This is a genomic window from Niallia sp. Marseille-Q9988 (assembly GCF_976954375.1).
The window spans coordinates 519,041-610,967 of the sequence record NZ_CDRJSZ010000003.1 but is presented as its reverse complement, the minus strand read 5'-3'; the positions used below and the strand labels follow the sequence as shown (position 1 = coordinate 610,967).

Here is a 91,927-nt window from a genome sequence, read left to right as displayed (position 1 = left end):
TTTTTGTTTTCCGAGGCTTACCGCTCGCTTTCCACGGGGCGAGCGCCGAGCCGCTTCGTCGCTACGCTCCTGCAGGGTCTCGGACTTTCTCGCATCTCCCGTAGGAGTCGAGCGGACGCCTCTCCAACCCAACTTATTATTTGCTTTCAAATAAATAAAACCTCATTTAATTTGGAGAACTAGACTTTTTCAGTGCCCTCCATCAGTAGGATGGAGTCCCCTACTGATGGAAGTTTGCCTTTATTGTTAAACATGTCTTTTTTCAATGAGTTGTATGCCGATTCCCAACATAATCGTTCCCATTAAACAAAGAACTCCTGCTGGTATGGCGATTTCAATCCAAGATGTCTTTTCAAGAATGCCTTTTTTTAATAGCTCCATCCCATAAGTAATCGGAATAAATTTTGATAAAAGAATCATTACTTTGGATGTGACAATTTCGATTGGCCAATAAGCTCCTCCAAGCATAGCAAAACTAACCGACACCAATGGAATAACAGCATTGAACTGACTTGCTGTTTTCACTAAGCCTGTAAGAAGAATCGTTAATGCCACAATAGAAAATAAATAGGGAATGATTAATACATATACCAAATAAAAATGTCCATTAAAATCAATATTTAATCCATATCTAAAGAGAAGAAAGATCATTATTATTTGTACATATCCTACTAAAAAGCTGAATAATAAATGTCCAAAATATATTTGAGCTTTCGATGTAGAGGATAGGATAAAGCGATCCCATATGCCGTTTTGCTTATCTCTCAATATTTCTACAACCGTAAAAGAGACAGTATAGATGCAGAAAAATAAAGTAAACCCAAATAACGACTGCAAGGACTGACTGTAATTATTCTCCTTTTCTGTTAGCGCTTGTTCCTTTGATACAGGAATGATTGGATTTTCCTTATTATTAGCCATAACTATCTCTGCTTCTTGTTTATTCGCTGCTCCATTTATCAGCGCTTGTTCCTTTAGCATATTAGTATAATAGGTATGAAGATAATTTTGGACCATTAATGCATTAGAAGTTTCGGCGATGCGCAAAATCGTATAAGTGTCTTGGCTTAATGAAACTCCTATATCTGTTTTTCCTTTATCCAACTGTTCCTCCACTTCTTCTTTTGAATAGGGAACAAACGAAAAACTCTCACTTTTATTTAATGCTTTTACAATGTCCAGTACTTTTTCCGACTGATCTGTAAAAATTGGCACCTGTACCTTTGTAAAGGAAGAGATACCGACTAAATAGGCAAATAGGATACATATCAGAGTGGTTACTATAAAGGCGCCTGGACTTCTCAAAAATTGCTTACATTTCCCCCATAATACAGCCTTCATCGAATCCCCCCTTTTTTCCTCAAGATAATGGCACTAATCAAGAACAATGTAACAGAAAATAGAAGGATAGCCTTAATCTGTCCCCATAAATCTGGCAGTGAATAGCCTTGATACACCTTTAAATAAGCAGTAATGGCAGCTCCTCCTGGAGAATATTCTCCTAACGTCTCCATAAACCCACCAATTGCACTTACATCAAAAAAGCTCCCTCCAATAAAGGCGATGATAGGCACTATTAAGGAAGATAAAATCCTTTCCACATTTGGCGAATTGGTAGCAAAGGAAATAGCGGTTGCAAATGTTGCAAATGTTGCTGCCATTACATTTATTGTCAAAGTAACCACTAAATGATTTAGCATACTAGGAAAAACAATACCGTAAATAGTAGCTGTTAAACTAAATAGAATAGTCAGCTGTAAAAAGGACAAAATAAATGCTGCGAAAAATATTCCTAAAAAAAATATAAATTTCGGAACATTTGCGAGAAGTATTCGCTCATACATCAGCTCTTCCTTTTGCTGATATGCGAAACCTGCTACTGTTGTAGAAATATAGAATACAAACATGACACACATTCCCACTCCATAGTAAGCAAATGCACTAATATCTTTTTTCTTTTCAAAATTTTTAATTTGTTCATCTGTTTTGATTTTTATTAACGCTGCATATTCGAGTTGAAGCTCTTCGGCAGTTTTTATATATACCCACTCTTTTTGATAACTATCGATAATATCCTGGATAATGGTTACCTGAAGGGATTGCTTCTCCTTTGTCATTAGTGTCCAAGCAGGAATATCTGTTTCTTCCTTTAACAAATTCGCATAAAATTCAGCAGTAAATCCTTCTGGAATAACTAGCACACCATCAAAATCCTTTTCCTTTACCTTTGTCCGGTCACTAAATTCGGTAATGGATAAAATATTCTTTAACTCTGGATTTCCACCGACTTCTTTAATAAATATTTCAATTGGTTGGAGTGATTGAATAAGTGCTATCTTCTCTCTCTTCTCCTGTTCACTTCTATTTGATTGGTTCACTATATCTATTGCTTTTTGCTGCCCTTTGTTTGCTTCATCCTCCACTACAACAGCAAGCTTTGCATGCACTTCCACTTCGCCGTTATTATCCAATGCCCCTAACGCACTTCCAAGTATGGTAATAAGCACAAAAGGCATGAGTAATAAAACAATAAGCTCCCTCGGTCTTCTCCAAATCATCAATAACTCTTTCTTTATCATTTGCAAGAGCATATTATACCTCCTAATCTCTTAACTGACGGCCAGTTAGATGCAAGAAAACATCTTCTAATGTCGGCGTCTCAATATTTACAGAGAGTACAGTTGTCTTCTGCTCTTCGGCAATTCGCAAAATATCTTTTAACAAATTTACTTGTCTTGGTACGATTACTGTAATGAAAGATTGCTGAATAGAGATGTTTTTAATATTTTCATGTTGACGCAGTGCTTCTGTAAATTCGTGTTTTATCATTTCTACCTTAATATTTATCGCAGTTTCTGCAGAAAGAATGTTTTTAATCTCCTCGTTTGTTCCGGAAGCAATAATCTCCCCATGATCCATAATGTATATCCGATTACATAGAAATTCTACTTCTTCCATATAGTGACTCGTATAAAGCACCGTTATTTGTCTCTCTTGATTTAGTCTTTTAACGGTTTCTAATATATAATTTCTTGATTGTGGGTCAATACCGACAGTTGGTTCATCCATAATGATGATTTCTGGTTCATGTATGAGAGCTACGCCAATGTTTAATCTCCTTTTCATTCCTCCTGAAAAAGTTTTAACTAAGTCCTTTTCTCGTTCTTTTAAACCGATGATATCGAGAACTTCATCCACTCTCTTTTGTAAAATTTTTTTTGGGATCCGGTGCATTTTTCCGAAGAACAGAAGATTTTCCCGTGCAGACAGATCCATATAAACAGCAATTTCCTGTGGAACGACTCCAAGTATTTTTCGTAACTTCTGGGGTGTTTTTAGGATGCTTTCATTATTAAGTCGCACATCTCCATCATCAGGGGAAATTAAAGAGGATATCATGGAAATAGTCGTAGATTTTCCCGCACCATTCGGTCCAAGTAAACCAACTATTTCTCCTTTCTCTAAATATAAATTAACGGAATTCACCACTTGCTTCTGTTTATAAGCTTTAGATAGATTCATTATCTCTAACAACACACATCATCCTTTCTATATACAGAATAATGAAAAAAAACAGCGATTCCTATACCTAATGGTCATTTCTTTGCAAAAATAAAATGACTCTAGTCATCAAAGCATATTTTCCATAAAAAAGGGTAAAACAAATAGGAAAGAAGCCGTTGGAAAGGAGCTGAAGAATTTGGGCATTTTAGTCCTAGTCATCTTAATTGCTTTAAACGCTTTCTTTGCCGCAGCAGAAATTGCGCTCATTTCCTTGAATGACAATAAAATTAAACATATGGCGGATACAGGTCATAAGAAAGCTAAAATAGTTTATAATCTCCTATCAGAGCCTAGTAAATTTTTAGCTACCATCCAAATCGGGATTACGCTAGCTGGCTTTCTCGCCAGTGCCTTTGCAGCTGACAGTTTCTCTGGCCACTTAACAGATTTACTTTTAACAATGGGAATCCCCCTCTCTCAGGGACTGCTTGATTCTATTTCAGTCATTATTATTACTCTACTGCTATCCTATTTCACCCTTGTCTTTGGTGAATTAGTTCCAAAACGAGTTGCTTTGCGAAAAGCAGAAGGAATTGCTATGTTCGCTGCAAGCCCATTAACGATACTTTCGAAAATAACAGCTCCTTTTGTCGCTTTTTTAACCTTCTCTACCAACATGGTTGCTCGTTTATTTGGAGTTAGACCAGATGATGAGGACGAAGAAGTAACAGAAGAAGATATAAAAATGATGATTGATGTTGGAAATGAAAAAGGTAATATTGACGAAGATGAACGAATGATGATTCATAATATTTTTGAATTTGATAATAAAAATGTCACTGATATTATGACCCATCGTTCCAATATGGTAGCAATCCCTTCCGATTACACATTAAAGGAGATAATAGCTCTTGTAAATCATGAAATGTATACTCGCTATCCTGTGTATGAAGAAAATATCGACAATATTATCGGCATTCTTCATTCTAAAGATCTTTTAGCCTATATGGGGAAAGAAAATGACGCTTTTAAATTGCATGATATTATTCGCAAGCCCCATTTCGTATTGGAATCGAAGCGAACAGATGAATTATTTATACAGATGCAAAAAAACAACATCCTTTTTGCCATTGTCGTCGATGAATATGGAGGAACGGATGGAATTGTTACAATGGAGGATCTAATTGAGGAAATCGTTGGAAATATTTTTGATGAATACGATGAACCGAAGCCTCCTGAGATAAAAATTATCGGCGAACATACCTATCTGCTCCAAGGAACGATTAGTTTAGATGATGTTCAGGAGTTGTTAAAAATCACCTTGCCGGTAGAAATTTATGATACATTAAGTGGGTTTCTAATAAGCAAGATTGGTTATATTCCAAATGAGCAGGAAAAACTCACTGTTACGTTCAAAAACTTTGAATTTCAGGTAGAAGAGATTGTAGATCGCCGAATTAGTAAAGTGAAAGTAACAAAAATACTAGAAACGGAATCTCCGTTAAAACAATCGTAAAAAAAAGCGTGTCTGTAATCACCATAGCATTTGGTTGAATACTGGACACGCCTTTTGTTTGTTTGGCTTTGCATCCACTATTAAATATAATCATTTCTCACTGCATAGATTGCTAATTGGGTTCGATCTCTTAATTCTAACTTAGCTAAAATTTGGGTAATATGATTTTTTATAGTTCCAACAGATAATAATAATTCGCTGGAAATTTCTTTATTGGTTTTTCCTTGTCCAATCTTTTTCACAATATCTATTTCTCGCTTCGTCAAAGGAATGTTGTGGTTGTGGCTAAAAGCCTTCTCCTGAATAGCTTCTTTCTTTAAAAGCTTAGGCATTAATTTAGCGGCAACTTGGTCATGTATCGAGATGCCACCTGATAAACAGCTCTTTATGCTATTTACTAAACTAACGCTATCTGTCGTCTTAAGGAGGAACCCATTTGCTCCTTCTTGAAATGCCTGTATGGCATATTCCTCATCGTTAAAGGTAGTCAGAATAAGTATTTTAATATGTGGATATTGCTGGCGAATTCGTTTCGTTGCTTCCATTCCATCCATAATTGGCATGCGGATATCCATAAGGATAATATCTACTATTGTTTTTTCTAATAAAGACAATACTTCTTTCCCATTTTCTGCTTCCGCAACAACGTGGATTTCTTCGTCTTGCTCAATGATCATCTTTAATCCATTTCTGACTATTGCTTGATCCTCCGCAATTAACACATGAATCATTTTTCTCCCCTCCCAACAGGAATATTTCCTTGCAGGATAAATTCTCCATCTAATTGAAGAACCTCTAATTTCCCTTGTCCCTCCTCTATTCTTTTTGTCATGTTGTCTAAGCCAAACCCATAATGAAATGGATGCTTATGAATATATGGATTTCTAATCTCAAAAGTTAGATTTCCAATCGGAGATACACCTAGCGTAATATGTACGGCCTTTGAACTTCCATATTTCATGGCATTTGTTATTCCTTCCTGTATGGAACGATAAAGAACAGCATTTTGCTTATTGCTTAGATTGACTAGTAGTACTCCTTGCTTTGTTGTAAAATGGACGTGAATATTGTTTTCACTTTCCAATTTTTTTATAAGTGCAATAATAGAAGCAATTCCACCAGATTCCCCCACTTGTAATAGTCGAACCGCCTTCCTTGTTTCTTCTAAGCATTCTTCTGTCATATCCTTCAGAATCCTATATTGTTCTTTATTCTCTTTAATCGAATATTGTTCGATTTGCATCATTAATGCTGTTAGCTTATGACCAACGGAATCATGCATTTCTCTAGCAATGAGATTCCGTTCTTCCACTCTTGCCGCATGTTCATTATGATAGGATTGTCTTTTTTGTATACGATAATCGTTTAATAAAGATTCATATGTATCTCTGATTTGTAGATAATCTTTATCTAGCTCGTTTAAACGAATGAGTAAATAGGAGATTAACAGAAAAAGAGTGATCCAAATAAAAGGGAAATAGGATGATATAATAATTCCTATTGCACTATTTATCAAAAACAATGAGCAAATTATTATACGAAAAAAATTTGTTGATACGTATCTACCCACTTCCATCGTAAAATAAAGCATTAATAGGAAGAGATAGCCATGTAGCTCAACTTCTGTTACAAGCAGCGTTATATCAAGAAGAATCAAAATGAATAAAAAAGGAATGCTTTTTCTTTTAAAAACAGGTACAAGAAAATAAAATCCAAGAATAATAGCGAAAAGAAATAATAGCATAGCGAAATTCCATGCATCTGTTCTAAAGGCTTGATATAAAGCTCCTATACAAAGGAGTAAAAGTATTCCAATGTTCATGGTAAGTACCTTCATGTATTGCCTCCATTTCTCCCAATACTTTTTAACGCTGAGCAGAATTAATTCTTTTGAAAAAAGGCTTGTAGAAATAATTCTTCTACAAGCCTTCAGACTCTAAAGATTAAATACTATATCCTATTACCAACACGAGAATAAAGGAAATAACCAATAAAATCCACAGTGTTTTCGTATTTTCTCCTTTTTTTGTGCGAATAAGAACCATTTCAAGCATCCCAATCACCCAAATGCCGACTAGCATTTTTATTGTGTGCATGAAATCCATGCCTGTTTTTGCAAGCAAGCCAATTCCCGAACCAATAATCAGAATGTATACGACACGCAATACCATATGGAGGATTTTACTTCCCTTTTCTTTTCCAGCTTTATGTAAACCGAATGATATGGCAAATAGAACTAGTCCAATAATCCATGTCAGTACATGAGCATCTGTAGAACTCATATATCTCCCTCCTTTTCTCCATCATTTTAACACATATCGTAACCTTCCTTCTATTCGCGAAACATCATACGTCCTTTATTACTTTATTAAAAAGGGTGCCGATTCCTTCAACAGCAATTTCAATCGAATCCCCACCCTTTAAAAAACGTGGCGGATTAAAGCCTTTCCCCACTCCAGCAGGTGTTCCAGTTGCAATAATATCACCTGGCTCTAAAGTCATTCCTTTAGACAATACATGAATTACCTCTTCGATTGGAAAGATAAAATGCTTGGTATTCGACTTCTGTCTAATTTCACCATTGACCATTGTCGTAATATTTAATTCATTCGGATTCGGAATGCTGTCCTTTGTCACAATCCATGGACCCATCGGTGCACTTGTATCAAGGCTTTTTCCGATGAAAAATTGTTTATGTTTCTTCTGCAAATCTCTTGCAGTGATATCATTCAATATCGTATAGCCAAATATATAGTCCAATGCCTCCTCCTTCTTAATTCCTTTCCCTCTTTTTCCAATCACAACAGCAAGTTCACCCTCGTAATCAAGTTGTTCCGTTACTTCCCTATGCTCCAGAATGTTATCCGTATGTCCAATAATAGTTGTAGGAGCTTTCGTAAAGACCATTACATGCTCTGGAATATCCTCTTTACTTCCCATTTCAATTGCATGTTCCACATAATTTTTTCCTACGCAAAAGATATTTTTCCTTGGTCTAGGAATAGGTGCTAGAAACTTCACTTTTTCCAGTGGGATATAATAACTAGCATGGTCATTTTGTTCTTCTACCCAATGAATTAACTCCTTCACATTGACCAAAAAGCCTTCTTGTTCTATGCATGTAACAAGGTCTTCCACATATGATCGTTTTCCCGTACGCTTCTCTTCTACATCATTTAAGGGCAATATCCCCGCTTCTTCTACTAATCCTATAAATACTTTGTCATCAAATCCAACCGTTGCAATCTTCATTTCTTTCCTCCCTTTTTTTCAAACATGTAAGAAAATTATAAACTTTCTTTATTAATTTTCCAAATAAAAAAAGATTTGTTCAAATAGAAGCAAAGTGAGCTTATCAACAGATAAAAAGAAATGAAAGGCTCTTTATAGAACTTCCCTTCCTTCTTGCTGTATTTCTTGTCATAGTACAACCATTCATAAGAATAAAGTAGTTAGGAGAAGAATTTATCTGTATAGGTGAATCACCTATTTTGCGGAGTTCCATAGTATGTATAAGAATATTGTATAAAGGATGTTGAATATGCCAGCAATTGTTGGAGTAGCTCAAGTTATTTCAGTGGGAGGTAGTTCTATTTTTAATATTGGGGATGTATACAAAATGATGCCTATCTCTAATGCGAAAACATTTTCTGGATCTGGCTCTTTTAATACAGGTGATGGATTAAGGGTTACTAACTATCGCAGTTCTACTAATACGTATGATAACGATGGACTGGATCAGCCAATCGCAGCAAATGCGTAAGTAGACTAAAGGGTGATGTGTAATGAATTATTTTATCCAACAATCGATAGTCATAAACACCATTAAAATTGGAGGTATTTCCAACTCCTCTGTATTACAAATAGGAAGTGCAGGTATTATTAAACCTGCTTCGTATTTATATAATACAGGCGGATTCACAGAATCAGCTCCTGAACTAAAACCAGATGAACCTGGTCCTAACGTAGCAGATGAGGAAACACTTTTCTCGCCTGCAGTTCCCTTGCAGTCTCCTCGAAAATAGGTATTAAGGAAAAAAGGGGGGATAGAAATGTCTTATGATTTTTACCAATATAGTGAAAAAATGAGCCATTATTTACAGCTGCTTGAAAAAAGAATAAAGGATTTAGAAAAACAAGTAGCCACCCTGACCAATGAGATTACAACAATAAAAGAAAAACCAAGTGTTCATATTGAACGAATTGACTACAGTTTTGATCAATTAAAAGTGGAGACACTAGAAGGTACACTAAATATTGGACTCAATCCAGAAGATTTAAGCAATATTGAAGAGCTAGCTATTAATCCGAATTCACCCATTAATCAACCACATGCTCCTTTCTATCCACCCATTGATCCAAAGCAAATGATGAATCGGTCCATGGATATTGAAGAAGAAATGAATCAATATATTCAATTAGAACTGCCAGACATCATTCGAAAGAAGCAAATAGAACTAAATATGCCGGAAGAGGAATCATATATCTCTTTTATACAAGAGGATATTATCAAGCAAATGCCAACCAGAATCCAATATTATTTACAGCAAGGTTCTAATCGTAAACAAAAGGAAGGCAAATTAACCAATGAAGATATTATCCAAGCCTTAAAGGAAGAAATGGAAAATGGAGTCCATTTATTTTTAAGCCATATACCAGATAACATGAAAGGAAGTGGAAAAGAATGAATTTTCAAGTATATAACCGAGAGCTTCAAGTTGGAAATATAAATATCATCGGTGTTGCAAGCTCCTCTATTTGCTTGGTTGGCGACGCCCAAACCATTCAATTAGCTTCTACATTCGATACACCAGCAGAATCATTAATAATCGGTCCATTTGTTCCACTGCATCCAAAAATTTAGCCATGTTACAGCGTACATCTGTTGTCGATAAAATGAATGTCAATACTGTATCCTTTTCTTCTATTGTAGAGGTCGGTGACGCTATTTACCATCAAGCCGTTTCACGAGCTATAGCTGTTCAAAGGCAGAAGGAGCTCTTTTATGGAAAGGAAGGGGCTTATGAAGACTATGCTGTCTTTAAAGAACCAATTCCATTAACCCCTATAATAGAAAACGTAGAATGCCATTTTGAAAATATGAAACCCATTATTAAAGTTCATCATATAGATATTACAGGAATATCTTCCTGCTCTTTATTGCAAATTGGCAATTGTCGACATATGTATGCAGAAGCACGGATTAAGCATATTCGTCAAATCGAGCAAACTATTGCGTCAGAGGTTGGAAATAATTTAATCCAATTAAATGAACCTAGCCAATTAGGTGTTCCAACCTCCCAAAGTCCTGTTACTGTTACTGGTACAGATAATACTGGGTCGCCATTTTCAGATGTGGAGCAAGAACAATAAAGGGATGGCTCAATAAGAAGGGCTTCCTCCCTTAATAAGAATAAGCTATGTAACAAGGAGGTAAAAAAATGCCTGCAATCGTAGGTCCAGTACAAATTGTTAACGTAGGGGAAGGAATTGTCCAATTTGGGGATTCATTGTTTATTTCTCCTAAAGGAAATTCTAAAGCAACCTTAGGCTCAGGTACCTCCAATACTGGAGCTTTTATCATTACAAACAATGGCTTGAATGCAAGTAACTATGTGGACACTAGTTTACTAGATCAACCTGTTGTTGCCAATAACTAACATAATATTCATTCCGTTCTATAGATAGTTATTTTTATCTTGCAAGGAGGATAGAATCATGCCTGCTATAATAGGTCCAATTCAAATTGTCAATACAGAAGCAGGAATTGTTCAGTTTGGAGATTCTCTATTTATCTCTCCTAAAGACAATTCAAAATCAACAATAGGTTCAGGCACTGGGAATAGCGGTGCATTTGTTATTACCAATAATGCAGTCAATTCCAGCAACTATACAGATAGTAGTGGCGTTGATCAGCCAATAGCCGATAATAACTGAACGAAAAGAGGCATCACGCAGAAGTTTTTTGCGGGATGCCTTTTGTTCTCCACTATTTATATTAAAATGTTTTTTATACCTTTAACACATGTCCACCATCAAAGAAAAACAAATATTTCTCTTCTATTTTTCGCTTTAAGATTTTTTCTAATGCTTCTGTATATAGCTCCATTTGTATTTTATACCGTGATTCTAGGATTGGCTTAGCCTCTTCATATCCACCTTTATACCGGGCTGTTATCGTGTCTGTTTTATAATCAAGCAACACCGTGCCTAACTCATCTTCAAAGAATACATCAATAATCCCCTGTACAAGAACTGGCTCTTCTTCTCCCGACCAGTCTGCATATACTCGACTTGCTGGATAGGCAATATTAAACGGAATTTCACGTACAAGCTTTGGTGCTTGCTTCATTCTTTTTCCTAGAGAGGACTGGAAAAAAGATAGGATAGAGGAAATATCAATTACTTCCACTTGCTCACTTGTTAATAATTCTTTTCTAACCATCTCTTCTAATAATTGCTTCAGACTAGCTTCTGTAACCTCCGCTTTTACATCTACATGCTGCATAACCATATGCATTGCGGTTCCAATTTCTGCTGGACTTAATTTTTTTTCCTGCATAAACCTTGGTCGATTCCACACGGTTTGCTTCCACGCCTTTACTAGCTCTGTTCCACTTTGAGCATCTCGCAGTTCCCCTTGGCGTTTTAATTCAGAAACAGACTGCTTGGAGCGATGTGACGTACTTTCTTCTGAAGAATACGACCATGCAAATGTTTCTTTTATTGCTTCCTTGTAAACAGAAGAACTTTCTATTTTTTTCCCCTCTACTATTTTATTTAACCATTCCTCATCCTTTACCTCTTCCTCAACGGATCGGGTTAAAAGCTCTTCTTTTTGCAATACTTTCACTTCCCAATTGGATGGATGGGAAGAAATTTCGTCTTTTTCACTCCAGCTTTCTAAATGAATCCATGTATTGTCCCGATGTCTGACTAACGCCGGTCCAATCCAATCTAAATAAGACTTAGCTTGTGCACGATCAAATTCATTTAAAAGCCAATTCGAATGTCCTGCAATCTGTGACCATTTTTGTTTTGCCTTTTCTATATCTTTTACAGCACCTATTAAAATCAGCTTTTCCTTTGCTCGAGTTAAAGCAACATATAATACGCGCATTTCTTCTGCAAGGAGCTCCATTTTTTTCTTTTTGGAAAACGCTATTTGAGGAAGAGATGGGTAGGATATACGCTTTTTCGCATCAATATATTTCGTAGCAAAGCCTAAATCCTTATCAAGTAAAAAGTTTTTTCTTAAATCCATCGTATTGAAATTGCGCCCCATACCTGCCATAAACACAAAAGGGAATTCCAAGCCTTTACTGCTATGAATGGTCATAATTCGAATAACATCTTCTTGTTCCGTTAAGGCTCTTGCAGCACCTAAATCATTTCCTCGATCTCTCATTCTCTCCACGAAGCGAAGGAAGCGGAACAACCCACGAAACGACGTCTCTTCATATTGACGAGCTCTATCATAAAGTGCACGCAAATTAGCCTGACGCTGATTTCCTGCTGGTAAGCCCCCAACAAAATCATAAAAATACGTTTCACGATACAGCTTCCAAATCAGCTCCGATAAAGCTCCTCTTCTTGCCTCCGAACGCCACTCAGCCAATTTATCAAAAAACGGTCTGATTTTTTCATATAGTTCTTCTTCTTTCATCCTGTTCATATGGATATACACCTGAATAGCTTCATAAAAAGCTCCTTGCTTTTTCGCAATTCGCAATTTACTTAACTCCTCTTCTGATAACCCAACAATCGGGGAGCGAAGAACCGATGCAAGAGGAATATCTTGGTATGGATTATCAATAACCTTTAGTAAAGACATCATGATATCCACTTCTGTTGATTCAAAATAACCGGTTGTTAAATTAGCATATGTCGGTATATTATACTGCTTTAATTCTTCCATAATTTGCGGAGCCCATGTCATGGACCGTAATAAAATGACCATATCCTTATAACGAATTGGTCGGTATGCTTTTTGTTTTGCATCATATACCTCTTGGTTTGTTTCCAACAATTCTTTAACCTTTTCAGCAATAACTCTTGCCTCCAATTGTGATTGCTCTAGTTCTGCTGCATCTATACCTGTTGTCTCTCCATCTATTTCACTATCTTCACTAGAATCAGCACTTTGATTTACTAATGCAATTTCAATCGGATAAGAATTTTCTTCTGGATAACTCGCACCTAGCTTTAATTCAGCACTTTCATCGTATTCAATTTCGCCTACCTTTACTCCCATAATTTGCTTAAAGAGAAAGTTCGTTCCTTCTAATACTTCTTTTCTACTTCGAAAGTTTTTTGCTAAATCAATTTTAAAGCCAGCATCCTCCCGCTCTTGAAAGCGAAGATATTTGGCTAAAAATAAGTTTGGTTCCGCTAATCGAAACCGATAGATACTTTGTTTTACGTCCCCGACCATAAAAAGATTTCCTTCCGATTCTCTATCCTTTGTCACTAGTTTTAGAATAGATTCCTGAACTAAATTCACGTCCTGGTATTCATCTATAAGGACTTCTTTAAATTGAGCTCGATAAAATAATGCAGCTTCTGATGGAATTAGTTCATTTTCTTCTGGACGACTTAAAATGGATAGACAATAATGCTCTAAATCAGCAAAGTCGACTAATCCTTTATCCATTTTTATTTGCTGAAATCTTTCTCCAAAGGCTTCCACTAGATAAACAAGTGTCTCCACGTGTGGCTTCATCTCCGCCATATCCTTTAAAAAGCTTTGCGGCTTTCTTGTAAAAAGATCACCTTGCATTTCTTGCAATATTTTTTTGGCACGCTCTCTAATTCTTTGCCCCTCTTCTACTAGTGAAGGATCATAGTCGTCTCCTTTACAAGGCTTTGCTCGTGAAAATTTCAATTTCTGCATTGCCTCATATAAAGTTTCCCAAGATTGAGCCTTTGCTTTTTCAAGAATGGAAACCAATTCCAAATCCTCTAGAAAATTGCTTGCACGTGGTGCTGGCCCTCCCGGAAGCTTCGTCAATTCATAGCCATATTCAAGTAGCTTCCTTACTCCTTCTAATTGCAGTTCCACATCATCGATTAAATGCTTCACAAATGGTAATTCCATGATATCTGCATCTTCTCCGATAGCATACATCTTGATTAAAGACTGTAAATAAGCAGAAGGAAATGGATTAGAACGAGAAAAATCATATATTTCTTGAATCATTCGCTGCAAAGCATCATCACTGCGATCATTTGTAAAGGCATCAACTAAATCAAAAAATGCTACATTATTTTCCTTCCCATATTCCTCTTCAAATAGATCTTCTAAACATTCATCTCTTAATAATTGTCCTTCTGTTTCATCTGCAATTCTAAATCCTGGATCTAAATCAATAACATAATAATATTTTCGAATGACTTCTAAACAGAAAGAATGAATTGTCGAGATATGAGCTTTATTTAAAAGCGCCAATTGTCTTTTTAAATGCTGAGATGTTGGATTCGCATTAATTTCCTTTTCTAATACTTCTCCAATCCGGTGCTTCATTTCAGCTGCAGACGCATTCGTAAACGTAACAACAAGCAATTCATCGACATTTATCGGCTGATCGGATACAATTTTCCGAATCATCCTTTCTACTAAAACAGCTGTTTTTCCAGATCCTGCTGCAGCAGCAACTAAAATGTCCTGCCCACTAGACATAATCGCCTTCCATTGATCATCTGTCCAGGTTACATCTGCTGGCTTGTCCGGTATGCTAATCTCTTTCATTCCTGTTAGCCTCCTCTCGGATTAATTGCAGCACTTCATCCTTTGAATAGGCTGGCAATTGTCTATATTGGTTTGTTTCTAATGCTTCATCAAATTGGCAAACAGATTTAAACGAACAGAAAGTACAAGGCTTTTTCTCATTTAAGCGATACGGTTCAATGCCTACTTCCCCACTAATAATTTTGTTTCCTGAATCCCTATATTTATGGCGAACAAACTTTTGCATTTCACTAAAGTCTTCTTTTGTTGCGACTTTAGAAGCTTTTGTTAGAGTTCCATCTGTCTTAAAACCTGCTGGCACAATTGGAGAACTCCCTTTTTCTAACGTTTCATCCATTAGCTGAATAACTCGCTCTTCTCCAAGCATTAGCCCATTCATTTTAAATTTCTTCAATAATTCTTCTTCGATTTCATCTAATGTTAATATTTTCTTACTAGAAATCATCGGATTGTGTACATGAAAATATAATACTCCTGCTGGGCTCGCTTCCTTATCTACTAATATTGTACTGTTTGTAATAATTAAATCTAAATAAGTAAGCATCTGTAAAGATAGTCCATAATATACTTCATTCATATTTAATTCTTGGCTACTTGATTTATAGTCGATGACTCTTAAATATACTTCTTCTCCAACAACCGCTTTATCGACACGATCGATTCTTCCAATCAAATCCATATTTGAACCGTTTTTTAACGGAAAAGAAATGGATGGAAGCTTTCCTTTTGGACCAAATTCTAGTTCTAAATCAATTGGTGAGAAGCCACTATGCTTAGCATGTTCGCTTAAAATAAGGGAAGCCCTACTGATGATTTGCTCTAACTTTCTTTTTATATAATGATGTCTATTTGTGCTAAGCAATATTTCATTTTGCAATTTAGGTGCGAGCATATCTACGGCATCCTTTGCAAGCCGCTCACATTGCTCTCTCGTTAAACTAGACCACATTAACTCCTTATTCATCACTGTTTCGGCTATATATTTCAAGGCAGCATGAAATAAATCACCGATTGCCGGTGCCTCTAAGCGATATACTTGTCGTTCTCGGAGCTTTAATCCATGTGTCGCAAAATGTGAAAATGGACAAGCATGAAATAATTCCATCCTAGAGACACTTGCCGAAATAGTATCTCCATATAATTCACTGCTTGTTTGTTCTGATAATTTTTCTGTTTGATTTTGATACGTTAAACTAGAGAACACCTTTTTGGCAGGTTCTCTCCAATTTGTATTCTCTATATATTCATTGTAAACATCCCACCAGAAATCATAGATAGGATATTCTCTTTTCTTTAAATAAAGCTGTCCTGTTAAATAAGATAAGGTCGTTTGAAAATGGACCACATAATCCAGCTGCCCTTCTTCTGACAGCTCTTTTGGATCTGACATAAAGAAGAGAGTAGTGGCATTAGGAAATAAATCTCTCATTCTTTTGATATAAGTAGATGCCAAAATAGATTTCCCTTCATCATTTGCTAACGGATAGGTTAAGTAAAGACAATCAGATGGCGTAGTAAATGCTTTGTATGCAAGAAATTCTTCATCTAACAGTCTCGTTTTACTTGTAGGAGCTAGCTTCATTCCTTTTTGTTGCAAAGCTTCTCTATCCGTGTCTGCAAGTATTCCTTCATCCTGAAATCTCGATGGAAAAACACCTTCGTTTAGACCGATAACAAACGCTACTTTTATATCATTTAACCGAGACTGCTCTATATCGGCGATTAAAACCTGATCCAGGGCTGGAGGAACGAGGGAGAATTTCAATGTATCTAAACCGGCATTCACAACTGTTGCAAATTGCTTCGTTGAAAATTCCTCTTCTCCTAGTATTTCTACAAATTGATCAAGCATTTCCACTATGCTATTCCATGCTTGATCATGTTCTCCAGCTTTTACTAGCTCTCCTTTTTCCTCTAACTCATTCTTCCAGTATTCCATTTTCAGCGGTACTTCAAGTTCTTCTAAAAATAGATATAAAGCTTCACATTTAGCGCGTCCTGTTTTCCCTCTTTTCAAACGGTTTTGAAGGCGAATTAACGGCGCAGTTAAAGACAAACGCAGTTCATTTAATTCTTGCTCGAATTCTTTTTCTGCATCTGTCTGAACTCCTTGCTCCCATTCTAATCCTTGGATTCTTCTATATTTCCAACGCTCTTTGGAAGTCCACTTATTTCCTTTTATTCCATAAGCAAGACAATAATTTTCAAGTCTATCTACCTTTTCTCGAATATTATTTTTGCGTTCATGGAGTGGGAAAAGTAACTCCGTTTTTATAGAACGAAATACAGGCTCATAACGCCAATTTGTTTCAAAAATTTCTAAAGAAGAACGAATCAGTTCTACTAAAGGATGATCATGCATTCTGCTTTTCTGATCAATAAATATTGGAATATGATAGTCTCTAAAAACCGTTTCAATAATATTTTGATACGTAGCCAAATTACGAGAAAGTAAACTTATCTCCCGATAACGGTAGTGCTTATCTCTAACAAGCTTGACAATTTCCCGCGCAATCCCTTCTATTTCTGCGCGTGGATTAATGCTTTCCGCAAATTTGATTGTTGTTTCTTCTGTATAAGCTTGAACTGGTCTGCTGTCAAAATGAGTTTCTATATGCATTAACGACGGATGGCTATCTTTTTTATATTCCGTAAACTCTACAATATCAACTTCAACTCCTACTTGCTTGGCCATGGAGTGAATGGTTTGAAAGGATTCTGTCGACATTCGAAATAAGCTTAAGTCATCATGTTGTGAAAATGAAGGATCTAATGTATTGGTAATTGTTACCCTTTCACAAAGGTGCATTAACTGTTGAATAATCAAATATTCTTGAGGAGTAAAGCTATAAAAACCATCGATATAAATTTCCGCACTTTTCAAATAGGAGGATTCACTCATCTTTTCCGCAAGTAAACGAAAATAATCCTCTCCATCGATGTATTTACCGATCAATCTTTGTTCAAATTGCTCATATATTAGTTCAAGATCACTGATTTTATCCATTAATGCCTTTGCTGATTCCTGGTTGTCCTCTATTTGTTCTTTTGTTGTTAGCAGTTCTTCAGGAGTAACCGTGTATCTCCTAAATTCGGTGACTAGTTGTTCAACCTGCTCTATAAATCCATTTTTATCGGCTACCTTTTTAAAAAGAGTTAGCTTATTTTTATTTTCTTCAATAATCTTGCGTATGAGCATATTAACACCAATACTATTTATATGGTAGCGACTAATTCCACCAGTCTCTTGCAATATTCTCCAAGCAAGACGAGTAAAACTATACACTTGTGCCCGAAACATTCCTTGAACCTCAGATCCGGATAGTAATCGCTGATCGGATAAAAAGGTCATCTGATCTGGGACAATATAAATAACAGGATTGCCTTCCGGATTTGCGGCAAGCTTTGCTTGGATCTCTTCTATACAAAACGTTGTTTTTCCAGTACCAGATCGACCTGCTAATAAGCGAACAGTCATCCAATCCCTCCCCTTTTTTTCTCTATCACCATAATACTTTATATGTATATAACATCATATCATAGAAACACATGTTTCCATAGAAAAGCGACACTGGATATTTTTCTCATCCTCAACTTAAACGATACTACTCGAATAGTCGTGAAGAAATGAGAAATAGGGAAAAGCTTTATTACTCCTCGTGTGCTGATATCTCCTGACTTTATACCAATCAAAACAACATAAAGAAAAAGAACTCAAACTTGAGTTCTCCTTTATCCATCCTTCTAAAAGGTAAATTGAATTTCATTAAATGGCCAATAACGCAAGCTAACTTTTCCAACTACTTGATCAATGGAAATGAATCCGAAATGGCGACTATCCCAACTTCCTAATCGATTATCCCCTAATACAAATAATTTCCCTTTTGGAACAGTAGCCTCCCCGGTTATTTCTTTTAACGTAAAATTCCCCGTTAGCCTTCCGGATGAAACTTGTTTACGATAATCATTTAGAAATGGCTCCTCATACTTTTTCCCATTTATAAATAGATGGTCATCTCTATATTCTACTCTATCTCCAGGGATGCCAATTACTCGTTTCACATAATCATCATTTTCATTTGCATGAAAAACAATAATATCAAAGTGATCAAAATCAGTCATTTTATAACCAACTTTATTAACAACTAATTTGTTTCCGTCCTGTAATGTAGGCATCATCGATTCACCTTCCACTACATAATTGGAGAAGAAAAAAGCACGAATTATAACAAAGATGATAATCCCGATTGCAAATGCCTTTAACCATTCTATGCTTTCTTTCTTTATAGCTTCTTTCAACCTCTATCTCCTCCAAACAAATTTTGCAGACCATCTTTTCTAATGGCTTCTCTCTTTCTCTTCCATTCCCGCATTATTCATTTTTATCTCGATTCGTTTCCCAATAGCCCAAAGAATAAAGATAGCTATCCCAACAGGTATTGTACGTAATGGCTGCGCAATCATTGATTTCAAGTCATATCCAATAAAGCTAATCGTACTAATCATGACTAGTTTACCTGCTATAACGGCAAGCACATATTGGCTCGTACTAATTCTCGATAAACCAGCCACTATATTTACAAGTGCAGAAGGTGTAAACGGAAAACATAGCATTAAGAACAACGGACCAAATCCATGTCGCTCAATCCAGATTATTGGTTTCTGCACCTTTTTATGTTTTCTTAAAAAGCTCAGCAGTCTTTTTTTCCCATACTTTCGGATTATCGAGAATACTAGCAATGCACCTAAGATTGTTCCAGCCCATGAGTATAAAAATCCCAGCCAAAATCCAAAAGCATTTACATTAGCCATAATAAAAACAAAAAGCGGCAAAAAAGGGATAAACGCCTCAATCATTGGCAATAAAACCCCTGGCAACGGTCCGAACGAGCGATAACTGTCAATTAAGTCCATTATATTTTCAAGCGTAAACCATTCTTTAATTAAGTTCATATCCATGAGCAAAACCCCTTGTATAACAACTTACGCATCTTTTCGTATTTGTATTCTTTTAACTATGGCGTTTTTGATGAATCCACTTAAAACACAAGTGGACTTCATACCATTTCCCTTCTATTAGAACCTTTTGTTGCTATAGCATTTATTAGCAAACAATCTACTTAACTATTCTAGTTTAATTCTTTATTCTTTCTAAAATATAAAGAATATGTTAAAGAAATTTCAATTTATTGTGCCAAAAATTCTTTTATTGCTGTTTTATTCGCTTCTAAATCGACAGATAAGACAGCAGCTCCATTTACTCGCATATCTTGGAAACTTCCATCTACTGGAACTCTTAGCGACTCTACCTCATGATTTTTTGAAGTCAATAATTCCTTCCCAATAAACAGCATATCCCCTGTTTCCATACTCGTATTAATGTAAGGCATTATTACCCCTGCTAGTTTTGGCAGCTTAGCAAACGTCTGTACAGCAGAAACTTGATCAGCAAGTGCTTGCAATGTTTTTTGTTGTCTTGCCACCCTTCCGAAATCAGATTCTGCATCATGTCGGAAACGCACATAGCCTAGTAACTGCTTGCCATTTAAATGTTGCAATCCTGGCTCCAACGTTACGCCTATATTTTCAGACATTTGTTTCTCTACATTGATTTCCACACCATCTGGAAATACTTCATCAACTACAGCTTCAAATCCTTCAAAATTAATAATCGCATAATATTGCAAATCTATATCAAAATTTTGTTTGATTGTTTGCCTTAAAAGCTCAGGACCTCCGAGAGTATAGGCAGTATTAATCCTCCCTTGACTATATCCAGGTATATCCACATACATATCTCTCATGAGTGATATTAGTTTATATGTACCATTATCAGGATGATATTGGGCTACCATTATGGTATCTGTTCTAGACTGATTTTCCCCTTTACGCTGGTCACTTCCAAGCAAAAGGATATTCGTTCCACCATTACTATCCTTTTCCCCATTAAATTCGTATTTAACCTCGTCTACTCCAATCTTCCCTAACGACTGTTTTTCTCCTTGCTTAAATTGAATAATACTGTATATACCGACAAATAATATAAATAGAATCAGGAATAGAAAGAAAACCCTCCCTTTACGTAATTTCCTTCTTTTCTTTCCTTTTCTATATTCCGCTCTCCCCATTTCAGTAATCCTTTCCATATTAAAGTTCTTTTTTATTTTTTATGACTCATTATTACTATCAAGTGTAACCTTTGTACAAAAATATAGACCTTCTTCTCCATGTAAATCCTGTTTGCTATTGAACTCTTTCATTTCTTAATGGTTAGCTTTCTTTTTACTATCATAACAAAAAAAGTTCTTTTCTACATTTTTTTCTTGCTTAAAATTACATTACAGGATAGAATTATACTTTTTCTATTTATATACACTTACTTATACTTCGGTATTTTATAAGTTAATCTTAAAAATGGAAGACCCATTTTGCTTCAGATTATATAGGCAAAAATAATAATTTTGCGCATAAAAAAAGGCGCCAGATGGCACCCTTTTTTTAATCGTTATACATATTCCAAAAACCAATTGTTAATATAGTTTAGTCTTTCTATTCTAAGTGTAGGTTTTCCACTTCTTGAAAGTTCATGATTTGATTCTGGGAAACGGACAAATTTCGTTTCTTTTTTTTGCACCTTTAAGGCAATAAATAATTGCTCTGCCTGTTCAATTGGACAACGAAAATCTTTTTCGCCATGCAATATAAGCAATGGTGTTTGCATATTATTTACATAAGCTAATGGAGAATGCTTCCACAGTGTTTCAATATCATTTAAGTCTGCTTTTATTTGCCAATCAGTAAAGTAGTATCCTATATCACTAACTCCATAAAAACTTATCCAATTGGAAATAGAGCGCTGTGTGACTGCTGCCTTGAAACGATCCGTATGCCCTATAATCCAGTTTGTCATGAAGCCACCATAGCTCCCTCCTGTAACCCCTAAACGAGAAGCATCGATAAAATCAAATGTCTCTAGACAATAATCCACCGCATCCATAATGTCTTCATAATCCTTCCCGCCATAATCACCACGTACAGCATCTACAAATTGCTGCCCATAGCCATGACTTCCTCTCGGATTAATAAACAATACCGCAAACCCATTAGAAGTTAGTGTTTGGAATTCATGGAAATAGGAATTAGCATACATTGCATGTGGTCCCCCATGAATTTCTACTACCATTGGATATTTTTCGCCCGCTTTAAAGTCTTGTGGCTTCATTAACCACCCATGCAGCTCCCAGCCATCTCGAGAATGAAATTGTAATGGCTCAGCTTCAGAAAATGTATGTGTTTCCGCAAACTCTTTATTTACATCTGTAATTTGCTGAACCTCGCCTGTCTCTAAATTTAGGGTGTATAAATCTCCTGGATGTGTAGGTGTACTAATAGCTACAATCGCTCTTTTTAAACTTCCGCCAGTTGATAACCCATACACATGATGATTATCGATAAGAGACGGATAGATTGCACCTGAAATATTTCCAAAATAGACAATGGTATTTCCATGGTCAGTTCCTAAAAAAGTAAAGCTTTCATTATCCTCTCCCCATAGTATGCCAGGTGTTACAGATCCCTGTTGAAAATCTCCGATTGCATAATCGCCAACATTTACATCCCATTCCGGTGTTAAGCATTGTAGATAATCAGATTCTAAATCATATACCCATATTTTTGACAGAGTCGCATTCTCGTATTCTCTGCCACTTCCTATCAATCCTAGTCTTTTGCTATCAGGTGTCCAAGTTGCTTTTCCATAAGAGCCATTACTTTCTGTAACCTTCTTCCAGTTCCGTTCTTTTCTATTATATAGATAAATATCTGCAATAAAGCTAAAATCCTTTTCATCGCTTTCATCTGCACTAATTGCTATGTACTGTCCATCAGGGGACCAGCTTTGCACATAATAATTATTTTCTCCTGATGTAATCTGCTCTAGATCGCCACTTTCTATATTTATGATAGCAATATGATCATAGCTTCCATCCCAAAAGCCCTTGCCGTCCGATTTGTACTTCATATTAGTTACTTCTAGTGAAGTAACCTTTTCCTCTTTCTTCTCCGTTATATTTTCTTTGTCTTCAACTGTTTCTCCCATTTTTAAATTACATTGAAAAGCTATTTCCTTGCTATCCGGGGACCAAACTGGATTACTTACTCCATTGGCTAAAAAGGTTAGTTGCTTTGCTTCTCCACCTTGCTTATTTAATAAAAACAATTGATTTTTCCCAGATCGATTCGAAATAAAGACAACTTGTTCTCCATTCGGTGACCATCTTGGTGAATAGTTTCGATCTTTCCCAAATGTCCATTGAGTTGTATCTAATGTATCTAGACGCTTATAAAAAATATTGGAATAATACTTATCGGTCTCTTTACAAATGGAAGTGAGTACATATAAACATTCCTGTCCTTTTTCATTAACCTGAGGATCAACGACAGATTTTAATTCATACAAAGCTTCTGCATTTATTCTATTGCTTTCTTTCAATTTCATCTTCCTTCCCTTATTTAAAGTAACTATATATTTCGACAACTGAAATAATTTCCCCTCCTTCTCTCTCTCTTTTCTTCTAAAAAATTTTTTCAGGAATTACAGCATTAATATCCACCTTCCTAAATTTACATGTAACATGCTTTTTAGAGACTGTGAAAAATATCATTATCAACTTGAAAATTACAGCCAAACAAGGTATTATCGAATAAGAACAAATGTTCTATAACATATAAGAAGGGGTCAATGATTATGACACGAATTCCTGAAATAGAAAGGGACATTATGGAAAAAGCTATTTATCTTCCTATGCTTTTAACTATACTTAATCGGGATCTGCAGGTCATCAAAAAAAGTAATTTTAAGCTAAAACAACCTTATATAGACCTTATAGAAAATACAATGAATGCAGTACAAACGGAGTTAAAAAAAACGAAGAATTATATGTATAAGCATGCTTTGAAGATTCAAGAAGTAAATCGTGATGAAGCATTTACCATGTTTTTGTTTATTTACAACGGTTATGAAGAATATCATAATTACTTTAACCCACGTCTTCGGAATAAAGTTCAAGAACTATTAGAGTATTATTTATACAAAAGGTTTACTATTAGTTAACAAAAGTAAATAAAAAAAGCTCCTTTTCAATTGCTATCCGATTTACTCCACTTCTTTTTATATTTCATTTGGTTTTCTGCCAGCTCTATCTGTTTATCCATTCCACTTTTATACGTGAGTTTGGGATTCATACTAGCTTCATAATTATAATGTTGCAAAGTTTTATATGAATTCGTCCTCATTATTTGATTTCTCAGAGAATAGATGGAAATCCCTATTTCAATCTTTTGTGAGTTTTGGAAGGTGATTCTTACTTTGGATGCTTCTATTTTTTTAATGTCAAGAATATGATGAAGTGAAATCCATGCACAGTTTTGATTTCTAGGAGAATGAGTAGGAAAAAAATAAACAGAATTATATGGATCAATTACGATTGGAACCTTATGGTAATAGGTCATTAACCGACGAGTTCCCTCTCTCCTTCCTTCATAGGAGCTCCCCAGATAACTACAGGTATTTTTAACAATCATTAGCGGGCTATGTTTGCATAAAAAAACGTTATTTTGTTCGTATATCTTTGAATAGATAACACCATTAGCCAACTTATAAGGGAGCACTGCTCGCGTATGATAATTAATAGCATAATTATCAACTATTACATATTTTTCTTCCATCAATAAATCACTCCTTTTATTTAGTAAACTAACCTAATAATAGCACTTTTTACCTAATTAACCTAAATACTTCCTAAATTTTCAGAACATAGACATACTTTATAATCAAATTTCTAAATTATTAAAAAATAGATTGATAATTATCAAATTTTCCCATATAATATTAAAAAGGCATCAGGAGGGAAAGACAATGAATGATAAGTCCTACACTGAGTTTACAAAGTTAAGTGGCAAGAAAAAGAACACAGAAACTTATGTAAAAGACCTCTACATTGAAATGCTGCTTTCTGAAATTCAATTAAATAATGAAAAAGCAAGTTTGATGTCCTTGATTGATAAAGCCATTGATGAACGAAATAAAGAAAAATTTAACGAACTAAGTATTAAATTCAACTTATTATGTAAGCGCTTCGGTACTTGATAATAAAGAGTTCTAAATAATTTAAGGATGCCCCAAAGAGCTAATCCAGCTAGCTGAATTAAGCCCTTTGAGACATCCTTTATCTTTTGCTCATGATAGTTATCTATGTTTTTAAATTTAGTCAAGTATAAAAACTAAGTCGTTTTTACATCTATGTTTAAAATAATAAACACGAGCATTTATGCAAAATGATTACATAATACTTCGTGTTTATCGTTATTTGAAATAAAGGTAGCTTTATTCAAGAGCTAAATTAGAGATTATTCGTCTTTAAAGATTAGTAGTATCCCACATGGAAACGATCATTCTTGCTGTTGATTTTGCAAACGGATGCTTTCCTCTTCTAGCTTACTGATTCTTTCTAGCATTGTCGGATGACTATAACGGAATATTTTTACTAATAAAGGTGGGTTTACTTCACTCAATCCCGTTTTTGCTAACTTTTGAAAAGTAACAATACCTGCTTCTGGATCTTCTGTTAATTGGACTGCATAGTCATCAGCCCTTTTTTCTTCATATCTTGAAATTAAATTAGTTACTGGATTTACAGCAAACAGCAACATGGAAATTAATAAAAGTACTAGAGGAAAAGAATGGATATCCTCTACTCTCGATATTTTAAGTGCATCTCCCCATCTATTCACAATCCAGTGCATTAATTTATAAACAAAATATAAACCAAACAAGGAAAAGAATAAAGAAATGCCTATCCCAATATAAATATGTTTTTCTACATAATGAGCCATTTCATGTGCCATAACAAATAAAATTTCGTCATTCTCTAATTCCTTTAAACTCGTATCCCATAGGACAATTCTTGCATTGCTTCCTATTCCAGTAACATATGCATTTAATGCACTAGTTTTATCAGACATATTCACTTCGAAAACATGGTTAGCTGGTATATTCGAAGCACTCGCTAACTTCAATATTTCAGCCTCTAATGCCTTATCCTTTAAAGGGGTGAAATCATTATAGAGCGGATCAATAACAACCGGTTGGATAAACGTGAGAAATAATGTAAACGGAATAGATAAAAACCATGCATAAAGCCACCATCTCTTTTGACTTTTTTTCATAAGCCAATATAAAACGATGACAAGGAGATACAAAATAACATAATTCACCCAAAAATCAATCATTTCGTCCTTCATCCAGGATGGAAAGCTTTGTGTAGAGATATGATAAGTCTTTGATAAGGAATAACTGATATACCCAAGAGGAAAGGTCAAAACAAATGCTGTTATATTCAGCCAAAATAAATAAATAGCTGTTTGTAGCGGCTTATATTTAGCAGAAGACTCTCCCCATTTTTTAAATGCTTTCGAAAAACCAAATAATAAAATGAATAAGTATAGAAGCCATTCAAATGGTGTTGATATAAAAAACAAGAAATTTCTTACCCGTGAATATTCCTCACTTAATACTAATTCTCTGCTATTTAGAAAAGTACTTGGATCAGCTCTAGACCCCTGAAATTCAAATGGCAAAGTTGGACTAGTGTATTGAAATAAATACCAATAAAAAAACAAGCCGTATAACACATAGGCAACCACTGCATAAAAACCAATTTTTCTAGTCATAATCTCCCTCCTGCCTAGTACAACCTATTATTAATAAGTAGTCCAAAAAAGAATTTTTAGAACTAAAAGGAGTATTTTTTGCTATTTATTTTGTTTATCTTATTAGTCATTGGAATCGACATCTGTTTAACACTGTTTTATCAGTTAAACATAAAAAATTGTCCGCGCCATTCCACTAAAGAAATATTATTCACTGAAAGAACGTAAAAAAGCATCCTAAACAATAGGATAACCACTATCATTTTAGATGCTAAAATATGCTCTGAAGTTATTAATAAATCAATTGCAGAAAATCTTCTTTTGTTACATTCCCAAAATAATGCTTAATAGAAATGTCTTCTAATGCCTTTTCTAACTCTGCGCGGTCATAGCGGATACCAATAAGGCGTTTCTCGATATCCTCTACATCGCCAACACCAAAGAAGTCACCATAAATTTTACAGTTTTTCACAATTCCTTTAACCACATCGAATCTTACATCAATTTGCCCAACTGGGAAACGATGAGAATGCTGCAGATTGAATTTAGGTGATTTTCCATAATTCCAATCCCAATTTTGGTATCTTTCTTTTGATAATTGATGAATTTTCTCCCAATCTTCTTCTGTTAATACATACTCTTGGATATTCTCTTCCCCGTCAAAAAGATAAACTAATAAAAGACGACGAAACTCTTCCACCGATATTTTTTCTGGTAGAAATTCAGTAATGTTCGCTACTCTACTTCTTACAGATTTAATCCCTTTTGACTCAATTTTGTCTTTTTTCACTTTTAATGCTGACACAACATGATCCATTTCAGAATCAAATAACAAGGTACCATGGGTAAACATTCTTCCTCTTGTAGAGAATTGGGCATTACCAGAAATTTTTCTACCTTCTGCAAGAAGATCATTGCGACCACTTAATTCAGCATTTACTCCCATGCTTTTAAGCGCTTGGACAACAGGCTCTGTGAATTTTCTAAAATTATGAAAGCTATCCCCGTCATCCTTTGTAATAAAGCTATAATTTAAATTGCCTAAATCATGATAAACAGCACCGCCACCAGACAATCTTCTGACAACATGTATGCCTTTTGATTCTACATAATCGGTATTAATTTCTTCTATCGTATTTTGGTTTTTCCCAATAATGATGGAAGGTTCATTTATATAAAATAAAAGAAAAGTTTCATTTATGTCTAGATTTTTCAAAGCATATTCTTCTATTGCAAGATTAATACGCGGATCTGTAATCCCTTTATTATCTATAAATAGCATAAAAAGACACCCCTTAAAATTTTGTAGAATTATATCCTATTTTCCCGAATTTAATTACCCTTTTATACTATAACGAAAAAACCTGAAATAATCACTTCATTTGTACTTTTTTCATAGAATTGGCAAAGTTTTTTATAACACAGATTTGGCTGCACAATCAAAAAGCTGCTATTTGGCAGCTTCAAGAATTTCTATCATAAATATCCAATAGAGTTTCTATGAAGATACAAAGCAGCAGCTTTCTTATTATTCCGCAGTAACTTCCATGTCATTGTTTATATAATGACGTCTATATTTAAAGATAAAGTAAATAGCTGTACCTGCAAAGAACAATATTGGATAAATCCCCAAAATCTCTGCATTATGCCACATATACTCAAAATCACCAGTTGAGATTACCGCTTTTAAGCCAGCTACTGAATAAGACATTGGCAATAGATTGTGGATATGTTGTAATACATTTGGTATTAACTCTAACGGAAATGTTCCCGCACTTGTAGTTAATTGGAAAATCATGATTATTACGATAATAAACCGTCCAGGATTTCCAAATAACGTAACAAAAAATTGGATAATCGAGAAAAATACTAAACTAGTTAGAACAGTAAATAGGATAAACAACGGTACGCTTTGAACTTCCATACCCAAAATAACGAGCAATACAAAGGACGCAACTAGTGCCTGCAAGACACCCACTCCAACTAGAATGATCGTTTTGCTTAAAAACCAACGCATACCACTTTTTGGCTGTCTCTCTGGTTCGGCAAAAGAGAAAACGATAGATAACATTAAAGCACCAACAAACAATCCAAGTGAGATAAAATATGGAGCTAAGCCCGTTCCATAATTCGGAACATCCGATACCTTTTCTTGGTCCACTAAAATCGGTTCTGCAATCATATCATAGGTTTTTTCATCCGAATGTATGGAACTTGCTTCCTCCGCTCCATCGGATAATTTAGAAGATAGCTCTTTACTACCATCCAATAAGGTAGAAGTTCCATTAACCAGTTCCTTTGAACCGTTTTTCAGCAAGTTGGTTCCATCTGATAAAGCAGTGGAACCAGTTGCAAGTGTATTCATTCCTGTTAGCAATGTATTCGCACCTTCAGCTAAATTAAAAGACCCATCGACAGCTTTTGAGAATTCAGAGGCATACTGATTCATTCCAGACACAAATTGTTCTTGACCAGCTACCTGTTGCTTTACCCCACTTTCTAACTTCGAGCTACCATCACTTAACTGATTAACACCTGTTTGAAGCTGTTTTTGACCTTCATTTAATTCAGTTAGACCGCTTGAAAGGCTCACTCCACCTTCTGCCAGCTGGTCTGCTGCTTGGCTCAAAGCCACTGTATTTGTAGCAATAGAAGAGCTTCCGTCCACCAACCCTTGAATGGCTGCCATTAACTGCTGTTGATTTTCTTCTGGTAATCCTTGTAGCATCGGCATAATCGAATTTATTGTTTCCTGTAAGGTTTTAGCACCTTCATTTAATTGATTTGCTCCAGCAGCTAATTGTTCTGATTTATCACTCCATTCTGTTAAACTTTGCGATAAATTATCTGAACCAGTTTGAAGCTGATTTGTCCCTTCGATTAGCGAAGGTATACTCGCTTTAACTGTATTGATTCCATCTTTTGTTTGAGACACGCCATCCAGAATGGATTGATCCCCTGCTTGTAATTGCTCAGCGGCAGTACTTAATTCCCCTTGTGCGGATTGTAACTCCGATAACCCTTTATTCAAATCCCCCGCACCATCTGCTAGCTCTTTCACTCCATCATTCGCACTATTTACACCATCAGAAAATTGAATTGACTTTTCAGCAAGTGTTTTTAAGTTAGAATAAACCTCTTCTGTCCCAGATTTAATTTTATCTGTTCCTTCTTCTAAATCTTTTGCACCAGAGCTTGCTGTTTTTAAGCCATCTGACATTTCTGTAATGTTTTCAAAAATAGATTCCGCATAAGTTTCCGTTACTTCTTTACTTACACCTTGCTTAATTTTTTCAATTGCAGAGTTCCCTATTTGAGAAGAAATAAAGTTATAGCCAGGATTAGAGATATATTTCAAATCTAATTTCTGTGGATTATCTTCAAGTAAGGTCGTCGCATTTTCCGAAAAATCTTTTGGTATCTCTATCAACATATAATACTTTTGCTTTTCTAAATTTTCATATGCTGTTTTTTTATCAACAAAAATAAAGTGGAAATCTTCGCTGTCCTTTAAGTTTTCAACTAAATCGTTACCAATCTCTAATGATTTCCCGTTCATTTCTGTCCCGGTATCTTCATTAACGACTGCAACGGGTAATTTGTCTAAGTTTCCATAAGGATCCCAAAAGGCCCATAAGTAGATGCCTGCATATAATATTGGAATAAATACAATAGCAATAACAGAAATGAGCATCATTTTATTTTTAAAAATAGAGGACAGCTCTGCCTTTAATAAACTTTGTTTCATGTAATTCCCCTCCATTTTTCCATAACTCTATTATTCTTTTCCATTACTTTCAATTATTAATTACAAATCCCCTTTACTTAGAAACTAGAGAATCACCTGATAATCCATAAAATAAATGCATTTCTAAACTAGAAGCTATTTCCTCTGAGCTTAGAGGCGGGTGGTTTTTCTCCCACTCAAATATTAATGCTAAATATACTTTAAAGATAATAAACGAGGTTAATTCTGTATCCTTTATTTGAATTTCCCCTTTATCTACTGCCTCTTGCACACGTATCTTCATATAATTTAATATGGCATTTTCTAAATGACTAATAACTTCCTTTACTTCTAAAGTGCCGATTTCTCGTTGCTCTTGAAAAAGTTTAACCGTCAACTGATGTTCTTTGCGGTACTCAAGCATATTCATCAATGCACGATGGACATTTTCCATAAACGTAGAGGATGGATCAAATGACTCATCTGCTCTTTCCTTCATTTCTGCTATCAAATCATTTATGATTTCGTAAAAAAGCTCTTCCTTATTCTTAAAAAAAGTATAAATGGTTCCTTTTCCTACGTTTGCGATTTTAGCGACATGATCCATAGTTGTTGCTTTATAGCCGAACATGGAAAATGATTTTGCCGCTGCTTCTAAAATAAGATTCCTACGATCAACAGTCATATATCCCACCTCTTTCTTATAGCGCAATTTTCCATATGTAAGCAGAAAACAAAGCACCAGTCTTTTCCTTCCTATTATTAAGCGAGTAAATATTCTCCATTAACTGGTTCACTCAAAAACATGTCTCCAATGTACTCTAATCTTAAAAATATAAAGGAAAAACATCCTTATGAAAGACCGCTTCTATTACGAAACTGACTAAAATAACATTTCGGTCAGTTAGTACAAAGAAGAATATATCACAGTGTTAAGCTGCTTGCAACAAAAGAAACCAAGCGATTTTCGTAATAATCACTTGGTTCCGTTTACAATATAATAATGTCAAGAAAAATTATTTTTCAGCTTATCCTTTAGTAGGTACGGCAATTTCTTTTAATACGACTGTTGCTAATACATCAATAAATTCTGGCTGTGCGTTCGGCATTTTTGGTCGATAATAACTTGCACCAACTTCTTTTGTAACTACCAAGCATTCGTAGTCATTGTCATATAAAACCTCTAAATGTTCTGCAACAAATCCTACTGGAACATAAACAAATGCTTTATATCCATATTTATCGTATAGATCTCTTGTTAAATCCTGAACATCTGGTCCTAGCCAAGGATCTGGTGTATTGCCAGCACTTTGCCAACCTAGATAATAAGTAGAAATTCCTGCCCCTTTTGCAATTAAATCTGCTGTTTCCTTTAATTGCTCTGGATAAGGGTCTCCATATTGAAGAATTTTTTCTGGCAAACTATGTGCTGATACGATTAAAGCTGCATTATCTCTTTCTTCTTGAGACATTTTGCTATATGTCTCTTTTAGTTGATTTACCCAATAGTTGATAAACTTAGGCTCTTTATACCAACTTTCAATACTATGAATAATTAAATCGCCTAGCTTATCCGCTTCTGCTTTTGCACGATTATTATATGATTTAATACTAAATGTAGAATAATGTGGAGCTAATACAATACTTACTGCTTCTTTTATCCCATCATCATGCATCATCTTTACGGCATCTTCTACAAATGGTTCAATATGCTTTAAGCCCAAATACATTTTAAATTCAATATCCTCTTGAATTTCATTAAGACGGGCCTCCAAGCCTTTTGCTTGTTCCATCGTAATTTTTGCTAATGGAGAAATCCCGCCAATTGCTTCATAGCGACTCGTTAAGTCTTGAAGCATTTCATCTGTCGGCTTTCTGCCATGTCTAATATCCGTATAATATCTTTCAATATCCTCTTCTTTATATGGAGTTCCATATGCCATCACTAGAAGACCCATTTTTTTACGACTCATTTCATTACCTCTCTTCTTTCCTATTATTTTGTATCTTATTTCTTTATATATCCTTTTAAATAATTTTTATTTACCTTCACGCTTGCTTAATAAATCACCAGAATAGTCATGAATAAATCCAGTCAATCTTTTCAACACCGCTGGATCTACATCCGGGAATACGCCATGCCCTAAATTAAAGATAAAGCCAGGGGTTTTAATACCTTGCTGAATAATTGCTTTCGTTCTCTCTTCAATGACACTCCATGGTGCAAGCAGAACTGCCGGATCCAAATTCCCTTGAACTGCTTTTTTTATCCCCATTTTTCTTGCCTCAGATATAGGTAATCTCCAATCTAGGCCAACTACATCGAGGGGAAGGTCGTTCCATTCTAAAGCTAAATGGCTTGCACCAACTCCATGCATAATTAGTGGTACATTTTCATCCTTTAACGCTGAAAAAATTCTTTCCATTACAGGCTTAATAAAAATACGATAGTCTACCACGTTCAATGCGCCAACCCATGAATCAAAAATTTGAATAGCACTAGCTCCAGCTTGAATCTGTGCCTTTACATAGGTAATAACCATATCGCCAAGTTTATCCATAAGAGTAGTCCAGGCTTCCGGTTTTGCATACATAAATGCTTTTGTTTTATGATAATTTTTCGATGGACCCCCTTCAATCATATAACTGGCAAGGGTAAATGGTGCACCAGAAAAACCAATTAAAGGAACATCTAATTGCTCGGTTGTAAGGAGCTTAATCGTATCAAGGACATACTTAATATCTTGTTCAGGATGTAACATACCAAGTTTTGCAACATCATCCATTGATTGAATGGGATTCTCTATCACTGGTCCAATTCCTGATTTTATTTCAACATCAACACCGATTGCTGGAAGTGGTGTCATAATATCTTTATAAAGCACGGCTGCATCGACATCATACTGATCGACTGGTAATTTCGTAACATATGCACATAATTCTGGCTGATGTGTTATTTCGAATAAAGAATATTTTTCTTTAATTGCTCGATATTCAGGTTGGGAACGACCAGCCTGTCGCATATACCATACCGGAACATAATCAGTCGGCTGTCCTTTTGCCGCTTTAATAAATGTATCTTTCACTTGTTTGCTCATCCTCTTAATGTCCACCTTTCAAAGGTATGATTTCCATTGTATCTATATTAGTGGTTATACTCAACTTATTTATAATCATTATTAAATTATAATATTTATAAATATTATGCAAGTAAAAAGTTTTGAAAGCGGGAAATTTTTTTGCACTTTCCCAATTACTTTTCTCAAAAACTTATCATCCCCAATAAAAAGGAATGTCCTCACTCACCAGACACTCCACCTTATTTTATGTAAAATTACTCCCACTCAATCATGCATACATTTTAATAATATATCTTTTTCACTACCTTTGCATAGATAACTCATCGGATTGTCACAATTTAGACATTTTTATCCGATTAGCCATGCAGCACCCCAACAATTAAAAGCATCTTAGAAAAACATCTGCTTCTTCCTATTTGCGATTATTTAAAAATCCGTTAAAGGTTTATTCATGTGCCTCCCTTCTCTATTTCCATAGTAACTTTTCCATTTTTATTGTATGCTAATAGTATCTTGTGACATAGGAGGAAGATCAGTGAACATCTATCTTACTAGCGGAACATATGATTATTTATGGAAAAAATACGAGAATGAATTTTCTAAAGAAACTTTATTGTTAATGCAAGATATAAATAGTGACAGGGCAATACTGCTTCATGAAAGTCAGAATCCTTCTTTTTTCAAGGAACCAAGAAGCTATGACATTTTATTTACCTATGGAATATTAGAAAATAACGGATTTATAACAATGAATTATGTACCTGTAAGTGAAGATAATAAACCTGTTTATGAGCATAATATAATGAAATATTTTTCATCTAATCCACATAGAGAAATGAAAGCCATTCGATTCCTCCGTCCTAAAAAAGGAGATACTTTTATTATCCTTTGTCTATGGGAAAATAAAGCAAGCTATATTAAGTGGATGCAGCATCCAGAAAATGCAAATGCGCCAATCGGAAATAATAGTGAAAAAGGCTGGAATAATTCGCAGCATTCTATCTTTAATGGAAAACCATATTTCATGCAATTAACGATTCCAGAGGAAGATTAATCATACATAATCCCTGTAGCCTGCTGAACAACTAACTACCTTGTCTTAATTATGCCATTTCGATTTGCATAAACAGCTGCTTGTGTTCGGTCGGCTACTCCTAGCTTGGATAATATATTGCTAACATGGGTCTTTACCGTTTTTATCCCGATATATAATTCCTCACTAATCGCTTGATTTGTCATGCCTTCTCCAATACACATTAGTACTTCCGATTCTCTTTCTGTTAGATCATCATGGGGTTTTCTTTCTGTTGCTCGTAATTTTTTGACCATAACATTAGCAACTTTAGGCTCAATTATTGCTTCTCCACTATTGGCTTTATTAATAGCCTGAACAACTTCAAAGGCACTCGCTGTTTTTAGTAAATAGCTAAAAGCACCTGCCTCTATCGCCGGAATTACTTGAGCTTCATCATAAAAGCTTGTAATAATAATAATTTTACAACTTGGATATTCTGTTAGAATGGCTTTAGTTGCTTCAATTCCATTTCCGTTTTCCATCAATAAATCCATCAGGACAATATCTGGCTTTTCTTTTAAAACAAGCTGAACAGCATTTTGTCCACTATTGGCTTCTCCTACAATTTGTATATTCGACTCTGTCATTAAATAAGAAATAATCCCTTTCCGGACCATCTCATGATCGTCAACAACTACTACTTTAATCATTTTCCCACCCCTTAGTCGGAACTCTAATATCAATATATGTACCTTCTCCGATTTTCGAGCGAACTTCCATTATGCCACCAATTTCTTCACAACGCTCTCTCATCGTTTTTAATCCATAGGAAGCTATCCTTTCTATAGTTGGATCAAATCCTTTTCCATTATCTCCAATATGTAAATGAGCATAATTTCCGCGCTCTTCCAAAATGATTCTTACTTTATCTGCATGGGAATGACGAAGCACATTGGATAAGGCTTCCTGTACGATTCGAAATAAATGTTCTTGTCCAGCCGTAGTTAAACCTTCTATTTCATCAATGCTCGCAGAAAAATGGAGCGTTGTTTTTCCCTTCAATTCTTGAATTAGCTTAATAATTCCATCACACAATGTATCATTACTTAATTCAACGGGCCTTAAATGTAGCAATAATGCTCGCATTTCTCCTTGTGCTTTTCCTGCAATCGACACAATTTCTTTTAACTGTTCTTTTGCCAAAACTGGATTGCTGTCAAAAACTTTATATGCAGCAGAAGACATCATGTTTAATGCAAATAATTGTTGACTGACAACATCATGCAAATCTCTTGCAAGTCTTTGCCTTTCTTCTATAACTGCAGCATTATGAGCAGTTTGGCCAAGTGTTATTTTTTCATTTGCTAATCTTTGCAATGAATGGACTTGTTCTTGTTGATAGTCTGCAAGTTGATTAAGTTCTTCTTTCACACCGTATACATACTCATTCGTGGATAGCTGCATTTTCCCTGGTATTTTCCCTCTCCGTAAAGACGATGTAAACCAAAATACCTCATCTAATTGCTTCTTAATCGTGCTATTCCATTTAAAGGCGAAGTAAAAACCAATTATAGAAGTTAGGAAAAACCAAATAACTGCTAAAATGAAACTTTCTATAGCTGTCATAACAAAAGCAGAAAACAAATATAAATAAATTTGTATACTTATAAATAACAATAAAGCACTAATCATACTTGTTAAAGCTACATTTCGGTAATATCCATAACGGCTACTTGTCTGCTTCATGTTTCCTCCTATACCTTTTGCACAGCTATATCGCCTATATTTATAAAAATATTCAATTTAATTTTTTTTATTGCCTCTTCATAATCGGGTGTTACATACTCTAAGCTATTTCCAAGCCCATCTCTAATTGATTGAAGTATGCGTACTTCTCCAATTTTCGCTTCTGCAGTAACATTCATCGCTAAATCATCTGGAACAATAATTTTTATGTCACCAATTCTAGCATGTATAAACAATTCAGTTTCTCCTTCTGGAATAAAGGCTTTGCTAAAATCGATATAGACATCTCCTATCCCATGAGATATATGCATTGGTTCAACAGACCAGTTGTCTGTGTTATATTTCACGTCGCCAATTCGAAATGATTTCTTTGTGTAGCGGTTTCCTCCATTATCATATTCAAAAGAAAATTTCTTTGGGCTAATAAGCCTTAATGCCAAAAGAATAATTACTAATGGCCATAATCTCCAAAAATCCACGAAACCAAATTCCAATACTTGGAATCGATCCAATATTAATAAAATTGAAAACACAAGAATAAATAAAGTGAAAAACAAATTATTTTTCCTCTTTAATGAAATATGATAAAGAGATAGACTTCCATATATAAACAACAAAAACGGATATATTATGACAAATATTTTTTTTATTTCCAAGGAAATGACACCTATACTAATGAGTAATAGGATAACGCCTAGAACCAGTAAAGTAATGGAAAACAATGTTTTGGGGATAGATTTTTTCAAAGACTTCCCTTCTTTCTTTAAACATTTATACTTTGGGTGATATTTCTTCTTTCTATATGGATAAAATTCCAAAAAGGACAACAAGAATATAAACTTATTGTACTATCATTTCGACTATTTTTGTTCCTTCTATCGAAGTTTTTTTCTCCGTCCTTAGAAGTAGTCTCCATTTTTTCATGTAATAATTTCCCCTTACTTCAGATATAGGGAGGTTCCATAAAACGAAGCAGAATCTCCCCTGATCGATAATAATAGAAATCTTCTACTCATTGTCCTCCTCCTTTCTCTTTATTTGTTATCTCGAGCAATAGATATTACTTCCGTTAAGAGGGATACCCATTTTTCTTAAAAGGACTTATCACCTTTTACATGCAGCCACATAGTCTGTATTAACCGAATTGTGATAAATGCCTATTGCATTATCGACCTTAAATCGGGAAAGGAGCTGCATTAAATGGGTATTGAATTAACAGCACTTCATTGGATATATGTATTATTTATTGTTTTTATTATCGGATTTATGGTTATGAGAAGAGATACAACATTTATTTGTATTGTCGGAATCTTTCTTTTAGCCATTACAGCAACTGGGTCATTAAGCACGTCGATTAGCAGTATTTTTAATAGTTTTATCTTTGCGATCACAGAATTGTTACCTACTATTGTGGTCATTTCCATAATCGTTGCAATGAGCAAAATTTTGACAAAAACAGGGATTAATGATGTGATGATTTCTCCCTTTTCGAAATTAATTCGTTCACCAAGTCTTGCATATTGGACGATTGGTATCGTAATGATGTTGATTTCTTTCTTTTTCTGGCCTTCTCCTGCAGTAGCATTAATTGGTGCTGTTTTATTACCAGTCGCGCTGCGTGTTGGTTTGCCAGGAATTGCTGTTGCCATGGCTATGAACTTGTTTGGTCATGGAATCGCTCTATCAGGAGACTATATTATTCAAGCAGCTCCAAAGCTAACTGCAGATGCTGCTGGTATCCCTGTGCAAGATGTCATGCATGCAAGTATTCCCCTAGTTATTGTTATGGGACTTGTGACCACTATTTCTGCTTTCTATTTTATTAAACGTGATATGAAAAGAGGAACATTAACTTATTCGACCGGCATCAAATCTTCCAGTACATCAGAACTACTTCCTTCAGTTAATCAATTACTGCTTAGCAGAACCCAAAAGAAATTATTTGCCATTCTTATTCCGATTCTTTTTATTCTTGACGTAGTTGCCATGTTTCTTCTAGATTTACAAGGTGGAGATGCTACTGCACTAGTTGGAGGAACATCCATTATTATTCTTCTTTTAATTACACTAGTAAGCTATAAAAACAAGGGGTTAGAAAAAACAACCAGTTATTTAATCGAAGGTTTTCAATTTGGCTTTAAAGTTTTTGGTCCAGTTATTCCCATTGCCGCATTCTTTTATTTAGGTGACTCAGGCTTTAATACGATTATCGGAGACTTTCTTCCAAAAGAGTCACACGGAATTGTAAATGATCTCGGAGTTGCTATAGCTTCCACTGTTCCATTAACGAAAGAAATTGGAGCAGTCACATTAACTGCTGTTGGTGTTATTACAGGCTTAGACGGTTCTGGCTTCTCCGGAATTTCTTTAGCAGGATCCATTGCTGGTTTGTTTGCCCATGCAATTGGCAGTGGCATAAGCACCTTAACTGCTTTAGGGCAAATTGCTGCAATATGGGTTGGTGGCGGAACTTTAGTGCCTTGGGCGTTAATTCCTGCTGCTGCAATCTGTAATGTCGATCCATTTGAATTAGCTAGACGAAATCTTCTTCCAGTTTGTATCGGATTAGCGGTTACCACCATTTTCGCAATGTTTCTTATCTAAATAGACAGCCGGACCACACTAATAAACCATCAAGGTATTAAGCTTCATATTTTTTAAAAAAAGGCTGGGACAAAACTAAATAACTAATCTTTAAAGAGCTACAATTTCTAATTTAGTTTTTAAATATAGTTAAGCGTAAAAACTAAGTCGTTCCATTGCGCTACAGATGCTCCATTTCACTTCATTATTAAACCTTTTTCCAAATTAATAAACACGAATTTTTATGTAAATTAACCACATAAAAATTCGTGTTTATTATTAGTTGCACCGCTTATGTCCCAGCCTCATTCTTACGTCTATTCAGTCTATCTTTAAAAGTTTCGTACAAACCTACCCATATAAATAACCAGATTCCTCCTAATAAGTAGCCACCAATAACATCTGTTGGATAGTGTGCCCCTAAAGCAATTCTGCTTATCCCAATTAGTAGAATTAATACAAAGGCAGCACCTGCTAATATTAGTTTCCCTGCATTTGCTTTTATTTCCTTTGCGATAAGATGGGCAATAAACAAGTAGAGAAGCAATCCTACCATTGCATGCCCACTAGGGAAACTAAAACTGTCTGCCTCTATAGCATCCGCTGTTATCGGTCTAGGTCTTGCTACTAGATCCTTTATCCATTTATTTAATTCATTACCTATTCCCACACATAGAACAAATGTGACAATCCCAGCATAATCTTTCTTTTTCCACCAAAGAAAAAGGATGAAAAGCAAGGCAATGATTCCAATCCCAATCTTATCTCCTAAATTAGATACCCCTTCCCAAAAAGGATTTAAGCTAGTTGAAAAAAGGATATGTATAAAATCAGTTATCGCTGTATCAGTGGCCAATTTCTCCTGACCAGATACGCCAATAATAAGAAGGATAAAAAATAAGAACGAAAGGATTAACAGACCCCAAGCCATTTTTGATTTTCTAATATCCATGTTTTGCCCTCCATACGATATTCCATTTAAACCTTATTTTAACAACATTCCCTTCATTAGGATAGGGGAAAATTAAGAACTAATCCTTTTCCATCTACCTTTCTCCTATCCTCCTACTTTTTCCATGCTATAATAAAAATATTCAAAATAGTAAAACGAGGTGAAAGAGATGCTAGAAGAAATATGGGAACAATTAGAGAACTATTATGACGAAATGGTCGAAATACGAAGATACCTTCATCAGCATCCAGAATTATCATTTAAAGAGTATAAAACAGCTCAGTATATCATCTCTTTCTATGAAAAATTAGGAATTCAGGTTACTGGCAACATCGGCGGAAATGGAGTAGTAGCAAAAATAACTGGAGGAAAACCAGGCAAGACAGTTGCTTTACGCGCTGATTTTGATGCCCTTCCGATACAGGATGAGAAAGAAGTTGCTTATAAATCAAAGGTTCCAGGTGTTATGCACGCCTGTGGTCATGATGGACACACAGCGACATTATTAATCCTTGCTAAAGTAATACATGAATCTAAAGAAAAATTGTCAGGAAATTTCGTTTTCATTCACCAACACGCAGAGGAATCAAACCCCGGTGGAGCAAAAGCGATGATTGAAGCTGGCTGTCTCGAAAATGTGGATGCTATATTCGGTACTCATTTATGGGCGACGCTTCCTACAGGTACTGTTTCCTATAAACCTGGTCCAATGATGGCTGCTGCCGATGAATTTAAAGTCAAGATTCAAGGACAAGGTGGACACGGAGCACAGCCCCATAAGACAAAAGATTCTCTTGTTACAGCTTCCCAACTCGTCATTAATCTTCAACAAATTGTCAGCAGAAAAGTTAACCCAATCCACAATGCTGTTTTAACAGTAGGCTACTTTGAATCTGGAAATGCTTTTAATGTAATTGCTGATACAGCTACAATAGGAGGAACAGTTCGAACATTTAATTTAGAAACGCAAGCACTTATTAAAGAAGAGCTGGAAAGAGTGATAAAAGGAACCTGCTATACAGCGAATAGCACGTATGAATTTGAATATGATGATGGATATCCAGCTGTTGTCAATCACTCAGAAGAAACTTCTTTTTTAGCTCGTTGTGCCGAAAACATTCCAGGAGTGTTTGTGCAAGAAGGAGAACCAGAATTAACAGGTGAGGATTTTTCCTATTACCTTCAGCATAGAAAAGGAGCTTTTTTCTTTACAGGTGCAATGCCTGATGCAAACGGCCTTACTTATCCACACCATCATCCAAGATTCGATATTAACGAAAAAGCAATGCTTATTGCAGCAAAAACACTTGGGTCTGTTGCAATTAATTACAATCTTACCTTTTCTGAAGAAGAAACGAATACAATTAAAATATCGTAAATTCCAGAATCAAAAGAGGCTGGGACATAAGTATTTCAACCAACAGTAAATACGAACTATAATGTAATTATATTGTATAAAAGTTCGTGTTTGTTTTTTAGAAAAAGGTTTAAAACCGAAGTGAAATGGAGCGGAGGACGGTCGACTCCTGCGGGAAATAGAGGGAAGGCTGAGACCCCGCAGCGCAGCGAGGAGGCTCAGCTTCCTCCCCGGCGCATCGTGCGTCTGTAGCGCAATGGAACGTCTTGGTTTTTACACTTACCTATATTTAAAAACAGAGATTAAGTAGCTTTATTTTAGAGCTAAATTAAATATTGTTCGTCTTTAATGATTAGTTATTTTGTTTTGTCCCACCCTCTTTATTTTAATTGTTTCTGTTCTTGAAAATAACGCCAGCGATATACATTTTTAGCAGCCTCACCTAATTGATCTAATAAATTATAGTTTGCGTAGGCACCAACTGCGGCACCAATCCCTGGGACAAGCTGAAGCATTTTCACAAAATCAATAAAATCCCGATATTCCTGTTGTAGCTCCTGCCAGTTAAGACCCGCAACTTTTTGCTTTTCTTGTTCCCAATTCTCGATTACCTCTAAAACTTCTCTTCGTTTGCCTTCACTTGAAAAAGCTAACTGAAAGATATAAAGCAAATAGATTCTTTCTTCTAATTTGTCCGTATCATATCCATAGATAGTTGCTGTTTCCATCAAAAAGTTCATTTTAATAGAAAGTAATAGTGGAAAATCAGCCAATCCAAGCAGAATCCCACCGGCACCAGTTCCAGCGCCTTCTACAACAGCGATCTTTTTATATTGGCCAATCTTTTTCGTTAACTCCTCATCTTTTCCTTGTAAAGTGTGAAATCGTGGCAGATTCTTTTTCTTTAATATATTGCTACCAGCAAGCGTCGCTTGGATCATCTGTTTGATCGCTTCGGTAATTGTTTGCTGAATTTTATCGGGGATATAGGCATTTATTTTATTCTGTGCCTTCTTGGATACTCTATTTAAAATAGAAGAACGTTTTTGAAGTTTACGTTTCCACTCCTCCACTTCTATGAATGCTCTCTGTTCATATTCATTCATCTGCATTCCTCCTTTTGCTTATTATTACGTTGACTATAAACAAATAGTTCCCTTTTTTTCTACTAATCAATAAGGAGCTTTAATCCTTGGCAAATGAAGGTTTAAAGCTCCTTATCTTTTAGGAATGTTTCACTTTTTTATTTATATACATTAAAACAAAAAAAGCAATAAAGGCTCCATTAACTATTAAAGAAATCACTGCATATAAAAAGTCCCCTTTAAGTGCAATAATAAGCGTTAAAACAAATCCTTGCCATCCTAAAATAGTAGCCATTATTTGCTTAAAAGCTTTTTCTCTATAAGAGGATTCGACTGGATAAATAGTAATCCATAGCTTGTTATCATAAGCATTCCAAAGCGGCAATAACTGCAAACCAGTTAAGAAAACAAATAATACACTAATGAAAACTTGACCTGGTCCAAAAGATAAGAAAAAGATGAAAATTCCACTTATCACAGTTAACCTTAGTGTTAGTCCAAAATAGTCACCTGCACGTATATAGGTTCTCCAATATAAATGGGCAAACACTTTATCTTTCGCATAAGGAATTCGACTAAACAACAAATCAAGTAAACGTCTTCTTTTAATACGATTTCTTAGTTTAGGTACCTCTGTAAACATATTCGCAAAACGATAAAAAGAGGCTAATCTTTTTTCATCCTGTTCGATTAAATATTCCCAATTTAGCCCTTTCTTGCTTGTCTCCTTCTGGAAATAAACAAGCAAAAATGCCATGATAAGGAGTAAAACAAGAATAAAGTAGGGAGAAGCATCTGCAAATAATAAATAAAGTATAGCTAAATTCACAAAGAAACGCACAACAGTATCTGTGTAATGGTAGTGAACATTTACATAATATTGAACATGCCAGCGAATAAGCAAATTAGCCCCTTTCGTGATCAATAGCACAATTAGTAAATACCAAAAACGGCTAAAGTCCCCCCCATGTACTTGTGCATACAACGGCATTAGTGCTGCCAAAAGGATCAACAGTAAATATCCTTGGATAACAAAGCTAACCACCATTGACTTCAGAAAATATTTCTTCATTTTCATCTCAACAGCAATCAAAAAGATCCGATCGGCATCCTTTAAAAAGGTATAGGTAGGACTATTTGTCAGAAAAAAAGTAAGGATAATGCTCATAATAAGCGCCACAGGAAAATCATCGGGAATCGTTTTCAGCCAGGCTTGATAGTAAAAGGCTGCAGTTCCTAACAAAAACACTAACACTATCACAAGATGTCCATTGAAAATATACTTTAAATATTGACCATATTCTTTTGCTGTTTGTCCAGCTCTATCTTTCCATAATTGCTTTTCATTAAATTCAAACATGTTCTTCTTCCTTTGTTAGAAGAATATATAGATCATCCAGTGTAGCACCTGGCATATTAAAGGCCGCCCTTAATTCCTCCATCGTTCCCTGACATTTAATTTTTCCTTCGTGAATAATGATAATCCGGTCACAATATCTTTCTGCAGTAGCAAGAATATGAGTAGACATTAAAATCCCTGCACCCTTTTCCTTCATTCTCTTAAGTTGATCGAGCAAAGACTGAATACCAAGTGGATCCAATCCAACGAATGGTTCATCCACAATATAAAGAGATGGTTCCACTAGAAAAGCGCACATAATCATCACCTTTTGCTTCATTCCTTTAGAAAAATGAGCAGGAAACCATTTTAATCTTTTTTCCATTCGAAACTCTTTTAATAATGCTTCCATTCGCTTTTGATAGTCAGATTGAGATAATCCATATGCCATCGCCGTTATTTTCAAATGCTCTTCCAATGTTAATTCATCATATAATATAGGTGTTTCTGGCACAAAGGTAAACTCTTTTCGATAGGCCTCTTTGTCCCCTTCAAACGTCTTTCCATTAATGAATATTTCTCCTTTATGGGGTTCCATTAAGCCAATAATATGACGAATAGTAGTACTTTTCCCTGCACCATTTAACCCAATTAAACCGACCATCTCATTCTTATTGATGGAAAAAGAAATATCTTTTAGAACAGGATTCTTTGTATATCCCCCAGTAACATTCTTTATTTCTAACAACGCCATATTTTGTACCTCCAATATGTATTATCTATAGTTTAACAACATTCTCCGTTAATTAAAAATGATTGTGCAGAAAAACTTTTAATTCTTTTGTATATAAATTCTTAATCAGGACATTCTATTTATTGAAGGGGAGCACCAATGAAATATTGCAGTATATACTTCAATATTAAATGAGGTGTTTGCAAAAGATTCTATAGAGATCTTTTAAAAGAAACTTCCATTCGTTTTTAAAAGGGGATGTTTGCCTTGCATAAGCAAGATATAAACATAAGATCAGTAACACCAAGTTGCTTTCTATCAAAAGCAGCCTTATAAATCATTTCCACTTTGAAATGAGGTGTTTGTCGCAGACTGTCATCCAATCTTTATACGTTGATAAACTTATAAAGACATTTAAGGGGATGGTTCGTTTGAACAATGATCGATTTTTCTCATAAAAGTAAAACAATTCATTTTTAAATGAGGTGTTTATCAAAGAGAAGAACCCTGAACGATAAAAATAGAAGTTCTCTCCTTCAAAAAGAGGGTGTCCTTACAAGGTATTCTTATCATGTATTTCCATGTTAAAGGAGTTAACTTAAACTTCTCACTTGGAACATTTATGATAAGAGGCTCCTTACAAGGCATCCTCTTTCCTTTTGGTGTTCATTAAAATAGCTCCTGTGTTAAAATATTGGTAATACATAATGAAGGAAGGTTTTTTTTATGAGTGACTGCATTTTTTGCAAAATAATCGCTGGCGAAATTCCATCTAAAAAAGTTTTTGAAAATGAACATGTTATGGCTTTCTTAGATATAAGCCAGGTAACAAAGGGACATACATTGGTGATACCTAAAAAACATGTGAAAGATATTTACGAATTAACCCCTGAAATAGCAAGCAATCTGTTTGAAGTGGTACCAAGTATTGCATCTGCAATTAAAGAGGCTTATGAACCAATTGGTTTAAATCTCTTAAATAATAATGGCGAAAAAGCGGGACAGTCTGTTTTCCATTATCATATGCATCTCATACCAAGATACGGAAAAGGGGATGGATTCGGCGCAGTATGGAAAACAAATTTCGACGGATATTCAAATGAAGAATTAACAGAAATTGCCGATAAAATTAAAGAAAAAGTGAAGTAAAGAGACAAAAGTAACAGCGAGTAAAGATTTTTCTTAAAAAATTCATTTTTTCCAAAAGCTATATAATAATAATTTCCATTTCATCTCATTCGTTCTTTCTCCCCTATCGTATCAACTATAAACATTTTCGAAGCTGGGGAAAATATTTTTTTAATAGCACAAAACCCCAAAACACCATTTTGAAAAATTCTCATTTTTTCAAAAAAGGTGTTTTTTAATCTGTACAAATCAGCGGAATTTGTTAGTATAAGGGTAATCTTTTTGTCTTTACCACATTACTAGTTGAAAAAGTGAATTTAGGAGGAAAGAACGTTGAAAAGAGCATATAATTTTAATGCAGGTCCAGCTGCTTTACCTGAATGGGTTCTACAAGAGGCAAAGGAGCATTGGCTGAATTTTAATGATACAGGAATGTCTTTAATGGAATTAAGCCATCGCAGCAAAGACTATGAGGCTGTACATAATGAAGCAAAAGAGCTCCTTACGTCTCTACTTTCCATACCAGATAATTATGACATTCTTTTTTTACAAGGAGGAGCAAGTCTTCAATTTACGATGGTACCAATGAACTTGCTTCCGAAAAATAAAACGGCCTATTACGCACTGACTGGCGTATGGTCAGAAAAGGCAATCAAAGAAGCCGCTAAACTTGGCAATACAGCAATTTCAGTATCTAGTAAAGAGGATAACTACACATATATTCCGAATCCTGAACAAATTGAATTGCCAAAGGATGCTGCTTATCTGCATATTACAAGCAACAATACGATTTATGGAACTCAATGGAGCAATTATCCAACAAATTTATCTGTACCTTTAATAGCTGATATGTCCAGTGATATTTTAAGTACACCAATTGATGTATCACAATTTGGCATTATATATGCCGGTGCCCAAAAAAATCTTGGACCTTCTGGCGTAACGGTAGTTATCATTCGAAAAGATTTAATTAAAGAAGATAACACTTTGCCAACTATGTTAAGTTATCATACACATGCTAAGAATAATTCATTATTCAATACCCCTCCTACTTTAGGTATTTATCTTTTATCTCTAGTACTAAAATGGGTGAAACAACAAGGTGGTATCGAAGGAATAGCTAACATAAATAAGGAAAAAGCACAACAATTATATAATGTTATGGATCAAAGTAATGGTTTTTACCGAGGACATGCAGAAGAAAAGAGCCGTTCAAAAATGAACGTAACCTTCACTTTGCCGTCAGAAAAGCTTACAAAGGCCTTCTTACAGGAAGCAAAGGAAGCAGGATTTGTTGGTCTAAACGGTCATCGATCTGTTGGAGGTTGCCGAGCTTCTATATACAATGCTGTTCCACTGGAACATGTTGTCGAACTAGCTAAATTTATGAAGGATTTTCAAAACAATCACCTCTAATAAATACGAAATATCCTTAAAAATAGTAATGATAACTTGATTACGTTATAATAAGGAAAAAGAGCGAGGTGTTAGCAAATGAGCGCAAAATCATTCTTATCAGGATTTTTAATTGGAGGAATTGCAGCTGGAATTACTACCTTACTGACAACTCCTTACTCAGGAAAAGAAGTGAGAAGAGTCTGCAATGATAATGGAAAAGCTTTTCTACAACATATTCAAGAATTAAAAATCGATTTAAATGAAATAAAAGATTCCATTAAAACTGTTACTGTAGAAGGAAAAACAGTTTTAAGCGACTTTATTGAAGACCTTAAACAATCCTTAGATACGTGGAAAGAAGAAATTAAGCCACATCAGGAATTACTTCAACAGGAACTCGATGAATTACAATCAACCATTAATGAGTTAGAAAATGATTTAAAATAGCTTAGTCTTTACATGGCAAAAAATTTTTAAAAAAGTGGAGGTTTTCTAACAAGGAATCCCTCCATTTTTTTATCTATTCAAAATCGCCTTAGTTATGTCACCTTTTCTAACACAACAATGTTAAATCTTTATTCGCATATAATTTTCCTAGTCCTTTTTCTACCAATTATCACATTCCATTTTTTTACTTCTCTTTTTCAACAATTAATTTCTTATTCACTCTCCAAAAAAACTTCTCCCTTCTTTTTTCCTAATCCATAATTTTTTAGACAGGTAATCTCCCCACTTTCATTTTTTTCTATCCTTCCCAAACTTTATTTCCTCAAATATGTCTAAACAAATACATGAATTTTTATTTACTTTTTTACATATCTATTCAATTAAGCGCTTACTTTAAATAAAAATTCTTATTTCTAAAAATTTTGTTAATTTTTATCTTTATTAATTTTTGTTTTATTGGCATAATGTTTATAGATAACAGAAAAGTAGGTGATTGTGGATGAATGAAAGTCAGATTTCAATGAAGGATGCTTTACTCTTTACTCAAAGAATCGGACAACTTAGCAAAGCATTATGGAAGGCAATCGAGAAAGATTGGCAAAGCTGGATTAAACCGTATGATTTGAACATTAATGAGCACCACATACTTTGGATTGCTTACCAGCTAAACGGAGCATCTATTTCAGATGTAGCAAATTTCGGAGTAATGCATGTCTCAACAGCATTTAATTTTTCGAAGAAATTAGAAGAAAGAGGACTACTACAATTCTCGAAAAAAGAAAATGACAAAAGAAATACGTATATTTGCCTTACAGATAAAGGGAAAGAAGTATTTGTTCAAATTATGGAAGATTATAATCCAAATAATAGCTCAGCATTATCCGCCTCCTTGCCAATCAAAAATCTATATGGAAAGTTTCCAGAGCTTCTAGAAATGATGACAATCGTTAAGCATATTTATGGAGACGATTTTATTGAAATTTTCGAAAAATCCTTTTCTAATCTTGACGATATTTTGGAAGAGGATGAAGGACATCTAAAGAAAAAAGATCCAGTATATTCTAAATAGAGAAATAGAAATTGGGGAATAGGACTCTAGGTTTGGGACATTCTTGACCGGTGGTAAAAAAGATAAGAGAGCAGGTTGCTTTCTTATCTTTTTTTCGGAAAATTTAAATAAGTTTTACAAATGTAAGTAAAATACATATAAAGCATGATATTTTTCTGTTTGCAAATAATATTTTTAATAAATGTCATAAATTTGTATTAAGAGCCTATTGATTTTTTACTCTTTTCGTCGTAAAGTATCAAGGTAAGTTTGCTTGATTAAACGCAAGATAAGAAAAAGAAAAAGATATTCTTCCAATTATTAGTTATTCAAGCGAGAATTTATTATTAAAAGTAGCTAAAAATTTCTCCCTATGGAGGGTATTAACATGAACTGTTGGAAGACTGTCAACTTCCATAAAAAATATGGAACGCAGCGCCTATTTATTTTGTCTTCTATGACAACGATTGGTTGTTTTCTTTTCTTATATGTACCAATAACAACCTATTATGCAAATAACAAACTTTCTGACGATTATTTTTTATTATTTATGACATCTATATTGCTTATATATCCTTTACACAAATTATTGCATTTATTACCAATGATTCATTTAGGGGATAAAATTAAGAAAACATGGAATGTACAATTTTTACCTGTTTTACACATTCAAGTAAAAGAACCAATCGGAAAAATTCAATTTCAATTCGCACTAATTTTTCCTTTTGTCATCATTAGTGGATTATTACTTGTATCTTGCTTCCTTTTCACGAGCTATGTTCATTATTTTTTAATGATTTTCGCTTATCATACAGGTATTTGTGTTCCAGATTTCATTCGGATAAAAAACCTCTGGAAATCACCACGTTCTTGCTATGTAGAAGAAAACGAGGATGGATTTGAGATATTAATAAATAATGTAAGTGAATTATCTTAAATGGATACTATTATTGTTTTACCAAACATATAATGAGATAAAACTAGAACGACTGATTTTCTAGCCTCCTAGAAAGATAGATTGTAAGGAGGCAAAAAATCCTTCTGACGAAGAATCTAAGTTTACTGCCTAAAATAGTTGATAATACTATCTTTTTGTCCTGTTATTTGATAATGTAAATATCATACAATAAATTCTGCTTAAAGGAGGGAATCAATGATGATCTCCATTTTCATTATTTTAGCTATTTTTATTTTATATAATATTAATAGACTAACAAATGCCCTATGTTTACAAAAAGAAATTCCTGAAGAAAAACAACCAAAAGTCTTTCGAACGATAAATGTTCTTATTACCATTCTTTTGATTTCTTCCTATGTAGATATTCTTTTTTAAGATTTTTTTAACTAAACAAACTCTGTCTTATATACGGAGATATGTAGAAAAGAAGCAATGTAATAGCAGTCCAAACAGACTATTACACTTGCTTCTTTTTATATGCCTTCAGATCAACTTATAGCCAAGCTGCTCCGATGATTACTAATAAGATGAATAGTACTACTAATAAAGCAAAGCCTCCACCGTAAACTCCTCCACCAGACATGAAGATTCCTCCTCTCTCTATCGTTCCAGTTGTTCTTTGGCGCATAAATAGGCACTCATCCTAGTAAGATTGCCTTTATACGCTATTATAGCTTACAGCCATGCAGCGCCAACGATAACTAATAAGATAAACAATACAACGATTAAGGCAAAACCTCCGCCGTATACGTTACCCATAGTAACACCTCCTTTAAGGTTGCTACCATTTGTTTAAAAATTACATGGTGTTTCGGTTTTTCTACTTTCTTTTATTTATTGGCTTCCATACAACCATAACCAACTTATTCTAAATTTGTTTTTTATCAATATTCGTCCGTCCCTATTGGATGTTATTGGTCACTTGTTAGCCACAGATCTTATTTTAGATCCTCCATAAAAGAATGAACTAATATTTATAATACTTTGTACTGTATTACCACTCTCACTTCATCTTTTGCCATATAAACCGTAACAACCTTATGAATTTGCTTAACGCGAATTCTTTGAGCTCTTTTTCAAGCTCAATTTATCATATGTATTCGCCCTAAATTCGGAACAGGACATATACCCATTTTTTTATAAGGAATGGAAGGCGCAAAAAAATAGCATCTCAAATAACTTTATGGAAAAGACATAAAAAAACAAAGAATCCAATCTACAAAATTCATTTCCATTAAACGAAGAAACGCTATTTAGGAATGAATCTTATACATTTAATCCTTTGTATCAAAGAAAGTAAAACTTCCCTCAACGGTGATTTTTTCCTATCACACTATTGGTTTGGTTAGTTGAACCAATCGAATTATTTACAGACAGTTTACTGCCATTTACCACTGTAAAAAAAGAGTTAAATAGAAACTTCAAGCAGTTGTTTAATTCTCATACACCCTCACTTCTCCATCTCTACGTTTTTTCTCCTCTTCTAGTCTTTTCATATAAACCTCTCCTTCCCGTTCAATTATTTCATTTTCAATTGCTCTATCCTCTTTTCCAGTTTTAACAGCCATAATCGCACTAATTGCAATTCCTCCCAATACAAAAATAACCCAAAGTGGAATTCCTAGCATTGAAAATTACCCCTTTCTAGTAATTTCTATCTTTTATTTCATCCTATGCTAGAAAAACTAGATTATTCCCTCTTATCGGCTTTTTTGCAAGAAATTACATTACTTGATTAGCAAAAGCAGCATTTATCTTTGGGATGCAAAAAAAAGGATGAGAACTCAGTGAACTCATCCTAGTCTTTTTATTTATGAAATGTTGGTTTGTAAAAGGAACGGTTTTCTAACGGAAAAACTCTTTCCGTAAATTCCCCTGGTTTCACTCGATCTAATACTCGATCCAGCATATTCATTTTTGCATCTAAGTTATCAATATAGTGTAAGATTTCCGCTTCTTTAATTAACGGAGCTTTTGGACTTCCCCATTCAGGCTTTCCGTGATGGCTGATTATCTATATATATAAAGTGAGAAAAATATTAAATATATAGTAGTTTCAATACTTCTCTTGCATTTTTCTCATATATAGTGAGAAAAAGTAAAGATTTATAGAGCCTACCTCTATTCAGGTGTAAGCAATTCTCTACCTTTGGCAATTTTCATTCCGCAACATCCTGTTTCTGTAAATTTTTAATTTATTTGTTCAATTATATATCAGTAGAGTCGCAACATAGGAGCGCGAGCAACTTCAAAAAATGTTAGAGGATCTACAGGAAGGTGACATTATTTTTGTTACTGACTCAACCCGAATCAATCGGAGTACACAGTACTTATTTGAATTGATTGATTTAATTCGAAGGAAAAAGGATAGCTTAAAATCACTCAAGGATACATGGCTAGAATCTTAATAAGCAAAAACTGTGGCATCTCTTTCAAGCGGTCACACCAATCATAAGTTTCCTCCCGTACAATCTTTACTTTAAAACAAAAGGTCCTTTTTCTATGGAAGAATGTATTTATAACTATCTAAAGTCAGAGTCTAAAAATTAGTGGGATAACTTAGATGAATATTACAGTGGAAAAATGGTATCAGTTGGAGGCTGAAGCGATAACTTTACTTCACTAACGGATGCGTTCATTTTCAGATGGAGATGGAGCAAAAAAAGTACAAGTACTATATTAAGATAACGAGACCTTATCTACAACAAGGATTGAATCCCTAATCGTTTTAAAAGACACGACTATTGAAGATAAGCAAGTAATATAAGCTTGTAACAATGATTCTTTGAAATCTTCGATACAAGCTTAATAATCGATAACAAATTATTTATTAATACATATCAATTCGTATGCTGCTTTACCATCTATAAACGCTTTCGCATGTATTAGCTTGGGGTTCATAATAACAATGTTGTTTATATTGACCTGCTAATGGTTGAGCGTACCAAGTAGGTGGGCATTTACCATATGGATTGAAATACCAAAGAGCATATTTAGAAGGATGCTCTCTCCAATAATCTAATGCTTTTCGTGCTAATCTTTTTTCGACATCTCTTGCACCTTGATAAAAAACATTCCCTTTTTGTACTGCTTCAAAAGAATAATTTCCTCCTTGTACTTGAAAAATCACGTCCCTTATTGACCTTAAATTTAAAAAATCTAAACAATCTGCTTTTAGTCGGTTTACAATGACATTACCAACCATAAGCATCCCTAGTCGTCCTTCTCCTTCAGCTTCTGCTCTCATCATCCTTGCCATCAATGCAACATCACTTTCGGTATATTTTACTCGTGGCACTTTTATCACTCCCTATATCTAATTATATGAACGTTGTTCATCAGAAATACCTTGTTGAAGTTTACTAATGAGCGAGTTAAAATGAATTGTGAAAAAATCAGGAAAATAATACATAAGCTAATAATTTCATGAGAAATGAAGAGAATATGAATGATAAATGAAGGAGGAATGTAACTATGGCATTAACACCTTATGACCCATTTAGACAATTAGTAAATATAAGAAGAGATTTTGACCGTATCTTTTCTGACCTACCGTTTGATTTTAGTGGGGACAAAGAGCACTTTGGAAGTATTAAGGTAGATGTGCATGAAAGTGAAAATGAAGTTGTTGCAACTTGTGATATACCGGGACTTGAGAAAAAAGAAGACGTAAACATTGATATTGAAAATAATGTATTATCGATTAGCGGTTCTATAAACAAAACAAATGAAACAAAAGAAAAAAATATGTATAGAAAAGAACGTTACACAGGTAGTTTTCACCGAGCTATAACACTTCCGAGTCTTGTATCTACCGAGGGAGTATCAGCAACCTATAAAAATGGTGTATTAGAAGTAAAAATGTTAAAGACTACACCAAATAATAAAAAGAAAATTGATGTGGAATTTCATTAAAATGAGCAAATTATATGAAGTTATGAAAGAATTTGATAAGGATTATTTGCAGGAGATATCTAATATGCAACGAATTAGTGGATTTGCTTATATTAACTTGTCATTCTTCAAATAATAAGAAGAAAGCTATATTAGATGAACTTGCTCATAACATTAAGTCATCATATATTAAAAACAATATTAACTAATCTTCCGATTAGAACTATCTAAACAAGGGGGTGTCGAATTTGGCATCCCTATTGTTGTAACAAAGTTAAGAGGTAAAAAAAATGCCCTTACTGTATTTTCTTTATTTTTTGTGAGTTTTCACCTAAAGATACATAAGAAACTATGTATAGATTGTTGTAAGAACCAAATCTATTATACTAGAGTAATACAGGGTATTTATTTTGAATAAATTCAAACTTCGTTCAATTAATTACCTCGGTAGATAGTATTTAACATAAGGATAACTTATCCCCCCCATTCCTTGCTTATTATTGCATAGAGGTAATTTCTTTTTCTACTTCTTCTTGAATTACATTGTTGAAAATAAGTATGCAAATAAATGTACTTTAACTAAACTGTTTTAATTCAATAACTACATATAGAAAGCTCAAAAATACATTATTTTACTTATTAAAATGGATTATTGTCTCTTTGTTACTTATCTTTGCCTTATAAAATCAGAAAATGATTAACAGATGTCTTGTTATTAGAGGATGCAATTCACTATAAAATGTGAATGATAACTTCCAGTAATGTGTTTCAGTTATTATAGCAGAAATTGTGTCATTCTACTTGATGTTCACAATTGGCTAAAAGAATGAACCATGCGTTAAACTTCATTGAAAATAAAGAAATAGACTACAAAGAAACTGCAAAAGTAGCTAAATTTTCCGAGTTTCACTTTTCAAGAATGTTCTCTTCAATCTCAGGTGTATCGCTCTCAAAATATATTAGACGTAGACGGTTAACACTCGCAGCATTTGAAATTCAAAAAAGTGAAATTCGGATCATCGATGTGGCAGTTAAATATGGTTATGTTTCTTCTGATACTTTCTCACGTGCTTTTCAAAAAATGCATGGAGTAACCCCTTCCAATGCTCATAATAGAGGGGTACAGTTAAAAGCCTTTCCCAGAATATCCTTTCAAATTACTATTAAAGGAGATACCGAGATGGATTACAGAATTGAAAACCTTGATTTTGAATTAAGAATTGTAGGAAAAAGTAAGCCAGTAAAAACAAGCAGAGCATTTAAAACAATCCCTACGCTTTGGAACACCGCGAAAAAAGATGGATTTATGCAAGAACTAGTAGCTATGTCATGGAAAAATCCAAAATGCACGCTTGAAAGCCTTCTGGGGGTTTGCGGAAAAGAAGCCGCCATAACAGATGAAGAATTTTCCTATTTCATGGGCGTAAGATACGATGGGGAATCCCCTGAAAATATGGAGACGCTTATTATACCCGCAAGTACATGGGCAGTATTTCCGAACATAGTAGATGCATGGAAACGTTTATATACCGAGTGGGTTCCTAACTCCGAGTATGAACTTGCAAATTTACCTTGTATAGAATGTTATTACGGTCCGAAGCATAAACCAAGACACGAACTCTGGGTCCCTGTTATCCCGAAGTAAATTCATATTCAGTAATAGAATGTGTTTATGGGACTCTGCAGACGAAACGCAAATATTATACGCTATCAGAAATATAATTAAAAAGTCAATTCCATACTGAAGTGACCCCATAAAGTTAGACAGGTTATTTCGTTAGGCGGCTTGCAGGGCATGAACTCGGTATTGTACCGGGCTCATGCCTTTTAATTTTGCCTTGATTCGTTTGTGATTATAGTAATTTATATATTTTTGTAGTTCTTTCTTAAAGTGTTCTATACTTTCAAATTCTTTTCGATAAAGAAATTCTGATTTCATGATGCCAAAGAAGTTTTCTATAACTGCGTTATCGTAACAGTTCCCTTTGCGAGACATACTTTGTGTAACACCCCGTTCACTAAGAGAATGACGATATTGCTTCATTTGGTAGTGCCAGCCTTGATCCGAATGAATGAGGAGGGTATCATCGTCTCTTAAACGTTCAAAAGCCTGATCTAACATTGTAGAAACAAGAGAGTAGGTCGGTCTTGAGCCGATGGTATAGGTAATGATCTCCCCGTTAAATAAGTCTAAAATAGGTGACAAATATAACTTTTCTCCAAATAACTTAAACTCTGTTATATCCGTAACCCATTTTTGATTTGGTTTTTCAGCTTTAAAATTGCGATCTAAAATATTGGGTGCAATTTTTCCAACCGTTCCTTTATAAGATTTATATTTTTTCATCCGAACCTGACATTTTATCCCTAATTCTTTCATGATACGCTGTACTTTCTTATGGTTGACCTTATGTCCGCGATTTCTAAGTTCATCACGAATACGGCGATATCCATAACAGCTATCATTTTCCTCAAAAATCGTTTGAATCAATACTTTCAGCTCTGCATCAGGATCGGGACGACTGAAGTTTTTCACCCAATAATAATATGTGCTGCGTGGAATGCTTGCGAGCTTTATAAGTGCTTTCACCGGAAATTCATGCCTTAATTCATAGACTACTTGCGCTTTGTCTTGTTTGGTGATTTTCCCTTGTTTTGAACTAAGGCATTCAACTTTTTTAAATACGCATTTTCCATACGTAGATGTTCTAATTCCTTCTGAAGTGCTTCCATTGATCCTTCAGTCTGTTCTTGTTTTTTCGGTAATTCTTGATTGTCATTCTTCAAAGATAGTCGCCCCTTTTTCTTTGGTTGTAGGGCATCATATCCTTTTGTTTCATAAGCAACTTTCCATTTTCGAACCGTTTCATAAGATGGAATATTAAAAATCGCTGCTGTATCCCTGATAGACGTCCCTTGTTCGTTCATATAATTGAGTACATCTAGTTTAAACTTTGCGGGATAGGATGTATAGCGCTTTTCAAAAGCATCTTCACCAAAGTACTCATATTGTTTAATCCACTGGTGAAGAATACTCGGATGAACACCTATAAATTCAGCAACTGATTTTCCTCCTTCATTTCCATTTAAATATTGTTTTACTGCCTGTATTTTTTCTTCTGGAGAAAACTTTGCCATAAAAAAACTGCACCTCCAATTGTTAGTTGTGTCTAACAATTGGGGTGCAGTTCATACATTAAGAATTGACTTTTGTGAAATTTGGCTAAATCACTCTAATAATGACTTTCTTGGTATTTCAATTTTCCTGAGTTCACTAACTTAACTTGAATGTTGATATGCTCGATACTATCCTTATTTAAAAAAAATGGCTTTTCTTTTATCTCTTGATTCCATCTCTGAGGGTTCTCCCGATATAATATTTCACCTAACCTATAAACATCTGAATTTATCTCCACTCCTTTTTCAAAAGTCTTTAAAATCTCATCTCTTATTATTTTTTTAGTGTTAGCAACTAACTTGTTTTCACTAATTTCTTTTAACTTTTCGTTTATTCCGGCTTGTAAGGATACGTTAATTTTATATCTCACTTGTTCGTTAGTAATAACTGGAGTTATCCTCACCTTTGGTTTTTCTAATACTATAGAAACAACCGGTTGATCATCTTCAACTATCCACAAAGGAGATCGAACAGTTTTTTCATCTATCCATCTTAGACCGTTTAAATCAGATTCAGAAAGCCATCCTTGTAGATGGTTATTTCTTATAAAGACAGCGCCGTCATTTCTTAACAATGGTGCTTTTTTATCTTCCTCTTTCCAATTTTCAGTGGATATTTTTATTGAAGGAATGAAAGCTGTTTGTCCAACAGGATTGCTATCTCGAATAAATTGGAAAAATTGAATGGGTTGTATGTAGGATCTTTGCTTATAACTTTCATTTGGTTCGTGAAGAATCGTCGAGAGTCCAGATAAAGTGAAAAATGATTTTGTTTTAAGTACGTCTTCAATGGATTCATTTGTAGCATAAAATTGGATATTATAACGTATTTCTCTATATCGATTTATAAAATCAATAGAGGATTTGATATCTTGCTCAAGTAATGTATTACTCAAAATCAATGTAGACACATGTCCCCAAAAAAGTCTTTGTTGTGCATCCTTGTATAATTGATTTAACGCTTCTGTCATCGTAATTCCCTCACCTCTCCCAATCCAAATCGGTGGTTGTTTATCAGGTCTAGCACCTTCTAGTTTAGCCACATTAGAAAAGTCCAGTAATTGAACATAAGCTATATATTTTTCATCTTTATAGTCAATTCCAAGTGCTGCAACATAGTAAATATCTTGTATTTCTTTGATATTCCAACATCCCGATAATACCAGACTAAAGAGAGTTAGTATGCTAATTAAAAAGAACCTACGTAGTTTCAGGATTGTCACTCCCCTTCATCCGTCTTTGTACTATCCCGCGTACGAACATAACTAACACGTTCTCTATAACTTTTCCATGGTAACCGAAATAGCGCCTTGAAAAGATCTGAACTAGACTTCGGAAATACTAAAGCTAAGTAAGGGATTCCGAAAGAACGTAACCTTGCCATATAAATGACAATCATAAATCCTCCCAACATAAAACCGTATAAACCCATAAAAATCGAGCAAACAAGAACAAATCCTCTAAGAATGGATATTGAACTTGCTAATATTTGGTTCACTAGTGTAAACCCTGAGATGGCAGAAAGAGCCGTAATAACGATGACCGAAGGAGAAATCAAACCCGACCGAATTGCAGCGTCTCCAATAATGAGTCCCCCAACGACGGAGAGAGTTTGTCCAAGAGGGGAAGGTAATCTTTGACCAGCTTCACGGAACATTTCAAACAGGAATAAAACGATCATAAGTTCTAATGGTGCAGGAAATGGCAACCCCGATCTTGCAACAGTTATAGTCGCAAGAAGAGGAAAAGGGATTTGATCTTGATGGTATGCAAGCAATGCCATCCAAAACCCGGGTAAGTAGACAGCTAAAAGAAATCCCGCCCATCTATAAAATCGAGCTAATGACATGGGTAAATAATTAAAATGTGAATCCTCTGCTGCTTTAATCAAAAAAGTAATGGTTACAGGAGCAATAATGACTAATGGTGAGCCATCTACTACTATGATTATTCTACCTTGTAATAAACATTCAACTGCAAAGTCAGGTCTGGATGTATCAGCAGAAAGTGGGAAAATAGAAAGTGATTGTTTGGAAACCATCTCCTGCAATTGAGTTGAACTAATAATTCCATCAATCTCAACATTAGATAATCGTTCCCGAATAGTATCTAGCATCTCCGTATTAACCACATCTTCTAGATATAATAATCCCACCTTAGTTTGAGTTCTTGTTCCTATCGTATAAGTTTGATAAGATAGCGTTGGCGACCTTAGTCTTTTTCGAATTAGTGCAATATTTGTTGAGATATCCTCTGTGAAATTATCTCTTGGGCCACGAACAGATACCTCGTAATTGGATTGTTCAGTTGAACGGTTTGGTTTATTGGATGCACTAACAGAAAAAAAAGCGCTAAATTCCGGAAAATAAATGACTAAATTACCATCGAAGATCTCTAAAGAGATGGAATTTAACCCTGTTTCCACCTTTAAAGGTGTCCATTCTAGTTCATCTTGATTCCATTCCACGCAATCTTTGAATATTTTATAGTCATTTTTTGTTGTCATTTTTTTTAGTTGTGGAATAATGATTTGATTTATTTGTTTTTTATCAACCAAATTCTCACAATAGATAAATATGGTATCTATTTCTTGTTGTTCATCAGTAAATTTATGTAGTACAACTTTAACATCCTCACTTTTTTGATAAGTTGAACGAATTTTCTCTTCATTTACTTCATCAGTATTCTGAAAGGTAGTATGATAAGAGTTCAGTTCCTTTTGTTTTTTATATTTATTATATTTCAAGAATTATCTCCCCTTTTCCCCTTTTAAAAATGCTAATAACCCAATGCTAAAAGAAAAGATAAGTAAAAATAGAAGCGATAAATAAAAATATATATTTTGCAAAAAGCGAACAAATTGCATATCACTTATAGGTAGAAGAACCATCAACGATGTAATTAATGAGCTAAATCCTATTAATAAATGTCTATTCTTATCGTTCTCAAATGGAAAGAGCTGTCCAATTATAAACAAACCTAAACTTATTCTTATAAATCCACCTGATAGCCATTGGTAAATAGAAAAAAAATCTACATGTTCAATATATTTACCAATTTTTAATAATCGCCATTCCTCGTATGCCGGATACCTCTGATTAGCAGCCTCTTCTGGACCAAAAATAGCAATCGAACCTAATAAGGGACCTAGGGTTAACCCTATCAAGATAATTCCGAGGAAAAGTAAACTTCGAACCTTAATGTTGGGTTTTAATTTGTGTTGTAAGAAAAGTATAAGTGCAACTTCCATTAGAGAACCTGAACTATAGATCATGCCTTTCAAAACAGGATTCAAACCATGTTCTAATATAGGAAATATTTGAGCGTAATCCTTATGAGGAATATTTAGGCTCATGACAAAAAAACCTAAAGCAACAACAAAAACAAACAAAAAACCTGAAATAATAGATAGGGTGGCAAAGCTAGATGTCGCAGCAAAAAAACAAATGATTAGAAAAACTATGGCTAAGATGAAAGTTGGACTTTGAGGGAAATAGGAAGTAACTGTCCAAACAATCATATCCTTTAAGGTAACTCCAATTAATAAAAGGATAAAAACATAGGCAACCGAAGAAAGACCCCAAGCAACAACTTTACCAACTCGGTCCTTCATCCAAGTAAATAAATGGGAGTAATTTGTTTTTTTAATAATTACTCGTAGAAAAACAAGCCACCCCAAAAATAAAACTCCTGAAATTAGTACAGATATCCAAGAATCCCTCTTTGCTGTGCTTAGTAACATGGGTATCACCATTACATGGTTCATTAATCCTATACTCATCATAGAGAGAACAAATATAGTAGAAAAACTTGCTTTATTTTGATCCATTTTCAACCCTCTTACTCCATTATTTTTTTAACTATCCATCTCGTTTTTCCTTTTTGTTATCATATTTTATATAATTACCTAATATTTGATTTATATTCACAAAAACAACTAAATAAAGTGTTGTGAAACAGCCACAGAAAATAATAGAAACCTTTAAAAATTCAAAGTATAACCAAAATCAAATTACTAGGTAGGAACAATCGCGTTCTTAACTACTTACGTAAACATACCCCAAAATTGTTAGATGCCTTAGAAATCACTTCTATATAAAATCAGGAGAGTCATTGCTTCACGCTATTGTGACCATTAAAGAGATGAACAAAAAATAATAAACGAAGAATTCCAGAAGGCGCACCTTTGAACTTTCTCTCAAATCGCTGGCAAAAGCACGTTTATGATGATGGGAATATAAATCGCCAATTATGCGTTGTCTGTTCTTACCAAGTTAAGAAATCTTGTACGCTCAGGTAACGTTTTTCTCCCGCACATATCACCATTGGATCGGATCGGAACGTACTTTCTAGGAGAATATTTATTTATATCTAGATTTTAAATCCATCCCTACATCCACTTAGGATATAAAAAAATGCCTTAGCCTATAATATCAGCATTTTGTCGGCTGTACCTCTTTATGGGGTAAAAAAAAAAAGAGCCGAATTTCTCAGTTTAGGGATTGGGAAATCAGGCTTTTTATATTGGAAATTCCTTATCGTTGTAAATCCGCATTTTCCTGATGCACAACGATTATAGGAATTGGATATACCCTTATTTGTATAGTGGAAGTAGTTTCAAATCTTCAAGCTTGATTTTCAACGGAAGGTAGTACATTAATCAAATTTTACTTACTTAATCAAACATTTAAGTTAAAATGATATAGAAAATGATAAATAAAAAAACTTTTACACTTTAGTGTGTAAAGTTTAGGAGTGATAATCAATGAATGACATAAAATTTTATTTCTATGATTTTATCCCAGTTAAATTTGAGTTAACTGAAGATGATAGAGAACAGGTCCTAAAAGAATTTCCAACTCCTATTCTCCCTACTGGTGAAGAAATTTTCAACATAAATGAATTTGAAAAAGGAATCAATGTTAAATTACGATTACTTCTTAATGACTTTAATATCGAATCAACCAAAACTAACAAACAATATTTAAAAATAAGATTTAGTAATAATTTTGGTTCGATAAATGCAAAATTATGGGACAACCAAAATGCCGTTGAAAATACTATCCCTTTACTTGAAGAATTCTCTATTTTCGATGTTGAGGCTAGAATAGAAGATTATCGGGGGCATAAATCACTTACTATAAATAAAATGAAACCATGTGAAGAAGATATTAATCCCTTCACTTTTCTAGCTTACACTAAGCAAAATATTGAAGATTTTACTGTAGAACTTTTCTCATATATAAATGAATTGGAACAACCTTTTAAGGACATATCCTTAGCTGCAATGAAACGTTTTTGGGACCAATTTTCTATTAGGCCAGCAGCAAAAGGATTTCATCATAATTATTTAGGTGGCTTATTAAAACATACAGTAGGTTTAATGAGGTTCGCAAGATTCATATTAAAACAAGAAGATAACCATTATCAAGCAATTATAAAGCTAATAAACGTAGTTGAAAAAGCACATAAGAAGGATATTTGGAATCAACTTCAATCGGAGTCTATAAATCCTCAGCACATTGTATGGAAAGATACTATTGATCATCTTTATACAATGTTATATGGCGCAATGCAACATAGAAGTTCAGCTCCTAATTATGATTTAGTTTTTACAAGCATTTTATTTCATGATATTGGAAAATTACTAGAATATGATCATGCTGGCAAAAAGTTTGAGGAATTTAAATTCTTATTCCCAACGGCTGATCATTCTAATATTGAGAATAGGAAACAAACTGGAATAATCATGGATGAGTTAGGAGTAATGATAGGACATATCCCATATGGTGTACTTATCCTCTCGAAAATAATAGAAACAGAAAATATAAGGATTTCTTTAGAAGACATACACCATATTTCCCACTGTATTTTATGTCATCACGGTCTTCCAGAATGGGGGGCATGTGTACGGAATCCACAAACAATTGAGGGTTACATTATTCATATAGTTGACTTTTTAGATAGCAGATATGAAAATACGGAAGAATTGAAATAACCCAAAAGCCCAGCTAGGCACTTTATATATCTGCATAGCTGGGCTTTTTTTATAAGTCATTCCACAAATCCAAACTAGAAGACTCTTTTTTACGCTTCTTTATATCAATAATTTTTGTTTCTTTATATATTTTTTCGCCAGTTTCAAGATCAAAAAATTCAAATGCTTCATGGTTAAATAAATTTTCTAATGCTCTATTAACAGGCTTTGTTGAATTTTTTGTAGTAGTGAGTAAGTTTATTAGATTTTTTTCTTTCCTATCCTTACCATAATAAAAGAGTTTATAAATAGTAGATTGAGCTAGTTTATTTAAATCTTCTAGTTCTTTAATTTTTTTCTTTTGATCAATTATTTTGTTGTTTAACTCCTTTATTTTCTTTTCACTTTTCTTTTCTTTTTTTAATAATAATTTTAATTCCTTTTCATAAGGCTCCAACGTCTTATATAGTTTAGATGGGTCTTTAATTAGTTTTTCGATTGAATCCTTTATACTTGGAAGTTTAATTTCCGGATTCTCATTTTCTATAAGTATTGGAGTATTTACAGCTTCATTGTATCTTTCAATATAATGAAATCCTTCATAGGCTGCTTTTCTCCAATAGTATTCAGGAATGGATTTATCTAACCAACTAAGTTCGCCTTTTTCGAATAATTCTGTCACAAATTCAGCAAATGGTCTTTTGTTAATGATTTTGACCTTATTTTCTTCTACATATCTGTCAAGTAATTCGTCGATTTTGTCTTTTGGATACTTGTTTGCCATTCAATGTTCACCCCTGTCTGTTCATAGATATGATCAACACAAGCCCCGATACTTTCTAATAAATCTTTTAATTCCTTTGATTTTGTGTATAACACTTTTTTTAGTTTTATATCCAATTTCAGCTGCTCATTTTTATTACTATGAATTTGGTCATAGATATGTCCCAACGAATTATAAACCTTAATTGCTTTGTTCTCCGTAGAATCCATCCACTTAATAATCTCATTATATTTTGTCTTAAATTCATCAAATTCTATTTTCCAATATTCATCACATATAAAACAGTGACGTTTACAACGTTTTATACTCGCTGAACACCAACCTATTTCTAATTTATCCCACTTATCTCGGTCAGGCTCAGCGTTTTTTAATACAAAACGTCTTCTAAATTCATCATTTATTTTTGAACTAATTATTGGTTCATTTATTGTTTTAAAAAAACTTGTTTTAAAGTATTGGCAATCCATGTCAAATAATCTCAATAGTTGAATAGTTGAAGAATCAGTTTCAAATTCCCTATGCTTAAAATAATGGGTTTGTGAGCTGAGAGATAAATGACCACCTAGACGAGCTATTTCTACCGGATGAAGGCCTTGAAGCTTCAAAAACATAAATGCTAAATGTCTTGTATCATTAGGTCGTAATCGCCTCTCAATATCGAAATAATTTCCTTCTTCACGACTTTTTGAAATTGTTTCAAGATTGTCATTCCCGACATCTCGAACAGAAAAATTATATGGTGGATTTTTAATAATGAATTCATAAAAATCGTATAACAATTTTCTAAAAGTTTCATGATCAATTATTCTATCATTACGTTTCTTGACAAAACTATTAATTTTATTCTCTATAACATTTTCTCTAAGTTTTCTAATTACCATATAAGATATTAATGAATCCGACTCTCCGTATTTATTTGATTCAATAATATAGGAATCTATGAAATTGTAAAAACTCTTATCAATCTCAATTTTATCAATAACTTGAATTCTTTTTTTGTTGTTTTTCTCCTTAGATCTAGGTAGCTCTAGATAATATCGAACTTTATTATCCGTTTCTTTTACTTTAAGAGAATCCCTTCGTATTTTAAGAAATTCACCGATTCTCATTGGGATTTTGGTAGTTAGTATCCACCAAATCCTTATTGGAGTAAAATATAAATATCGCCAATCTGATGAAGGAGTATTATCAAAAAAATTATTTAAGGCGAATAGGAACATTAAGCAATCTCTGCTTGATGGAATTTCCCTCGGTTCTATTTCGAGTTTTTCATGAAGCTCACTGGCTAGCTGTATATATTCTTCCGTTGAATCCAATTCATCATAAAAATCTAAAAAATTCAATAAAGACTTTATCATTTCATGTTTTATCGATTTCGTCGCTTCGGATAATAAATATTCTTCTAAATCACTAACTTTTGACTTAGCTAAAGTTGAAGTAATATTTAAAACATCCACTAAATACTTGAAATATGCCGCAATAGTATTACCTGCATAATCCAATAAGAAATTCGATACCCAACATTTTAATACATCTAACATCATTGTATTTTTACATTCTATATATTTTCTGAAATCTATAGTGAGTATAGTATCACTATTTTCACTATAGACATACCATACAATATCTTGTATGAGTAAAATGTTTGTGGGAGAATAAATATCCTTTTTGTCTAGTTGGGGGACGAGTCCCCCAACTAGACAAAAAGGTCACCAAGCGAAAGCGCGGTAGCTGGAAAAAATGAAGCATTAAAAAAGAGAGCTTCCTTTTGTAAAGTAGAATTTGACTAGAAAACTACGAAAAGGAGAGGCTCTCATGAATCAATGTAACACAAAAATGCCATCATTAAAAGAATTGGAAAAAACTTTATTTCGAACACTACAAATGACGTTTCAAGAAATTCTTGTTCAAACATTAGAAAATTGGGATCAAGAGATTGCTCAGCAACGAGACAAAAGAAGATTTGCTTTACGAGATAAACGAGAAATACGAGTAGATACAGCGTTTGGAGCTGTGGAGCTGAAGCGTAATTATTATTTCGATCGTGTAACCAAAAAATATATTTGTCTGTTAGATCACTACTTACAGTTTCAAGGGAATAAAGGGTTTAGTCCACTATTAGAAGAATGGGGGCTAGAATTAGCGACAAATGGCTCTTCCTATCGAAAGGCGGTGGAAACATTCGAACAATTTTTAGGTTATTCGGCGATGAGCCACGAAGCATTACGGCAACATCTTCTTCATACAAGCGTCCTTCCCGCTAAGGAAAAACGCCCTTTTCAAAAGGTATTGTTTGTCGAAGTAGATGGATTATATGTGAAGAGTCAAGAAAAGAAAAAGCGTGGATGGGAGTTGAAATTCGCCGCTGTACATGAGGGATGGAAAGAAAACGGAAAGCGAGTCAGGCTCCGAAATAAAAGGCATTTTCTCTATGAAGGAAAAGAACCCTTTTGGGAAGCTTTTGAAACATTCTTACAGAATCATTATGCGTATGATCCAACCCAAACCTTGCTTATTATTAATGGCGATGGAGCAGGCTGGATAACGGCATGTCGGGAGTATTTTCGGGAACGGGCCTTTTTCACTATGGATCGTTTTCATGTCGCTCGTTCGATGAAACAGCTAATGAAGAGCCATCCCCGATTCCGCTACATGAGAAGAGCGTTAAAAAACTACCAGGTAGAAACATTACTTCTAGAGTTGAATAGTGCAGTAGGAACAATGGATACACCAGAAGAAGAAGAAAAACTAGCGCATTTCCTCGCCTTTTTAACGCATCATCAGGAAACCATAAAAGATTATCGTAGTTGGTTACAGGAGAAAGGCGTGGACACGACAGCGTATCGACCAATGGGAAGTGCAGAAGCAATGATGAATCAATTAGCCAAACGATTAAAAAATGGAAGAGCATGGAGCAAAAAAGGCGTCATGAGCATGGCACGTTTGTGGATTGGGTTGAAGGATGATCTATCTATCCAAACGATATATGGAAAATGGGAAAAAGCCACGGAAAAATCAAAGAAAGAGCATCGACCGAAAAGAAAAATATCCACAAAATTAGTGACAGAAACCGTACGTCAGAACATGCCATACTTAAATCAGGTGATTGGAAAACCCGTTCACTTTGCCTTACAGGGATTAAAAGGTTTTTAAAAAAGAAAAAAACGAAATTTTGATAAAAGAAAACATTTAGAAAACGGATACAAAATTAGAAGTTTTACTTTATAAAAAGGGAGCTATAAAAAACTCCCACAAAAACTTGACTCAATCCAATATCTTTATATGAATACTTTTTAAAATAATTGACAGTAATATTATCTAAATAGCTCTCAATATTCTCTTTTGCAACTTCTATACTATACTCTAGATCAAATTCTTCAATACTTGTTTCATCCAGTTTAAATTCATAGTTTAATAAAGCATTCAAATTATAACCTCCATAATACTATGCTTTTATTAAGTTCCTATTCTCACTTACAAAAAGCTGCCATTCTTCCGGTAACTCACTTAAAAGCCCAATCCACTTTTCTTTATCTAAATTAAAAAATTCGTACACAACATTCCCATATTTCCCCTCAGCATTTTTAAATAATTTTAGACGGCCAGCAAAGTTAATGAAAAACCTTTCTTTATCTCCCTTATATTTTAGGCTTGAAAACCTATTCAGAATAAATTCAAAATCATTCCACAACTGTCTTGTTAGTTCAGATATAGCATAAAAATGAGGAATGGAAAAATGGCATCCTCCTAAACAATCCCTGCCCGGATATGGACAATTCGCTTCTCCTATTAAGCATTGAACATCTTTCTGTTTACTAGTCAATTTCATAAATAGTATTTCTTCAAACTTTTGTTGAGTTTCTTGTGAATCCATTTCTAAGATTATATTTTTTACTATTTCTTCATCCTCAGATACAGCCAGTAAAAAACTAGCTACCGACTCAAGTTTAAACACACCTCCGAATGAATCTAGAAGTGAATTGTTCTGTTTTGTTTTTTCAAAAAGTGACGTGGTTTCTCCGAATAAAATATCGGTAAAAGTATCAGCAATAAAACCGAAGTGGTCGTTTCTTGAAAAGAGTTGTGAAGTAAGGAAGTTTATGTCCTCTTCAGTAAAAAGCAAATAAATATTTGTAGTTTCAATGTTCTTATGTCCACGAAATTGTTTAAGTATTTCTATTTCATGTGGTCCATTTACATTTTTTGAAATACGCAACAAAAATGTGAATAATGAACGGTTCATTTTTAAAGTATCGAATTGAACACCGCTAAAGGATCTAAAAAAATTTTCTTTAACTTTATTCCTAAATCTATTATCTTTTGTCATAAAATTAATAACGGATTGAAAACTATCGTTTAAAAGCCTTGTTCTAATTTCACAAAGAGTCACTGCAGTTGCAAATGCGATTAATAACTTATCCGGAATAAATAAATACCTATCTGCATTATTTTTTGAAAAGTTATATGTTTTTATTTGTAGTCTTCTTAATAATCTTTCAGCGTCCGTTTTACTAATTTCATTATTTTCCATCCATTCAATTGTCGGTTCGATATAAGTATCCTCAAATGACACTCTAGGAAAATGAAGATAGTCAGGTGTTCTCCAAATATTTGTTAAATGAAGAATTACATATAACCATGCAGAATCATAACGATCATATACCATATTTATATTCTTATTTTCTTCATTTGCTAGAACTGCTTTTTTTATACTATTAATTGCATTACTCTTATGAAAACTAACATTTTCAGAAACATAATCGAATAGATTTCTATATTCTTTTGGCGTATATAAACTTTTTATTTTTCTTTTTTGTTCTCGGTCATAAGGATTAATTATTTCATTCATTCTAAATGTAACTTTATTTTGCATTTTTTGAGATAAATGAATTGCTTGTAAAAAGCTATATAAATGCTTTTGAAAATGCAAAGGGTATTTTTTAAAAAACGCAAAATTCAATTCCTTTGAGGAGCAATTGTATATTTCCTTTGATAAAATAGAATTCATATCTTTAGTTAAATTTACAAGTACACCAATCCTCTGTAATTTATCATCGTAAGAATTTGGATTCCATTCATTTGATTTACTCTTAATGTATATATCCCAAAGCTTTTCAGTTTCAATAAGATGTTCAAAAAAGGAGAATTTCTCCATTTGAAGCCGGTGCTTAATATTATCATATATAGTTCCAACATCTGTATAATATTGCTGGGTATATACTAACCGGTTAAAATTCTCTTCTACTGAACTTTTTAGGTAGATCACCCTCTTATTTAAAAATCTATCAGCGCTGGCAACAATAACAGGAATTTTAGTTTTTCTGATTTCATACATATCCGGATCATAATTAAATTTTTCAATTACCTCATTCCGGGTAAACCACTTCTCATTCAATAACTTTAGCAATATTTCTTGCTGTTTTTTTAGTTGGATCACTTTCGATTTTTTAAATAACGTTAAATTACTTGAAATTTTCTTTTCTACTCGTAAAAGACGTTTTTCTATTAGCTGAGTCAACCTCTTAGCAGTAATATTTAAATACATCATTACTTGTTTTCTATTCAGAAACTCCGACTCTTCAAGATCTTTTTTAAGTTTTTCCTCACTCGACACTACGATATTCCTTTTTTTCATTAAGTTATGAATATCGAACTTTCTGACGTACATCAAATCTACTTTAGTTGAAAGCTTAATAATTTCAATCCCTTTTGATTTTAAATATTTCTGGAAGTTATCACTATTTTTCCTACCTAGTAACAACATAGCATCTTCAAGTTTAAAATGATTTAATAAGAACAGTTCAATGCTATCTTTTTTAAAGAAGCGCTTAATATTCTCGTATTTCTTTTCTTTAATAAAAATTAGTGGATACTTCATCTCCACTAGTTCTATTTTCCCTTTATTAGCAAGTTCAATTAATTTTAATATCCCACTTGACCTAAGAGAATCTTTTGAGGAATTTGAACCAAATTTTCCCCACACCTCTAAATCTATATAGTGCTTTTTTATAAAATCTTGTTCCCATTTTTCTTGTTTTTTCTTGAAATCCTCAATATGTGATCTTTTATATAAATTTTTACCATTCTCCACAATAGTTTCAACGTTTAGAATTCCTATATTTTGAATTTGTTCAAATTTCTTTTTTGTAAAGCCCAAGTATAATCTGGATTGATTACTACTGATATATTCTTGCATATCAGATATATTTAATTGTTTTCTATTTTCTACGCTTGAAAGCTTATTCTCACCACTTTCTACTAAATGTAAAACTGCTTTCTTATTAACAAACGTCATATCATATTTTTCTGAAAGCTTTACAACTTCTATATCTTTGCTCATTAAGATTTTTAAAGTATACTGAGGACTTGATTTTCCTATTATTTTCATAGCCTCATTTAAATTAATATAATCATTTAAAAAATATTCAAGACTTGCTTTCCTAAAAAACCTTTTTATATTTTTGTATTTGTTGTCTCTTATTGAAACAAGTGGGTAATCTAATTCAACCATTTCAATAAGGCCCTGATTTGCTAAGGAAATTAATTTTTTCACCCCAGAAGAACGCAAACTATCTTTATTAGCGCTGGACCCTAATTTTGACCACACATCCAAGTCTATAAAATATTCATTAAAAAAATTTTTCTCCCAAGCAACATGTTTTAATAATTTTTCATATTCAACATATTTCACATTATTAATGTCTACAATTTCTAAGACACCATGTTTTTGTAATATTTCAGTCCCTTTCCAACGAACACCTAATTGAAAATAGGGACTGTTTTTATCACATAGTTCCCTTATTTTTACTAACATTTTAGAAACCTCTCCAATTACTCATAACTTTATTGTATATTTCGATGTTCTGCTCACGCGTTAGTGCTTGTTGCAAATAAATACCATCATCTTGATCTTCTTCATTACCAATTTTAGTTGCTACTTTTTCCATCATTTCTTTAATTTTTTTTCTTGTTACCCTTCGTTCTAAATACGCCATAGCAGACAACAAACTTCTGTCTCCACGTGAATCTCTTAATTCTTCAATACCTAAGCCTTGATCGATTAACATATTTGTGAAAACAGCTCTACCAATATGTGTACCCCAAGGTAAAGATTCAAGAAATTCTACATCCTCATAGTATCTTTCCTTTCTTAACTCATTCAAAAATATTTTTTTTACACGCTTAAATTTATTTGCATAATTTGGTCCACTTATTGGTACACCAGTTTTATACGATACAAATAATGCATCTTCTACCTTTAATTTTTTCTTACTTTTTAATTCTTCAAGTTTTGTAATATGATCATCATATAATTTTTGTAGTAAATTTGAATGGATAATAAATTGAGGTCTTGGTCTTTTTACTTGGTTATACTGGTTATTTTTTAAATTGGGAAACAATTTATCTTGGTTATCATCAATATTAACAAAAAATGATTTGTTTTCAGTCCCCCTATAGCCCCTTGGTTTTAATGAACTTTCTGTTAAATTAACTACCTCTCCTACTCTTAACCCACCAAAGAATTGAAAGTAAACTCCTAGTGCAATATCTTCTGCATGAGTTTGAGCAATATTAATAAACAGCTTAGCGAGTTCTAGTCTTCCTTCCCCAAAATCTTTTAAGGTAGTCATATCATTATCATTTTTCTTATTTGGTCTTTCAATATCCAATACAGAATCTCCAAATGGTGAAATTAATATTTCCTTACCATTTTTATTGATTTTTTTTATTATTTTTGGGTCTTGGTCAATTGAATCTTGTTCTTTTAAAAAGTTATAGAATCTAGTTAGTGTTTTTTCCCAATAATCAATTGTTTCTGAATTTCTACCCAAATAAGTTCCATAGGTTATAAAGTTAGCCCCATGCTTTAGCTCTAATGCTCTTATACCCTTTTCCTCTAATTTACTATACTCTCCTGAATCATCATCCTCTATTTGAGTATAAATATAGTTTAAAAACATACATATAATCCTTCCAGCCCTTAGTTGAGTACTTGGTGATAACTGCTTATTTACAAAACACTTAATTATAAAATTTGATATTGGATGTGGAATAATCAATTTAGATTTATTATCTCTTAATCCAATAATAACGATATTACCTGCTTCTAACCTTCCACCAATCCTTTCACTTTCTATTGAAACTTCTCTTGGTATCCATGTAAATTTTTCATCAAGTGGTATATACACTGGTCTACCTCCTACTTCAATATATATTTAAAGTATAACTCACTATTTGAAATGTGAGAAAATAAGGACCACCCGTGAGAACGGGTGGTTTTCTCTGCGGCTGAAAGCCTTTGTTACTGACCAAACCCTAAAGGGCTACTGAAAGGTTCGCCATTTGTACTACTTCTACTGGCCAGACCTCAAAGGCCTTCTCTCCTAATTATTTCGTTTCTTTTTCTTCACTTCTTCCCCTGTAAATGGATCAATATATTCCATTATCGTTAATTGTTCTGCGACTATATCATCTTGTATTTGATTACGTATATATTCTTCTATTACCTTTTTGTTTCTTCCTACCGTATCTACATAATATCCTGTACACCAAAATTTTCGATTTCCATATTTATATTTCAGTTGTGCATGTCGATCAAATATCATCAAGCTACTTTTTCCTTTTAGATATCCTACAAATGCTGATACACTTAATTTTGGCGGAATACTCACTAACATATGTACGTGATCCTTACACGCTGTTGCTTCTATTATCTCCACGCCTTTCCTCTCACACAAGGTACGTAAGATTTGTCCAATATCTTTCTTTATTTTCCCGTAAATTATTTGTCTTCTATATTTTGGTGCAAATACTATGTGATACTTACAATTCCAAGTTGTGTGTGCTAAACTATTATTGTCTTTTGACATAAGGACTTCCTCCTGGCTATTTATTTTCGGTTGGCGAACCAAAAATATTTTAGCACCTTGAGGAAGTTTTTTTAATACCACGCTGTAAGCTTTTTGGAACCCTAGGCATAGCCCAGGGTTTTCTTTTCTATAAATAAGAAAAGCCCTTATTGCTAAGGGCTTCCTCTGTACTATTATATGTATTTTTACTTTTATTTCTCACACGTATATAGATAAGGGATAATACTAAATGTTGAAGTATCACTACCTCTTCTCCTTTTATCCCTAACTCATCCGCTGCTTTTCCTATTTCATTAATCATAATGGAAATATGTCCAAGCAAGTTCCCTTCCAATGTATACGAAGTGGAAATTGGTCCAGATAATTCAATTACTTTACCTAGGTCATGCAGGATAATCCCTCCATATAGTAAATCTTTATCCAAGCTTGGATAAAGGCCTGCAATTGCCTTTGCCAAATCTAGCATACTAACAACATGATAGGCTAATCCAGAAACAAACTCATGATGGTTTTTCGTCGCTGCTGGATATTGCAAAAATGCTTCCTGATGCTTCTTTACTAAATGTCTTGTAATTCTTTGAATATTAGGATTCTGCATTTCAAAAATATAGTGCGTAATTTTACTTAACATCTCATCTGTTGTTAATGGTGCAGTTTCAAGAAAATCAGCCAATCGAATGCCCTCTTCTCCTGTTGCCACCTTAATTTGGCGAATTCTTAATTGAAGCTTTCCACGATAGCTTTGAATATCCCCATTCACTTTTACAATCGTTTCCGGTCGATAGTTCTGCTCATCCATTTCCGTAGCATCCCAAAGCTTTGCTTCAATTTCCCCACTTTTATCTTGAAAAATAAGCGTCATAAACGGCTTTCCATTACTTGCGATGGCTTTTGTTGCATTCTTTATTAATAAATAGGATTCAAATTGCTCCCCAACCTCATACTGAAGTACTCCTGTTTTGTCCAACTCACTCTCTCCTTTATCTTTCTCTTTATTTAGTATAGCATGAAGACAATTCATCTTTATAAACTTGTTTCTCTTTCCTCTGCTGGTAATACATGCAAACTTTCATCAGGAAAATATTTTAGTAGATGGCGATGACAAGTAAAGAAAATAAGCTGATTCTGCTCACATTTCTTTAATAATTGAATCACTTTATCTGTTCGCTTTTCATCAAAGTTAACGAAGCTATCATCAATGATAAATGGAAAACCAAAGTTTTGATAAAATGTTTGTGCTAAAGCAATTCGAATAGATAAATATAGCTGCTCGGTCGTTCCCTGGCTTAATTCCTTCGCTTCATAAAAAAGATGGTGATGACTTTCTACTAAAAACCCAGCTCCCTCTTCCTTAGGAACGATCCGAATATATTTTCCTTCCGTTAAAAATGCGAGATTTTCTTCTGCTTTTTGCAGCATAGCAGGCAGCTGTTTTTGTTTATATTGCTCAATAGTTTTGGCCAAGAGCTGTTTTGCCACGGCAAATTTTGCCCATTCTCTCACATCTTCCTTGAATTCTGACTGAAATTGTTTAAAGGTATGTAATAAATCCGTATACGTACCTCCACTTTCAATTCTAGAAATACTAAAGTTAGTCGCTGCAACTTCTTCTACAAGTTCTTGTATGCGAGATGCTAATCGATCCAATATCCCTTTCTTTTCCTCTAACTGCAGCTCAGGATCAAGGATTTGTTGATAGACAGGAATATGATTTTTTGCTATATTAGCCATTTCTAATTGACCGTTAATAGTAGCAAGTCTTTCTTTATATTTACCTTTTTCCATTTCCATTGCAGCTTTTTCATGAAATTTCTCTTCTTCTGTTACACCGGCAATCGAAAATAGATCGTTCTTTTCTTCAAGATAGCGATTATATTCTGTTTGATATTTATCCATAGCCTCTGATAGGTCCGCTTTCTTTCTCTGCAATGCTTCTATTCGATCCCTTTTCTTTTTTTCTTCCGTTAATGCTGTTTTTAAACGGTAGCACATATTAGCGATCGTATCTTTCTCATTCTCCATAAACTGTTCAAAAAAATAGCTGATCTTGCTAATTATCTGCTCCCTTTCCTGATGAATTTCCTTAAGTTCCTGAAGATAGGAATTTCTCTCTCTATCTTTTGCTTTCCATTCTTCTATTAATAGAAATGCATCATATATTTGTTGTGTCGCTAATTCATAAGGAATTTTAAGTTCATTAGCCAATTGTCTTAACAACTTTTGATGGGAAAGAAAATTCGCCTCCCACTTTTCAAATCCCTGTAGAACTCTTTCATAGCTCTCATTTTGCTGCTCTAATTTAAATTGAAGCTGAGTGAATTTCTCTCTCCTTGTTGTATCCTCTTCTAGCTTCTGTGCCTCGTAACGAGAAACACCTTGTCCCTTTTCAAAGGTTACAAGTAGCTGAGCATGTTCTTCCTTAACAAGCGCTAATTTATGCTCCTTTTTGCGAATTTCATTTTTTGCGAGTTTTCTTCCCGAAAGGAAGACAAAAAAATAAACAACACATACGGTAAAGCAAATAATTGTTAATACCCATTGCCCAAATACCAAAGCCCCTGTTCCAACCAGCAGAAGAAATATCGATAAACCACTTGTTATTAACGTATTCTGCTTCATCCGTTTCTCTTCTAGCTTCCCTTGAGCTTCCAGTTGACTTATTTCTCTTGATAATAATTCTGCCTTCTCTTTGTTCCATCTAACCTGATGATCACTTTGTACATGCTCTTCTAATCTAGCTCTCTCCTCTTTTGGCAAGAGCTTCTGCTTATCTATCTTCACTGCTTCTTCTAAAGATTCTAAAGCTGCTTGCTCAGCCTTTAATCGCTCGTCTAGCTCTTCCTTCTGCTCCTTTAACCTCCGTTGTTTAGAAGCTGCTTGTGCGCATTGCTCTTTTAAAAAGATACTTGTATTGCTTTCCTTTAATAGAATTTCTTCTTCAATCGGTAAATGCAATTTACTTTTTAAACTATCAATTTCTTCCTCTATCTTCTTCATTTGATTTTCTACTTGAGTTTGCCGATTCTGTAACTGTTCATATACGGGGAATTTTTCCACAGCAAGTAAGATATTATGTTCAGCGCTAAGAAGTTCTTCCTGTGTAGGAATGCTTGATAGTTCTTGATCTATTTCTAAGGCTCTTGCTTCTACATTGCGAATTTCCGCTTCTATGGAGAGTAATTTTTCCTTCAGCGCTTCCCATCTAGTTAATCCATTTTGCGGGAAATGAAGCTCTTTGTAGGTAGCTAATTTTTGTTCTAATACTACCTTTTCTTGTACAATTCCTCTAATCTTAATCCATTCTTCTAATAATCGTTTTTCATGCTCTTCTTTTTTTAAATCTGCTTCTATAAGCTGTTTTTCTTTTTCTAGCTTTCTTTTCTTAGTAAGTAAGTGTTCATATTGATTATTTTCCTTCTCTGCGCTTTTTAATTGGCTATGCTTATCTCGTAATGCTTGCAGTTTTTCATTAATGGCAGGCTTCTTACCATTAGGCTTATAGCGTATATCCAATTCCTTTTGCAACTCATTTTCCACTTTCAATAAGCGGTCAGAGCCTACCGCACCAGTCGAAAACAAAAATCTTCCCAGCTCTTCTCCTCTTAATTGCTGGACATTTTGCAATCCGTGTAAATTAAAAGAAAAAATCGATTGATAAAGACCTTTATCTATTCCTGCTAATAATTCAGTTAAAAGCTCCTCTTGCCCTCTTCTCCCGTCCTCTAAAGTAACGGTCACATCCCCAGAAGATTTACCTTTGACTCTTTCGATTGTCGCAAGCCCAATTTCTGGAAAAAAGATTTCCAATTTGCCACCATATTTATGCTGAAGTTTTGGCTCATAGCGTAACTCTGTTTGCTGTTTTGTTGGGAATCCGAATAAAATACTATGAATAAAACTCATTATGGTCGATTTACCAGCCTCATTTTCTCCGTAAAACACATGAATAGGGGAGTGAATGGAAAATGTTATATTCTCTAGTTTTCCATATCCGTAAATGGTTATCTTTCTTAGTTCCATATCTGTTACCTCCCACTTTTCACAAGCATTGTAAGGAGCAAATCTTCTGCTTCTTCTGCTAGTTCTTTTTTCTCTTCGGTTGTAAGCTCTGCTAAAAATCGATGAACCTTTGGATGTTGGAATAGAGGAGCAACTGCTTCATTTAACAGTTCTGAATCTTTTGTTACAGCAAATAATTCCTCATAAAAAGCTGATTCTCTTAACAGATTCTCTTTTAGCCATACTGTATTTTCCTGTATCTTAATAGAGCTAACCCAGACAAAAGAGTCTGAATCTACCTCATCCTGCTGAAGAATTTCTAATAAATCGGAATCAAGAAAAGATTCTTCTATTCGCAATTGCTCTATCTCCAGAGTAATAATAAAAGAAGATTTTCCATCTCCTATTTCATCTATTTGTTTCCGACAAAGCATGTATAAATCATTAAATGTTTTTACAGTGCTAGCATCTATTTTCACAGTCTCCCAAATCACTTCAGATGTTGGGATAAATTCTAAACTAGCATCTCCCTCTCTTAACTCCACATAATAGCATCCTTTAATCGCTGTTTCCTTTTTATGTCGCCCTTGAATGTTACCAGGATAGACAATCGGAGGTATGCTCTCTAAAATTTCCCTTTTATGGATATGACCTAATGCCCAATAATCCATTTTTTTAGCAAGCAAATCTTTCACTTGAAAAGGAGCATAGGAACTGTGTTCAGTAGAGCCCTCTAAATTCCCATGTAAGATTCCTATATGAAAATGAGCCGGATCTCTTCGTGCGTATTCATCAATCTTTCTCTCTTTTACATGTCTGGTTTCATAACTAAAACCGTAAAGATTAACCGATAATTTATTTTTCACAAATTGTTTTACACTCACCATAGATGGAAACACATGAACATTAGGAGGTAATTCTATTTGTACCCAGCTTCCATTTAAATGGTCATGATTTCCATGGACAAGATATACCTCAATTTGCTTTTCTTCTAAACGCAGCATTTCATCTCGAAAACGTATTTGTGCTTTGATACTTCTGTCTTCCCCATCGTATATATCTCCAGCAATAATCATAAAATCTACCTTTTTGCTAATTGCTGTGTCAATAACTTTTTTAAATGCGGTAAACGTACTTTCTTTTAATTTAGTATGCAGTGTTACAGGCAAATTCTTCAACCCAACCATCGGACTGTCTAAATGTAAATCTGCACAATGTATAAAGGATATTTCCATACTCTCACGTCCTAAAGCTATTTGCTTCTATTTTACCATGCCAAAAATACGAATGCACGTTCTTATCTTCTCTTAGTCAGTGTTTTTAATAGAATACCTTCGTTTATCGTTATTAGTTAGATTACTCCACAAAAAAAAGCCCCACTATTCATGAGGCTTTTTTATGTTTATTCTTTTTTTGTAAGCTGCAGAGCTTTTTTAATATCTTTATAAGAATTTGATTTTCCATACATCAGTACTCCGCCTTTATATACTCTTGCCCCAAATATAGCAAGAATCATAATAGTAGCAACTAAAATAATGATACCTAAAATCGGCTCCCAAAAAGCCAGATTCAACATTCCTACTCTCATAAACATTAGCATTGGAGTGAAGAATGGGATATAAGATGTGATGGTTACAAACGTATTGTCTGGTGCACTTAGCCCGAACATAGCAATCATAAATCCTGCAACAATTAATAATGTCATTGGTGTAATCATTTGCTGAACATCTTCAATTCTGCTTACAAGTGATCCAAGCAATGCAGCAAGTGTAGCATATAGGAAATAGCCTAAAATAAAGAAGATAGCAGCATAAATAATCGTGCTTACAGGTACTTCGCTAAATCCTAAGAATCCTTCCATTGACCCCATGCTATCATTGCTTGTTAAAGAAAAATAACCAACAATCATTAATAACGCAAGTTGAGTCAAGCTTAATAAACCAACTCCTAGTATTTTAGCAAACATATGTTTAATCGGAGATACACTTGAAATTAAAATCTCCATCACACGCGATGATTTTTCCGTCGCTACTTCTGTTGCAATCATTCCAGAATATAAAACAACAGCAAAATATATTAAGAATAAAAGAATGTAAACTAATCCTCTCGCTTGACTTAATTCTTCCTCTGTCTTTGCATCTTTTACAAGAGCAATTTTCTCAAAGGAAACAGGCTCATTCAATTTAACGAGCTGCTCATTTGTTAAATTAAGCTGATTAGCTGCTAATTGATTTTTAACTAGTTGAATACTATTTAATAAATTATCAGAAAGAGACGATTCCGCAATATCCATCGTATAATAGGTGGCTACTGGTAATTTGCTCGAATCAACATCTACAATCAGCAAACCACTATAGTTGCCTTCTTCTACTTCTTTTTTAGCTGATTCTTCACTATCTTCAAATGAAATAAGTTTGACATCCTCATTCATCGTCTGTATTGCCTCTTGAATGACTGGTAATAGTGAGGAACTCTGGTCGATAACTGCCACTTCTGTTTTTTCGTCTTCTCCAGAAAATGTCTCAATAATGGTAGTAAGATTTGTAAGTGCAATAACCAATATTAAAGTGATAGCTGTTGTGATGAGAAAGGATTTTGTTTTAAACTTGCTTAGAAAGGTGTGAAAAAGGATAATCCAAAAACTATTCAAGAGAAGCACCTACCTTTTCGATAAAAATATCGTTTAAAGAAGGCTCTTCTAAGGCAAATTTGCGGATAAAGCCTTTTCCAACAATATCCTTTAAAATTCTCTCTGCAATTTCCTCTCCCTCAATCTGAAGAGAAACTCCCTCTGCTTTCTCCTTTAATTTTAATACGCCTGGATATCGGATTAAATGCGTTAAATCAAAATCAGCATGGATGGTTACATTTTTCTTCCCAAAGCTTCTTTTAATTTCTTTAAGCGCGCCATGAACAACAGGTTTTCCTTTATGCATGATGCACAAATGCTGACATAATTCCTCCACATGCTCCATTCGGTGACTGGAAAAAACAATACTCGTTCCATTATTTTTTAAATCAACGACAGCACTTTTTAATTGCTCAACATTTACTGGGTCTAAACCGCTGAACGGCTCATCGAGAATTAATAGTTTCGGCTTATGTAAAACAGCACTGATAAATTGGATTTTTTGCTGATTTCCTTTGGAAAGCTCCTCCACTTTTTTATCTATATATTCAGGAACTTTAAAACGGTCAAGCCAATATTCCAATTCCCTTAAAGCAGCCTTTTTTTCCATCCCTCTTAGTCTAGCTAAATAGACAAGCTGGTCACGTACTTTTAATTTTGGATATAACCCTCTTTCTTCTGGAAGATATCCAATATAAGGACTTGTGGAATAATTAATCGGTTTATCATCCCATGTTATTTGCCCATCTGTACTTTCCAAAATACCTAGGATCATGCGAAAAGTCGTTGTCTTACCCGCCCCATTTCCTCCTAAAAAGCCGAACATTTCATTTTCAGGAATGGAAATGGATAAATCATCCACTGCAGTGAACGAACCAAATTTTTTTGTCACGTTTTTTAACTCTAAAGACACAGAATCCCCTCCTCACTCCTCTATACGGTTTAAGATTGTAAAAGGTTTCATTGTATACGGATGTTACTACTATTTTTGATAACTCACCATATATATTTTCATCCTCTACGTTTGGATTTATTCTTTTCCCATATAAAGTAGTTAACTAAGAGCCTTTCTCCTTCACCCCATGTGGAAAATTCGCCAGAAGCTATGTCGTCAAGCAAGAAACTAACTCTATAAAAAAAGCTGCTGATAAGCTCTATTGAGTCTATCAGCAGCTTTTTTCCTATTAATGTGGTAAAAATACTAATTGATAAAGGAATAACACAGCAAACACATATACTAATGGATGTACCGTTTTGCCCTTCCCTTTTACTAGTTTTAATAATGGATAGGAGATAAAGCCAAGTGCTATTCCGGTTGCAATGCTTGATGTAAGTGGCATGCTTAAAATAACCAAAAATGCTGGAAAAGCTTCATCAAATTCATTCCATTTTATATCACTTATCGATCCCATCATTAAGCTTCCTACAATAATCAATGCAGGTGCAGTTATAGCAGATAATCCAGATATACTACCTACTAACGGTGCAAAAAAGGCAGATAAAATAAATAATACGGATACAGTGACCCCTGTTAACCCAGTACGTCCACCTGCAGCCACACCTGAAGTAGATTCAATAAATGCTGTTGTTGGGCTTGTTCCAAACATCGCCCCAACAGATGTTCCAAGTGAATCAGCAAGTAGGGCTTGTCTTGCTTTAGGCAATTTATTGTTTTTCATGAGTCCTGCTTGTTCTGCTACACCAACCATTGTTCCCGTAGTATCAAAAATCGTTACCAATAAGAAAGAAAAAACGACGGCATATAGCCCATGTTGAATAACATCGCCAAACGCAGTAAATGGATTACTGATAATAAGCCCTTCTGGCAAATGTGGTGTTGCCATAATCCCATTGTCAAAAGATAAGAATCCAGTGAAATAAGCGATAATGCTTGTTGCAATCATCCCTATGAATAAAGCTCCTTTTACATTCAAGCTAAACAGAATGATGGTGATAGCCAAACCGACCAATGCCAGAATAACGGTAGTCGACTTAAAATCTCCTAAGCCAACAAGATTTTCTGCATTGTCCACAATAATTCCTGTTTGTCTTAATCCAATAAAAGCAATAAACAACCCAATCCCCGCTGTAATGCCATGCTTTAAATTATCTGGTATTGCTAGTATCAGTTTTTCTCTAAAGGATGTTAAAGACAGAATTAGAAAGATAATACCTGCAACAAACACTGCTGATAGAGCAACTGTATAATCAACATTATTATTTCCGACCACCGAAAAGGCAAAATAGGCATTTAACCCCATCCCAGGTGCGATTGCAATTGGATAATTGGCGAAAAGAGCCATCCATAATGTTCCTAAAACTGCTGCAATAATCGTCGCAAGAAACACTTGATCGAACGGAATTCCTGCTTTTGATAGAATATCTGGATTGACAACTACTATATAAACCATTGTTAAAAAAGTAGTGAATCCAGCCATTAACTCCGTTTTCACGGTAGTATTATTTTGCTTTAAGTTAAACATAAAAGACCTCCAAAAAACGAACATTTAAAAACAACATTTTCTATGTTATTCGTTTTTAACACAAAAAGCAACTATTTTTCTTGATAAAAAAATGTCTATTTAGTGAAAAGCATTTATTAGTTTGACACTAGCTATTCTTTTCCATACGAAAAATAAAGGCGGGAACATAGAAAAAAATCTACCAGAACGAAAAATGGTTCTAATAGATTTTATTTTATTCCGCGTCCAAGACAAACAACGCAGATATTTTGACTCAGAAAAATTTATTAATCCTTATTTTGAAGCTTCTAATGAAAAATGTTCGTTTAACAATGCTATTTTTTTATCTGTATATTCCTCGAAGCTTTCATTATATGTTTTTGGATGCTTTGGATTAGAAAATTGTGTAATCTTCCCAGTAACAGGGTGGATAAATTTACTGGACGCTCCACAACCTACACCAATTACCGTCTGCAATTCTTCCATCATCATAATATTATAGATACTTTCTTGGTTTTTCTTTGAATAGCCGACATTCTCTAAATTCCCCAGAATATTTTTTTGACGGTATAAATAGTATGGTACATAATCATATTCCTCTGTCCATTCTTCTGCCATCTTCATCATTTGCTGAATTTCTTCTCTATCTGCTACCTTATATCTTGATTTATTTCGAGTCATTTCAGATGCACGTTTAAAAGATAAGGTATGAACAGTCAATGATTCAGGCATTAACTCTTCCGTCTTATCAAGAGAATACTTAAACTCCTCTATTCCTTCACCAGGAAGACCAATTATTAAATCCATATTAATATTATTCATTCCGTGCTTACGCGCTAAATGATACTTTTCAATTGTTTCTTCCACTGTATGATGTCTGCCAATTGCTTTTAAAGTTTGTTGTGTATACGATTGTGGATTAATACTAATGCGATCAATATTATATTTTTTTAGAACTTCCAGCTTTTCTGGGGTAATCGTATCGGGTCTTCCCGCTTCGACCGTTATTTCACGAATGTTTTCGACATTCGGAAAAGAAGCATGCATGCGCTCATAAAGCATGTCCATTTCTTCTGCCGAGATACTTGTTGGTGTACCGCCACCATAATAAACGGTTGTAATATTAATATTTTTCTCTTTCAGCCACTCGCCGATTTTTTCCATTTCATAATGAAGCCCACCTAAAAAGGAAGAAACAGAACCTTGACGTCCATTAATCGCGTATGCAGGGAATGTGCAATAAGCACATTTTGTCGGACAAAACGGAATGCCAATATAGATGCTTACTTCTTTTTTTAAATCATATAAATCAGGGATCACCGCTAGTTGCCGATCGATAATTTTCTGCATTAAATGGATTTTTTCTTCTGACATTAAATATTCCTCGCGAAGAGCCTGATGTGCCTCCTCTGTGGGAGTTTGGGCTTGCATATGTCGATGAAGGAGCTTCGTCGGGCGAATCCCTGTTAATATTCCCCATTTTTGCACCATACCTGTGTATTCTTGCAACATTAATAAGTAGCTTTTTGAAATAGCTTTTTTCATTTGCTTAAATATTTCTTTATCAGTTAAATGGCTAAGATCTGCATTGCTTTCAAATGTAGTTCCTTCTTCTAGTTCATCTAGCTTCCCTTTTACAAAAAACACATTTCCAATGCTTTCTGTTTCAAATCGAACATGAAGGTCTGCCTTTTCTTCTGCTCTATAAAGCACTTTTGTATCTTCAAAAAATAGATTAGCTATATGCTCTAATGGCCTTATATAACGTTCATCTGTTAATCCTTGTATATATATAACTTTCATAATCATTCAACTCACCTTTATTCAAAAATAATGCTTCCTTATCCGATTATACTTTAGTCTACAAAAAGTAACTAGAAAGGTCAAAAAACTTTGTAAAGAAAAGCTAAAAGAGGAGAAGCCCTATAATGACTTCTCCTTTAGTAAAAATATAAATAATGGCTATTTAATAATATTCATTTTTCGTAAAAATTCAATTGGCTGCTGTTTACGGAAATGCTCTTTTACCATATAGGCAACGCCATCTTGGTTATTCGATCTCGTTACCCAATCTGCAGCAATTTTCACCTGATTTGATGCATTTCCCATTGCTACGCCAAGACCAACTGTTTCAATTAGTTCTAAATCATCCAACCCATCACCTATAGCAACCATTTCACTACTCTTAATTCCGAGTTTCTCCCCCAAATATAACAAGCCATTAAGCTTAGACACGCCAGCTGGCAAAATATCTAAGCGCAACTCATTATGCTGAACAACATAAATATCATCAAACATTTTTTCAAGCACTTCTTTTGCATCCTGACAATCTTTTTTCTCTTCAAAATATACTTCCATTTTAGGTGGGCTTACTGGTTCTTCTAATAAAACATCACTTAAAACATCGACGAATTGGTGGGAATAAAAAACAGGATCACCGGAAGATAAGACTGTCTTTGCAAGCATATTATGATGGAGCTTTGATTTATTAGCTAGTGAGAACTTTTCATGTACTAAGCGAATTTGGCAGATAAATCCTTCTAAAAATCGAACAATATCTGCTGTTAAATCTTCTGCTATTCGTTTCACAAAAATGGTATCGTCATCATGATTGGAAACTAATGCTCCTTCATGTGCAACGATATAACTATCCAATTTTAACGCTTTAGCTACCTTTTTTGCAGATGGCAAGCTCCTAGCAGTTACAAGCGTTACATAAATTCCTTTTTGCTGAACATATTCAACTGCTTCCTTCGTCGATTTTGTTAAACGCCCATTTGATTGAAGGAGAGTACCATCGATATTTAAAGCTAATAAGCGATAAATCATAAAATCCCCCATTTCTTCGATGTAGATGTATTGTCTTTATATATCATTTATGTGAGAAACAAGCATATTAGAACTTTTGACAGAAGATTAACAGAAGATATAGCGATTTATTGTGGTTATTTCTAAAAGGTTAGTAGCTATGAAAATTAATTTAAAATCGAGAGTGGAATGGAGCGGAAGAAAGTTGACTCCTGCGGGAAATAGAGGAAAGGCTGAGACCCCGCAGGCAAAGCCGAGGAGGCTCAGGTTCCTCCCCGCGGAAAGCAACTTTCTGGAGCGAAATGGAACGAACCTGTTTTTAACGATAACTGCATAAAAACAACATTTTATTTCCTATGGAAAAAATTACTTTTTGCTTTTTTGCATAAAAAACGTGATTTTTTTTAAAATAATAAACGTAACACAAATTAAATCACTCAAGGAGGAAACATTCATCATGGCAAATAACAATTCATCAAATCAATTATTAGTTCCAGGAGTATCTCAAGCATTGGATCAAATGAAATATGAAATTACATCAGAGTTTGGAGTAAACCTTGGTGCTGAAACTACTTCTCGTGCTAACGGTTCAGTAGGTGGCGAAATCACTAAAAGATTAGTACAAATGGCTGAGCAACAACTTGGCGGAAGCAAGTTTTAATTAAAAAATATTTTAATTAAATAGATATGACTTTAGGAGGATGGCATTTCGCCATCCTCCTATTATTTTATCCACTTTCCCTATGATTTTTAGTACTTGGCATTCAATCTCTATGCTTTTCTCCATAAAAAAACCCCTACATAAGCAGAGGATTTTCGTTTGTCTTATTATTGTTGTTGTGCTGGTCCATATAACTCTTCTAATGGTTTCATGATAATTTGATTTAATTCACCAATTAACACACTCATGCGTTGTTCTGCAGCCATTAGCTTTGAAATACTTTCATGTTGTTGAACAAGTGCCACTGTTTTTTGTGCTTGTTCTACTTCTTCTTGAGTAATTTCTTGACCTGCCATTTGCTTTTGCTGAAGCTGTAGTTGAATATTACGGAAATTATCAAACATTGCTTTTGCGGAAGGATCTCCATTTACCGTATCATACATTGTTTTCAATTCTGTATATTCATCACTTTGACGAATCGCTTTCTCTAATTCATTTGCAGGGTCATGTACATTTACTGCCATTAAAACAACTCCTTTATTTAACAATTGTCTCCACTATAACAAACTATGCATCATAATACCAGAAATACCTTTATTTCAGAAATATAGGAAAAGTATCTATGCCTGTATCAGCTTTGAGCTTGAGCCAGTGAAATCTTTTTTCAAAGTTATCACAACTTAGCTATATTTTCATACGATATATCAGCACCAAAATAGGCGAATGTCAGTATCGCTCTTCCTAAATTGAAAAAACAAATGGGGAATCTGAATGACACTTAAATTTTTGCAACTATTTAAAAAAGACGATTTTCAAGAAGCTTTAGATGGATTATCTATAGCTATCAGTCCCTCTTTGCTAAAATTTTTAAACATAAATTTGAATGAGCCTGTGTATGTATGTCTAGCTAAAAGGAATGTTCAAGTTGCAGTTCAAACACATTCTCTTGAAAAGCAAGATATTGTGTTTAGTACTGATTTAGAAAAGAGTTTACTACTTCCAAAGGAAATCGATACTTTTCTCATCCCATATTTTAACAAAAATCAATTAATCCATTTAGGCCCAGTGATTGGCATATTAACAGAAATTAACGATGATAAGAAAGAAATCATATTTCCTAGCATTCAACATTTATGCAAGGAATTAACAGAAGAATTAACTCAAATAGGTGGATTCTTTTATCTTTTTGGACTACAAAATGTTCAAGAGGATAAAATGAACGGATATTTTTTTCATCATAACACTTGGAATAGGCTGGACTTCCCTTATCCTCATGTTATTTATAACCGGCTTCACTCTCGAAAAGCAGATTCTAGCACCGCCTTTTTAAAGCTTAAAAAATTACTTGAGGAAAAAGATATTCCTATTTTCAATAGCAGATTTTTTTCAAAAGATGAAACCTATCAACTTCTAAACAAAAGTGCAACAATGCATGAACATTTACCTGTAACAAAGGAACTCACCTATCAAAATTTTATCTCCATGCTAACATTCCCACTTCTTTATGTTAAACCAGTTCATGGTAGCCAAGGTAGAAATATCATTCATATTGAACACTTAAACAATGGATTTTCTGCAACTATTTCTTCTGGAAAAAGAAAAGGGATAACTAAACTATTTTCAGATGAAGAAAAGCTATGGAAATGGCTAGAAGGTTATGCCAAGCGAAGAAGCTATATATGTCAGCAAGGAATTGATTTTTTCAAATCAAATGGGCGCTCTCTTGACTTCCGTATTCTTTGTCATAAAAATTACCAAGGCAACTGGAGCATTACCTCCATTGTTGCAAGAATTGCTCAAAAAAATGCGATCGTTGCAAATTTGGCCCAAGGTGCAGAAATGAAGCCAGCAAAAGTCGTGTTACATGAATTACTGACTACAGAAAAAGCAGTACAGAAAATAGAAGAGTTAAAAGCATTAGCTTTAGAGATAGCAGCTATCCTTAGTGAAAATACAGATGGATACTTAGGAGAATTAGGTATCGATATTGGTATGGATAAACAAGGTCATCTGTGGGTTATCGAAGTAAATTCCAAACCTTCTAAGAAATTAGAAGAACATATTGAAAAAACAAGGCCATCTACGAAAGCTTTGCTTGAATATTTTATTGCACTTTCCTTTTCCCCTTGTTTAAAGGAGATATCAGAAGATGAATAAATTTGGAATTATGTCATTATCCTTAGAGCATGAAAACAAATACATTCACGAAATAGCAAAATATGGACGCGATTATCATTTAACGATCTATCATTTTGTCCCATCCACCTATCATCCCTTTACACATACTGTAAAAGGAAAAGAATATATGCCAGACTCAGATACTTGGATAGAATCAGAATTCCCAGTTCCTACTATTCTATATGATCGTTGTTTTTATCATGATGATTCTCATTCTATCCAATGCAAAAATATTATTCAATGGCTAAAAAAACAGCCTAATATCACCTTTATCGGCAATGGATTACCAAATAAATGGCAACTATATCAAGTATTGCGCGAATCAAAGCTTGCAGCATATCTTCCAGAAACATTTCTCTTACAAGCAGCAAATCAAGTTAATTTTCAGAGCTTAAATCCAATAATCATAAAACCGATAAACGGCTCCCAAGGAAATGGACTATTTTTTATCAAGAAACAAAAAGAAGGTATATTGGTAAAAACGGATAAAAAAGATAAAACCGTAGAAAAGTTATTTTCTGATCGGATAACTTTTAATAAATGGCTTAATCAGCTTTTAAAAAGAAATGCTTATTTAATGCAAGCATATCTTCCACTGTCAAACAAAGACGAACAACCATTTGATATTCGTGCTCTTATGCAAAAAAACGTGAAAGAAGAATGGGAAGTCGTTGAGAAAGGAGTCCGTATTGGGGAAAAAGGGAGAATCATCTCAAATTTAAGTGCTGGTGCATCGATTGTTGCCTTTGATGATTGGTTTTTGTCCATTCACATTAAATTAAAAAGCTTTCTTAAACAGGAAATAGAGGAAATATTTTCACTCCTTCCTTCCATATTAGAAAGTTCTTTATCTCCATTATTTGAAATCGGCGTAGATATTGGTATTACCCCAAATGGCTCCTTATGGATTCTTGATGTAAATTCAAAGCCAGGAAGAAAAGTAATCACGACAGCCTATCCTCATCTAAGCGAGAAACTCTATAAAGCTCCTGTCCTTTATGCTGCTAAATTAGCTGATGATAAAAGGAGGAATCTGGATGAAAAAGCTATATCCTATCGAAATAATAACTGATAGCGAAAATACAGTCTACTTACCATCTGACTTTGATAGGAACACAGATTTAAAAATACTTGCATTTGGCACTGCAAGTAAGGAAGCAACGATTAAAAAACAGAATAAATCAAGAAATACGGTGGGAATTAGTTCCGATCTTTTTAATGACTTGCATTTCCCATCGTCCACTTCTAATATTCATTTATTTGCGGTTGATAAGACGTTATACGTAGGTCCACTACTAGGAATATTCACATCCGGATTTTCAACCATAAAAGTGCGTCCAATCGGAGATCGTTCCATTTTATTTTCAAAGCTTCTTTCTGTGCAAAAAACAGTTGGTGTCATCGCCTTCCTATTTGGGGAGCAACATGTTAATTGGGATACTGGTACCATTAATGGACTATTTTATGAGGATGGCTGGAAATCAGTAGAGGTTCCTTTCCCAAATGTTATTTATGACCGCATACCTAATCGTAGAATTGAAAACTTAAACAAAATTCAAGCCGTTAAAAACAGATTGCAACAGGAATATTCGATTCCCTGGTATAATCCAGGCTTCTTTAATAAATTGGATATTTATGAAAGATTACTGCAAGATGATAATATTTCCGATTATTTGCCAGAGACCCATGCACTCACTAATTTTTCTGTTATCGAAAGAATGCTCTCAAACTTTGGCAATGTCTATATTAAACCAAAAAACGGGAGTCTTGGAAAAGGGATCTACCAGCTATTGTATGATAAAAAAGATGGCTATTACTACACCCGCTTTAAAGATATAGACCAAGGTAATCGGCTCATGAAATTTGACCATTTAGAAGCATTAATGAATCATTTATTCGATAAGCAAAACTTATCTCATTATATCGTTCAACAAGGCATTCACTTAATTCGTTCGGAAAATAAGTCAGTCGATTTTCGAATTCATACAAATAAAAATAAAGATGGACAATGGGAAATGACTGCAATTGCAGCAAAAATTGCTGGTCCAGGAAGTGTAACTACACATCTTAATAATGGAGGAATAGTTAAAGCAATGGATGAATTAGCGGATACAGATTTAAAAAGCGAAGAAATGATAAATAAACTTACTAAAGCATCCTTGCAAATCAGTAAAGCTCTAGAAAAGCAGATGGAAGGATATATTGGCGAAATCGGATTCGATTTAGGGTTGGATCGCAAAGGGCGTGTCTGGTTATTTGAGGCGAACGCTAAACCTGGAAGAAGCATCTTTAAACATCCCTCTCTAAAAAAATTCGATCTGGAAACACGCCGAAAATCCCTAGAGTACGCAGTCTTTCTAATGGAACAAAGCATCCTTAGTCTAGAGGATATTTATCAATGAATATTTATTATGATTCCGAAAAAGAATGTTGGTATACAGATTCAACAAAAAATTACTTTTTTGGATCATCTAAAACGCGATTATCTTTCGCAAAGCCTCCTTCCAATCATGTAGCTTTTCCGATTGTCGAATACCAGAATAAAGTTGGCCCATTAATTGGCATTATGATTGCAAAAAATAAGCAGGACAAATTAATAGGGAATGGTGCGCTTTTTAAGGAGATTCAGAAACAGCTGCAGCTTACAGGCGGGATTGTCGTCATCTTTCCGCCTGAAAATTTACAAAGAGATGAGCTAACAGGTTATATTTTTTGTTCCATTCAAAATAAGTGGCTTAAAGCCATTACACCATTGCCAGACATAGTTTATAACCGAGTCCCATTTCGAAACACAGAAAAGCAAGAGGTCTTCCAAAATGCCGTATCTTTTCTAAAAAAAAATGGAATCCCTTTTTTTAATCCATCCTTTATAAATAAATGGGAACTTTATGAGCTATTTAGCGAGCATCCTTTGTTAAATAGACACATACCAAAAACATCACTTTTAGAGAGACAAGAGGATTTTGTTGCTTTTTTTCATGCATATAAAAAAATCTATTTAAAACCAATTGAGGGATCTAAGGGGAATCATATTTATCGCATAAGGCTAGAAAAAGAGCATTCCATTCAAGTAAGTACAACGAAGGAAACAGCTTTTTTTTCTTCGATAGATGAAGTTTGGAATCAGTATTATCAAGAATGGTCCCAAAAGAAATTTCTTATCCAAGAAGAAATTGACGGAGCATTATATAAAGGAAGCCGCTATGATTTCCGCCTGTTAGTTATGTTTGAAGAAAATCGCTATGTTCTATCAGGAGTTGGCGTAAGACAGGCAAATCAACAAGATGTAACGACTCATATTCCATCAGGCGGAAAACTATTGGCCTATCGTGAAGTAGCACAAAAGGAACATGATCTATTTTTCGAAAAACTAGTCACCCATTGTGGAGAGGTTTTAACAAAAAAATATGGTTTCATAGGTGAATTCTCGATTGATGCTTGTGTAGATAAAGAAGGCAATTATTATCTTTTTGAAGTCAATGCAAAACCAATGTTATTTGATGAAGTAGAGATTGAGGAAAAAAGATGCCAGCAACTAGTAAAGCTTTTTTATACACTAACTAATTTTCCCTCCAAGAATAAAACTAATTAGAAGACTCATCCTAATGGTAGGAGGGATTTTCATGAATAGAGCAAAAAAAGATCTTGAATTTGAAGGCAAGGACAAAGCCTATTTAGATATTGACCGTATGATTAATGAAGGATTAGCTGGCGGTACGGTTTTCAATAGAGAAGAAAATGCTAATATCGAAGAAGCAAGAGAGCTGCCTGAAGAAGAACCACCTTATATAAGTGAATAAACTCATTCAGCATCCCCTTAATTAGTGATTTTATATGAAAGGGGGTGCTTTTTTCTCGGTTAATGTTAGTTTTTATCAGCCAAACTTCGGATTTAACGCCAAAGTTGAAAAGATTTCAGCCAAACTTCGGATTTATCAGCCAATACTGAATCCATTTCAGCCAAACTTCAGATTTTTCAGCCAATACTGAATCCTTTTCAGCCAAACTCTCCCTCCACAAACGCCCCCACTTGCCCCATTTCTATAAAAAGTTATAAAATAAAATTATGATAATGTTTTTACTATTTCGGAGGTAACATCAATTGAAGCATAAAATATTAGCTTATTATAAACATAGCTTGGAGCAATCAACGCCTCCAGCCCCGTCTCAGCTTTCTGATTATCATTGGTTCAAGACTAATTTTCAAGATGATTGGATTGGCATTCTAAAGCAGGAGATCGATGAATCTCAGCTAGAATTATTAAAAGCATGCTATGATTTTTTCGAACCTGATGAAACATTAAAGAAAGAAGAGTATACCTGGAATCAATATCTTTATTTCAATGGAGAAAAGCCTGCTTTTAAAAATGTTGAAACCATACGTTTCATCCAGTTTCAAATTAAAGGAATTTCTGTTTCTCTTGAAAAAAAATTGATTGAGTCTGCCTTTGAAGGATTTATAGATACAAATAGTCTTATTATATGGAATGGCTTAAGTGAAGGTGTGGTCATTGAGCAAAATGCACAATATTTAGAAGAGGAAGATTTACTTGCTCTTGCGCAAGCTTTACAATCCGATTTCTTTTTTTCCATTTGTTTTTATTTAGGAAAAGAAATGAAGCTAAGTAGTCCAATCCCCACAATATTTGGACAAGAAAGAAACTTATTTTCAAAAGGCTTGGCATTTATGCCAAAATCAAATGTACTCAGTATGGAAACGATTCTCCCAAACCTATTAATCAGCCGACTAAGAGAAGACGAACTTCATTTATTTAAAGAATGGTTCTCGATATTTGATGAAGATAAAGAACTTCTGCTGACCATTAAAACATTCATAGAAAACAATGGACACAGCACCAATACAGCCAAACAATTATTTATCCACCGCAATACATTACAATACCGCCTTGATAAATTTACTGAAAAAACAGGATTTGACTTAAAAAATTATCATAGTTACATAACAACCTATCTTGCTTGCTTATATTATACAAGTGGAAGATAGCACTTTTCCAAAGCCATTATTGGCTTTTTTCTTTTGCATCCCCTCTTATTCTCCACCCAAATAAACATTGCCTATAGATTATTTGCTATAAAAACGAGCGAATTCACCTGATTATACAAGTTCTTAGGCATTTTGCTCAAAATTTTGTAAGCGTTTTTCATGCAATTCGCCAATTTGAAAACGGTATCAAAAGTGTTAAAGTATAACTATAAAATAGTAGGGGGAGAACAAAATGGCAGAACTAGTGTTAAAGAATATTTATAAAATTTATGATGAAAAAGTAGAAGCGGTTAAAGATTTTAATTTACACATTCAGGATAAAGAATTTGTCGTATTTGTTGGTCCTTCTGGTTGCGGTAAATCAACAACTCTTCGTATGATTGCAGGTCTTGAAGATATTTCAAAAGGTG

The 91,927-nt window shown here is 34.2% G+C and carries 81 protein-coding genes and 3 pseudogenes (1 of these 84 only partly in view); 33 read left to right on the top strand and 51 right to left on the bottom strand.

Annotation, left to right across the window (positions count from 1 at the left end):
• Positions 1-246 precede the first annotated feature (246 nt).
• The 3 genes from ACWNMZ_RS07085 to ACWNMZ_RS07075 are packed head-to-tail and all read right to left on the bottom strand — an operon-like array spanning position 247 to position 3,534.
• On the bottom strand, positions 247-1,341 hold the full coding sequence (locus tag ACWNMZ_RS07085; RefSeq protein WP_349204122.1) for an ABC transporter permease: 1,095 nt from the start codon (positions 1,339-1,341) through the stop codon (positions 247-249).
• On the bottom strand, positions 1,338-2,591 hold the full coding sequence (locus ACWNMZ_RS07080) for an ABC transporter permease (RefSeq protein ID WP_349204123.1): 1,254 nt from the start codon (positions 2,589-2,591) through the stop codon (positions 1,338-1,340). The genes ACWNMZ_RS07085 and ACWNMZ_RS07080 overlap by 4 nt, the downstream gene beginning before the upstream one ends.
• Positions 2,592-2,601: 10 nt before the next feature.
• The gene (locus ACWNMZ_RS07075; protein ID WP_349204124.1) at positions 2,602-3,534 is read right to left on the bottom strand and encodes an ABC transporter ATP-binding protein; all 933 of its coding nucleotides are present in this window, start codon (positions 3,532-3,534) and stop codon (positions 2,602-2,604) included.
• Positions 3,535-3,700: 166 nt separating this feature from the next.
• Between ACWNMZ_RS07075 and ACWNMZ_RS07070 the strand changes: the two genes are divergently transcribed.
• Positions 3,701-5,020: a hemolysin family protein gene (locus ACWNMZ_RS07070; protein WP_235251547.1), complete on the top strand. Its 1,320-nt coding sequence runs from the start codon at positions 3,701-3,703 to the stop codon at positions 5,018-5,020.
• Between the two features lie 80 nt (positions 5,021-5,100).
• Here the strand turns inward: ACWNMZ_RS07070 and ACWNMZ_RS07065 are convergent, their stop codons facing one another.
• From ACWNMZ_RS07065 to ACWNMZ_RS07050, 4 genes are all read right to left on the bottom strand, one after another.
• Positions 5,101-5,751, bottom strand: coding sequence for a response regulator transcription factor (locus tag ACWNMZ_RS07065; RefSeq protein ID WP_031536627.1), 651 nt, complete (start codon positions 5,749-5,751; stop codon positions 5,101-5,103).
• Complete coding sequence (locus ACWNMZ_RS07060; RefSeq protein ID WP_449598474.1) at positions 5,748-6,857, bottom strand: sensor histidine kinase; 1,110 nt, start codon at positions 6,855-6,857, stop codon at positions 5,748-5,750. The genes ACWNMZ_RS07065 and ACWNMZ_RS07060 overlap by 4 nt, the downstream gene beginning before the upstream one ends.
• 106 nt (positions 6,858-6,963) lie before the next feature.
• Complete coding sequence (locus ACWNMZ_RS07055) at positions 6,964-7,302, bottom strand: YisL family protein (protein ID WP_031536629.1); 339 nt, start codon at positions 7,300-7,302, stop codon at positions 6,964-6,966.
• Between the two features lie 64 nt (positions 7,303-7,366).
• A complete protein-coding gene (locus tag ACWNMZ_RS07050; RefSeq protein ID WP_441994260.1) occupies positions 7,367-8,272 on the bottom strand; it encodes a fumarylacetoacetate hydrolase family protein in 906 nt (301 codons plus the stop codon).
• 289 nt (positions 8,273-8,561) lie between these two features.
• Here ACWNMZ_RS07050 and ACWNMZ_RS07045 point away from each other — a divergent pair, with 289 nt between their 5' ends.
• From ACWNMZ_RS07045 to ACWNMZ_RS07015, 7 genes are all read left to right on the top strand, one after another.
• Positions 8,562-8,783, top strand: coding sequence for a spore germination protein (locus ACWNMZ_RS07045; protein WP_031536631.1), 222 nt, complete (start codon positions 8,562-8,564; stop codon positions 8,781-8,783).
• A 22-nt stretch (positions 8,784-8,805) separates the two neighbouring features.
• Positions 8,806-9,045, top strand: a complete 240-nt coding sequence (locus tag ACWNMZ_RS07040) for a spore germination protein GerPB (RefSeq protein WP_031536632.1) — start codon at positions 8,806-8,808, stop codon at positions 9,043-9,045.
• Between the two features lie 27 nt (positions 9,046-9,072).
• Positions 9,073-9,708: a spore germination protein GerPC gene (gerPC, locus tag ACWNMZ_RS07035; protein ID WP_031536633.1), complete on the top strand. Its 636-nt coding sequence runs from the start codon at positions 9,073-9,075 to the stop codon at positions 9,706-9,708.
• Positions 9,705-9,884 (top strand): hypothetical protein, encoded by a 180-nt coding sequence (locus ACWNMZ_RS07030; RefSeq protein ID WP_016202027.1) that lies wholly within the window; start codon positions 9,705-9,707, stop codon positions 9,882-9,884. Before gerPC ends, ACWNMZ_RS07030 begins: the two co-directional genes overlap by 4 nt.
• A 2-nt stretch (positions 9,885-9,886) precedes the next feature.
• Positions 9,887-10,393: a spore germination protein GerPE gene (locus tag ACWNMZ_RS07025; protein WP_449598470.1), complete on the top strand. Its 507-nt coding sequence runs from the start codon at positions 9,887-9,889 to the stop codon at positions 10,391-10,393.
• Positions 10,394-10,461: 68 nt separating this feature from the next.
• Positions 10,462-10,680: a spore germination protein gene (locus tag ACWNMZ_RS07020; protein WP_235251552.1), complete on the top strand. Its 219-nt coding sequence runs from the start codon at positions 10,462-10,464 to the stop codon at positions 10,678-10,680.
• Positions 10,681-10,738: 58 nt separating this feature from the next.
• Positions 10,739-10,957 carry a spore germination protein gene (locus ACWNMZ_RS07015; RefSeq protein ID WP_251628962.1) on the top strand — a complete coding sequence of 73 codons (219 nt, stop codon included), beginning with the start codon at positions 10,739-10,741 and terminating at the stop codon, positions 10,955-10,957.
• A 73-nt stretch (positions 10,958-11,030) separates the two neighbouring features.
• Here the strand turns inward: ACWNMZ_RS07015 and addA are convergent, their stop codons facing one another.
• From addA to ACWNMZ_RS06985, 6 genes are all read right to left on the bottom strand, one after another.
• Positions 11,031-14,768 carry a helicase-exonuclease AddAB subunit AddA gene (gene addA, locus ACWNMZ_RS07010; RefSeq protein WP_449598467.1) on the bottom strand — a complete coding sequence of 1,246 codons (3,738 nt, stop codon included), beginning with the start codon at positions 14,766-14,768 and terminating at the stop codon, positions 11,031-11,033.
• A complete protein-coding gene (gene addB / locus ACWNMZ_RS07005) occupies positions 14,755-18,246 on the bottom strand; it encodes a helicase-exonuclease AddAB subunit AddB (RefSeq protein ID WP_031536639.1) in 3,492 nt (1,163 codons plus the stop codon). Before addB ends, addA begins: the two co-directional genes overlap by 14 nt.
• A gap of 266 nt (positions 18,247-18,512) precedes the next feature.
• Positions 18,513-19,067 (bottom strand): signal peptidase I, encoded by a 555-nt coding sequence (gene lepB, locus ACWNMZ_RS07000; RefSeq protein ID WP_449598465.1) that lies wholly within the window; start codon positions 19,065-19,067, stop codon positions 18,513-18,515.
• A gap of 39 nt (positions 19,068-19,106) precedes the next feature.
• The gene (locus ACWNMZ_RS06995) at positions 19,107-19,727 is read right to left on the bottom strand and encodes a TVP38/TMEM64 family protein (protein WP_449598463.1); all 621 of its coding nucleotides are present in this window, start codon (positions 19,725-19,727) and stop codon (positions 19,107-19,109) included.
• A 227-nt stretch (positions 19,728-19,954) separates the two neighbouring features.
• Positions 19,955-20,914, bottom strand: a complete 960-nt coding sequence (locus ACWNMZ_RS06990; RefSeq protein WP_449598461.1) for an LCP family protein — start codon at positions 20,912-20,914, stop codon at positions 19,955-19,957.
• A gap of 359 nt (positions 20,915-21,273) precedes the next feature.
• Positions 21,274-23,265 carry a S9 family peptidase gene (locus ACWNMZ_RS06985; RefSeq protein ID WP_449598503.1) on the bottom strand — a complete coding sequence of 664 codons (1,992 nt, stop codon included), beginning with the start codon at positions 23,263-23,265 and terminating at the stop codon, positions 21,274-21,276.
• Positions 23,266-23,514: 249 nt separating this feature from the next.
• Between ACWNMZ_RS06985 and ACWNMZ_RS06980 the strand changes: the two genes are divergently transcribed.
• Complete coding sequence (locus tag ACWNMZ_RS06980; RefSeq protein ID WP_031536644.1) at positions 23,515-23,880, top strand: hypothetical protein; 366 nt, start codon at positions 23,515-23,517, stop codon at positions 23,878-23,880.
• A gap of 26 nt (positions 23,881-23,906) precedes the next feature.
• On the opposite strand, the gene ACWNMZ_RS06975 is transcribed toward ACWNMZ_RS06980, so the two are convergent.
• A complete protein-coding gene (locus ACWNMZ_RS06975; protein WP_048717148.1) occupies positions 23,907-24,494 on the bottom strand; it encodes a competence protein ComK in 588 nt (195 codons plus the stop codon).
• Positions 24,495-24,684: 190 nt separating this feature from the next.
• On the opposite strand from ACWNMZ_RS06975, the gene ACWNMZ_RS06970 reads away from it, so the two are divergent.
• The gene (locus tag ACWNMZ_RS06970; RefSeq protein WP_031536646.1) at positions 24,685-24,915 is read left to right on the top strand and encodes an IDEAL domain-containing protein; all 231 of its coding nucleotides are present in this window, start codon (positions 24,685-24,687) and stop codon (positions 24,913-24,915) included.
• Between the two features lie 302 nt (positions 24,916-25,217).
• On the opposite strand, the gene ACWNMZ_RS06965 is transcribed toward ACWNMZ_RS06970, so the two are convergent.
• The 6 genes from ACWNMZ_RS06965 to hemE all read right to left on the bottom strand — a co-directional run bounded on the left by ACWNMZ_RS06965 (position 25,218) and on the right by hemE (position 33,302).
• Positions 25,218-26,498, bottom strand: a complete 1,281-nt coding sequence (locus ACWNMZ_RS06965) for a M48 family metallopeptidase (RefSeq protein WP_235251555.1) — start codon at positions 26,496-26,498, stop codon at positions 25,218-25,220.
• Positions 26,499-26,769: 271 nt separating this feature from the next.
• Entirely contained in the window at positions 26,770-27,759 is a 990-nt protein-coding gene (locus ACWNMZ_RS06960; RefSeq protein ID WP_031536648.1) for a lipoate--protein ligase, read from the bottom strand.
• A gap of 246 nt (positions 27,760-28,005) precedes the next feature.
• Entirely contained in the window at positions 28,006-30,225 is a 2,220-nt protein-coding gene (locus ACWNMZ_RS06955) for a YhgE/Pip domain-containing protein (RefSeq protein ID WP_031536649.1), read from the bottom strand.
• Between the two features lie 73 nt (positions 30,226-30,298).
• Positions 30,299-30,889 carry a TetR/AcrR family transcriptional regulator gene (locus tag ACWNMZ_RS06950; protein WP_031536650.1) on the bottom strand — a complete coding sequence of 197 codons (591 nt, stop codon included), beginning with the start codon at positions 30,887-30,889 and terminating at the stop codon, positions 30,299-30,301.
• Positions 30,890-31,232: 343 nt separating this feature from the next.
• A complete protein-coding gene (gene hemH / locus ACWNMZ_RS06945; RefSeq protein ID WP_449598457.1) occupies positions 31,233-32,177 on the bottom strand; it encodes a ferrochelatase in 945 nt (314 codons plus the stop codon).
• A 66-nt stretch (positions 32,178-32,243) separates the two neighbouring features.
• On the bottom strand, positions 32,244-33,302 hold the full coding sequence (gene hemE, locus ACWNMZ_RS06940; RefSeq protein WP_031536652.1) for a uroporphyrinogen decarboxylase: 1,059 nt from the start codon (positions 33,300-33,302) through the stop codon (positions 32,244-32,246).
• 517 nt (positions 33,303-33,819) lie between these two features.
• Here hemE and ACWNMZ_RS06935 point away from each other — a divergent pair.
• Positions 33,820-34,338, top strand: coding sequence for an antibiotic biosynthesis monooxygenase family protein (locus tag ACWNMZ_RS06935; RefSeq protein WP_048717151.1), 519 nt, complete (start codon positions 33,820-33,822; stop codon positions 34,336-34,338).
• Positions 34,339-34,373: 35 nt separating this feature from the next.
• Here the strand turns inward: ACWNMZ_RS06935 and ACWNMZ_RS06930 are convergent, their stop codons facing one another.
• From ACWNMZ_RS06930 to liaF, 3 genes are read right to left on the bottom strand one after another with little or no spacing between them, the layout of a single operon-like run.
• Positions 34,374-35,009 (bottom strand): response regulator transcription factor, encoded by a 636-nt coding sequence (locus ACWNMZ_RS06930; protein WP_349204126.1) that lies wholly within the window; start codon positions 35,007-35,009, stop codon positions 34,374-34,376.
• On the bottom strand, positions 35,002-36,045 hold the full coding sequence (locus tag ACWNMZ_RS06925; protein ID WP_349204127.1) for a sensor histidine kinase: 1,044 nt from the start codon (positions 36,043-36,045) through the stop codon (positions 35,002-35,004). Before ACWNMZ_RS06925 ends, ACWNMZ_RS06930 begins: the two co-directional genes overlap by 8 nt.
• Before the next feature lie 8 nt (positions 36,046-36,053).
• Positions 36,054-36,767 (bottom strand): cell wall-active antibiotics response protein LiaF, encoded by a 714-nt coding sequence (gene liaF, locus ACWNMZ_RS06920; RefSeq protein ID WP_449598501.1) that lies wholly within the window; start codon positions 36,765-36,767, stop codon positions 36,054-36,056.
• A 478-nt stretch (positions 36,768-37,245) separates the two neighbouring features.
• Here liaF and ACWNMZ_RS06915 point away from each other — a divergent pair, with 478 nt between their 5' ends.
• Positions 37,246-38,649, top strand: a complete 1,404-nt coding sequence (locus tag ACWNMZ_RS06915; protein ID WP_031536657.1) for a hypothetical protein — start codon at positions 37,246-37,248, stop codon at positions 38,647-38,649.
• Positions 38,650-38,920: 271 nt separating this feature from the next.
• On the opposite strand, the gene ACWNMZ_RS06910 is transcribed toward ACWNMZ_RS06915, so the two are convergent.
• On the bottom strand, positions 38,921-39,580 hold the full coding sequence (locus ACWNMZ_RS06910; RefSeq protein ID WP_349204129.1) for a phosphatase PAP2 family protein: 660 nt from the start codon (positions 39,578-39,580) through the stop codon (positions 38,921-38,923).
• Between the two features lie 169 nt (positions 39,581-39,749).
• On the opposite strand from ACWNMZ_RS06910, the gene ACWNMZ_RS06905 reads away from it, so the two are divergent.
• Positions 39,750-40,958 (top strand): M20 family metallopeptidase, encoded by a 1,209-nt coding sequence (locus ACWNMZ_RS06905; RefSeq protein ID WP_349204130.1) that lies wholly within the window; start codon positions 39,750-39,752, stop codon positions 40,956-40,958.
• Positions 40,959-41,317: 359 nt separating this feature from the next.
• Here the strand turns inward: ACWNMZ_RS06905 and ACWNMZ_RS06900 are convergent, their stop codons facing one another.
• The 3 genes from ACWNMZ_RS06900 to ACWNMZ_RS06890 form a co-directional block, all read right to left on the bottom strand.
• Complete coding sequence (locus ACWNMZ_RS06900) at positions 41,318-42,043, bottom strand: EcsC family protein (RefSeq protein ID WP_031536661.1); 726 nt, start codon at positions 42,041-42,043, stop codon at positions 41,318-41,320.
• Between the two features lie 118 nt (positions 42,044-42,161).
• Positions 42,162-43,382 carry an ABC transporter permease gene (locus tag ACWNMZ_RS06895; protein ID WP_349204131.1) on the bottom strand — a complete coding sequence of 407 codons (1,221 nt, stop codon included), beginning with the start codon at positions 43,380-43,382 and terminating at the stop codon, positions 42,162-42,164.
• A complete protein-coding gene (locus ACWNMZ_RS06890) occupies positions 43,375-44,115 on the bottom strand; it encodes an ABC transporter ATP-binding protein (protein WP_031536663.1) in 741 nt (246 codons plus the stop codon). Before ACWNMZ_RS06890 ends, ACWNMZ_RS06895 begins: the two co-directional genes overlap by 8 nt.
• A gap of 705 nt (positions 44,116-44,820) precedes the next feature.
• On the opposite strand from ACWNMZ_RS06890, the gene ACWNMZ_RS06885 reads away from it, so the two are divergent.
• The 6 genes from ACWNMZ_RS06885 (at position 44,821) to ACWNMZ_RS06860 (ending at position 49,448) form a co-directional block, all read left to right on the top strand.
• On the top strand, positions 44,821-45,243 hold the full coding sequence (locus ACWNMZ_RS06885; RefSeq protein ID WP_349204132.1) for an HIT family protein: 423 nt from the start codon (positions 44,821-44,823) through the stop codon (positions 45,241-45,243).
• A 312-nt stretch (positions 45,244-45,555) separates the two neighbouring features.
• On the top strand, positions 45,556-46,638 hold the full coding sequence (gene serC, locus ACWNMZ_RS06880; protein ID WP_031536665.1) for a 3-phosphoserine/phosphohydroxythreonine transaminase: 1,083 nt from the start codon (positions 45,556-45,558) through the stop codon (positions 46,636-46,638).
• A 78-nt stretch (positions 46,639-46,716) separates the two neighbouring features.
• Positions 46,717-47,067, top strand: coding sequence for a YtxH domain-containing protein (locus tag ACWNMZ_RS06875; RefSeq protein ID WP_031536666.1), 351 nt, complete (start codon positions 46,717-46,719; stop codon positions 47,065-47,067).
• Between the two features lie 499 nt (positions 47,068-47,566).
• The gene (locus ACWNMZ_RS06870) at positions 47,567-48,136 is read left to right on the top strand and encodes an HTH-type transcriptional regulator Hpr (RefSeq protein ID WP_031536667.1); all 570 of its coding nucleotides are present in this window, start codon (positions 47,567-47,569) and stop codon (positions 48,134-48,136) included.
• 367 nt (positions 48,137-48,503) lie between these two features.
• Complete coding sequence (locus ACWNMZ_RS06865) at positions 48,504-49,052, top strand: DUF3267 domain-containing protein (protein ID WP_449598450.1); 549 nt, start codon at positions 48,504-48,506, stop codon at positions 49,050-49,052.
• A gap of 216 nt (positions 49,053-49,268) precedes the next feature.
• Entirely contained in the window at positions 49,269-49,448 is a 180-nt protein-coding gene (locus ACWNMZ_RS06860; protein ID WP_035416273.1) for a hypothetical protein, read from the top strand.
• Positions 49,449-49,566: 118 nt separating this feature from the next.
• Here the strand turns inward: ACWNMZ_RS06860 and ACWNMZ_RS06855 are convergent, their stop codons facing one another.
• From ACWNMZ_RS06855 to ACWNMZ_RS06840, 4 genes and pseudogenes are all read right to left on the bottom strand, one after another.
• Complete coding sequence (locus tag ACWNMZ_RS06855) at positions 49,567-49,656, bottom strand: YjcZ family sporulation protein (protein ID WP_035416274.1); 90 nt, start codon at positions 49,654-49,656, stop codon at positions 49,567-49,569.
• A gap of 92 nt (positions 49,657-49,748) precedes the next feature.
• Positions 49,749-49,832 (bottom strand): YjcZ family sporulation protein, encoded by an 84-nt coding sequence (locus tag ACWNMZ_RS06850; RefSeq protein ID WP_035416275.1) that lies wholly within the window; start codon positions 49,830-49,832, stop codon positions 49,749-49,751.
• A 674-nt stretch (positions 49,833-50,506) separates the two neighbouring features.
• Complete coding sequence (locus ACWNMZ_RS06845) at positions 50,507-50,701, bottom strand: sporulation YhaL family protein (protein WP_031536670.1); 195 nt, start codon at positions 50,699-50,701, stop codon at positions 50,507-50,509.
• A 179-nt stretch (positions 50,702-50,880) separates the two neighbouring features.
• Positions 50,881-51,087, bottom strand: a pseudogene (locus tag ACWNMZ_RS06840) (3'-5' exonuclease); the annotation flags it as partial.
• Positions 51,088-51,307: 220 nt separating this feature from the next.
• Here ACWNMZ_RS06840 and ACWNMZ_RS06835 point away from each other — a divergent pair.
• Positions 51,308-51,475: pseudogene (locus ACWNMZ_RS06835) on the top strand (recombinase family protein); the annotation flags it as partial.
• A gap of 455 nt (positions 51,476-51,930) precedes the next feature.
• Here the strand turns inward: ACWNMZ_RS06835 and ACWNMZ_RS06830 are convergent.
• The gene (locus ACWNMZ_RS06830; RefSeq protein WP_031536671.1) at positions 51,931-52,371 is read right to left on the bottom strand and encodes a cell wall hydrolase; all 441 of its coding nucleotides are present in this window, start codon (positions 52,369-52,371) and stop codon (positions 51,931-51,933) included.
• A gap of 176 nt (positions 52,372-52,547) precedes the next feature.
• Here ACWNMZ_RS06830 and ACWNMZ_RS06825 point away from each other — a divergent pair, with 176 nt between their 5' ends.
• Entirely contained in the window at positions 52,548-52,988 is a 441-nt protein-coding gene (locus ACWNMZ_RS06825; protein ID WP_031536672.1) for an Hsp20/alpha crystallin family protein, read from the top strand.
• 805 nt (positions 52,989-53,793) lie between these two features.
• Positions 53,794-54,612 (top strand): AraC family transcriptional regulator, encoded by an 819-nt coding sequence (locus ACWNMZ_RS06820; RefSeq protein ID WP_031536676.1) that lies wholly within the window; start codon positions 53,794-53,796, stop codon positions 54,610-54,612.
• Positions 54,613-54,744: 132 nt separating this feature from the next.
• Here the strand turns inward: ACWNMZ_RS06820 and ACWNMZ_RS06815 are convergent.
• From ACWNMZ_RS06815 to ACWNMZ_RS06800, 4 genes are all read right to left on the bottom strand, one after another.
• Positions 54,745-56,105, bottom strand: a protein-coding gene (locus ACWNMZ_RS06815; protein ID WP_109768643.1) for an IS3 family transposase whose coding sequence is annotated in 2 segments (ribosomal slippage) — positions 54,745-55,649 and positions 55,649-56,105 — 1,362 coding nt in all. Because the reading frame shifts where the segments join, the coding sequence is not laid out codon by codon here.
• Positions 56,106-56,200: 95 nt separating this feature from the next.
• Positions 56,201-57,367, bottom strand: a complete 1,167-nt coding sequence (locus ACWNMZ_RS06810; RefSeq protein WP_081836587.1) for a Ger(x)C family spore germination protein — start codon at positions 57,365-57,367, stop codon at positions 56,201-56,203.
• Positions 57,364-58,890 carry a spore germination protein gene (locus ACWNMZ_RS06805; protein ID WP_251628979.1) on the bottom strand — a complete coding sequence of 509 codons (1,527 nt, stop codon included), beginning with the start codon at positions 58,888-58,890 and terminating at the stop codon, positions 57,364-57,366. Before ACWNMZ_RS06805 ends, ACWNMZ_RS06810 begins: the two co-directional genes overlap by 4 nt.
• A 3-nt stretch (positions 58,891-58,893) precedes the next feature.
• Positions 58,894-59,973 (bottom strand): endospore germination permease, encoded by a 1,080-nt coding sequence (locus tag ACWNMZ_RS06800; protein ID WP_251628981.1) that lies wholly within the window; start codon positions 59,971-59,973, stop codon positions 58,894-58,896.
• Between the two features lie 216 nt (positions 59,974-60,189).
• Between ACWNMZ_RS06800 and ACWNMZ_RS06795 the strand changes: the two are divergent.
• Together ACWNMZ_RS06795 and ACWNMZ_RS06790 are read left to right on the top strand one after the other, a co-directional pair.
• Positions 60,190-60,448, top strand: a pseudogene (locus tag ACWNMZ_RS06795) (hypothetical protein); the annotation flags it as partial.
• A 461-nt stretch (positions 60,449-60,909) separates the two neighbouring features.
• Positions 60,910-62,142: an HD domain-containing protein gene (locus ACWNMZ_RS06790; protein WP_048717159.1), complete on the top strand. Its 1,233-nt coding sequence runs from the start codon at positions 60,910-60,912 to the stop codon at positions 62,140-62,142.
• Between the two features lie 49 nt (positions 62,143-62,191).
• On the opposite strand, the gene ACWNMZ_RS06785 is transcribed toward ACWNMZ_RS06790, so the two are convergent.
• On the bottom strand, positions 62,192-62,905 hold the full coding sequence (locus ACWNMZ_RS06785) for a hypothetical protein (RefSeq protein ID WP_031540262.1): 714 nt from the start codon (positions 62,903-62,905) through the stop codon (positions 62,192-62,194).
• Positions 62,851-64,449 carry a site-specific integrase gene (locus ACWNMZ_RS06780; RefSeq protein WP_031540261.1) on the bottom strand — a complete coding sequence of 533 codons (1,599 nt, stop codon included), beginning with the start codon at positions 64,447-64,449 and terminating at the stop codon, positions 62,851-62,853. The genes ACWNMZ_RS06785 and ACWNMZ_RS06780 overlap by 55 nt, the downstream gene beginning before the upstream one ends.
• A 271-nt stretch (positions 64,450-64,720) precedes the next feature.
• On the opposite strand from ACWNMZ_RS06780, the gene ACWNMZ_RS06775 reads away from it, so the two are divergent.
• Positions 64,721-66,058, top strand: coding sequence for an ISLre2 family transposase (locus tag ACWNMZ_RS06775; protein WP_449598443.1), 1,338 nt, complete (start codon positions 64,721-64,723; stop codon positions 66,056-66,058).
• A 64-nt stretch (positions 66,059-66,122) separates the two neighbouring features.
• Here the strand turns inward: ACWNMZ_RS06775 and ACWNMZ_RS06770 are convergent, their stop codons facing one another.
• The 12 genes from ACWNMZ_RS06770 to ACWNMZ_RS06715 all read right to left on the bottom strand — a co-directional run bounded on the left by ACWNMZ_RS06770 (position 66,123) and on the right by ACWNMZ_RS06715 (position 83,694).
• Positions 66,123-66,332 carry a hypothetical protein gene (locus tag ACWNMZ_RS06770; protein ID WP_031540300.1) on the bottom strand — a complete coding sequence of 70 codons (210 nt, stop codon included), beginning with the start codon at positions 66,330-66,332 and terminating at the stop codon, positions 66,123-66,125.
• An 18-nt stretch (positions 66,333-66,350) separates the two neighbouring features.
• Positions 66,351-69,719: a hypothetical protein gene (locus ACWNMZ_RS06765; protein WP_449598441.1), complete on the bottom strand. Its 3,369-nt coding sequence runs from the start codon at positions 69,717-69,719 to the stop codon at positions 66,351-66,353.
• Between the two features lies 1 nt (position 69,720).
• Entirely contained in the window at positions 69,721-71,094 is a 1,374-nt protein-coding gene (locus tag ACWNMZ_RS06760; protein WP_081836741.1) for a hypothetical protein, read from the bottom strand.
• Between the two features lie 195 nt (positions 71,095-71,289).
• The gene (gene tnpA, locus ACWNMZ_RS06755) at positions 71,290-71,775 is read right to left on the bottom strand and encodes an IS200/IS605 family transposase (protein ID WP_235252072.1); all 486 of its coding nucleotides are present in this window, start codon (positions 71,773-71,775) and stop codon (positions 71,290-71,292) included.
• A 127-nt stretch (positions 71,776-71,902) separates the two neighbouring features.
• Positions 71,903-72,796, bottom strand: coding sequence for an OB-fold nucleic acid binding domain-containing protein (locus ACWNMZ_RS06750; RefSeq protein WP_414630347.1), 894 nt, complete (start codon positions 72,794-72,796; stop codon positions 71,903-71,905).
• A gap of 2 nt (positions 72,797-72,798) precedes the next feature.
• Positions 72,799-75,795: an ATP-binding protein gene (locus ACWNMZ_RS06745; protein ID WP_031535640.1), complete on the bottom strand. Its 2,997-nt coding sequence runs from the start codon at positions 75,793-75,795 to the stop codon at positions 72,799-72,801.
• 5 nt (positions 75,796-75,800) lie between these two features.
• Positions 75,801-77,009 (bottom strand): metallophosphoesterase family protein, encoded by a 1,209-nt coding sequence (locus tag ACWNMZ_RS06740; RefSeq protein ID WP_031535642.1) that lies wholly within the window; start codon positions 77,007-77,009, stop codon positions 75,801-75,803.
• A gap of 167 nt (positions 77,010-77,176) precedes the next feature.
• Positions 77,177-78,424 carry an ABC transporter permease gene (locus tag ACWNMZ_RS06735; protein ID WP_031535644.1) on the bottom strand — a complete coding sequence of 416 codons (1,248 nt, stop codon included), beginning with the start codon at positions 78,422-78,424 and terminating at the stop codon, positions 77,177-77,179.
• Entirely contained in the window at positions 78,417-79,316 is a 900-nt protein-coding gene (locus ACWNMZ_RS06730) for an ABC transporter ATP-binding protein (protein WP_031535646.1), read from the bottom strand. The genes ACWNMZ_RS06735 and ACWNMZ_RS06730 overlap by 8 nt, the downstream gene beginning before the upstream one ends.
• Before the next feature lie 271 nt (positions 79,317-79,587).
• On the bottom strand, positions 79,588-80,886 hold the full coding sequence (locus ACWNMZ_RS06725; protein ID WP_031535648.1) for an NCS2 family permease: 1,299 nt from the start codon (positions 80,884-80,886) through the stop codon (positions 79,588-79,590).
• 273 nt (positions 80,887-81,159) lie between these two features.
• Positions 81,160-82,668, bottom strand: a complete 1,509-nt coding sequence (locus ACWNMZ_RS06720; protein ID WP_449598436.1) for a coproporphyrinogen III oxidase — start codon at positions 82,666-82,668, stop codon at positions 81,160-81,162.
• Between the two features lie 159 nt (positions 82,669-82,827).
• The gene (locus ACWNMZ_RS06715; RefSeq protein ID WP_031535653.1) at positions 82,828-83,694 is read right to left on the bottom strand and encodes a Cof-type HAD-IIB family hydrolase; all 867 of its coding nucleotides are present in this window, start codon (positions 83,692-83,694) and stop codon (positions 82,828-82,830) included.
• A 436-nt stretch (positions 83,695-84,130) separates the two neighbouring features.
• Between ACWNMZ_RS06715 and ACWNMZ_RS06710 the strand changes: the two genes are divergently transcribed.
• Positions 84,131-84,334 (top strand): small, acid-soluble spore protein, alpha/beta type, encoded by a 204-nt coding sequence (locus ACWNMZ_RS06710; protein ID WP_449598434.1) that lies wholly within the window; start codon positions 84,131-84,133, stop codon positions 84,332-84,334.
• 167 nt (positions 84,335-84,501) lie between these two features.
• Here ACWNMZ_RS06710 and ACWNMZ_RS06705 read toward each other — a convergent pair whose 3' ends face one another.
• The gene (locus ACWNMZ_RS06705) at positions 84,502-84,858 is read right to left on the bottom strand and encodes a YlbF family regulator (protein ID WP_031535657.1); all 357 of its coding nucleotides are present in this window, start codon (positions 84,856-84,858) and stop codon (positions 84,502-84,504) included.
• A gap of 247 nt (positions 84,859-85,105) precedes the next feature.
• Here ACWNMZ_RS06705 and ACWNMZ_RS06700 point away from each other — a divergent pair, with 247 nt between their 5' ends.
• The 7 genes from ACWNMZ_RS06700 to ACWNMZ_RS06670 form a co-directional block, all read left to right on the top strand.
• Positions 85,106-86,491, top strand: a complete 1,386-nt coding sequence (locus tag ACWNMZ_RS06700) for a YheC/YheD family endospore coat-associated protein (RefSeq protein ID WP_031535659.1) — start codon at positions 85,106-85,108, stop codon at positions 86,489-86,491.
• Complete coding sequence (locus ACWNMZ_RS06695; RefSeq protein ID WP_449598431.1) at positions 86,484-87,584, top strand: YheC/YheD family endospore coat-associated protein; 1,101 nt, start codon at positions 86,484-86,486, stop codon at positions 87,582-87,584. Before ACWNMZ_RS06700 ends, ACWNMZ_RS06695 begins: the two co-directional genes overlap by 8 nt.
• Positions 87,550-88,914 carry a YheC/YheD family endospore coat-associated protein gene (locus tag ACWNMZ_RS06690; protein ID WP_449598429.1) on the top strand — a complete coding sequence of 455 codons (1,365 nt, stop codon included), beginning with the start codon at positions 87,550-87,552 and terminating at the stop codon, positions 88,912-88,914. The genes ACWNMZ_RS06695 and ACWNMZ_RS06690 overlap by 35 nt, the downstream gene beginning before the upstream one ends.
• On the top strand, positions 88,911-90,104 hold the full coding sequence (locus ACWNMZ_RS06685) for a YheC/YheD family endospore coat-associated protein (protein WP_251628395.1): 1,194 nt from the start codon (positions 88,911-88,913) through the stop codon (positions 90,102-90,104). The genes ACWNMZ_RS06690 and ACWNMZ_RS06685 overlap by 4 nt, the downstream gene beginning before the upstream one ends.
• A 31-nt stretch (positions 90,105-90,135) precedes the next feature.
• A complete protein-coding gene (locus tag ACWNMZ_RS06680) occupies positions 90,136-90,312 on the top strand; it encodes a hypothetical protein (protein WP_235251749.1) in 177 nt (58 codons plus the stop codon).
• Between the two features lie 302 nt (positions 90,313-90,614).
• Complete coding sequence (locus ACWNMZ_RS06675) at positions 90,615-91,517, top strand: PucR family transcriptional regulator (protein ID WP_235251750.1); 903 nt, start codon at positions 90,615-90,617, stop codon at positions 91,515-91,517.
• A gap of 232 nt (positions 91,518-91,749) precedes the next feature.
• Positions 91,750-91,927, top strand: the 5' end (the start) of a protein-coding gene (locus ACWNMZ_RS06670; RefSeq protein WP_031535670.1) for an ABC transporter ATP-binding protein. The gene runs 920 nt beyond the window's last position; 178 of the gene's 1,098 nt are visible here — the first part of the coding sequence; it begins with the start codon at positions 91,750-91,752; its stop codon lies off the right edge, out of view.

What these genes read in the sequence shown, in the direction of transcription:
- ACWNMZ_RS06680 (WP_235251749.1), top strand. Translation starts at nt 90,136, where the DNA reads ATGAATAGAGCAAAAAAAGATCTTGAATTTGAAGGCAAGGACAAAGCC.
- ACWNMZ_RS06860 (WP_035416273.1), top strand. Translation starts at nt 49,269, where the DNA reads ATGATGATCTCCATTTTCATTATTTTAGCTATTTTTATTTTATATAAT.
- ACWNMZ_RS07040 (WP_031536632.1), top strand. Translation starts at nt 8,806, where the DNA reads ATGAATTATTTTATCCAACAATCGATAGTCATAAACACCATTAAAATT.
- ACWNMZ_RS06925 (WP_349204127.1), bottom strand. Translation starts at nt 36,045, where the DNA reads ATGAAGCAGACAAGTAGCCGTTATGGATATTACCGAAATGTAGCTTTA.
- ACWNMZ_RS06965 (WP_235251555.1), bottom strand. Translation starts at nt 26,498, where the DNA reads ATGACTAGAAAAATTGGTTTTTATGCAGTGGTTGCCTATGTGTTATAC.
- ACWNMZ_RS06850 (WP_035416275.1), bottom strand. Translation starts at nt 49,832, where the DNA reads ATGGGTAACGTATACGGCGGAGGTTTTGCCTTAATCGTTGTATTGTTT.
- ACWNMZ_RS06910 (WP_349204129.1), bottom strand. Translation starts at nt 39,580, where the DNA reads ATGGATATTAGAAAATCAAAAATGGCTTGGGGTCTGTTAATCCTTTCG.
- ACWNMZ_RS06775 (WP_449598443.1), top strand. Translation starts at nt 64,721, where the DNA reads ATGAATCAATGTAACACAAAAATGCCATCATTAAAAGAATTGGAAAAA.
- ACWNMZ_RS06765 (WP_449598441.1), bottom strand. Translation starts at nt 69,719, where the DNA reads ATGTTAGTAAAAATAAGGGAACTATGTGATAAAAACAGTCCCTATTTT.
- ACWNMZ_RS07020 (WP_235251552.1), top strand. Translation starts at nt 10,462, where the DNA reads ATGCCTGCAATCGTAGGTCCAGTACAAATTGTTAACGTAGGGGAAGGA.
- ACWNMZ_RS06995 (WP_449598463.1), bottom strand. Translation starts at nt 19,727, where the DNA reads ATGGATATGAACTTAATTAAAGAATGGTTTACGCTTGAAAATATAATG.
- ACWNMZ_RS06895 (WP_349204131.1), bottom strand. Translation starts at nt 43,382, where the DNA reads ATGTTTGAATTTAATGAAAAGCAATTATGGAAAGATAGAGCTGGACAA.
- ACWNMZ_RS06690 (WP_449598429.1), top strand. Translation starts at nt 87,550, where the DNA reads ATGAAAAAGCTATATCCTATCGAAATAATAACTGATAGCGAAAATACA.
- ACWNMZ_RS07080 (WP_349204123.1), bottom strand. Translation starts at nt 2,591, where the DNA reads ATGCTCTTGCAAATGATAAAGAAAGAGTTATTGATGATTTGGAGAAGA.
- ACWNMZ_RS06855 (WP_035416274.1), bottom strand. Translation starts at nt 49,656, where the DNA reads ATGTCTGGTGGAGGAGTTTACGGTGGAGGCTTTGCTTTATTAGTAGTA.
- hemE (WP_031536652.1), bottom strand. Translation starts at nt 33,302, where the DNA reads ATGAGCAAACAAGTGAAAGATACATTTATTAAAGCGGCAAAAGGACAG.
- ACWNMZ_RS06790 (WP_048717159.1), top strand. Translation starts at nt 60,910, where the DNA reads ATGAATGACATAAAATTTTATTTCTATGATTTTATCCCAGTTAAATTT.
- ACWNMZ_RS06745 (WP_031535640.1), bottom strand. Translation starts at nt 75,795, where the DNA reads ATGGAACTAAGAAAGATAACCATTTACGGATATGGAAAACTAGAGAAT.
- ACWNMZ_RS06700 (WP_031535659.1), top strand. Translation starts at nt 85,106, where the DNA reads ATGACACTTAAATTTTTGCAACTATTTAAAAAAGACGATTTTCAAGAA.
- ACWNMZ_RS06695 (WP_449598431.1), top strand. Translation starts at nt 86,484, where the DNA reads ATGAATAAATTTGGAATTATGTCATTATCCTTAGAGCATGAAAACAAA.
- ACWNMZ_RS06915 (WP_031536657.1), top strand. Translation starts at nt 37,246, where the DNA reads ATGGGTATTGAATTAACAGCACTTCATTGGATATATGTATTATTTATT.
- ACWNMZ_RS06975 (WP_048717148.1), bottom strand. Translation starts at nt 24,494, where the DNA reads ATGGAAGAAAAATATGTAATAGTTGATAATTATGCTATTAATTATCAT.
- ACWNMZ_RS06750 (WP_414630347.1), bottom strand. Translation starts at nt 72,796, where the DNA reads ATGAATTGTCTTCATGCTATACTAAATAAAGAGAAAGATAAAGGAGAG.
- ACWNMZ_RS06875 (WP_031536666.1), top strand. Translation starts at nt 46,717, where the DNA reads ATGAGCGCAAAATCATTCTTATCAGGATTTTTAATTGGAGGAATTGCA.
- ACWNMZ_RS06980 (WP_031536644.1), top strand. Translation starts at nt 23,515, where the DNA reads ATGACACGAATTCCTGAAATAGAAAGGGACATTATGGAAAAAGCTATT.
- addB (WP_031536639.1), bottom strand. Translation starts at nt 18,246, where the DNA reads ATGACTGTTCGCTTATTAGCAGGTCGATCTGGTACTGGAAAAACAACG.
- ACWNMZ_RS06800 (WP_251628981.1), bottom strand. Translation starts at nt 59,973, where the DNA reads ATGGATCAAAATAAAGCAAGTTTTTCTACTATATTTGTTCTCTCTATG.
- ACWNMZ_RS06950 (WP_031536650.1), bottom strand. Translation starts at nt 30,889, where the DNA reads ATGACTGTTGATCGTAGGAATCTTATTTTAGAAGCAGCGGCAAAATCA.
- tnpA (WP_235252072.1), bottom strand. Translation starts at nt 71,775, where the DNA reads ATGTCAAAAGACAATAATAGTTTAGCACACACAACTTGGAATTGTAAG.
- ACWNMZ_RS07015 (WP_251628962.1), top strand. Translation starts at nt 10,739, where the DNA reads ATGCCTGCTATAATAGGTCCAATTCAAATTGTCAATACAGAAGCAGGA.
- ACWNMZ_RS06710 (WP_449598434.1), top strand. Translation starts at nt 84,131, where the DNA reads ATGGCAAATAACAATTCATCAAATCAATTATTAGTTCCAGGAGTATCT.
- ACWNMZ_RS07060 (WP_449598474.1), bottom strand. Translation starts at nt 6,857, where the DNA reads ATGAAGGTACTTACCATGAACATTGGAATACTTTTACTCCTTTGTATA.
- ACWNMZ_RS06990 (WP_449598461.1), bottom strand. Translation starts at nt 20,914, where the DNA reads ATGGAAAGGATTACTGAAATGGGGAGAGCGGAATATAGAAAAGGAAAG.
- ACWNMZ_RS06715 (WP_031535653.1), bottom strand. Translation starts at nt 83,694, where the DNA reads ATGATTTATCGCTTATTAGCTTTAAATATCGATGGTACTCTCCTTCAA.
- ACWNMZ_RS07050 (WP_441994260.1), bottom strand. Translation starts at nt 8,272, where the DNA reads ATGAAGATTGCAACGGTTGGATTTGATGACAAAGTATTTATAGGATTA.
- ACWNMZ_RS06705 (WP_031535657.1), bottom strand. Translation starts at nt 84,858, where the DNA reads ATGGCAGTAAATGTACATGACCCTGCAAATGAATTAGAGAAAGCGATT.
- hemH (WP_449598457.1), bottom strand. Translation starts at nt 32,177, where the DNA reads ATGAGTCGTAAAAAAATGGGTCTTCTAGTGATGGCATATGGAACTCCA.
- ACWNMZ_RS06725 (WP_031535648.1), bottom strand. Translation starts at nt 80,886, where the DNA reads ATGTTTAACTTAAAGCAAAATAATACTACCGTGAAAACGGAGTTAATG.
- ACWNMZ_RS07065 (WP_031536627.1), bottom strand. Translation starts at nt 5,751, where the DNA reads ATGATTCATGTGTTAATTGCGGAGGATCAAGCAATAGTCAGAAATGGA.
- ACWNMZ_RS06720 (WP_449598436.1), bottom strand. Translation starts at nt 82,668, where the DNA reads ATGAAAGTTATATATATACAAGGATTAACAGATGAACGTTATATAAGG.
- ACWNMZ_RS06845 (WP_031536670.1), bottom strand. Translation starts at nt 50,701, where the DNA reads ATGCTAGGAATTCCACTTTGGGTTATTTTTGTATTGGGAGGAATTGCA.
- ACWNMZ_RS06825 (WP_031536672.1), top strand. Translation starts at nt 52,548, where the DNA reads ATGGCATTAACACCTTATGACCCATTTAGACAATTAGTAAATATAAGA.
- ACWNMZ_RS07045 (WP_031536631.1), top strand. Translation starts at nt 8,562, where the DNA reads ATGCCAGCAATTGTTGGAGTAGCTCAAGTTATTTCAGTGGGAGGTAGT.
- ACWNMZ_RS06890 (WP_031536663.1), bottom strand. Translation starts at nt 44,115, where the DNA reads ATGGCGTTGTTAGAAATAAAGAATGTTACTGGGGGATATACAAAGAAT.
- ACWNMZ_RS06960 (WP_031536648.1), bottom strand. Translation starts at nt 27,759, where the DNA reads ATGCTATTTATAGATAATAAAGGGATTACAGATCCGCGTATTAATCTT.
- ACWNMZ_RS06865 (WP_449598450.1), top strand. Translation starts at nt 48,504, where the DNA reads ATGAACTGTTGGAAGACTGTCAACTTCCATAAAAAATATGGAACGCAG.
- ACWNMZ_RS06785 (WP_031540262.1), bottom strand. Translation starts at nt 62,905, where the DNA reads ATGGCAAACAAGTATCCAAAAGACAAAATCGACGAATTACTTGACAGA.
- ACWNMZ_RS06970 (WP_031536646.1), top strand. Translation starts at nt 24,685, where the DNA reads ATGAATGATAAGTCCTACACTGAGTTTACAAAGTTAAGTGGCAAGAAA.
- ACWNMZ_RS06905 (WP_349204130.1), top strand. Translation starts at nt 39,750, where the DNA reads ATGCTAGAAGAAATATGGGAACAATTAGAGAACTATTATGACGAAATG.
- ACWNMZ_RS06820 (WP_031536676.1), top strand. Translation starts at nt 53,794, where the DNA reads ATGAACCATGCGTTAAACTTCATTGAAAATAAAGAAATAGACTACAAA.
- ACWNMZ_RS06900 (WP_031536661.1), bottom strand. Translation starts at nt 42,043, where the DNA reads ATGAATGAATATGAACAGAGAGCATTCATAGAAGTGGAGGAGTGGAAA.
- ACWNMZ_RS06685 (WP_251628395.1), top strand. Translation starts at nt 88,911, where the DNA reads ATGAATATTTATTATGATTCCGAAAAAGAATGTTGGTATACAGATTCA.
- ACWNMZ_RS07085 (WP_349204122.1), bottom strand. Translation starts at nt 1,341, where the DNA reads ATGAAGGCTGTATTATGGGGGAAATGTAAGCAATTTTTGAGAAGTCCA.
- ACWNMZ_RS06955 (WP_031536649.1), bottom strand. Translation starts at nt 30,225, where the DNA reads ATGAAACAAAGTTTATTAAAGGCAGAGCTGTCCTCTATTTTTAAAAAT.
- ACWNMZ_RS06930 (WP_349204126.1), bottom strand. Translation starts at nt 35,009, where the DNA reads ATGATTAAAGTAGTAGTTGTTGACGATCATGAGATGGTCCGGAAAGGG.
- gerPC (WP_031536633.1), top strand. Translation starts at nt 9,073, where the DNA reads ATGTCTTATGATTTTTACCAATATAGTGAAAAAATGAGCCATTATTTA.
- ACWNMZ_RS06985 (WP_449598503.1), bottom strand. Translation starts at nt 23,265, where the DNA reads ATGAAATTGAAAGAAAGCAATAGAATAAATGCAGAAGCTTTGTATGAA.
- ACWNMZ_RS07055 (WP_031536629.1), bottom strand. Translation starts at nt 7,302, where the DNA reads ATGAGTTCTACAGATGCTCATGTACTGACATGGATTATTGGACTAGTT.
- ACWNMZ_RS06885 (WP_349204132.1), top strand. Translation starts at nt 44,821, where the DNA reads ATGAGTGACTGCATTTTTTGCAAAATAATCGCTGGCGAAATTCCATCT.
- ACWNMZ_RS06780 (WP_031540261.1), bottom strand. Translation starts at nt 64,449, where the DNA reads ATGATGTTAGATGTATTAAAATGTTGGGTATCGAATTTCTTATTGGAT.
- ACWNMZ_RS06870 (WP_031536667.1), top strand. Translation starts at nt 47,567, where the DNA reads ATGAATGAAAGTCAGATTTCAATGAAGGATGCTTTACTCTTTACTCAA.
- addA (WP_449598467.1), bottom strand. Translation starts at nt 14,768, where the DNA reads ATGAAAGAGATTAGCATACCGGACAAGCCAGCAGATGTAACCTGGACA.
- ACWNMZ_RS06740 (WP_031535642.1), bottom strand. Translation starts at nt 77,009, where the DNA reads ATGGAAATATCCTTTATACATTGTGCAGATTTACATTTAGACAGTCCG.
- ACWNMZ_RS07025 (WP_449598470.1), top strand. Translation starts at nt 9,887, where the DNA reads ATGTTACAGCGTACATCTGTTGTCGATAAAATGAATGTCAATACTGTA.
- ACWNMZ_RS07030 (WP_016202027.1), top strand. Translation starts at nt 9,705, where the DNA reads ATGAATTTTCAAGTATATAACCGAGAGCTTCAAGTTGGAAATATAAAT.